Here is a 113,947-nt window from a genome sequence, read left to right as displayed (position 1 = left end):
ATCGTGGTCGACTTCAATTATCCGAAACTGGCCCAGTACGGTCTGCAGGTGCGGGACGTGAACCGGGTCATCGCCGCCGCCTTCGCGGGGACGAGCGCGGGGACCGTGTACGAAGACGAGCGCCGCTTCGACCTGACCGTCCGCCTACGGGAGGCGGACCGCAGCGGCATCGACGACGTTTCGAATCTGTACATCCCCCTGCCGCAGGGTGGCCAGGTCCCCCTGCGGGAAATCGCCCAGGTCCAGCTGGTGGATGCCCCGATGCAGATCAGCCGCGAAAACACCAACCGCCGCACCGTCATCGGCGTCAATGTCGGTGATACCGATGTGGAAACGCTCGTCGGCGACATCCAGGCGGCCCTGGACGAGCAGCTCGAACTGCCCGCCGGCTACTACCTGACCTACGGTGGCCAGTTCGAAAACCTGCAGGCGGCGAGCGCCCGACTGGCGGTGGCCGTACCGGTGGCCCTGGCCCTGATCTTCATCCTGCTCTACTTCACCTTCGGCAGCTTTTCGCAGGCGACGCTCATCTTCGTCGCCATCCCGCTGGCGGCCATTGGGGGCGTCTGGGCCCTGGTGCTGCGCGGGATGCCCTTCAGCATTTCGGCGGGCATCGGCTTCATCGCACTCTTCGGGGTGGCGGTCCTCAACGGGATCGTGCTGGTCGGCTATCTCAACCAGCTTAAGGCCGAGGGGTGGGACGATATCCGCGCCCGCATCGTCGAGGGGACGCGCGTCCGCCTCCGCCCGGTGATCATGACCGCGGCGGTCGCTTCCCTAGGCTTTCTACCCATGGCCCTGTCCAACTCGGGCGGGGCGGAGGTGCAGCGCCCCCTGGCCACGGTGGTCATCGGCGGCCTCATCACGGCTACCTTCCTTACCCTCGTCATCCTGCCCATCGGCTACTACTGGCTCGAACGTTGGCAGGAACGCCGCACGGGCAGCAAGCAACTCGTCGTGTTGCTACCACTGCTGATCTATAGTTTGGGCGCCGGAGCGCAGGTAGAACGCCTGCCCATAGATGAGCTGGTCCGACTCGGATCCGAGGCCAATCCAGGTCTCCGCGCCGCCGACCGACTTACCGACCGCAATCGCTCCCTGACCGACCTGCCCTACGCCCCGGGTACTACGGATATCAGCTATAACGGGGACGGCTTATTCCGCGCGAATAACCAGCAGGTCAACCAGCTGAGCCTGGTCCAGCGCTTCGATCACCCCGGCGCGATCCGCGCCGCCAATGCCGTACAGGAGGCCGTCGTAGCCGGCAATGTCGCCGCACGCGACCTCACCCTGGCGGAACTCCGGCTCTCCGTCCGCAGTATTTACGGCCGGCTACAGTACCACGAAGCGCTGGACCGGCACTACCTGGATCTGTTGGCCACCTACGACAGTTACGCCCGCATTGCCGCCTCCCGCGCCAACGCCGGGGCGACCAACCGCCTGGAGCCCCTGCGCATCGAGGCCGAACGCGACCGCATTCGCCAGCAACGGGATGCCAACCAAATCACCGTCGAAGGATTACAACGACAGCTGGACCTGCTCACGGCAGCCGGGAGCGTACTGCCCGCCGACACCCTCGCCCTGCTGGCAACCGACGTGCTGCCGGACGCATCCGGGGAGCAAAACCCGAACGTCGCCCTCGCCCGGCAGCGGGTGGTACAATCCCAGGCCGCCATCGACGTCACGGCCGCCGAAACGCTTCCTACCTTCCGGCTCGGCTACTCCGCCCAGCAATTCGTTCAGGGGGGCTACCTGAGCGGCCTGGAAGCGGGCGTGACCCTGCAGCTCTTCACCGAGCCGAACCGCCGCCGCGTGGAAGCCCGCCGCATCGACGTGGAAGTCGCCGAGGCTCAATTAGAAAATAGCCGCCTGGCCTACACCCGCGAGCTGACCGATCTCACCAGCGAACTGGCCCGCACCGCCGATAACGTAGTCTTCTACCGCGAGCGGCAGACGGGCGTGATCGCCGAGGTGCTGCGCGTGGCCCGCCTCAATTACCGCGCCGGCGAACTCAGCTACCTCGAAGTGCTGGATGCCCTGCGCACCCTGGCCGACAACCGGCAGTCGCTGCTTACCGAAACCCTCAACCACAACCTGGCCGTCTACCGGCTCCAATTTTTGCGCAATGAATAATTCTAAGTTCACCACGCTGTTTGCCGCGAGCCAGGTCGCTCGTTACGTGTTTGGCTTCCTGTTCGTGGGGTTGCTTTCTACCTGCGCTCCGTCGCCCGAACCTTCCGGCGAAGCCGAATCCAACGAAGCGCACGCCGGCGAGGAAGGGCACCACGAAGAGGGGGAGCACCACGACGGGGAAGGGGTACACCTGAGCCCCGAGCAGATCGCGGCCATGGATATCCGCTTCGGCAGTCCGCAGGAACGCAAGCTCAACGATTACCTGACGGCCACCGGTACCCTGGGCCTGCCGCCGAATGCCTACGCGTCGGTGAGCGCCCGGGCCAGCGGCTTCGTCCGCAACGTGGCTAATTACGTGGAGGGAGACTACGTGCAGCGCGGTGCCGTACTCGGCTACCTCGAGAACCCCGACTTCATCGACCTGCAGCAACGCTACCTTGAGGTACAGGCGGAACTCAAGTACCTGGAGCAGGATCTGGCGCGCCAGCAGCAGCTCTACGCCGACAGTGCCGGAGTGCTTAATACGGTCCAGCAACTCGAATCGCGGGTAGCCGCCCGCCGGGCGACCCTGGCCGGGCTGGGGGAGCGGCTGGCCTACCTCGGGATACAGCCCGAGAAGGTGAATCCGGAGCAGATCGGACAGCGCATCACGGTGTACGCCCCGCGTTCCGGCTACATCACCACCATTTCGCTGCACGACGGCATGTACGTGGAGCCCAGCACCCAACTGATGGAACTCATCGACGAGGAGCACCTCCACCTCGAGCTGGCCGTCTTCGAACGCGACATCGGGCAGGTGGAGAAGGGGCAGCGGGTCACCTACCGCATTCCTTCGCTGAGCAACGAGCCCTACGAAGCCGAGATCCACGTGATCGGGAAAGACTTCAACGCCGAGAATAAAACGGTGCGGGTACACGCCCACCTGGTGGGAGACCAGCCGCCCTTCATCCGCGACCGCTTCGCCGAGGCCCGCATCTGGCTGGACGACGCCACCGTCACCGCGCTGCCGGAAAGCGCCGTGGTACGGGAGGGAGAGCTTCACTACGTCTACGCCGCCGATAGCAGCGCGGTGGGGGAGGTGGCCTTTAGGGCCCTGCAGGTCAACCCCGGCGTGACCGAGGATGGCTACACCGCCATCCGCTTCGTGGACCCCCTCCCCGCCGGCGCGCGACTGGTGACCGAAGGAGCCTACTTCGTACAGGCGCAGGCCATGGCCGCGGAGCTGGCGCACGAGCACTGATGCGGGGGGGTAAACATCGGATGTTCATTTTGCTGATATATCAGCAAAAATTTACTTAAAAGATGATTTAGGGTTGTTAACGGATTATAGCGGTGGGTGAAATGATTCGACATCGGATGTCTATTTCGCCTGTTAACCTTTATCCCTATCATAAACAGCGGTATAGAACCATGACAGAGGAATCCCAACCCTTCACCGCCACCGACTTCGGTGACGATTTTCAGGATTTCGATCCGGAGCTGCGCGAGCAGGCCATCGAGATTGCCAATCAACTGCGGCAGGAACGCCCGGAGGAGTCCCGCGGCAAGATTGCCGGTCTGGCGCTGCAGCGGGCATGCGTGTGGTGGATGGACCGGGCGGGCTAGTGAAGGTGCGTGTCCGAAAGCTGCTGCGCGATGCCGGTTTGTATTACGCTTGGCTCGGACTAGACACGGAAGGGGAGTAGGGGATAAAGGAAAACTGGCAATTTAGACGAGCATTAGCAAGTTTTAAGAAGGGCCAATTACCTTTAGCACATGCACTCACCCCTGACGGAGCCCCGATTCGTTCCGATTACGGCGGCGGACCAGCCGGCTTTATTCGACCTGATGCAGCGGATCTATCCGCCCGTATACGCCTACTTGTGGCCGGACGGCGGCAAGTGGTACCTGCAAAGACAGTACGGAAAGGAGAACTTCGAGCAGGAAATGGCCGACGACCGGGCCGACTACCGTTTTATATTCGACGGCAGCAAAGCGGTGGGCATCGTCCGTAGCGTGCAGGGCGTATCCTGCCCCGACTGTCCGGAATTGTCCGCCACGAAACTGCACCGCCTCTACCTCGATCCCGCCACCCACGGCCGGGGCATCGGGAAGCAAGCGGTCAGGCGACTGGTCAATACCTGCCGTAGGCGGGACGATCAGTGCCTGTGGCTCGAAGCCATGGACTCGGCCGAAAGCTCGCTCGCCTTTTACGCGGGAACCGGCTTCCGGCAGGGCGGTCACTTCACCCTGGACATGCCGCGGATGTACCCGGCCCGGCGGGGGATGTGGCGATTTTGGCGGGAGCTTTAGGATCCTTTGCCCTTTAGCAGCCGGTACGAGCTGTGGTCATCTCACGTGGTAATAATTCGCGTGACTACGTGTTCAAAACCGCCGTGAAGCCTTTCGCCAGCGAGGCCTACGTCAAGAACTTGAGGCATAGCCCCACCGCCAGCCACGCGTAGCTCACCATCGCCAGCCAGAACAGTAAGGTTGCTACCCATCCCTTGTCGGGCATTTCGTGCATCCCCTTCAGACTTTCATCGTGGATCTTGCGGGTGCTCAGCCAGCCCAAAACCCCCGAACCGAGCAGAAACGCCAGGTTGAGCCAGAAGGAATAATCGACTTTGAAGAACTGCTGATCGGTTATCCCTCCCCCTTCTCCCGCCCCTTCCGGGAGGAGGCCGGCCAGCGAAAAGCCGTAGTGGAGCAGCAGGGTCGTGGCGACAAGCGACACGAAAAGCGTCAGGAGGATATATAGCGCCATTTTCCAGCCGTAGTACTTCGCGTTGATCCGCAGCACCGGGAAGACGACCAGGTCGCTGAAGATGAAGGCCATCACCCCCGCGAAGCTGACCCCGTTGTCGAAGAGCACGGCCGCGAGCGGAATGTTGCCCATACTTCCGATGAAGGTGATGAAGGCCATGACCGGTCCGATCAGGACGTGCTCCAGTATCTGCAGGAAGGAGTAGCCCCCGTCGCCCGACGAGCCCGTACCGATGAACAGCGTCTCGTAAAAGCCCGTGGGAATGAAGACCGCCACGATGCCCGCGATGGTAAAGCCGACGGTCACGTCCTTCCACACCATGCCCCATTCCATTCGGTAGCGCTTACCGATTTTCTTCCAGGCGTCGTATTCCCGGATGCGCTCTTTCCAGTCGGGCAGGTCCTTGTCCCGATCGTCCCCGTCGTCCCCGAGCCGTTCGCGGGCGTGTTGGATCAGGTCCTTCGGGCGCGTCAGGCGTATGAATAGCCAACTGGCCCCGATGAGCAGCAGGCCCCCGAGGTATTCCCCCACGACGAACTGCCAAGTGAGGAAGACCGCGATCACCACCCCCAGCTCGATTACCAGGTTGGTACTGGCCAGCAGAAAGGCGATGGAAGGCACGAAGCCGGCGCCTTTTTTAAAGAGCGATTTGGTGGTCGCCAGCGCCGCGAAGCTGCAAGACGAACTGATGAAGCCAAAGACGGCAGCCAGTCCGACCTGTTTGACTCCTTCGCCGCCCATGGCTTGTTTCATGCGCTCCTGGGTCACCAGCACCTGGATCATGCTGCTCACCAGATAGCCAAAAGCAAAGGCCCAGAGCGCCATCCAGAAAAAGCCGACGGTAGTGTAGGCGGCCTCGCCCCATTGCGTCAGAAAATCATTCATTGCGGTCAGGTGGTGGTAGCCTTGAATCCGGTACGCACCGGAGGGTGGCCCGGAATTTGACGGACTTCCTGGTTAAGAAATCGGTCCTTCAGATCAGTTTCAGCAACACGGCCGCCGCCGCGGCCAGTGCCAGGACCAGCAGCACGGTCTTCGTCACGGTTCGGACCACTCGCTTAAGTAGCCCCGGACGTTCATCTGGTTGACAGCAATCTTTCACCTGGTCACGGTTTCCTCTACGGGAGAATTAGGCCACTTTGCTCCGGGATGTCCGTACGCATTCGGCCCACGGCAGACGATCAGGCGGCCATCTTCCGGCATTCCGCGGCACATTCGCGGCAGCTCTCGGCGCAGCGCTGGCAGTGGTCGTGATCGTGGGCTTCGCACTGCTCGGCGCAGTATTCGCACACTTTGGCGCACAGCTGGCAGTGCTCGGCGGCGAATTTGCTGTCGGCCGCCATCAATCCGATGCTGGCTTGCAGCACCTCGATGCACTGGATGCAGCACCAGGGGCAGTCGTTCATCGATTTCATGCCGGCCATCTTGGTCAGGCACACTTTGCAGTCGATCAGGCAGCGTTGGCAGGCTTCTAGGCAGTCGAGGTATTTTACGTTTAGGGGGGCACTCATGGGTTGGGGGGATTTGTTGGGTGGTTGGTGGTTGGTGGTTGGTGGTTGCTGGTTACTATTCGTTTTCTAATCGGTAGATCATCCGTTTCATCTCGGCGATTTCCTTCTCCTGGGCTTCTATTATTTCTTCTGCTAATTTGATGGCTTCCGGGTCCTTCAGGTGGGCTTTCTGGCTGACCATGATGGCCGAGGAGTGGTGGGGGATCATGGCCTTCATCCACTGGACGTCGCTCACGAAAATTTGTTGGCGCAGGCCGACGTAGCAGAGCACGAAAACGACGATCGCCGTGGCCATGATGAGGTAGTTCCAGACCTTATTTTTGTACATGGTCCACATAAAACCCATCATGATGAGCACCATCGGGGCGATCATCAAGGCGGTCATGTAGGTGCGCGTAGGGCTCAGCATGACGTGCTCGAAGACGTCCACGTTCAGGAACATGACGGTATACATGATGACGAAGGAAATAGCCATCATCAGGGCAAATCGTAGGTAGGGTTTTCCGTGGGTATTTTCGTGTTGCATCGCGTGATATATAGGGCGGCGGAGCGCAGGAAAAAAGAAACTATCCGCCGGTGATCTCCTCTTCCACCCGGCCACAGGTGAGCATCTTGTCTCCGAAATACGGGTTGCGGATCTCGCTCACTTCGGAGTACCAATCGGCACCCTCCCCGTCGAAGGCCATGGGGCAGTGCAGTTTGTAGATCGTACCCGACGAGAGGGCATCCTCAAAGAAGCGCTCCATCTCCGTGGTGAGCGCGGCGAAGTAGGTACGCTGAATGTCCAGCTCCTCCGCTTCGGCGATCTGGGTGGCGAGGGTACGGAGTTCCTCTCGCTCGTCGGTGAAGGTGTCGGCCATGTTGCCGGCGGCATCCGCGGCCGTGGCGGCATTGCTGTTCACCAGGGCGGTGCGTAGCTCCAGGTAGTTCTGAAATACCTTGTCGATGAGGGCATCCGAAAATTCGGCGTCGGCCACGTCGATGACTTCGGTGGCTTCGGCTTCCGCTGGCGTCGTCTGCTCGATGCCCGTTTCGGTGGCATTTTCGGTCGGCGCACTCGCATCGCTGCCGCAGCCGCTGAGGGCCAGAGAAAGGAGAACGATAAGAAAGAATGCTTGAATTTTCATGGAAACCTTTGTTATGGAACAGGGCTGCGGGACCGCATGCTTGTTCACTTTATGTTCTTTATAGCCAAACTATGCGGTCAAAGTTCATCCAGCGGGCGGGCAACAAACTGCCCCCGTCCGCGGAAGACGGTAGGAGCCATGCCGGCTTCCCGCCGGAAGGCCGCCGCAAAGCGCGCCGAACTGCCGTAGTTGAGCTGCTCGGCAATGCGCGCCACCTGCTCGTTGGTGGTGACCAGCAGGTGTTTGGCTCGCTCCATCCGTTGCAGGCGGTAGAAGTCATTGATGGTCCGCCCCTCCTCGCGGGAAAAGAGCCGACTCAGATGGGAATAACTCAGACCGATGTCCGCCGTGATCAGCTCCGCGATGCTCCCCCGGTGATCCGGATGGTCGTTGTATACGTGGTCGATGATCAGCCCTTTGATCCGGCTGACGGGGCCCGGTGCTCCCTCCCGTAGCCGGAAGCCGAGGTTTTCCAACTGGCCCCGTAGTAGGGTTTCCCGCGCGTTTCCGGCCGGCGGTAGTGCGGTGACGCGGCCGAGGTCCAGGCGCTCGATCCGCCATCCCAGGTTGTCAAGGACCTGACGCACGGCCATTTTGCAGCGGTCGCACACCATATGGTCGATGTAGAGGGTCGTCGGTTGGGGCATGACTTTAATTTACGGTATTCAGCGTATCGATCGTGGACCCACAGGTGAGCATCGCGTCCCCGAAGTAGGGGTTGCGAATGGCCGACTGCTCGCTGATCCAATTCGCGCCCTCGTTATTGAAAGCCATGGGACAGCGCTGTACGTAGAGTTCGCCGTCTGCTTCAAAGGCGGTCAGCGTGTTGATCAGCGCCTGGGAGAAGAAGCTGAACTGCCGCCGTTGTTCCTCCAGGTCGTCGGTTCCGGCCAGGGCTTCCAGGTGGCCGTTCAGGGCGTTTAACTGCTCCATCCAGTACTGGTGGGGCTCCTCCTCCAGCAGCATCATGTCGACGCCACCCAGGGCGTCGGCCAGCGGATCCAGTACGGCTGCACCGACCGGCTCCGAAGCCACCATGCGGTCCTTGAGCGGCAGGTATGCCTGCACCAGCGTGGAAAGCTGATCGCGGAAGGCCGCCGGGGTCTCGTCCCGGTAGTCGGCTACGGGCATAGCGGTCATACCCGCGGCGTCCCGGCCCTGAATCCGGACGTCCCGGTTCATCATACTCAATTGGTTGTTCAGCTGGGCGGCCGCGTCGATCTGGAAGGCGCCGTTCGTCACCACGCTTTCGCCGGCCTCCAGGCCGGAGGCGACTACATACGCGTTGCCGCTGCGTTCACCGAGTTCCACTTCCCGGAATTCGTAAGAGGGTACGTCGGCGTCGGGCACCTCCACGTACACCACGGACCGCTCACCGGTCCACAGTACCGCAGTGGCCGGTACGACGAGCGGACCCTCCGGCGACCCACCGGAACGGCCCACTTCGATCCGCCCGGTGACGAACATCTCCGGTTTCAGGCGACCGCCGCGATTATTCACCTCGGCCCGCACCGAGGCCGTCCGGGTTTCCGGGTTGATCACCGGATTAATGAAGCTTATACGCGCCCGGAAAGTCTGTTCCGGCAGGGAGGCCACGCTGAAGGTCACCGGATCGCCCACCTCAATCTCGGCGAGGTCCCGTTCGTAGGCATCGAAGAGCGCCCACAGGCGGTCGTAATCGGTCAGGGTGTAGAGCGGCGCGCCGGCCGATACGTAGTCGCCCACCCGGGCGCGGATCTCGAGCACGGTGCCGCCCCGGTCCGCGTACACCGGAAATTCGGTCCGTACCTCCCCGCTCTCCTCGATTTCGGTGATCTGCTCGTCGCTGATTTCCAGGTTGCGAAGTTTATTGCGGGCCGCGGTAAGCAGCTCGGGGGAGAGCGCCCGCAGCCTGAGCGCTTCCAGTAGTTCTTCCTGGGCTACGACCAGTTCCGGGGAATAGATGGTAGCGATCCGCTGGCCGGCGCTAACCCGCTCTCCTTCGAAGGTGACGAAGAGTCGCTCCAACCGCCCCCCGTAGTCGACCGATTCCACCGCGGCGGTGCGGTCGTCGGTGGAAAGCCGCCCCGTCAACGTAAGTGCCTGCTCGTCGTCCTCCGTAGTCGCTGCCCGCTCGACGCTACTACCGACTCTGGTGGTCCGTACCCGCGCGAGGGCTACCGCCGCCTCCGTCATGGTGAGCACGGCCGGATCCGAGCCGGGCGCTTCGTTCATCGGGATCAGGTCCATACCGCAGATCGGGCAATCCCCGGGTTCCTCCCGCTGAATCTGGGGGTGCATGGAGCAGGTCCACGTCTGGCCCGCCTGCTCAGCGTGCTCCGGATGGTTCGTCTGCCGAGCGTGCTCGTCCGCCGAACCATCCGAAGTCGCTCCGAATAGCAGATACCCTCCCAATAATCCTAATAAGAGGGCAAATAGAATGTAGAGCAAAGTTTGCGTCTTCATGGTGTTGGATTTACTGCCGGGGCAGGTAGCGATCCGCCGTGGCGATCTGGTTGAAGCGGGTGGTTCGGGTGGCGATGGCCTGGAGTTGGTAGTCGACCAGGTCGTTCTGCAGCCGCAGCAGCTCGTCGAAGGGGCGGCGGGAATTTGCGTACTCCGTGCGGGCGATGGACAGGGCCGCCTCGGTCAGCTCGATCTGTTCGTCGAGGAAGGCCAGGCGGTCGGCCGCGTCGGCGGCGGCAATGCGGGCGGCTTCGAGGGCGGAGCGCAGTTCGTTGACGACGACCGTGCGCTGCGCCCCGATCACCCGCACCCGGAGTTCTTCCTCCTCGCGTTTCGCGGCGTACTTGCCCTTGCTGAGGGGAAAGCGCACCATCACGTTCGGCATGATCATGTCCTGTCCGTTGCCCTCCGGGTCGGCGTCGGTGCGTTTACCCATGACGGCGTACTCCAGGCCGACGCCAAAGTCCGGACGGGCGTCCAGATCGTTGACTGCCAGCGCGCGGCGGGAAATCTCTTCCTGTAGGGCATAGATCCGGACCAGCGGGTGGTTGTCGTAGAGGTCGGCACCGGGGAGGGTGGGGAAGGGGCGCGCTTCCGGTACGACCAGCACCCGGGGCAGTTCCTGGTTCACGAGTTCCTCGATGCGCGTCCAGGCCAGTGCCTGCTCGGCTTCGAGGGAGCGGATCTCCCGGGCGGCGGCGTTCGTTTCCATTTCACTGCGGTAGACGTCCACGCTGCTCCCCCGCGAGTTTTCCACCCGGCTTAGGGCGATCTCCCGCAAACTGGCAAACAGCGTCAGGCTGGTCTGGAGCGTAGCGATGCGGGCCTCGGCCTCCACGATGCGGTAGTAAGCTACTTCCAGTTCGTAGGTCAGGTCGAGCTGCCGGGCCGCTGCTTCTTCCAGCAGGGGCTGTGCACGGGCGTCGGCCAGGTCCGCCATCGCTGCCAGGGTGCCGGGCCAGGGCAGCATCTGGGTAACGCCGATCCGGGCGATCTGGGGCCCGAGGCGGGTCTCCACCGGCATGGGCGAAATCCCGCCGCCTACCTCCAGGTCCATCAGCTGCGATTCCTGGCGGCCGAGGGTGCTGGCCGCGCGGTATTCGTAGTTGAGGGCCTGTAGTTGGGGGTTGTTTTCGCGGAGTAGGTGGCGTAGGGAGTCTAGGGATTGGGAGTTTAGGGGTAGGGAGAGGATTAGCAGAAGTGCTATGCGGGATAGGTTCACCACGGAGGGGGCACGGAGGGTTTCACGGAGGTTCCACAGAGGGGGGGAGTTCTTCACCGCGGTCGGAGACCGCATTTTGCCGGCGCGGTCGGAGACCGCATCGCACTCTCGCGGTCGGAGACCGCTTCTTACTTCCGCGGCCGGAGGCCGCAGTCTAACATCGCGGTCGGAAACCGCTTTGTACGCTCCGACCCGGAGGCCGCTAGCTAAACCTTTGCGAAAGCTCTGCGTCAACTCTGCGCCTCTGCGGTTATCCTTCGCGCTTCTCTTTCTACTTCCCATAACTCCGTCTTTTCACTTTATATTCCGCCCGTAAACTCCACAGCACCGGCACCGTAAACATCGTGACCACCTGCAGCAGCATGCCTCCGAAGCTCGGGATGGCCATCGGTACCATAATATCGGCTCCGCGGCCCGTCGCCGTAAGCACCGGCAGGAGGGCCAGGATGGTCGTGGCGGTGGTCATCATGGCCGGACGGACGCGGCGTAGCCCGCCTTCCACGACGGCGTCCCGTACTTCGGCCACCGTAGTGGGCTCGTTGCGCTCGAAGCTGTCGCGCAGGAAGGTGGCAACCAGCACGCCGTCGTCGGTGGCAATTCCAAACAGCGCCAGGAAGCCTACCCATACAGCGACACTCAGGTTGATGGTGTGCATCTGGAAGAGATCGCGTAGGTTGCTGCCGAAGAAGTTAAAGTCCAGGAACCAGGGCTCCGCGTAGGCCGCCAACATCAGGAAGCCGCCGGAGAATGCTACGAAGACGCCGCTGAAGACCATCAGGGTGGTAGTCACCGACCGGAACTGGAAGTACAGGATCAGGAAGATCATACCCAGGGCGATCGGCAATACCAGCTTTAGTCTTGCATCGGCCCGTACCTGCTGCTCGTAGTTGCCCGCGAAGCGGTAGTTGATGCCGGGCGGCACTTCCAGGTCACCGGCGCGGGTCAGGCGCTCGAGGTAGTTCTGCGCGTTGCGGACTACTTCTACTTCCGAGTAGCCATCCAGCTTGTCAAACAGCACGTAGCCCACCAGGAAGCCGTCCTCGCTCTTGATCATCTGCGGCCCCTGTTCGTACCGGATGTCGATGAGTTCACCCAGGGGAATTTGCTGGCCGCTACCCGTGGGCACCAGGATGCGGCGGATGCTATGCGGGTCGTCGCGCAACTCGCGGGGGTAGCGGAGGCGGACGGCGTAGCGCTCCCGACCCTCTACGGTGGTGGTCATCACCATTCCGCCCACGGTGGCCTGGATCTGGCTCTGTACGTCGGTGATCGACAGGCCGTAGCGGGCGATGGCGTCCCGCTTGATGTCCAGCAGGAGGTAGGGCTTGCCGACGATCCGGTCGGCGTAGACGGCGACGTCCTTTACGCCCTCCACTTCCTTCAGCTCCCGTTCGAGTTCGAGGCCGAAGTCTTCGATGGTCTGGAGGTCGGTGCCCCGTACCTTGATGCCCATGGGCGCCCGCATGCCGGTCTGCAACATCACCAGCCGGGTCTCGATGGGCTGCAGTTTCGGCGCGGAGGTGACGCCGGGCAGGTTCACGGCGCTGATGATCTCCTCCCAGATATCGTCGGGGCTGCGGATATGGTCGCGCCACTGGCGGAAGTACTTGCCGTCGGGGTCGGGGATCATATCCCTCTCCCCCGGCCCCTCTCCAGGGGAGAGGGGAGCCAACCCGCCGGCCTTGTCACGGTACAAAAAGCGTCCCTCGTCGTCCACCTTGAAGCGGATGCGGCGCCCGTTCTCGTCCGTGGCGTACTCGCTCTTGTACTGGACGATGTTCTCGTACATCGACAGCGGCGCGGGATCCAGCGCGCTGTTTACCCGGCCGGCCTTACCGACGACAATGTCCACCTCCGGGATGGTGGTCACGGCCATGTCCAGCGTCCGCAGGTTCCGCAGGTTTTCGGCGACCCCGGCGTGCGGCATGGCGGTGGGCATGAGCAGAAAGGTGCCCTCGCCCAGGGCCGGCATAAATTCCTCCCCGATGCTGCGGTACACCATGAAGCCGGCGGCCACGAGCAGGCCGATCAGCAGCAGGAAAAGCAACTTGGCGCGGAGCAGAAATCGCAGGATCTGTTCGTAGAATCGAATCACCGCCCAGAAGAAGAGCAGGAAGCTACCCGCGACCACTACGATGAAAAGGAAGTTTAACAAGCGGCTGTCGTCGACGCCGAGCGGCATCCAGATGCCGGCCAGCAACCAGGCCAGGAGGATCGCGAGGACCAAGTTGACCAGGGTTCTCGTCCACCGCAGGGCCGACTGTTTATTGGAGGGCGCTTTACCTGCGCTCCGCCGCCCCCTTATCCCATACAACTGATGCGCCAGCGCGGGAATGAAGGCGATGCTGACGAAGATGGCGGCAACGAGCGCGAAGGTCTTCGTGAAGGCGAGGGGGCGGAACAGCTTGCCCTCCGCAGCCTCCATGGTGAAGACCGGCAGGAAGCTGATGACCGTGGTGGCTACGGCCGTCAGCACCGCGGAGGCCACCTCCACCGTCGCCTCGTAGATGCTTTCCAGCTTGCTTTCCCCGGGCGGGGCGTTCTCGAGGCGGTAGACCATGCTCTCGGCGAGGACGATGCCCATGTCGACCATGGTGCCGATGGCGATCGCGATGCCGGAAAGCGCCACGATGTTAGCGTCCACCCCGAAGTAGCGCATGGCGATGAAGCACATCAGCACGCCCACCGGTAGGGTGCCCGCCACGAGCAGGGAAGAGCGGAGGTTGAAGAGGAGCAGGATCACCACCAACGCCGTGATGACGATCTCCAGCGTCAGGGCCTCCTCGAGCGTGCCGAGGGTTTCGTAAATGAGGTTGCTGCGGTCATAGAAGGGGACGATGGTGACCTTGCTGACGATACTATCCCTCTCCCCTAACCCCTCTCCAGAGGAGAGGGGAATGGTGCGCTCCGGTAGTCCCGGCTGCAGTTCGGCGATAGCGGCCTTGACGTTGTTGATGACCTCCAGCGGATTGGCGCCGTAGCGGGCCACGACCACGCCGCCGACGGCCTCGGCCCCCGATTTGTCGAGCAGGCCGCGGCGTTCGGCGGGCCCGATGTTGACGGTGGCGATGTCGGAAAGGCGGACCGGTACGTTGTTGGCCTCCGATACGACCGTGGAGGACAGGTCCTGCAGGTCTTCGACGTAGCCCAGTCCACGGACGAAGTACTCCGCCAGGTTGATTTCCAGGGTGGCGGCACCGATGTCCTGGTTGCTGCCCCGCACCGCCCGCATGACCTGATCGAGGGTGATGCCGTACACCCGCATGCGTTCCGGGTCGACGTCCACCTGGTATTCCTTGACGAAGCCGCCCACGCTGGCTACCTCGCTCACGCCGCCGGCCGCGCTCAGCCCGTAGCGGACGTAAAAGTCCTGGAGGCTCCGGAGCTCGTCGGGGTCCCAGCCGCCGACCGGCTCGCCTTCGGGGCTGCGTCCCTCCAGGGTATACCAGAAAATCTGCCCCAGGGAGGTCGCATCCGGGCCGAGGGCGGGAACGGCATTGTCGGGCAAGACTCCCTCCGGCAGGCTGTTCAGCTTTTCGAGGATGCGGCTGCGCGACCAGTAAAATTCGATGTCCTCCTCGAAGATCAGGTAGATGCTCGAGTAGCCGAACATGGAGGTGGAGCGCACGCTGCGCACGCCCGGGATGCCGAGCAGGGCGGAGGTGAGGGGGTAGGTGATCTGGTTCTCCACGTCCTGCGGCGACTGGCCGGGCCAGGGGGTGAACACGATCTGCTGGTTCTCGCCGATGTCGGGGATGGCATCGACAGCCACGGGATCGCGCGGCAGGAAGCCGACGGCCTCCCAGTTGAAGGGCGCGGTGGCCAGTCCCCAGCCCACGAAGCCGAGGAGGAGCAGCCAGACGACCAGCTTATTTTCCAGGAAAAAACGAATGATTGCAGCTAACATAATTAGGCCTTAGCACAACGAGATAAGCCCTTCACGCGGACGGTGAAAGGCATTCGGGGGGAAGGACCTGGACTACAAACGGAAGACCTGCCAGCGGCTCGGCACGTCGATCACGAGCGGGGGCGGTCGGTAATTTTGGTAGAGGGGTAGGGCGGCGGAGCGCAGGTAAAGTGCCCGTTCGGGAAACAGGGAAGCAGGTGGCACGGGCATCATCCAGGCCAGCGGGGGCAGGGGAGCGATTTCGCTGAGTTGGCGATCGTCGTCCCAGCTGACGAACTCGGATTCATCGTCGCAGCAGCCTTTTTTGACCTCTCCCTGGCCCTCTCCGGCGAAGATGGATTGCGACTTGGCGTGCATCGGGCAGGCCGGCTTGCTTAGCACCGCCTCCATCTCACAGGCTTCGGACTTGCCGAAGAGCGTAAGTGTCTTCAGCTCCCCCATGCAGAAATGGCGGTTCACCGTCACGCCGACGGAGCCGACGAGCATGGTAAGGGCCAGGAAGAGGGGAAGGATGCGGATCACGGTAAGAAGCTAACGTATTAAATACGATTTACTTGTGGGTTGGGTTTAGGGGTGGGGGAGAATTGAAGCTCTCTCTTTCTCCGGACACTCCAAGGTCCTACGGACACTTGCAGGTCCTGTAGCCGTGATCGGCAGGCATAATTAAGCGTCGGGTTGCCTGCTAATGCCCCCCCCCCGATCGGCCCTGGAAGGGACGTCTACCCCCAGCGAGGTCTGCAACGAGCGCCAGCGAGTGGAGGGCCTCGCGAACCACAGCCGGGTATAAATCTTCCCCATTTCTCCGGACACTCCAAGGTCCTGCGGACACTTGCAGGTCCTATGGCCGTGACAGGCGGGCACAATTACCCCTCGGGTTGCCTGCCAATGTCCCCCCCCCCCGACCGGCCCTGGAAGGGACGTCTACCCCCAGCGAGGTCTGCAACGAGCGCGAGCGAGTGGAGGGCCTCGCGAACCATGGCCGGGTATAAATCTTCCCTCTTTCTCCGGACACTCCAAGGTCCTGCGGACACTTGCAGGTCCTACGGCCGTGCCAGGCGGGCACAATTACCCCTCGGGTTGCCTGCCAATGTTCCCCCCCGACCGGCCCTGGAAGGGACGTCTACCCCCAGCGAGGTCTGCAACGAGCGCGAGCGAGTGGAGGGCCTCGCGAACCACAGCCGGGTATAAATTTTCCCCATTTCTCCGGACACTCCAAGGTCCTACGGACACTTGCAGGTCCTACGGCCGTGATAGGCGGGCACAATTACCCCTCGGGTTGCCTGCCAATGCCCCCCTCCCGACCGGCCCTGGAAGGGACGTCTACCCCCAGCGAGGTCTGTAACGAGCGCGAGCGAGTGGAGGGCCTCGCGAGTGAAGGACCTAGCGAACCACCCGCCAATCTCAACAGCAATCCCCCTCAAACCGCGCAAAAAAGCTATGAATCAAATTCTGCACCTCCCGCCAGCGAGCGGGCGAAATGCAGTAACTCATGCTATTCCCATCGGCACTCCCCGAGATCAGGCCGGCCTCCCGCAGCACCTTCAGGTGGCGGGAGAGGGTGGGCTGACTAAGATCAATGACCTCGGTCAAATCCTGGCAGATACAGCAATCCAGTTGAAGCAAATGCTGGAGTATGGCGATGCGGGCGGGATGGCCAAGCGCCTTGGAGAGGGTAGCCAGCTGCAGCTGCTCGGCCGTGTAGGCTTCGGTTTTGGTGACACCCATAGTCTAGCAGCAACCGCTTCCCGGGGCGCAGGAACTGGCGGACTTGGCCGTGAAAGCGCTAAGGGAGACTTTCGGCTTATCCGGTACGCCACAGTTGTCTTTGGCCAGGCAGTCGGTGAGTTTGGTGGTGAGTACGAGTCCGTCGTCAGTGGCTTCCAGGCCGAATTTCTGGATAGTCTGTTCGCCCTGATACTCGACTTCAATGTCCAAGTCGCCCAGACCGAGATCCCGCTTGGCGATCTCGACGATCTTGATCAGTTTGTCGGGGGCGAGGCGGTGGTCGTAGTCATTGGCGCTCCAGAGCTGCAGACTAGCTACCCGCTCCCGGCGGACCGTACCGCCGCAGTCAATGAAGTGCTTGGTGACCTCGCCGACTTCAGTAACGTGAAAATGGCCCGGCACGTGACTTCCGTCGGGGAGAGAGATCGTGAATCGATCGATGCCGGAGAGGTAAGTTTTAAGGCTTGATAAACGCATGGGCAAACTGATTTTGACGCAATATAGCAATATTGCTATATAGGTCTATGAAAGACTGTTCCTGTCTGAAAGTTTTCTGTTAAAACAAGCAGCTTGCGACCGGGCTTTCCCGCCTCCTCGTTTTGGAGAGAACAATTCTTCTCGATGTCTTTATTCCCCCAATTGCTCTCTTTCCTCATTTTCGCTCTTTTCCTGTCCTCCTGCAGCGTACTGGACGAGCAATCTTTCTCGGTCAGCGGGGCACCCGTAGACCTAGTCCTCCACGAGCAGTACGAGTCCAACACCTTGTTGATCGTCCAGTCCGTAGATAGCCCGGACATCGAAGGCAAACTGAAAGATCGGGGACTGCCGGTGAGTATGCTGACCTCCATCAAATTCGAACAGGTGTCCCTGCGAATTGCAGATGCCGACACGGATTTCGACATCGGTTCAATTGAGGAACTCCGATTGGACCTCGTGGCCGGAGACAGCGCACCCGTTACGGTAGCGAACGGCAGCTTTGCGGGGTGGGAGGGCAGCTCCGCCCTGTTGACGCTGGAGGACGTCGAACTGCTTGATTATCTGGAAAGTCCCACCATCGAATACCGACTTACACTGACCGTGACCGACCAGCCGTCGAAATCGGTCAATCTCGAGATTGAACCAGTATTTACCGTTGGTACCAGCCTTTTCAACTAACCGGTGGACATCCGTTTGGCGGATCATCTTCTATCGCATTTTGTGCGTAACCGAAGCTGCGAGCACTTGCCCTTTACCGAATGCAAGCAAATGATAAGTGGATGAGGGGGAATTCCAGGGACCTACCCAGGTGTGGAAACAATAACCATTTGTAGCAGGCCTTAATACGCCAATAAAAGGATACGGCATATCCCTAGATGCGGTGAATTTACAGGACAAAGTGGCTCTCAAAAAAAGCTACCGTCTGGCTATCTGCCTGGCAGACAGCGCGATATGAAAATACGAGCATTGGTCGGGGAATCGTGTGTGCAATAATCACCAGTATTGATGATTTATTGCAGAATATACCGGGGATATAGAACCGGGATGAAAGCGTGAATTAAGTTTGTGTTGCAACGACACGGGTATTCTCGACCTGTGTGAACAGCGTCGCATCCCAAAAATCACCCCTTAGTTTCACGCACTATGAAAACACGCTTATTTTCCGTCGGTTCGCTGCTACTCTCATCAATCTTTTTTCAAGCCTGTACTCTATTGGAGGAATTGGACGATTTGGCCGAAAAGACCAAGATCGAAATCGATATTGATAATCAGCAGATATTATACACTATACCTGCTTCCGAAGAGCCTCAGACCTCCTTTACCTTCCAAGAGACTGTCGACGCAAATATTTCCCAGGACTTAATCGATAAGGGTCTTCCGGTAGATGCGTTGGACGAGGCGTTCGTAACGAGCGTGGATTTTAAAATCCTGACGCCAAATCCTTCCGTGACTGTGGATCAGATCCGCAGGATCCGTTTACGGTTTAATGCTCAAGGACTGCCCTTAGTTGATTTGGTAAAGGGCGACCTGGTGGAAGTAAATCCGACCTATGCTATCCTACCGAACGATGAGGAGACTGACGTCGTGAGCTATTTAAAGAAGGCGAGAATACGGTATACCCTCATAATCGACCTCAAAAACGGAGTGACGATTGACGAGCCTATCGACATCTCAGTGAAGCCAATGGTGACCGGCATTGGTATAATTCCAATCAACAATTAAGAGCTTGTTTGGACTTCAACAACCGGCCTACGACTTGCCCTTTTCCAACTGGTTATACGGAAAGCAGGCCCCCCCTCCCCGCTTCCAAGTTACCAAAAGTGACTTCCTAACTTTCCTACGATCCACTATTGGTGCCTTAATCAGGCGCTAAATGACTGATTTTAGCTTTGCTGCTACTGCGTGGTCGGCCGGAAGGCCAAAATCCAAACAAGCCCTACGGGAATTAAGAATAGCTTTTTATGATGAGACACTGTTTTTAAGTTCCATACTGGGTGTGCAGTGCCATACACTACAATATGGCCAAACCTCACATCCGGTATGGAATTAGCTATTTGTCTCCATTGACCTATTCACATCGACAAATTGAATTCCCTGCTTTACGAAAGCGCAGGCTTGGCGCGGTATCCCAGGAGTCGTAGGGCATTCACCACTACGACCATGGTGGAACCTTCGTGCGCGATCACGGCCGGCCCGAGGGATGCAATGCCCAGCATTGTTAGGGGGACTAAGATGGCTACGACCCCTAAGCTGATCCACAAGTTCTGTTGAATAATCCGGCGTGCCGCGCGGCTTAGGCCGATGGCAAATGGGAGATTGTCCAGCCGGTCGGCCATCAAGGCAATATCCGCCGTCTCCAGGGCTACATCCGAACCGGCGGCCCCCATCGCTACACTCACCGTGCTGCTGGCCATGGCCGGGGCGTCATTAACTCCGTCGCCAATCATGGCTACGCGTCCCTCTTCGTCCTTCAGTCTCTGGATAGCCGCCACTTTATCCTCAGGGAGTAAACTGCCCATCGGGTCCGTGATGCCGATCTCCTTGGCTACGGCGTTGGCTACGCGTTGGTTGTCACCGGTGAGCATGACCATCCGCTTGATCCCCAATTTTCGTAGAGCGGCGAGGGTAGGTTTAGCGGATTCACGGGCCACGTCCATTACGGAGATAATGCCGAGGTAGCGGTCACCGCGGTGGACCATCATAGCCGTGTGCCCGCCCGTTTCCAGTTCGGTCATCTGGCGGTTGATTTCGGCGGGTATATCCGCGCCGGTGATTTCCTCCAGAAGCCGCCGGTTGCCGATATGTACCGTAGCGCCCTCGTATTCCGCTCGGATACCCCGGGCCGTGAGGGCCTCCAGCCCGGAAGCCCGGCTGGCGGGCACCTTGCCGAGTTCCTCGCGGCCTCCCGCCACAATGGCCGCGGCCAGCGGGTGATCGCTCAGTTCCTCTACGGATACGGCCGTTGCCAGCAGTTCCTGACGGGTCACTCCCTCCGCGGGCAGCACCGTTGTCAGTTTAGGTTTGCCTTCGGTCAGCGTCCCCGTCTTATCGAAGGCGATTGCCGTCAGACTACCTAGATCCTCCAAGGGGCGCCCCCCCTTTACCAGCACCCCCTTCTGCGCCGCCCGGGCTATTCCGGCAAGTACCGCACTGGGCGTTGATATAGCAAGCGCGCAGGGGGAGGCTGCCACCAGTACGGCCATGGCACGGTAAAAACTTTGTCCGAAGGTTTCGTCGATAACCAGGAAGGCCAGCAACAGTAGGCCTACTACGATTAAGACGGAGGGTACGTAGTATCGCTCAAATTTATCGGTGAGGTGCTGGGTCGGTGATTTCTGCGTTTCGGCTTCCTGCACCAGGGTGACCAGTTTGGCCAGAGTGCTATCACGGGCAGGTTTTAATACGCGGACTTCCAGCACCGAGCTACCGTTGATCGTTCCGGCGAAGGTGCGGTGCTCGGCGGGTAGATCCGCTAAGACGTAGGTACTATCGGGGTTCTTTACGGCGATCTTATCGACCGGTACGCTTTCTCCGGTGATCGCCGCCTGGTCGACGGCGCTATTCCCGCTGATCACCACGCCGTCGGCCGGAATTTTAGAATTGGGCTTGACAACCACGACGTCGCCGATCGCCAGTTCTTCCACGTCGACTTCGCTGGTGCCACCGTCCGGGGTCTTGAGCAGGGCCGTAGCGGGAGCCAATTCGGCGAGGGCGGAAATAGATTTTCGTGCGCGCGCCATGGCATAGTGTTCCAGGGCGTGACCGAGGCTGAACAAAAACAGCAGCAGGCCGGCTTCCTCCCATTTCCCGAGGGCGGCGGCACCGGCCGCGGCGACGATCATCAGAAAGTCAATCTCGAAACGACCGGACGACACCCCCTCGTAAGCTTCGATGGTCGCATAGTATCCTCCGAAAAAAATGGCGGCTACGAAGATGCCGATACCAATAGACTCCGGTAGGTCCGCAAAGATGCCCAGGAGCAATCCGGCAAGCCAGAAAACGCCACTGGCGATGGCGAAGTAGAGCTCGGTGCGTTCCCCGAGCAGACCGGCGGCGTGACCGTGATCGTGTCCGGCGTGGTCGGATGTGCTAGCGGAAGCCTCGGAAGTAGGAGCGGGGGGATGTGCCATAAGCGGGGTGGCCTTGGTAAGTGATCACCCGGCAGAACGGGCACGATAGATAATTGATCGAAGGCCGGAGCTAAACACTCTTTCGGCATTCGAGCACGCGCTGACCGTATTTGGTCCAGTATTTATGGTTAGTGAGAAAGGCGGTGTTCTGCTGGTACCAGTCTTCGTCGCTCACTTCTATGCCCAGCTCCCGGCGCAATTCCTCCCGGAGCATTTCCTGGTAATGATCGTAGGTATTAAAGGATAGGTGGTATAGGTCGGCATCGCACATCACGTTCTCGATGGTGTCTTCCGGCCGCTGCGGCATGGTCGTCACTTCTATACAGCGGAGAACTTCCTCGATACCCTCCTCCGGGTAATTTTCCTTTTCCAGCCATTCCCGGGCGATATCCATACTGACCCGTTCGTGACCGGTGTAAGTCTTGATATGTCCCGTATCGTGAAACCAGGCGGCCAGCATGACGATCTCCAGTTCGTTCTCGTCCAGGCCTTCTTCCTTACCGATTTTTAGCGCCCCCTGCATCACGTTGATGGTGTGGTGCAGGTTATGAAAAACGCGGTCTTTCGGCAATTGGTGGATCAGCAACTGGGTCACGTAGCGGCCGGCGCGGTAAAGAATACTCTTGCGGTGATTCATGGAAGGTTGCTGAATGGAACTGGGAAGGTAAGAAGGATCGACAACTCGGACGCTGTACCGTGAGCAAGGTACAGTATGTGCGGTCTTCTCCTTCCTAGAGTAAAGTAAAAGCGTCGGGCTGCCTCAAATTGAAAAGTGTTTCGTACTTTTGCGCCTCAATTGTAACCCCCTTCCACTACAAAGAAGCTCAGACAAATGGCCAACATCGGTAAAGTCAAGCAGGTAATCGGTCCCGTAGTCGACGTTTCCTTCGCCGCCGAAGGTGCCTCGCTGCCCGCCATTCTCAACGCCCTTGAAATCAAGCGCTCCAACGGGGAGACCCTCGTACTCGAGGTGCAGCAACACCTCGGTGAAGACGGCGTCCGGACGATCGCCATGGACGCCACCGACGGACTCACCCGCGGTGTCGACGTAGTGGATACCGGCCTGCCGATCGCCATGCCCGTTGGCCCCGCCATCAAGGGACGCCTGTTCAACGTCGTCGGAGAACCGATCGACGGTATGGCTGCCGTACCCAAGGGAGCCGACGCCCGGCCCATCCACGCCGAGGCACCGATGTTCGAGAATCTCGCCACTGACCGCGAGCCCCTCTTCACCGGTATCAAGGTAATCGACCTCATCGAGCCCTATACCAAGGGCGGAAAGATCGGTCTCTTCGGAGGTGCCGGTGTAGGTAAGACGGTACTTATCCAGGAGCTGATCAACAACATCGCCAAAGGATACGACGGGATCTCGGTATTTGCCGGGGTAGGGGAGCGTACCCGCGAAGGAAATGACCTCCTGCGTGAAATGATCGAAGCCGGTATCATCCGGTACGGCGACGACTTCAAGCACGACATGGAGAAAGGAGGCTGGGACCTCAGCAAGGTCGATATGAAGGAACTGGAGCAATCCAAAGCCACCTTCGTTTTCGGTCAGATGAACGAGCCTCCCGGAGCCCGTGCCCGTGTGGCCCTCTCCGGACTGACCATCGCCGAGTACTACCGCGACGGTGACCTCAGTGATCCTACCGGCGGCCGCGATATCCTCTTCTTCGTTGACAACATCTTCCGCTTTACCCAGGCCGGTTCCGAAGTATCCGCGCTGCTTGGCCGGATGCCTTCAGCCGTAGGTTACCAGCCGACCCTGGCCACGGAGATGGGGCTGATGCAGGAGCGTATTACCTCCACCAAGCGCGGATCGATCACCTCCGTACAGGCCGTATACGTACCTGCGGATGACTTGACCGACCCCGCTCCCGCTACGACCTTCGCTCACCTTGACGCGACCACGGTACTCAACCGTAAGATTGCCTCGCAGGGTATCTACCCTGCGGTCGACCCGCTGGATAGCACCAGCCGTATCCTCGACCCGGCTATCATCGGCGACGAGCACTACAATACCGCCCAGCGCGTGATCAACATCCTGGCCCGCTACAACGAGCTTTTGGACATCATCGCGATCCTCGGTCTGGACGAACTCAGCGAAGAAGACAAGCTTGTCGTAAGCCGCGCCCGCCGGGTACAGCGCTTCCTGAGCCAACCCTTCCACGTTGCCGAGCAGTTCACCGGCCTCAAAGGCGTATTCGTCGACATCAAGGATACCATCAAGGGCTTCAACATGATCATCGACGGCGAAGTAGATAAGTACCCCGAAGATGCCTTCAACCTGGTCGGCACCATCGAGGACGCCATCGAAAAGGGTAAGAAGCAACTGGCTGCTAACGCAGCGTAGTTAGTACGGTAGTACAGTAGGTCACCGTACCGTAAACGGCCCCCGGTATAAGCCTACCGTACTACCGTACCCAAGCCTACCGTACTGTATACTGCCTACTGTACTACCGTACCCAAGCCTACCGTACTATACACAGCCTACCGTACTATGAAAATCTCCGTTCTAACTCCCGATCGTACCATCTTTACCGGCAACGTGAGCAAGGTTGCCCTGCCCGGGACGGACGGTAGCTTTCAGATCCTGGATAATCACGCCCCGTTGGTATCGAGCCTGTCGACCGGACGGGTGACGCTGGTAACCGCCGCCGGCGAGTATCGTTATTACGATGAGGACGCCAGTGGTATGAAAAAGGACGCAACCAGCAATCGCAGCCTCAGCTTCAGCATCGACCGCGGATTCGTGGAAGTGCTGAACAACGAGGTGAACCTGCTGGTACAGGGCGCTCGTAACCTCCACTAGACCTTCGAAGCCTTCGAGGCCATCCTGGCTTTCGACACGCCGTATTACTTGCCCGAAGATATCCTGACAGTTTGCTCAGCGTTTCCTTACCGTCAAATTAAATGAGTAGGCGGGTAATCCCGAGGGGCAGAAATCCCATTCGAGGTGAGCTGGCATGGATTGGTCTTGCGTCGATTTAGACGATTCAGCTCCCCAAACTAGGAGCCTTTAGGCCGCCGGTTTCACTGGCTTGTCCAGAAAGCGCAGCACGGCATCATTAAAACGCTGTACCTCTTCCAGATTACATAGGTGGCCACAACCTTCCAGCACGACCAGTTCCGCATGGTGGGCTTGTTTGCGTGCGAAGCGTTGGGCGGCTTCCAGGAACACGTGGTCCTGTCCTCCCATCACGATCAGGCTGGATGTCTTCAGCTTGCGCCGGTAGAACCGCTTGACGATGCTGAAGAAGTCGCGGTAAAGCCCCAGCCATTTGAGGAATTCGGTTGGGGTCAGCTTTTTGGACTGCAGCCGGTAGAGGCGGCGACTGGGCGCATGGTTTTCGCGCGGCAGGACGATCATGATGAACGTATCGTAGATCCACCGGAAAGGAACGAAGTAGCTCAGGAACTTCCCGCTGTGGGCAAACAGCCGGATCTTCCAATCGGCCTTGAATACACCCCCGGCCATGATCATCGACTCGATGAGTTCGGGGCGGCGGTCGTACAGGCGCTGGAGCACGATGCTGCCCAGGGAAAGGGAGAGAAAATGAGCCCGGGTGAGTCCGACGTGGTCGATGGTGCGCAGGACGTCATCCGTTACGATATCGAAATCGTAGGTGCTGTATTCCGGTTCCAGGTCCTTGCTGTAGCCATGATCGCGCATATCGATCAGCAGCAGGTTGAAAAAAGGCTTAAAGGCCTTCACCTGGTGCTTCCAGGTGATGGAGCTGCCTCCGGCACCGTGTATGAAGACCATCCAGTCGCAATGGTCGCCCTGGTGGTAAATGGTATGGTGTAGGATTCCGGAACTCAGCCCCTGCTGTTTCATAATAGGAAGAACGCCCCCCGTAGGTTAAGGGTTTGTAAGGGAAGGGGCAAAAGGTACGACCCGAATATTAAGCTTACATTAAATCGTTTTCCACAGCGTGTGGAATATGGGCCGCCGACTTAATTTTATCGTTATAAAGTCCTGCCATCCATTTAATTACCGCAGCGACTTGCTGAGTTGATACGTATACCGAAGTGACCTATCCACCTAACCTGATGAGCGACCGCCACCTCCAGCTGGCTATTTTCCATCTCAACGACATGTGCGTCGGGGTGCAGGAGGATATGGATGGCTATCTGCCAACCGCCTCCCTGGAAAAAATGCCGGGGGTGGAAGCCATTTTCGCCTGGCTACGACGCCGGGGTGTCCGAATCTGCCTCCTCAGTGACTTTAACCGGGCGGATACCATATTATTACTGGATCGCCTGCAGTGGTCGGTCGAGGAAGATGGTATCGTACAGGAAGTGATCACCGACCAGTTGTGTAAGGACAATCCGGTGCGGATGGCCCAGGAAAACGCCGGTCTCCAAAACCCCCGTTTTAGTTTTACAGCGGTGGATACTCCCCGCCTGCTGCACCTGGCCAGCCAGGCGCACGTTCATTTTAACGTAGCCGTTTGTAACGGTCGCCACGCCTATAACGAGCTGGCGGTGGCCCCCCACCACGCCATGCTGGACTCCCTTCTCCAGTTGCCGAACTTCCTGCTGGAGCATCTGCCTGAGGCGGAAGTCGGAAATCAGTTGCACGCCATGGCGGGTCGCCGGCTGCTGCCCAAGCTTCGTCTGCCGCGGCCGCTTTCCCGGCGATGAATCCTAACGCCATCTCATGCGTTACCTTTGCGCCCGTAAATCGCGACACGCATGAGTTTTTTCAAGAAGTTTTTTACCGCCGACAAGAAAGAGGATCTCGACAAGGGTCTCGAAAAGACCAAGGAAGGTTTCTTTAATAAGCTCGGTAGAGCGGTCGCCGGTAAGGACCGCGTCGACGAGGAAGTACTGGACGAACTGGAGAACGTGCTGATTTCCAGCGATGTCGGCCTGGATACGACCATCAAGATCATCCAGCGGATCGAGGCCCGCGTCGCCGAGGACCGTTACCTCAATACCAGTGAGCTGAATCATATCCTGCGCGACGAGATCGTCAACCTGCTCGCCGAGCAGAACAACGAGGACTTCGACGACTATGTCCTGCCCACTACGGAGCGCCCAGCCGTCATTCTGGTCGTTGGTGTCAACGGCGTAGGAAAGACGACTACCATCGGTAAGCTGGCCAACCAGTTTAAGCAGCAGGGACATAAGGTCGTACTGGGTGCCGCCGACACCTTCCGCGCCGCGGCCGTGGATCAGCTCGGGATCTGGGCCGATCGCGTCGGTTGCGAGTTCTACAGCAAGGGAATGAATACGGACCCGGCCGCCGTTGCCTACGAAACCGTGCAGTTCGCCAAAAAGAACGACTGCAGCGTGGCCATCATCGACACCGCCGGCCGCCTGCACACCAAGTTCAACCTGATGAAGGAGCTCTCCAAGATCAAGCGCTCCGTCACGAAAGCCATGCCCGGTGCTCCCCACCAGGTATTGCTCGTACTGGATGCCACCACCGGCCAGAACGCCATCGAACAGGCCAAAGCCTTTACCGCAGCAACGGAGGTCGATTCCCTGGCGCTCACCAAACTCGACGGTACGGCCAAGGGCGGCGTCGCCATCGGTATCACCGACCAGTTCCAGGTACCCATCCGGTACATCGGAGTAGGGGAGGGGATGGAGCACCTGCAAGTCTTCAACAAGCGGGCCTTCGTAAACAGCCTTTTCGGGGATGCCTTTTAGCGGGTGCCGCTTATCCGTACACTGCTTGAATAGTGTACCGTTGCGGCGGTGCGCAGGTAAAAACATGCCGGTGAATTGGGTAGGAATCGGAGCGAGTTACCTGGCTCCAGGCGACCCGGAAAACCTTCTACCTGCGGTCCCACGCAAAAAAATGATTCCAATTGCCTGACGGTTAGGTTTTCCGAAAAGAAAAGCTTACCTTTGTGCTCGCTTTTTCAGGAGGTAGGCCTCTGGTATTATAAAAAGCGTTCTTAAAGCAAAGAAAACGTATGCCTACAATTAATCAGTTAGTGCGGAAGGGCCGCAAGCAAATCAAGGAGTCGAGCAAATCGCGCGCCCTGGATGCCTGTCCGCAGAAGCGTGGCGTCTGTACCCGCGTATATACCACGACCCCCAAGAAGCCGAACTCCGCGCTTCGGAAGGTAGCCAAAGTGCGTCTGACCAACGGTATCGAGGTGATTGCCTATATCCCCGGTGAAGGACACAACCTCCAGGAACACAGCATCGTGCTGATCCGCGGCGGTCGTGTAAAGGACCTTCCCGGTGTACGCTACACCATCGTCCGGGGTGCCCTGGACACGGCTGGCGTCGCCAATCGGAAGCAGGCCCGCTCGAAGTACGGTGCCAAGCGTCCTAAGAAATAATCAATCAGTAAGACGGGCTGTCTCAGAATAGGCACCCACCGGTCGGAAACGGCCATCTGAAGTAAAGCAGTTATGCGTAAAAGAAAACCAAAACTCCGGATCGTAACTCCGGACCCCCGTTACGGCGATACCCTCGTCACCCAGTTTGTCAACAACCTGATGTACTCCGGTAAGAAGAGCACGGCCTTCGCCGTTTTCTACGACGCCATGGATATCATCAAGGAGCGCGTGGCCAACGAGGAGATCGACGAGTACGAAGTATGGAAGCGGGCAATCAACAATGCCATGCCTCAGGTAGAGGTCCGCAGCCGTCGTATCGGTGGTGCTACCTTCCAGATCCCGACCGAGATCCGCGGTAAGCGTAAGATGTCGATCGGAATGAAGTGGCTCGTTCGCTTTGCCCGTCAGCGCAGCGGTAAGGGTTTTGCCGAAAAGATGGCCGCCGAGCTGCTTGCTGCCAGCCGCAACGAAGGACTGGCCGTTAAGCGGAAGGAAGAAACCCACAAGATGGCCGAATCCAACCGTGCCTTTGCCCACTACGGTCGGTAAATTAGGCACCCCTTTCCCTATTTAAAATTAAAATATCATCCACGCCATGGCTACGGATCTCCATTACACCCGAAACATCGGTATAGCTGCCCACATTGACGCGGGCAAGACGACTACTACCGAACGTATTCTATACTACACCGGTATCTCGCACAAGATCGGTGAGGTGCACGATGGTGCGGCTACCATGGACTGGATGGAGCAGGAGCAGGAGCGTGGTATCACGATCACTTCGGCCGCTACTCACACCAACTGGAAGTGGAAGGACGAGAGCTACGTTTTCAACATTATAGATACTCCCGGTCACGTCGACTTTACCGTAGAGGTTAACCGGTCGCTCCGCGTACTGGATGGTCTGGTATTCCTGTTCTGCGCCGTTTCCGGTGTAGAGCCTCAGTCGGAAACCAACTGGCGCCTGGCTAATAACTATAAGGTTCCGCGTATCGGATTCGTCAATAAGATGGACCGTTCGGGTGCCGACTTCTTTGCCGTCGTTAAGGACGTCGAGGAGAAGCTTGGTTCCAAGGCCATTCCCCTGCAGGTACCCATCGGTTCTGAAGAGCGCTTTAGAGGCGTCGTGGATCTGGTGACCATGCAGGCTATCGTCTGGAACGAGGATGATATGGGTATGACCTTCGAGGTCATCGATATGCCCAGCGACCTGGAGGACACCGTTTCCGAGTGGCGCGAGAAGCTGCTTGAAGCGGTGGCCGAATACGACGAGAGCCTGCTGGAGAAATACTTCGAGGATCCCGAGAGCATCAGCGTGGAAGAAGTACGCAAGGCCGTGCGTGACGCCGTCACCGACGCTGCCTTCGTACCCATGATGTGTGGCTCCGCCTTTAAGAACAAGGGAGTTCAGGCCGTGCTTGACGCGGTTTGTGCCTACCTGCCCAGCCCACTCGACGTACCTCCGATCAAAGGTACCGATCCCGATGACGAGGAAAAGATCCTCATCCGGAAGGCCTCCGTGGACGAGCCCTTTGCCGCACTCGCCTTCAAAATCGCTACCGATCCGTTTGTGGGTCGTCTGGCTTTCATGCGGGTGTACTCAGGACGCCTGGAGGCTGGTTCCTACGTGAAAAATACCCGTAGTGACAGTAAGGAGCGTATTTCCCGCCTTTATCAGATGCACGCCAATAAGCAGGAGAGCATCTCTAAGGTAGAAGCCGGTGATATCGCCGCTGCCGTAGGGTTCAAGGACATCCGTACCGGTGACACGCTGTGTGACGCCGACCACCCTATCGTTCTGGAATCCATGGTCTTCCCCGATCCCGTGATCGGAGTAGCCGTGGAGCCCAAGACGCAGAAGGATATCGATAAGCTCGGTATGGCCCTTGCTAAACTGGCCGAGGAGGATCCTACCTTCCAGGTCAAGTACGACGAGGATACCAACCAAACCGTCATCAGCGGTATGGGTGAGCTGCACCTCGAGATCATCGTGGACCGCCTGAAGCGTGAGTTTAAGGTAGAGGCCAACGTAGGTGCTCCCCAGGTGAACTACAAGGAAGCACTCTTCAACACGGTGACCCACCGCGAGCGCCTCAAGAAGCAGTCGGGTGGTTCGGGTCTGTTTGCCGATATGAGCTTCGACCTCGGCCCGGCCGACGAGGAGTTCCTGGAAAGCGAGGACTTCAAGAGCGGTAAGGAAACCCTTCAGTTCGTTTGGGACATTGTTGGTGGTTCGATCGATAAGAACTACCAAAAGCCCATTCGGGACGGATTTAAGTCCATGATGAAGAACGGCATTCTCGCCGGGTACAATATCGACAGCATGAAGGTGCGCGTGTTCGACGGTGCTATGCACACGGTCGACTCGAAGCCTATCGCTTTCGAACTCTGTGCCAAGGAGGGCTTCCGGGAAGCCGCCAAGCAGGCCCAGCCCAAGCTGCTCGAACCGATCATGGAAGTGGTCATCATCACGCCGGAGGAATATACCGGTAACGTGATCGGTGACCTCAACCGCCGCCGAGGTCTTCCGAAAGGACAGAACCCGGTAACGGGAGGAGCCGTGAAGATCACCGCCGACGTACCGCTGAGCGAGATGTTTGGCTACGTAACCGACCTACGGACCATCACCTCCGGTCGCGCTAACTCCAGCATGACCTTCCATCACTACGCCGAAGCTCCGCAGGGTGTAGCGAAGGAGATCATCGAGAAAGCCCGCGGAGAGGCCTAAATTTGTCAATCCCCGGGGAGAATGCTCCCCGGTTTTTGCGGGGAGCTATCCCCCATATCTTGAAATATATAAACTGGCATGAATCAGAAAATTCGCATTAAGCTGCGGTCCTACGATCATAACCTGGTAGACAAGTCCACCGAGAAGATTGTAAAGACTGTAAAGAACAGTGGGGCCATTGTAACTGGTCCGATTCCGCTGCCCACCGAGAAAGATATTTACACCGTTCTGCGCTCGCCGCACGTAAATAAGAAATCCCGGGAGCAGTTTCAGTTGCGCACCCACAAGCGCCTGATCGAGATCTATACCCCCAACCAGAAAACGGTGGACGCACTCGCTAAACTCGAGTTGCCCAGCGGGGTAGACATTCAGGTAAAGCTGACCTAGGCAATCATTGCTTGCCGCCTACGGGCGGTTGACGTAACCTTTTAACTAACTGCTCTCACCATTTCGGTCGGGAGCTTACCGCCCGCTCTCCGCGGAGAAGGCGGATAAATTAAGACCAATGAACGGTATAATTGGTAAGAAAGTCGGGATGACATCCATCTTCGACGATGCAGGCCGCAACGTGGCCTGTACGGTCATCGAGGCCGGCCCATGCGTGGTCACGCAGGTCAAGACTGACGATACGGATCAGTACAACGCCCTGCAGCTGGCTTACGGAGATAAAAAAGAGAAGGCGACCACCAAGCAACTGGCCGGTCACTTCAAAGCCGCTAGCACGGGACCCAAAAGCGACGTTATCGAGTTTCGCGATATGAAACTCGAGAAGGCGCTGGGCGATACCATCACCGTCGACGAAGTATTCGTTGAAGGCGATACGGTGGCCGCCGTAGGGACCAGTAAGGGTAAAGGCTTCCAGGGTGTCGTTAAGCGGCACAACTTCAAAGGTGTCAACGACGCTACTCACGGTCAGCACAACCGGCAGCGCGCTCCGGGTTCGATCGGTGCCGCTAGTTACCCCGCGCGGGTATTCAAGGGCATGCGGATGGCCGGTCGTGACGGCGGAGGCCGGGTGACCATCAAGAATCTCAAGGTTCTGAAGGTATTTCCCGAGCGTAATCTGATCCTGGTGAAGGGCGCTGTCCCCGGACCGAAGGGTGGAACCGTAATTCTTCACAAATAAGGCACCCCGCCTCTAAAACGAAATAGAAATGAAACTACAAGTTCATAGCGCTGCGGGTGCCGGCACGGGCCGCGAGATAGATCTCCCCGAGCACATCTTCGGAATCGAACCCAACGAGCACGCCGTTTACCTCGCCGTAAAGGCCTACCTCGCCGCTCAGCGCCAGGGTACGCACAAGGCCAAGGAACGTGGTGAGATCGCCGGTTCCACTAAGAAACTTCACCGTCAGAAAGGTACCGGTGGATCCCGTAAGGGCGACATCAAGAACCCGCTCTTCCGGAGTGGTGGTCGCGTCTTCGGACCCCGCCCCCGCACCTACGGCATCAAGCTGAACAAGCGGGTTAAAATGACCGCCCGCGCTTCCGCACTGTCTGTCAAGGCAGCCAGCGGTAGCATCAAGCTGGTAGAAAACCTGCAGTTCGACGCGCCGAAAACCAAGGACTTCGTAAACTTCCTCTCTTCGATGGAAGCTAACCAAGGAAAGGTACTCCTGATCACCGCGGAGCACGACCAGAACGTTTACCGCAGCGGTCGCAACCTACCTAACAGCAGCGTCGTCAGTGCTGACTCGGTCAATACCTACGAACTGATGCGCGCCGGTACCATCCTCATTGCCGAGGGTGCAATTGATAAACTGAAGGAGCAGTTCGCGACCTTCGAAACCTCCACGACCAATGGCTAAGAATATCCTCATCAAGTCGGTAGTTTCGGAGAAAGCCGAGCTACTCAGCGAAAATCAGGGACAGTACACCTTCGTGGTGAACAGTTCCGCCAACAAGATCCAGGTACGGAATGCCATCGAGAGCCGCTACGGAGTGACCGTAGACAGCGTCAACACGATCAACATGCCGTCCAAGAGCAAGAACAGATCGACCAAGTCCGGCATCATCCGCGGTCGGGTTTCCGGCTTCAAAAAAGCCATTGTGACCCTGATCGAGGGAGATACCATCGACTTGTATAACGAGTATTAATTCAACACCGGCAGGTGGGGAGCAGCGGACCAGGGTCGATCTGGGTATCCGTCTTTATGCTCCGAGATCTGCCGGGCAACAAGTGCAATAATGCCAATTAAAAAGTTTAAGCCCGTATCCGCCGGATCCCGCTTTCACGTAGGTAACAAGTTTACCGAACTGACGGGAGACAAGCCGGAAAAGAGCCTGCTGGCCCCCGTCAAGCGTACCGGCGGTCGTAACCGTACCGGTAAGATGACCGTGCGTCAGCGTGGTGGCGGACACAAGCGTCGCTACCGTATCGTTGACTTCCGTCGTGAAAAAGACGGTATCCGCGCCGAGGTAAAGACCATCGAGTACGATCCCAACCGTACCGCCTTCATCGCGCTGGTAGAATACACCGACGGAGAGAAGCGCTACATCATTGCCCCGCAGGGACTAACCGTCGGCGATACCATCGTCAGCGGTCCCGATGCTACGCCGGATACCGGTAATTGCATGCTGCTGGGTGACGTGCCCCTGGGTTCGCAGATCCACAACATCGAGCTTCAGCCCGGTAAGGGTGCTGCTCTGGCGCGTTCCGCCGGAACCAACGGTACCTTGATGGGTAAGGAAGGCCGCTTCGTTTCTGTGAAGCTGCCCAGTGGCGAAGTTCGCCGGATCCTTAAGACCTGCAAAGCGGTCATCGGAGCCACCTCCAACCCCGACCACGCCCTGACCGTAGCCGGTAAGGCCGGTCGTAACCGCTGGCTCGGTCGTCGTCCCCGCGTTCGCGGTGTAGCCATGAACCCGGTCGATCACCCCATGGGTGGTGGCGAAGGTCGTGCATCGGGCGGTCACCCCCGCTCACGTACGGGTATTATGGCTAAAGGCCAGAAGACGCGTAACGTCAATAAGGCAAGCAACAAAATGATCATCAGCCGTCGCAAGACCAAGAACAAGAAATAAGTTATGGCACGTTCGCTTAAAAAAGGACCCTACGTATTCCACAAGCTTTACGACAAGATCGTAAAGTCGCAGGAAGGCGGCCGTAAGGGCATGATCAAGACTTGGTCTCGCGCCTCGATGATCGTTCCCGACATGGTCGGACTAACCATCGCGGTCCATAACGGTAAAACACACGTTCCCGTCTACGTCACGGAAAACATGGTCGGTCACAAGCTCGGTGAGTTTGCGCCTACCCGTTCTTTCCGCGGCCACGGTGGTAAAAAGAAATAGTACGGTAGTACTTAGTACGGTAGTACGGTAGCCCTGCGCTTCCGCCTACCGTACTACCGAACTACAGTACTACCGTACTTATAACTGAGTGAAGGAAGAGTAAGGTCTCGCCCTCGCCGGGTCCGCTTTACTAACCCGTTCCCTCGTAATTTATCCAATTAATGGAAGCAACAGCAAGTTTAAATAGCATTCCGATGTCGGTCCGCAAGATGCGGCTCGTCGTCGACCTGATCCGCAGAAAGCGTGTCGGGGAAGCTCTGGGTATTCTGGAGTACAGCAAGCAGGAAGCCGCCATCTGGCTCCGCAAAAATCTCCTGTCGGCCATCGCCAACTGGGAATACAAAACCGACGGACTGGAAAGCGCCGACGAATACGACCTCGTGGTCAGCGAAATCTTCGCCGACGCGGGAGCGCAGATCAAGCGATTCCGTCCGGCACCTCACGGTCGTGCCCACCGCATCCGCAAGCATAGCTGCCATATCACCATCAAGGTGAGCAACAACCTGCCCCTTCCATCGGAAAAGGTAGGCGAAACCGAACCAGAAACCGTCGAAGAATAAATATCATGGGTCAGAAGACAAATCCAATAGGTAACCGTCTTGGTTACATTCGCGGCTGGGACAGCAACTGGTTCGCCGATAAGGACTACGCGGCTAACGTCATCGAAGACGAAAAGCTCCGTACCTACCTCGAAACGCGTATCAATAAAGGCGGCATCGCCCGCATCATCATCGAGCGTACCCTCAAGCGGGTAACCCTCACGATTCACACCTCGCGCCCCGGTATCATTATCGGTAAGGGAGGGAAGGAGATCGACCAGATCCGGGAAGAGCTTCGCCGCCTCACGGATAAGGATATCCAGATCAATATCATCGAAATCCGCAAGCCGGAACTCGATGCCAACATCGTCGCTGAATCGATCGCCAATCAGATCGAAGCACGTATCAACTACCGCCGCGCCATCAAGACGAGCATTGCCTCGACCATGCGCGCCGGTGCGGAGGGCATCAAGATCCGGATCGCCGGTCGTCTGAACGGTTCGGACATGAGCCGCAACGAGGAGTACAAGGAAGGGCGTACCCCCTTGCACACTTTCCGTGCGGATATCGACTACGCCAATAAGGAAGCCCATACGGTTTACGGCCGCATTGGCATCAAGGTGTGGCTTTGTAAGGGCGAGGTACTCGGTAAACGGGACCTGAACCCCAACGCCGGTCTGACGACCAAAGGAGACGAACGCCGCGGAGGTCGTGGCGGACGTAGTGGCGGCGGCGGCGGAGGCCGCGGTGGACGCCGCTAGGCACACCCCGTACCACGTACCCCCAGCGTACCATACACCCCGTAACCCGTTCAACGGGCTACCCGACTTAACCGCCTTAGGCGAGAACAACCGACCGGAAACCATCAAGCCAAGCTTTGCGCTGGTTTCCATCCCGAAAAGCAGGGTAGTAGCTGGTCACCGACCGCTTCTACCTTGCTTTATTTTGCTCGGAAGAAATCGAGCGTAATGCTTTTCATTGTCCGGGAAAAAGTGTACCTTTGCCCCGCTCTAAGAGAGCCCTCTTCAAATTTAGTACCATGCTACAGCCGAAAAGAACAAAATACCGCAAGCAGCAGAAAGGCCGTAATACGGGCCTCGCCGGCCGTGGTAATTTGGTTTCCTTCGGAACCTTCGGGCTTAAGAGCCTGGATTCCGGACGGATCACCAACCGACAAATTGAAGCCGCCCGTATCGCTATGACGCGCCATATGAAACGGGAAGGTAAGGTTTGGATCCGCATTTTCCCCGACAAGCCCATCACCAGCAAGCCACTCGAGGTACGTATGGGTAAGGGTAAAGGTGCCCTGGACCACTGGGTCGCTCAGGTTCAACCCGGTCGCGTCCTCTTCGAACTCGACGGGGTAACCCGCGAAGTGGCTGAAGAGTCGCTGCGTCTGGCCGCTCAGAAGCTGCCCGTGCTGACCAAGATCATCACCCGGGTCGATTACCAGGGGTAGATCGCATAAACCATTAAATAGTATCCGCTTGGGGGCCGCGCGCTTCCGGGCAGTAGAATAAAAAAACCGATGGCGAGTAATAAGACATTAGAGCTGCGGGATGCCTCCGAGGCCGATCTTCGGGATCAGCTGAACGAGAGCGTGACCAGTCTTGAAAAAATGACATTCGACCACACCGTAAACGGCATCGAGAATCCGCTGCAACTGCGCACGGTTCGCCGTGATGTTGCCCGGATTAAGACCGAGCTGCGTCGCCGGGAGATCGAGGCCATGACGCCCGAGCAACTGGAAAAACGGGATAACATTCGTCGCCGCCGTAAAAAGTAATTGACAAGATGAGTAACGAGGAAAACAACACCCCGCAAGATCAGCAAGCCACGGTGGCGTCTCGCAACGAGCGCAAAACCCGTGATGGCGTGGTCGTCAGCAACAAGATGGACAAGACGATTGCCGTAGCAATCGAGCGTCGCCTGCAGCACCCCATCTACGGTAAGTACGTAAAGAAAACGAAGAAGCTCATCGCTCACGATGAGAGCAACGAATGCCAGATTGGTGACCTCGTCCGCATCATGGAATGCCGGCCCCTGAGTCGCCGCAAACGCTGGCGCCTGATCTCCGTACTGGAGAAGGCCAAGTAATCCAATCGCCAACGGCATTAAAAGAAATTTGTCATGATCCAACAGGAATCACGTTTACGCGTAGCGGATAACAGCGGAGCCCGGGAAGTGCTCTGTATCCGGGTGCTCGGAGGCTCAAAGCGCCGTTATGCGACCATCGGCGACCAAATCGTCGTCAGTGTCAAAGACGCTTCCCCCGGCGGAAACGTCAAGAAGGGGTCCGTCAGTCGCGCCGTAGTTGTACGCACCAAAAAAGAAGTCCGCCGCAAGGACGGTTCTTACATCCGTTTCGACGACAACGCCGTCGTACTGCTGAATGCAGCTGAGGAGCCCCGCGGAACCCGCATCTTCGGCCCCGTTGCCCGCGAGCTTCGGGAGCGCAACTATATGAAGATCGTTTCCCTGGCCCCCGAGGTACTGTAACCCTTAACTACCCGCTCACCGAGCACGCAAAATATATAGCCATGGCTAACAAAACGTATAAAGACAAGCAGAAGCGGCACCAGCCCAAACTGAAGATCAAGAAGGGTGACCGGGTGGTGGTAATCAGCGGTGCCTACAAGGATCGCACCACGGCTCGTGAGGTCCTGGAGGTCTTCCCCGACGACAACCGCGCCCTCGTAGACGGCGTGAATATTCGCAAGAAGCACCAGAAGCCCACCGAAGATTCCGCCGGCGGCATCGTCGATAAAGCCAGCCCTATCCATATCAGCAACCTGATGTTGGTTGATCCTTCCGTAGAAGAAGTAACGCCGACCCGTGTAGGTCGGAAGCGGGACGACAACGGAAAACTCCAGCGCTACGGGAAGCGTAACGATAATATCATAGCATAATGAGCTACACGCCAAGATTAAAGAAAAAATACGACGACGAAGTCCGTAGTAAGCTCCAGGAGCAGTTTAACTACAGCTCACCCATGGAGGTGCCCCGTCTGGTCAAGATCGCGATCAACCAGGGTGTCGGTAAGGGTACGCAGGATCGTAAGCTCGTAGAGAACGCCGTAAAGGAAATGTCGCTTGTTGCCGGTCAACAGGCCGTTACCACCAAGGCCAAGAAATCAGTCTCTAACTTCAAGCTGCGTGACGGTATGGCCATCGGTGCCAAGGTTACGCTGCGCCGGGAGAAAATGTATGATTTCCTCGACCGTCTGATTTCCACCGCTCTTCCACGCGTCCGTGACTTCCGCGGCATCAGCGACAAAAGCTTCGACGGGCGTGGCAATTACACCATGGGTGTTGCCGAGCAGATCATCTTCCCTGAGATCAGCCTCGATGATGTCCCCAACATCACCGGTTACGATATCACTTTCGTAACGACGGCGAAGACGGATGCCGAAGCACTCGCCCTGTTGCGCGAACTCGGCCTTCCCTTTAAGAACCAGAATAACAATAACTAATGGCTCGTAAATCACTAATCGCCCGCGAACGCAAGCGGGAGCGCATGGTTGCCAAGTACGCTGAGAAGCGTGCCGCGTTGAAGGCCGCCGGAGAGTGGGAAGAGCTGGATAAGCTGCCCCGCAACTCCAATCCGATCCGCCTGCACAACCGTTGCGGACTTACCGGTCGCCCCAAAGGCTACATGCGTAAGTTTGGCCTGTGTCGCGTCAAGTTCCGGGAAATGGCCCTCGATGGCAAGATCCCCGGCGTTCGCAAGGCCAGCTGGTAAGCTACCGGCAGGATTCTAACAACTAATTCTAACAGTTCCGGAAGTTCTATGAAGAAAACCACGGAGCGCAATTTTATACCATGGCAGTCACCGATCCCATCGCCGACTATTTGACCCGTATCCGCAACGCACAGATTGCCGGACACCGGGTAGTTACCATTCCCGCTTCCCGCACGAAGAAGCGGCTCACCGAGATTCTCTACGACCAGGGTTTTATCCTGAAGTATAAGTTCGACGATGAGGCTGGTAAGGGTAAGCAGGGAACTATCTCGATCGCGCTTAAGTACGAGCGGGAAACCAAGAAGCCCGTCATCCGCAAGCTGATCCGCGTTTCTAAGCCCGGTCTTCGTCAGTACGCAAAGGCCGACAGCATGCCCCGCGTAATTAACGGTCTCGGCATCGCGATCGTCTCTACCAGTAAGGGACTCATGACCGGTCGTCGGGCCACGGAAGAAAACGTCGGCGGAGAAGTTCTCGCCTTCGTATATTAATCTAACAGTCCACCTCTGCAGGGGAAGCTTGCTTTCCCGTAAGACCAATTTTATATTATGTCCAGAATAGGAAAAAATCCGGTTGATCTGCCCCAGGGCGTCACGGTCACCGTTAGCAAGGGCAACCTGGTTACGGTAAAAGGCCCCAAAGGCGAATTGACCCAGCAGGTCGATCCCGACATGGGAATCGAAATCAACGATTCCGAAGTCCAGGTGACCCGTCCCTCCGACAGTAAGCGTCATCGCTCCTTCCACGGTCTTTACCGTTCGCTCATCTCCAACATGGTGAAGGGCGTGACGGATGGCTACGAGCTCACGCTGGAAGTCATCGGTGTAGGTTACCGTGCCGAAAACAAGGGAAACCTGCTCATCCTGACGCTTGGTTACTCTCACCCGATCTACTTCATGGTACCCCAGGAAGTCGGTATTGAGACCGTAAGCGCGAAGGGTAAGAACCCGATCATTAAGCTGTCCAGCACCGACAAGCAACTTGTCGGTCAGGTAGCCGCCAAGATTCGCTCGCTGCGTAAGCCCGAGCCTTACAAAGGAAAAGGTATCCGCTTTGAAGGAGAAGAGATTCGCCGCAAAGCAGGTAAGACCGCCGCTAAGAAGTAAAAGATAATAGCAATGCAACTTACAAAACTCAAGCGGCGCAAGCGGATCCACAGCCGCGTTCGGAAGAAGATCCAGGGAACGGCCGAAAAGCCGCGTCTCAACGTATACCGTTCCAACCGCTATATCTACGCCCAGCTCATTGACGACGTTAGCGGCAAGACGCTCGCCAGCGCCAGCAGCTTCGAAGCCAGCGTGGCCAACGACGGTAATAAGTCGGACCAGGCTAAAGAAGTCGGAAAACTGATCGCCGAGCGCGCCAAGGCAGCCGGAATCGACGGAGTACTCTTCGATCGTGGCGGTTATTTGTATCACGGTCGGGTGAAGTCACTCGCAGAAGGCGCCCGTGAGGGAGGCCTCAACCTTTAAATCTAGCTACAATGGCTGACAATAGAAATAACAGTGGCGGCGGCGGACGAGGCCGGCGTGATAACAATCGCGGACGGAACAACCGCGGCGACCAGCACGAATCCGACCTGAAGGAAAAGATGGTAGCCCTTAACCGGGTCTCCAAAGTAACCAAGGGTGGCCGTACCTTCACTTTCGCCGCTATCGTAGTGGTTGGTGACGGTAAAGGCAAAGTCGGACACGGTACCGGTAAGTCGAAGGATATCTCCGAGGCTATTCAGAAGGCAACGGACGTTGCTCGCAAGAGCATGATCAAGGTTCCTCTGTACAAGGGTACCATTCCCCACGAACAGCTGGGTAAGTACGGTGCCGGCAAGGTGTTACTGAAGCCCGCCAGCGAGGGTACCGGTGTAATTGCCGGTGGTGCCATGCGCTCCGTTCTCGATATTTGCGGTGTACACAACGTACTGGCCAAGTCTCAGGGATCCTCCAACCCCCACAACGTAATCAAGGCTACCATCGATGCCCTGAAGAAGCTGCGTAGCCCGCAGACCATCGCCAAGCAGCGTGGTATCTCCATGGAGAAGCTCTTCGAAGGCTAAACGCAAATACCATTTACCATGGCTAAGATCAAAATCACCCAAGTAAAGAGCGTAATCGACCGGCCCAAAAGCCAGAAGGATACGATCAAGGCACTTGGTATCAAAAAAATGCACCAAACCGTAGAGCGGGAGGATACTCCGGTGATCCGCGGAATGGTTAATAAGGTCGCCCACCTGGTGACCGTAGAATAAAACGACGGACCCCCGGGTCTGACGCATAACAAATATTCCAATGGAACTCAATAATCTAAAGCCCGCTGAGGGATCGACGAAGTCCGGTAAGCGGATCGCCCGTGGACAAGGTTCCGGTCGGGGTGGCACCTCCACCCGCGGCCACAAGGGTGCAAAATCCCGCAGTGGTTACAAAAGCAAGCGTAACTTTGAAGGCGGTCAGATGCCTTTGCAAATGCGCTTACCGAAACGCGGCTTTAACAGCCCGAATCGGGTAGAGTACGTAGCTTTGAACCTGGAAAAGCTACAGGCCCTGAGTGAAAAGCACGGCCTGAGCGAAATTACCCCGGTTACCCTCTACGATCTCGGTGTGGTTAAGAAATCGGACCGCATCAAATTGCTGGGCAACGGTGAGGTGAGCAGCGCGCTTACGGTCACCGCTCACGCAGCAAGCGCTTCCGCCAAGGAAGCTATTGAGAAAGCAGGCGGTACCCTTACCATCGCCTAAAACTACCCTGCCATGAGGTTCTTCGAGAATATTAAAAACATCTGGTCGATTGAGGAGCTGCGTAACCGCATCCTCTTCACCCTCGCCCTTATGGCTGTGTACCGTCTGGGATCGTTCATCGTACTGCCGGGTGTTGACATCGCGACCCTGCAGGCCAACCTGGCCAACGGGGGCGATGCCAACGACCTCCTGGGCCTGATCAATCTGTTCACGGGAGGCGCTTTCAACAACGCTTCCATCATGGCGCTGGGTATTATGCCGTACATCACGGCTAGTATTATCGTGCAGTTGCTCGGTTTCGCCGTTCCCTATTTTCAGAAACTGCAGAAGACCGAGGGGGAATCCGGACGGAAGAAGCTTACCCAGATCACCCGTGCCCTCACGGTCGCGATCACACTCGTGCAGGGTGCCGGCTACCTGACCTACATACGCTCGCAGGGCGGAGTCAGTCCAGCCGTATCCGAGAGTGTTTTCTGGATCTCTGGCATCATCATCCTTTCTACCGGTACCATCTTCGCGATGTGGCTGGGAGAACGGATCACCGATCGCGGTATTGGGAATGGTGTCTCTTTGCTGATTACGGTTGGCATCATCGTGGGACTTCCCGCCGCCCTGGGCTTCGAGCTTCAGTCCCGCCTCCAGGCAGGTGCACTGCTGATCTTCGTCCTCGAGATGTTTGGCTTCTTCCTGGTCACCATGGCTACCGTCATGATTGTTACCGGTATTCGGAAGATCCCCATTCAATTCGCAAAGCGCATGGTTGGTCGTGGTCAGGGAGCCGCTCCCTCTACCACGGCTCGGGACTATATCCCCCTTAAGGTGAATGCTTCCGGCGTTATGCCGATCATCTTTGCTCAGGCGCTGATGTTCGTTCCCGCCAGCCTCGCCGGCTTTGGTGGTACGGAGGCCGAAACCAGCTGGCTCGCACTCCAGTTCAACGACTTCACCTCTCCGGTCTACAACATCGTTTACTTCGTTCTCGTCGTTGCTTTCACTTACGTGTACACTGCGCTGGTGGTTAATCCGAGCCAGTATACGGAGTACCTGAAGCGCCAGAACGCCTTTATCCCCGGTGTTCGTGGCGGTACCGAAACGGAAGAATACATTGACTCCATCACGAGTCGCATCACACTGCCCGGATCTATTCTGCTTGGCATCATTGCGATCCTGCCCGCCTTCGTGGCCGGAATGGGCGTCAACCAGCAGTTTGCCATCTTCTTTGGTGGTACCTCCCTCATCATTATGGTAGGCGTGGTACTGGATACGCTCCAGCAAATTGATACTTATCTGCTCATGCGCAAGTATGATGGCCTGTCTAAGGAGGGTCGCTTGCAGGGCCGGGGAACCGGTAGCCGGATGCAGCAGATCGGTGCCGACTTCTAGTCTATAAATATCGAACCTTCGAAATGGAGCGGATGCCTGTTGCAGGCATCCGCTCTTTTTTTGGGAACTTTTCCCTGCCGGTGAAGCATTTCTCACCGTGAAATCCCCCCGTCCGTGAGTGCTCGCCAATTCTGGTCCTTAATTAAGTCCGCCGTTCGGGGCGATGCGCACGACTTTACGGGTGGTAGTATCCGCAAGGCAATCATGTTGCTTGCCATACCCATGATGCTGGAGATGGCCATGGAAAGCGTATTTGCCTTGGTCGATACCTTCTTTGTTGGCCGCATCGGCGTGGAGGCCCTAACTACGGTGGGACTCACCGAGGTCATGATGACCCTGATCTATAGTCTGGGCGTCGGGCTAAGTGTAGCTCCCATGGCGCTTATAGCCCGCTTCATCGGAGAGAAAGATCTGGCAATGGCCAGCAGGGCCGCCGGGCAGTCGATCGTGCTCACCGTACTTCTTAGTCTGGTTGTCGCGATTCCCGCCTTCGTCTACGCCGCCGATTTACTGGCGCTTATGGGGGCCGGACCCGGCGTCATCGAGGAAGGTATCGGGTACACCCGCATCCTGTTTGCCGGTAATGGCATCATCATGCTGTTGTTCTTACTTAATGGAGTACTGCGGGGGGCCGGTGAAGCCGCCTCTGCGATGCGCGTGCTCTGGATTGCTAATAGCATCAATATCGTCCTGGATCCGCTGTTCATCTTCGGATTGGGGCCAATTCCGGGCTTCGGCGTAGAGGGCGCGGCCATCGCTACCACCATCGGGCGGGCTACCGGCGTGGGCTATCAGCTTTACATCCTGCTCACCGGACGGTCGGTTGTTCGGCTTACCCGGGCGGATTGGCGCTTCGACCCCAAGATGCAACTGCGTATCCTGCGAATTGCAGCGAACGGTGCCTTCCAGTACGTCATCGGTTCGGCTAGCTGGATTTTCCTGGCCCGTATCGTGGCCAGCTTCGGCGCGGCAGCCGTAGCGGGCTATACCGTTTCTATACGGCTGATCCTATTCACCCTGCTTCCGGCGTGGGGCCTAAGCAATGCGGCAGCCACCTTCGTCGGGCAGAACCTGGGCGCCAAGCGTGCCGATCGGGCCGAGCGGGGCGTATGGTGGACACTCGGTATCACGAGCGCTTACTTATTCGTCCTGTCCTTCGGCTATTACTTTCTCGCGAATCCGTTGGTGGAAGCCTTCACCCAGGATCCGGCGGCGGTAGATTACGGAGTTGAAGCCCTGAAGATCTTTGCCATCGGTTATGTGATGTTCGGTCTTGGATTGATCCCGGTGCAAGCCTTCAACGGAGCAGGGGATACGGCGACGCCGACGCTCCTGAACTTCGTTTGCTTCTGGCTGATTGAAATTCCGCTTAGCTATTACCTCGCGGTCACCATGGGCTACGCCGTAGAGGGGGTAATCTGGGCCGTCGTGATCGCGGAAGTCATTTTGGCGATCGTCGCCCTCTGGCTTTTCCGTCGGGGAAAATGGAAACTGAAGGAGATTTAATCCGGACGTTTCGTGCATAACATGACCCCGGATGCCCAGTCCAATTGGCAAACGTCCAGGTCCGCCCGCGTGAGCAAGGTTTCCGTCAGTTTCCTGGCTTTCGCTTCGTGGCCTTCCGGCCAATTCTTTTGCGGCAGCATATCATCGATAATATAGATGGCGGCGGAGCGCAGGATAGAAAGCGTTTCCTCAAGATGGGTGTATTTGCCGGCCCATGTATCGGCGAAGACTAGATCGAATCCGGGACCTGCGTAGTTTTCAATCCATTCTCCTCCGTCGGCGCAGATCACCTCAACCCGATCATCGTCAGGAAAGAGCCCGGAAGCAAAATCGAAGTAGCGCTTATCGTTGTCGACGGATACGATGGTTGCCGCGGGGTCCATCCCGCTTACCATCCAGGCTAGCGATAGTCCCATCCCCGTCCCGAGTTCCAGGATGCTTCCCCCTGGCTTCGAGCGGACCAGGGTGCGTAATAGCTTGCCTACCCGGTCATCCGAAGGCATCGTGAAATCAAGGGCTTTCTGCGCTTCCCTGATTTTGGCTATTTGTGAAGGTGACTGCGAAGTTTGTGGCATCCATTTTTTGGTTTGACCATAAGTAGCAGGAATTCCTTTACAGTTCGCGGGCAATTGATTCAGTAATTCCGACTTCCAGACCGGGTAAGGCCTACCGCTTACCTTTGTCGTGAATACAGTCGGTTACCGATCCCAAATGGAGCACACGGTCATTATTGGTGGGGGAGCCGCCGGTTTTTTTGCGGCCATCAGCCTGGCTCAGCGTCAGTCGGGCGGGCAGATAACGATCCTGGAACGCGGACGGTCCGTGCTGGAGAAGGTACGCATCAGCGGCGGCGGGCGGTGTAACGTTACCCATGCCTGTTTTGACCCCCGGGAGTTGGTGAAGTACTATCCGCGTGGCGGTCGTGAATTATTGGGCCCCTTTCACAAATTTGCCTGCGGGGACACGATGGGTTGGTTTGCCGACCGCGGGGTCCCGCTGAAGATCGAGGAGGATGGCCGGGTTTTTCCCGAGTCGGACAGTTCCCAGACCATCATCGATTGCCTGTGGCGGGAGGCGAAGCAGGGAGGGGTGAAGGTGGTTACGGGTGCCCGGGTATCCGATCTGCTTTTACCTGCGCCCCGCCGCCCGAATTGGCTTGTCAAAATGGGAGACCAGCATTTGGAAGCCGATCGCGTGGTGGTCACCACCGGGAGTAATACCGGGGTTTGGCAAATCTTGCGCCGATTGGGGCATCGGCTGGTCGATCCGGTTCCTTCGCTGTTTGCGTTTAACATCCCGAATAAGTCTTTGCGTGCGCTCTCCGGGGTGAGTTTGCCCTGGGTTCAACTGGAAATCGAAGGGGAAAAACTACAGGCGGACGGTCCGTTGCTGATAACGCACAAGGGGCTCAGTGGTCCGGCGGTTTTGCGCCTGAGTGCCTGGGGCGCACGCAACCTGCACCCCCTGGCCTATAATTTCACCCTGATCGTAAATTGGCTGGCCCGTCGTCCGGAAGATGTACGGGATGACCTGGTCGAGGCGCGGCAGTCCCGAAGCCGTCAACAGATCGGCACCCGTCCCCCGGTGGATTTGCCGCAGCGACTCTGGCAAATGTTGGTCACTCAGGCGGGCGTATCGCTGGAGGGGCAGTGGGCGCAATTATCCAACGGCCAGCTTGCGAAATTGGTGGAGGCGCTTACCGGTAGCCGCTATCCGGTAAGTGGGAAGGCTACCAATAAAGACGAGTTTACCACGGCTGGCGGGCTTGCGCTGGACGAGCTTGATTTTCGCAACTTCCAGTCTAAGCTTCATCCGGGGCTGTACTTAGCCGGGGAAGTACTGGATATTGACGCCATTACGGGTGGCTTCAACTTTCAGGCGGCGTGGACGGGAGGTTACCTGATCGGTCAGTCCGGGTGAGGTACCTGGCCGAATTGTAAGACAAGCGCCAACGTTGCGAACTCGACACCCGTCTAGCCAAGGGAAAACACTGATGATGTCCCGTCGACTTGCCGCCCTCCTCCTTGCGTTACCCCTTGCCTCCTGTGAAAAAGAAGACGTCTTGCTTCAGGATCCGCCCATGACGGTGTCCATGGAGGTACGGTCCACCGTGTCCGGCGACGATTACACTGCGTCGATCCGGGAACAGGAGGTCACCCCGCTTTTTGATACCTGGAACCCTAGCGGGGAGCGATGGAATCGGAAGGCGGATGGCTCGGTGGAGTTACGGAAACAGCTCACCTGTACCATCGAAAAGCCCGGCGGACGGCAAACCGAGTTTCAGCTGAGCCTGATCAGTGAAGAGGCCTCGTCCGACCTATTGAACTTATCGGAGGCTACCTCCGAATTTACGGGAAAGGACTGGGCATACATCGACCCCCGTCACGAAGAAGAGCGATTTTACCGATCACTAACCCACAGATCATTTTGGATCAATAACCTTATGGTGCATTCGAACAGTGGCCAGGAGTATACGATGCGGGTAAGGTCCGTGCGCCCGGCCATCCTGGCCGGAGACACGGTTAGTTACGTTACCATTGAATTTTCGGGTGAATTACGGGGCGCTTACGATCCGCAGGGCGACTTCGGGACTTTTGTCGTCGAAGAGGGATCCTTTCGCGGGGTGATCGAGTAATGAACGCTGCCGGTTTTGATAGCTGACCCACTGGCGGTAAACCACTTGCCGGTTCAATGCCGCTTAACCAGGGCTAACCATTGACCGATCGGGAGGCGACAAGCTCCGCATCTGCGGAAGCTTCTTGCGAGGTTGAATTAGTACTCGGCTGTCAGTTACTGCACATTAACGTCTGTTAATATAGCTGGCGATTGGATCACCAGACCATCATAAATTTTGCTGATATTTAATTTTTCGTCGTCCGAAGCGGTGTTAGCTAGGATGAACCGGACGATTGTGTGTAGGCACAGCTATTGCCTACATGTTGTGGGGAGGAGCGGTTAAAATTTTCGGAGGGCAAATTAAATTTCGAACGGCCGTTTTGTAGGTACACTCTCTATGTTTTATATGAACAAACCTACTATTGCCGTCGTGGAAGACGAGCCGATTATTTCTGCCGACCTAGGGGACCGACTTACCGAAATGGGGTACTCGGTTTCAGGACACTATTCAAGCGGCGAGGAAGCGCTGCAGGATTTCAAAAAACTACTCCCCGATCTTGTCCTGATGGACGTAAAACTTGAAGGCGACCTGGACGGGATAGATACGGCACTGGCCCTGCGTCGATTCAGCCAATTGCCGATTATCTTTTTGACCAGCAACAGCGACGACGCTACGTACCGGCGGGCTCGCGTCGCCCGGCCGAGCGCCTTTCTTTCCAAGCCTTTCCGGGGAAGGGATCTGGCACACGCCATTGATTTAGCCCTCTCGGTGGATAAGCCCACCGCGCCACTTAGGAAAGATCAGGAGCCGGTGTTTCCGGATGGGGAAAGTGCCGTCCTGCTTCACGACCGGCTATTCCTGAAGGTGAAGGACCGGCTTACCCGTATCATGCTTCAGGAGGTGCTCTGGATCGAAGCGGATGATTACTACTGTAAGGTAGTCACCGAAGAGCGGGAATACCTGGTGACTAAAACGCTAAAGAAGCTGTCGGCGCTGATGCCGGAAGATGCTCCTTTTTTCCGTTGCCACCGCTCTTACTTGGTCAACCTTCGCCGTATAACGGAGATCGGAGAGTCGTCCGTCTTTGTAGGAAAATATGAAATATCGGTCAGCCGATCGAAACGTCCCGAACTCATGATTCGGTTGAGCAACAGCTGATCACGTACCGGCTGGTTCCACCTTGGCCGGGGTAAACCGAATCTCCGTTCCATAGCCTACCGTAGGGATGGGTCTGATCTCCCCCCGCAATTTCGTGCTAAGCATGTCCAGTAGCCGGGTTCCAAAACCGGTTCCGGAGGTTGTAGTGGGGGCTGCCTTTCCAGCGCCATCGTCGGTGACCCGGAGGAAGAGGTAGCTGTCTTCCCTAAAGAGGGAGACTTCCACCAGGCCTTTGCGCTCGTTGGGAAAGGCATGCTTGAGTGAATTGGTCACTAATTCATTAACGATCAGTCCGAGCGGAATAGCGGTGTCGATTTCCAAGGTCAGGTCTTCGAGATCATAATAAATATCTACGCGATCGTCCAAAGCGTAGGTATCCAGCAAGGTGTCGCCGAGCTCCTGGAGGTAGTTTTTCATGTTAACCCTATTGCCTTCTTTCCCCAGGTACAGCTTTTCGTGAATAAGCCCCATGGCCTGCACTCTGGATTGACTATCCCGAAGCGCGTGGGAGGCGGGCGAGTCCGTGGCGTCCAAATCACGGCTTTGCAGCTTGAGCAGGCTGGATATGACCTGGAGGTTGTTCTTGACGCGGTGGTGCACTTCCCCCACCAGGGCCTCCTTTTGCTGGACCAGTCTTTCGTTTTCCTCGTTTCGAATGCGCAACTTTTGCGACAGTCGGATCAGTGCCAGGCCGGCTACCAGGCATACTAAAAAACCCGCCCCGGCGGTATAGAGCCACATTTGCTGTTGCCTGAGCTGGGCTGCTTGCGCGGTGATCCGTTTTTCCTTTTTAGAGGATTCGTAGGCAATTTTGACTTCCGCTAACTGCTCGTCGTAGCCATCCTGAATGTAGGTCTGATAATTTTGACTCGCTTGTTGTAGGTAGTGGTAAGCACTGTCGTAGCGACCCAGGCCGGCGTATGCGGTACTAATCACGGACTGAAAATCCATCAGGTATTGAAGGTCATCCAGGCCCTCGGCCATGCTGAGTTCCTCCTGTAGCAATTCGATAGCGCGTTGGTAATCTCCCGATTCGTTTGCCGAATAGGCCAAGTTGTTGAGCAATAGCGCCTTGTAGATCCGGGTGCCACTTGCATCCGCGTAAGTGATCCCCTTTTGGTATAGCGCATTTCCGTAATGCACGGAATCGAGGTCGCTGTAGAGGATGCCCTTATGGAGGTAAAAATCCGCGAGGAGAGCCGGCGCGTCATAGTCTTTCAGGATCCGTTCGGCCTCGTCCATGCGGGGAATGGCCGCGGAATCACGTCCAATGTTGTGAAGGGACATAGCGTAGCTGATCAGCAGTCCGGCGTAATACAGCGTATCGGGTTGCTCACGTAGCAAATCGATGGCGAGGGCGTTATACCGTTGTTCCTCCTCAAGTTGGTCCTGATAGAAAAATGCTCCCCCCATCAACCAGTAGGCACGTGCCAGACAGCGATCATCGCCCCTTGCCAGGCATTCGTCCGCCATTTGCTGGCTGAGCAATAGGGATTCGGCATCCCGATTACCGATAGATGCCAGCGTGGCCTGCGTCCATAAGGAGGCTGCTGGGGCTTCCCGTCGGTCACTCTGATCGTAGTGGTGGCGTGCTTTCTGAAGTAATAGGCGGGAGCTGTCCTGAATGCCATTGTCCAAATAATAACGGGCAATCGTTTCGTATGCGAGGCCTGACAGGTAGGGGTCGTTCATATCGAGGACGGCTGGCAAGAGTGCTCTGGCACGGTGCACGGCCGTATCTACGTGGACGTAGTAGTGCTTTTGAATTTCGATTAACTGGCTTTCCGCACTATCTTTTGACTGCCCCGCCCCATCCGTTGAACACAGAAGCAGGAAAGCTATCAGAATGACGGGAATGGAAGAAGACAGCATGCAGGAGGGGAGCATTAACGAGAGATAACGGTGATTCACCGTGGCTGGATAAGTCCACTTTCCCAAGCAATATAGGCAGCAATTTTACGGCCCTGGAGGTATATACTTTGGGAAGGGCGGCACGGATTTGCCGTTCCCTGGACCTAGGTGGTAGCTGCCTGTAAGGATGGCTTAGTTTACTTATTTCGGTGGCTTAGTGTCTAAATGGCACTTACCTTTGCGATAGAATTTGAGAGACACTAGAATTTTACACACCACTCACTATCTCAACCGTTCTTCATCCCTAGAGATGTTGCCGGTCGGGTAGAATGAGTTTCCGGAAAATCCGGAGGACACTTTGAGCAACACAATTTTGTTTGAAACCCGAAAGGCATCCCCTTTCGGGTTTTTTATGCGGATTCCTGAACGGTTTGCGGCCGGCTGTTGGTGAGTCGGGAGACTGCCATGATGGTAAGCAGGCCTCCTAACATAGCGGTGGTACGAAATGGAAAGTCATCGGGGTAGGGGAGGAAAGTGGGGATGCCAAGCGTTCCGTCGCCTCCGCCAAAGCGTAAAACGGCTGCCACGATAAAGCCGGCAAGTGCTCCGTGGCGGTTGGCTTTCGGGTCGAACAGCGCGCAAACTAAAGCAGGAAACAGCAGGCAGTACACGAAATCCGAGCATAAAAACCACAGCTCGTACACGCTTCTCACCTGAAAGGCGATTAGGGTAGCTGCGGTCCCGACGATCCAGATGCAGCGCTGTATATAGGTAGCTAGCTTACTGTCAGGTAAGTCTTTATCAAAGAGCGGCTTGTAGACGTTCCATACGCCCATGCTACTGGCGCTGAGGACGCTGCTATCGACGCTGGACATCACGGCAGCCGCCACGGCACCCAGGCCGATGATAGCCACCCATGGAGTAGTCAGATAGCGTACCGCCCAGGGAAGGGTAGCGCTGGCATTCGGTGGCGGGGTAGCGCTCAGCAGCGACCAGTCAACCGTTGCCGAAACCATACCGATGATAGCCGGGGCGACTGCGGCTAACAAGCACACGAGGCCGGCCACTATGCTTAGGACCATGGCCGTTCGTTCATCCCGGGCGGCCAGAACGCGCTGGAAGTAAACCTGCCAGGGGATGCCTCCGAAAGTGAGTAACAGGGCGTAGTCCCACCAGGTCCAGTAATCGTTGCCCAGGGCTTCCCGGGAGGGGAGGAGGCTGGCAGCCGCCCCGAACTGCTCCTGGTAAGCGGCGTAGGTTGCGGAGAGCCCGCCGGTATACTCCAGGGTAAAGGGAACGATCAGTGCTAAGCCAAGGAACAGGATGATGAGCTGCACTACGTCGGTCATCGCTACCGCCCATAGCCCCCCTAGTGCGGTATAGGCTACGGCGATGGCCGCCGAGATGAGAATGGCCATTTCCAGGTCAATGCCCAGCACGGTACTGAAGGTCGCGCCCAGTGCGGTTAGGATCGCGGCAGTCCAGAATAACTCGCCGGTAAGGGCGGGTAGAAAAAGCAAGGCGGTGAGCCGGCGACCGTATCGTTCGGCCAGGGGATCCAGCATGGTTCGGTATCTGCGGCGGCGCATCGTTCGCGCGAAAACCAGTCCGCCGATAACGAGACTGAGGGCGTATCCCCAGGGCGCCTGTACCCATACCAGGCCTTGCGTGGCCGTGTATTCCGCGGTGCCGTTGATGAATCCCCCGCCGACCCAGGTAGCACTCATCGTAAAGACCGCGATGAGCACGGGAAGGTCTCGCCCGGCCAGCATCATACCGTCGGCGTCATTATCTTCCGAGCGCTGACGACGGGCGGCCCGTATACCAATGTAGTAGATAACCGCGTAGAATACGGCCATGCTGCCAAAGGCAGGCCAGTGCACGTCATCATCCGTAAACCAGTATAGATATCCCGCTGCTCCACCTAGCAGAGCAGCGAGCAGGAGGAGCGGGATATAGCTGCGGAGATTGGCCATGAGCGACCAAAGTACGGCGAGCCGTACATTCCGACTCGGACGTCCCGAATGAAAGTTTGCATATTGAGCCCAACATGCGCCTACTGCTTCTATTCTTCCTCCTTTGGCTGACCTTCATGGCCTGCGATTCTCCGGCCGCTCCGCAAACGGACTTACGCGGCCGGTTTCCCGTTGCGGTTCCGAAGTCGATCGTGCCGCCCCCGCCACTGGACTACGACAGTTCCGCCTGGGTGGAGTTGCAACGGCGGGATCCGTCGATCATACTGGATATTCGTTACGCTACGGACCGCAATTTCATGGAGCAGCAGATTTATGATTGCGGACGCTGTTTCTATCGCCCGGAGGTGGCGGAGGCGCTATTGGCCGCGCAGCGGGATTTGGCCCGTCGGGGAGTAGGGCTAAAAATGTATGATTGTTACCGGCCGGGGCCGTACCAGCAGCGCCTCTGGGACGTACTGCCGGATGCCCGGTACGTCGCGCGGCCGAGCCGAGGAAGTGCGCACAGCCGGGGAGCAGCCGCCGATCTGACGCTAGTGGATCTGAGCACGGGTGTGGAGCTCGACATGGGGACACCCTACGATTTCTTCGGAGAGGAAGCTTACACCACCACCACCGACTTGCCGGATACGGTGCTGGCTAACCGGCAATTGCTGCAGGAGACCCTACTGGCCCACGGATTCTCGACTATTCGCACCGAGTGGTGGCACTTTAACTATGGTGGACCGCGCTATCCGCTAAGCGACTGGGTGTGGCCATGTCCGTAAAGCACCGGATACGTTATTCCGTACTGTTGCCCCCGTTGGTGCCATTAGTACTCTGCGCCATCGCGGCACTTCGGGACCCCGTCGGTCTAATTGAGGCCGCCAGCCGGGTAAGCGATTGGATTCTAAATCACTTTGACTGGCTGTTTTCGTGGTCCGGTGCGTTGTTCTTAGTCTTGCTGCTATTTACTTACCTCTCTCCACTGGGATCGACCGTGATCGGCGGCCCCGGTGCGGAACGGCTGCTTAAGCCATGGCGGTGGTTTGCTATCACGGCTTGTACGACTATAGCAACGGGTATTCTGTTCTGGGGGATTGCGGAGCCTATCTACCACGTAAGCTCGCCACCGCCCGCAGGTGAAACGGAACCACAGGTATTCGCTCTATCCACCTTATTCCTACACTGGACGCTTACGCCCTATGGTATCTATACCATAGGGGGCTTATTATTCGCGCTCGGCTTTTATAATCACGGGCAACCCTTTTCGCTAAGTACACTCCTGCGACCGATGCTAGGAAAGGGCGTGCATATACATGGGGGCGCAGCCGTGGACGCTGTATGTCTGTTCGCCCTCGTATCGGGAATGGCTGCTGCCCTGGGTGCGGGCAGCTTGGCGCTGATTGGCGGCGTGTACGGCTATTTAGGGTTGGAAAATGGTACGAGCCCGCTTGCCCTGGCAATCGTGATCGGAATGATTGTCGTTGCCTTTAGCGTCTCTGCGGCTACCGGACTACAGCGGGGTATTCGGATACTCTCCAACTACAACATTATCGGATTTATACTGCTGGCGATTTTCGTTTTCCTCGCCGGGCCCTTTGCCGAAACACTTGGTTTGTCAGCTAGGGCACTGCTGGACTTCGCGGCTACCTTCGTGAGTCGGAACCTGGGTATGGACGACGGTATACCTGCAACCTGGAGTCATGACTGGACTGGCTTCTACTGGGCTAACTGGTATGCCTGGGCTCCCATTACCGCGCTGTTTTTGGGGCGCTTAGCGAAGGGGTACACCGTGCGTCGCTACATCGAGATGAATTTGCTGTGCACTTCCCTATTCGGGGCAGGCTGGATGATTGCATTCGGGGGTACGGCCATCGTCATCGATGGCAAGGGAGGCGGGAACCTTTCCGCTGCGTTGGCTGCCAATGGACCCGAGTCGGTGGCCTACACGCTATTTGAGGCTTTGCCCTTCGTAGGTCTGACGGCGATTTTCTTTCTTGTCCTGATATTTCTTTCGTACGTGACGGCCGCCGATAGCAATGTATCAGCCATGAGTGCCCTTTGCGTGAGAGATATCCGGCCGGATTCGGCGGAGGCTCCTCTGCGGATAAAGTTGTTGTGGGGAGGCGTGATCGGGCTTACCTCCTGGGTGCTCGTATCTTTTGCCGGCTTGGACGGGATCCGACTTATATCTACGCTAGGTGGATTTCCCGCTATGCTGATTTTCATCGTCGCGGCTGTCGGTTTGTTGCGGCTGACGCTGAAAAGCTATCGGAGTGGCAACAATAGCCCGCTCCAATCGTAACTACTGCATACCTTGACTTTGCCAAGGTGGGTCGCCGCCGGCTACCGTATAAACTGACTACCCAACAATTATGCCAACCCCAAAGTATTCTTCCGACGTTGAAGCCGTCGATGCACTAGCACAAGCCTACCAGGATCTTCGCAACGAAATCGGGAAAGTGATTGTCGGTCAGCAAGAGGTGGTCAAAACCGTACTTATCTCGTTATTTTCCAATGGTCACTCTTTGTTGGTTGGTGTGCCGGGTCTGGCCAAAACGCTGCTGGTTTCCACCATATCCGAGGTGTTGGACCTTGATTTTAAGCGCGTTCAGTTTACTCCCGACCTGATGCCTACGGATATCACGGGGTCGGAGATACTTAACGATGAGCGGCACTTTGAATTCAACCCCGGTCCGTTATTCGCGAATATTGTCCTGGCTGACGAGATCAACCGGACGCCCCCCAAAACGCAGGCGGCACTGCTCGAGGCTATGCAGGAGAGGTCGGTAACCGTTGCTGGTGATCGTCACGCGCTGCCCGCTCCCTTCTTTGTTTTGGCAACACAGAATCCCATCGAGCAGGAGGGAACGTATCCACTGCCGGAAGCACAGTTGGACCGCTTTATGTTTAATATTCCTTTGGACTATCCCAGTTATGAAGAAGAACTGGCAGTCGTACGCGGGACCACCGGGATAGAGCGGGCTGAACTCGGGCATGTATTGTCAGGAGAGGATATTCTGTTCTTTCAGAATTTGGTGCGCAAGATTCCGGTCAGCGATAACGTGCTGGAATACGCGGTCAAGCTTACGGGGAAGACTCGTCCGAACACCCAACGGGCCGGTCAGAACGTCAACGAATACATCAGCTGGGGGGCAGGACCACGGGCAAGTCAGTACCTGGTCCTGGGGGCAAAGTGCCACGCCGCCATTCACGGAAAATACAGTCCGGATATAGCCGACGTACAAGCGATTGCCAAGTACGTGCTCCGCCACCGTATTGTGAGAAACTACAAAGCCGAGGCGGAGGGTATCACCGAAGAGCACGTTATCGAGGGGCTTTTCTAAATCACCCAGCCGGTTTACTTCCGTTATGCTTCATCTCCCGTTCATATACGTTCGGCCAAGCCCCCTGGGCGGTCGGGGTGTATTCACTGCCCAGGATATTGCAGCAGGCACCATCGTAGAGTTGGCTCCGGTCATAGTGCTTAGCAGCCAGGATCGAGCAGTCATTCACGCAACGGGACTGCACGACTATTACTTCCTGTGGGATGTTGATGGCGCGGCGATTGCCCTGGGCTATGGCTCGCTATACAATCACGCGTCAGAGGGTAATCTTGATTTCGAGATGGATTATGACTACGATCAGATTCGCTTTGTGGCGGCCCGGAATGTTGCAGCAGGAGATGAGTTGCTGATCAATTACGTCGCAGGGGGGGGAGAAACACTGTGGTTTTAATTAGATTCATCGAGGGCTATTAAAGGGATGAAAGATGTCTAAAAGGAGGCTGCAATCTCATCATCAAATTGAAATAATCGAAACAGTAGACGATAATTTTTGAAATTAGTCTAAACTTGCTGCATTTACATTGAATAAATTTGCACGATTGAGTCAAAAGGTTGCATCTTTGCTAATGCAAGGACGAAGCAACGGCTTGGTTCACATACTGTAAGGTGATGAAATTGGCAGCCATGCCCGCTTGTCTCGCGGGTGGGGAGGTCGGGATAAACCCTTCTACGCTCGGCGTGAGCGCCGCTCTCCGGAGCATAGAAACGGGCTAACCGCCCCGTGCAGGTTCGACTCCTGCCCTTACAGCCAATCTACTGGTGGATTTTGAATATGCACCGGTTATCGTGTAGGGTGATGAAATTGGCAGCCATGCCCGCTTGTCTCGCGGGTGGGGAGGTCGGAATAAACCACCATTCAGTGCTCCGCGTGAGTAGTGCTCTTCGGAGCAATGAAGTGTGGCTAACCGCCCCGTGCAGGTTCGACTCCTGCCCCTACAGCCTATAGTTTTGATTACGAAGTTTAGTTGCGGGTTGCGGGCATTAGCTTTGCAACCCGATTTTTTTGCGATGGACTTTTCTATTCATTCACGCTGGCATTTACGCTTCAGGCGTCTACAAGCATCGTTGCCACCATCGGCCGTCCAAACTTCGTACCTCGACCGCCTTTTTCAGGTCGGTGAATGGCTGTTTCTATTTGACCTCTACGAAAGCGTTTCCAACTCACTCTGCTCCGGAGTCCGTCGGTTGCGTCCGGAGGAATTTGATTTCCTTTATCCCATCTTCGGAACCTCCATACCATACGACCGCATTCGGTTACACGAACGAGCGTATATCGGTCCGCGGCAATATGGTATTGCCTATGTCAGCTTTTTCACAATCAACAGTTGGGGGACCTTATCGCCCCCAACCCTGGTGCACGAGATGGTACACGTATGGCAATACGTGCATCGGGGGGCGCTCTATATTCCCCGGGCGCTAGCGGGCCAACGCACGAAAATGGGATACGACTACGGAGGTCTTCCCGGCTTGCGGGAAGCGACTAATCTCGACTCATTCAACTACGAACAAATGGCAACGGTAATCGAGGATGGCTTTCGGCTCGAGAATGGCTATCCCCTTCGATTTGTGCGCAGTGGCCATGCGGAAGCGCGCCCATACTATGCGCGTTTTAATGCGGAGTTGAGAAGCGCCTGCTCCCCATAAGTTAGACATCTGAAATGCTCCGGCCGAACCCCACGAGGAAGTTTTGGTTTAGAAGCACTGGACTTACCCTTCTACTCCCCTTACTGATATGTTGTCTGTATGCATACCGGTATTCAATTACAATGTTCTTCCCCTGATTAACGAGGTGTTGCGGCAAGCAAACTCCGTAGATAAGGATGTGGAGATTTTGGTGTACGATACTTCCGAAGATCAATATCTAGCGCAGAACCAAGCCATTGGACAACTGCCCCTCACCCGGTACGTTCGTCACAGCTGCACCGTCAGCAGAGAGGCACTACGTAATGTGATGGCGCGCGAGGCCGCCGGTGAATATCTTCTCATGCTGGATGACGACTGCTGGCCGGATACGAATTTTCTGGCTAATTACGTACAACGCCTGCCAGCGGTTGTGATGGTAGGGGGAACGCGGTACGCCGATAAGCGGCCCCAGGATCCGGAATTGTTCCTTCACTGGCATTACGGTCGGCGCAGGGAGGCCTCTGCTCCTGCGCGCCGCCGCAATCGATTCTTTCAGAGTAACAATTTTGTGGTCAGAAAGGACATCCTGCTAGCGCATCCCTTCCCGGAGTCGGAGGCTCTCGGACATTCGGATACACTTTGGGGGCAACTGCTGGTACCTGCCAACATCACGATTCAATACGTCGACAATCCGGTTATTCACCTTGGGCTGATGAAGAATCGGGATTTCTTGGCAAAGCAGAAGCGGGAGGTAGAAAGCCTGCGCTTGTTACGAAAGCAATATCCCACGGTGAGGACCCGATTGACCACGTTCGCAGACCGGTATCCCAAGGTTTCATCTCTATCGGAGTTCATGCCCGAGGAAGCGCTGAGTAGATACGTCCTTGAACGGGGCAATCTAAAGGCACTCGATATACTTAAACTGAAGTGGTGGGTTAGCGGCTGGGTACCCGCCATAGGCTATCTGTAAAGTACTGTTTGCTGTCCTGGTAGTGCTCGACGAATTCAAAGCCCGCGGCATCGGCCATACCTTCGACTTCCCGCAAAGAGTATTTCTGACTGATCTCGACTTCAACGGGCTGCCAGGCGCGGAAATTGAAGTTGCGGCCGGCTACCCCAATGCGCACGGACTGATCCTCTATGGGGACCAGAAAGCTTTTCGCGGAACCGGTCGACGGATCATAAGTCTCCCAGTGCCGCCAACAATCCAGTACGAAGTTACCCTTCAGTTCCCGGTTGATTCGTTCAAGAAGGTTTAAGTTGAACGAGGCCGTGTAGCCCTGCGGATCATTGTAGGCGGCCAGCACAACGGCCGGATCCTTTTTCAGGTCGAAGCCCGTCAGTAACAGGTCGCCCGGCGAGAGGAAGGAGCGAATCCTTTTTAGAATTTCCACTGCTTCACCCGGTGTAAAATTGCCGATGTTGGCGCCGGGGAAAAGCAACAATCGCTGGCGGGTACCGGAGGAATTACCCAGCCTGTTCAAGGCCTCGAAGTAATCCGCCTGAATGGGTTCAAAGTCAAGCTTAGGCCACCGAACGTTAATCAACTCACTTAGTTCCTTCAGCGCACTGGCGTTCAGATCTATGGGGCGGTAGGCGAACCGTGCTTTATGGGCCAGGAACGTCTCAATAATGTACTGGGTCTTGGTACCATCTCCCGCGCCTAACTCAATGAGATCAAAGGGCTTTCCGTCCGTTCGTGCCAAAAGATCCTTACCACAAGCGCGAAAAATTTCTTCCTCCGCATTCGTCAGATAATACTCATCGGTTTGCATAATGGACTGGAATAATTTACTTCCACGTTCATCATAAAACCATTTACTGCTGAGCCGGGGTTGATCGCCGGACAGCCCGCTGACGACATCTTCGGCAAATGCACTGAGCAGGGTGGGGGAGGTTGGGGAGACGGTCATAGTAGGTCTTTTGCTAGTCGGATACCAGTGAATTGCCACCGTTTGTCGGGCTGAAAGAAATTGCGGTATGTTGGTCGAATATGGCTCCTGGGAGTGGCGCAGCTTCCGCCCCGCAGTACCATCTGATTGATCATAAACTTGCCGTTGTACTCGCCCAGTGCTCCCTCCGGCCGGGGGTAACGTGGGTAGGGAAGATAGGCAGAGTTCGTCCATTCCCAGCAATGCCCCATCAATTGGTTGTCCTCGCTTGACGCGGCGGCAGTGGGATGATAATCCGCTCGCTCTACCCAGTTGCCAGAAGCTGGAACCTCCGGCTGTAGCTTTGCGCAGGCGATCTCCCATTCAAACTCGGTGGCCAAGCGGGCATCGGCCCAGCGGGCATACGCGTCCGCTTCGTACCAACTGACGTGCGTGACCGGAAGGGAAGGGTCGATGCGGGTTAAACCGCGATCAAGCGTGTACTGCATCCATTCGTCACCTTCACGGTACCAGTATAGAGGAGCCTTTACTTCAAGATTTCGGGCCCAGGCAATACCTTCCATTTGCCAGAGTTCAAACCGGCCGTAGCCGTTGTCTTTCATGAAGTCGAGGTATTCTCCGTTGGTGACCAAACGCGAGCCGATACCAAAATCTTGAACCAGTACGTCGTGCCGGCTCAATTCGTTATCCCAGCAAAAATCTTCCCCTTCGTGGCCGATCGAGTAGCGGCCGCCTTCAACCGATATATACCGATGAGGAATAGTGGGTGAGGACGTCTTGGCGTCTTCACGGTAGGAGGGGTGTAACGGATTACTCCCCAGAATGTATTTGATGTCGCTTAGAAGAAGTTCCTGGTGCTGTTGCTCGTGGTGGAGTCCCAGCTCGGTAAGCTGGGTGATTGCCGGCACATCGCGGTCCAGCAACGCTTCCATGGCTCGGTCTACGTATTGTCGATACTCCAGGATCTGCTCCAGCGCGGGACGGGTCATGTTTCCACGGTCACTACGCAGTATGCGGGGTCCCTGGCTTTCGTAATAGCTATTGAAAAACCAGTTCAGCCGCTCGTCGTAGCATTGATAGCCTGGCAGGTGGGGGACAAGAAGAAAATTTTCAAAGAACCAGGTAGAGTGACCGAGGTGCCACTTGGGTGGGCTGACATCATCGACGGGCTGCACCGTAAAATCTTCTGCCTGCAGGGGTTCGCACAAGTGGATAGACTGTTGCCGTACGCGAACATACTGGTCTTGAATTGCCGTGGCTGTCGGTGCTGATATCGTCACGCTGATAGTCTAAATTTCTTCTACCTGAACCCCCTTCCAAAACGCGACGTGCCCCTTGATGTGTTCGGCACGGGCGTAAGGTTCAGGGTAGTACCAGGCGGCATCGGGGTTGGACTGACCGTCTACCGTAATATTATAGTAACGGCAATCTCCTTTCCAGCCGCAGTGTGTGGTCGTGTTGCTGTCAGAAAAGTAAGCCGGGTGAAGGCTATCACTAGGGAAATAGTGATTACCCTCAACTTCTTTCGTTGATTCGCTTCGTGCCAGGACTTGCCCTTTCCAGCTAGCTTGCATCATAATCCTCGGGTTGGGTGTACTATAACCGAAGCCACGATCTATGGTTTGCAGCGGCTGAAGGCTTATCTTCCCCCCATGCAGCGCCCCGCCCTTATCATTATGGTTAAGAATCCGATTGCCGGGAAAACGAAAACCCGCCTGGCTAAGGATGTGGGTAATAAGCAGGCGCTGGTGATGTACGATCGCTTGATGGAGCATACCCGGAAACAGGCGCTTGGGCTGCAGGGCGTCACCCGGTACCTGCACTACTCCTCTTTCGTAGACGACGAGGATGGGTGGCCGAACGGAGATTTTATCAAACTAGTGCAGGTCGGTGAAGGCTTGGGAGAAAGGATGGCAGCCGCCTTCGACCATGCATTTGTTCGGGGGCACGACCGTATCGTTATAATTGGAAGTGACTGTCCGGGAGTCACTACTGAATTGCTAAACCAAGCTTTTAGTGCCTTAAGCACGGATGAGCTCGTAGTTGGGCCGGCCGAGGACGGCGGCTATTATCTATTAGGTATGCGACACGCGCATCCATATCTCTTCACCGAAATGACCTGGAGTGTAGATACGGTATTCGAGGAAACGATGCAACGTGCTGCAAAGCGGGGCTTATCGGTAGCGACCCTGCGTAAATTTTCCGATGTGGACCGCTTGGAAGACTGGGTGGCTTATGGCTGGGAGGTTCCGAAATCTTGATTAGGATTTATAACCGGTTAGCGCGCGCCCGCAGACAATGATCCGCCAGAACTAGTGCCGCCATCGCATCGACGATCGGAACGGCCCGTGGCAGGACGCAGGGGTCGTGTCGACCCTTACCCGTAACCGTAACCGATTGACCCGCTTCGTTGATACTGTCCTGGTCGGAAACGATCGTGGCCACTGGTTTGAAGGCAGCCCGAAAATAGATGTCCTCGCCGTTCGATATGCCGCCCTGAATGCCCCCGCTTCTGTTGGTACGGGTACGCGTACGCCCGTCGTCATCGGTGTAGAAGGCATCGTTGTGTTCGCTGCCCCGCATGCTCACCCCCGCGAAACCGCTACCGTACTCGAAGCCTTTGCAGGCGTTGATACTGAGGATCGCTTTACCAAGGTCCGCGTGTAGTTTGTCGAACACGGGTTCGCCCCAGCCGGCGGGGACGCCTTTGATCACGCACTTCACGATTCCGCCGATCGTGTCGCCATCTTTGCGAACTTCCAGGATCTTTTTTTCCATTTCCGCGGCGGTATTCGGGTCTGGACAGCGGACGTCATTGGAATCTATTAGCCCAAGGTCGAGCTCGTCATGCGTTTTGCCGGTCTGGATGTGCCCGACCTGATCGACGTAGCTTTGAATAGTGATTCCCATGCCGCCGAGCAATTGACGGGCTACGGCACCGGCGGCGACACGGGCGGCCGTTTCCCGGGCAGACGAGCGGCCACCGCCACGGTAGTCGCGATTACCGTACTTGGCCGAGAAGGTATAATCGGCGTGACTGGGTCGGTACTTATCCTGGATGTGACTATAGTCCTTGCTTCGCTGATCCTGATTGTAAATCACTATGCCGATGGGCGTACCGGTGGTTTTCCCTTCGAAAATGCCGGACAAAATTTCCACGGTATCCCCTTCTTTGCGTTGGGTCACGATTTTGCTCTGTCCCGGGCGCCGGCGGGCCATTTCGCTTTGAATGGCATCAAGATCAAGCGTCAGGCCGGCGGGGCAACCGTCAATGGTCACTCCGAGGCCAACGCCGTGGCTTTCGCCGAAAGTGGTGACGCGGAATAGGGTGCCGTGGGTATTGCCTGACATGATGGGTGGGGGTTAAGCGGAGAAGAGCTGAAAGGTCAGTGGCGTGAAGGTATGGCTTCAGGATTTTAGAATCCGTTTGAGCTCTGCGGGAATTACGCCGGCCAGGGCGAGGCGAAGCCGCTCGACGTTGCGGAATCCGAGGTAGGGGTAGAGGCGGGTGTATTGGGGGACAATATCTAGCGCAGGTAGCTTCCTGATGTTTTCCGAGGCGCTGAATGTCTCGTTATATGCTTTTTCCGCGGATAGAATATCGAAGGTGGCGAGTTGCCGGATGACGGATAAGGTAGCGCCTAAAAAAAACGGTTCGTTGTCAGCCCAGTACCCTGGCCGATCATCCATCAGGTAGCCGTTGGCGTCCATTAGCATGGCCAGCCTCAACGCGTACTGCCTTGCCGGAAACCTATTGGTAATTCTGTCTTTTCCGTTATCATGATTATAGAAACTGTACGGAACGGGATCCAGTACAAACGGAACCTGCGCTTTTAATAAGCGATAGTGAAGGTCCGGATCTTGATTGCTTGGTAGATCTTCATTCCAGCCACCTATCTGATCCACAGCGGTTCTTTGTAGTAGATTTGAAATGGTATGACCCGTTCGGAAACCGTAATAAAGCCCTTTCCATAAGTCTGAACTCGGCAGTACGTCCTCTTTCCTGCCATTCAGGTAACGGTTTTGGTAAGCGCCCACTACCCACTGGGCGTCATCGGCTAAGTTTAGCTGATGGACTATTTTGAGCGGGTGTATTTCATCGTCCGCATCCAGGTACTGGATCCATTTGCCGCTACTGAGTTTAGTGCCCAGGTTTCGAGCAAAAGAGGCCCCTGGTTGCGGACAATTTGCCAACCGAATCAAATTGGGATGATTAGCGGCAATCTGCTGGAGCAGCTCCCAGGTATTATCGGTTGAGCGATTGTTTACAACAATCACTTCCCACCTACCCGGCACCCGTGAGCCGGCGGCTATAGCTGACGATACCGAACGCTCTATACAGGCTCCGGCGTTGTAGGCGGGAATAACGATGCTTACTTCCATGCGCCCAACATTTTGCGCAGGCGGTGGTCAAGTGCGGCGTACGCTCCCCGGGGTTCTCGTACGATACGTAATACCATTCTTAGAATGCGGATAATTCGGCCTTTTTTCGCGCTTGATATAGCCACTCGCTTAGCTATACGAAAAGCAAAAGCACTATAGCTTGGCGTAATCCGGGTGGCAGGAAACTGCCTGCGGTAGCGATCCGTATCGTTGATCTGCTGTATTAGTCGGATATCCGAATTGTAGTAACGGCTGTTGGTAAGGCTTTTGGCTTGCCGTTCGTTAACGGAACTGACCCGATCCTCGTAAAATACGGGACCGCGTTGGGTGATCAGCAGAAACAAGTAGTGATCTGCCGATACAACCTCCTCATAGCCTGGTGGCCAACCCCCGAATATGCGCGTACGAAAGAAACAGGAGCTGGTATGCAAACGAATATTGCGGTCTTTGCAAAATTCCTCATGCGGATAGAATCCCGTAGCCCGACGCTCACCGGGTGCATTACTTCGTAGATATCCTGGTTCGATCAAATGGCCTTCGATATCGACTTCTTCACAGAAGGTATCGTGAAAGCAGCAGCTCAATTTAGGGTGGCGCTGCATCATCGCGTACTGCCGCTGAAGTTTATTCGGGTCGATCCAGTAATCGTCTCCGTCAAGTATAGCCGTGTACTTTCCCCGGCAGGCCATTGGGTTGAGCATATTATTCCGCCGGCCCGGAGTTCCGGGCAGCCGGGTGTCATACAACAAGAGCCTGATAATTTCGGGATACTCCTTCTGGTATTGAAGCAGTACTTGGCGGGTTCCGTCGTCACTAGCGTCGTCACCGACGACAATTTCGTAGGGGAAGTCAACTACTTGCTCAAGAATACTATCAAGCGCCCTGCCTATAAGATGTTGCTGATTGTACGTCACTACCGAAACGCTCACCTCGGGCCAGTCTTTTCGGCGCCAATCCGGTGATACTGGAGGGAGGTGATATGGAGAGTCGGGTAGGGCGGTCATGGGAGAACAAAATTACAAACGTAGAATATTCCTACTTTACGTCACCCCCAACAGGTCATCAAAACCATGAGTACTGCCGTCTTCCCCGGATCCTTCGACCCCATCACCGTAGGTCACGTCGAACTCGTCAAACGGGCTGTACCGCTCTTCGACCGCGTCGTGGTCGCGGTAGGCGTAAATAGTCAGAAAAGCTATTTGTTTGACCTGGAACAACGAATGGAATGGTTACGGGAGGTTTTTGCCGACGACAACCGTATTTCCGTGGACAGCTTTGAGGGGCTCACCGCCCACTACTGTCGCAAAATCGGTGCCCGCTACTTATTACGCGGCCTGCGCAATGCCAGCGATTTCGATTACGAGAAAACCATCTCCCAATTAAATGAAATAGTTGGGGAAGGCCTGGAAACTATTTTTCTCATAAGCCAACCCGCCTACAGTCACATCAGCTCGACGATCGTTCGGGAGATCATTAAGGGAGGCGGCGATGCCCGGCCCTTTCTACCCCCGCAGCTAGAGCTTCCGCCGCGCTACGATACTCCGGCCTAGGGTCACCTCATCCGCGTACTCCAGTTCCCCACCGAAGCTTACTCCACGGGCGATACTGCTGACCTGAATGTCGGTGTCCGCAAGTTGCTTGTTGAGGTAGAAGATAGTCGTGTCACCTTCAATCGTGGGACTGATCGCCATGATGACCTCATCCACTTCAGCTGATTTAGCGCGGCTGATCAGCGAATCAATATTCAAATCAGCCGGACCGATGCCTTCGATGGGGCTGATGACCCCGCCCAACACATGGTACAGTCCGCGGTATTGCTGCGTCTCCTCAATGGCCATAACGTCGCGAATGCTCTCGACGACGCAGATGATAGACTTATCCCGTCGTTGATCGCGGCAAATCGCGCAGACGTTCTGGTCGCTCAGGTTGCCGCAGGTGATACAGTGCTGGATATTTTCGCGCATGCCGGCGATGGAACGAGCCAGTTGGACACTGTCTTCCGTCGGACGCTGCACCAAATCCAAAACCAGGCGGAGCGCCGTTTTTTTACCAATTCCTGGCAGGGAAGCGAAGGCATTAACGGCATCTTCAATAAGGCGGGAGGAAAACTGCATGAGCTATTGGACAGGCGAGCGAAGAAGAACGATGGTAGGAAAAAAACAATCAGGTGGGCATTCAGTTTGTTTATCCCGTACATAGGCCGCAAATTTGCCGGCCCCCGACATCAAACTAAAATAGACAAGACATGGCTGAGGTGATACGCATGCCCCGAATGAGTGATACAATGGAAGAAGGCAACATCGTGGCCTGGCTCGTCGAAGAGGGGGAAGCGGTAGAACCCGGTCAAACGCTGGCCGAGGTCGAAACCGATAAGGCGACCATGGAGTTAGACTCCTTTTTTGAAGGCACGCTCTTACACATCGCGGTTAAAGAGGGAGCCGTCCCCATTGACGGTGTGATCGCCGTTATCGGCGAAGAAGGTGAGGATTGGAAGAAGGCCATCGAAAGTGCCGGCGGTAACGGCACGACAGAAAGTGGCGATTCCAAAGAGGACAAGCCATCGTCCAAAGACGAAAGCAGTGAAAAGTCCGCCCCGGATAACGCTGCTCCCGCTACGCCCGCCCGTACCACCACGGAAGACGATGGCGAGGAAGACGATCGCCTCAAGGCAAGTCCGCTCGCGCGCGCCATGGCAAAGGAGGCCGGCATCGATCTGAAGTCCGTCACCGGGAGCGGTGAGAATGGACGGATAGTAAAGCGAGACATCGAGGAGGCGAAGTCTTCTCCGGCAACCGCGAGTCCCGCACCCGCCGCGCAACCACAGACTCCGCAACCTGCACCCGCCGGCCAGCCAAGTCCGAATGTCAACGTCGAAAAGCCACAGGAGAAAGTTCCGGCCTTCTCTTTCGGGGGAGGAGAAGCTAATTTCGATCAGTCGCCGGTCAGCCAGATGCGGAAGGTGATCGCTCGCCGCCTGGGAGAATCTAAGTTTACGGCTCCTCACTTCTACGTCACCGTAGAGATTGAAATGAGCAAGGTTTGGGAAATGCGCAAGCGCATCAACGAGGTAGCACCCGTAAAAATCAGTTTCAACGATTTGGTTGTCAAGGCTTGCGCGGTCAACCTGCCCAAGCATCCAGCGATTAACTCCAGCTGGCAAGGCGATCACATCCGTGTCAATAAGGACGTCAACATCGGAGTAGCAGTGGCTATCCCCGACGGCTTGCTCGTTCCCGTAGTCCGCTACGCGAATATGAAATCGCTTAGCCAGATCAATACGGAAGTCAAGGAACTTGCCGGACGAGCTAAGAACAAAAAGCTCTCGCAGGATGAGATGACCGGCAATACCTTCACCATCTCTAATCTAGGGATGTTCGGCATCGAAGAATTTACCGCTATCATCAATCCGCCGGACGCTTGTATCCTTGCCGTCGGTGGCATCAACGACAAGCCGGTAATCCGCGATGGAGAAGTGGTGCCGGGAAAGATCATGAAGGTTACGCTAAGCAGCGATCACCGGGTTGTGGACGGAGCATCCGCGGCGCAGTTCCTCAACGACGTGAAAGCTACGCTGGAAGATCCGATTCGCCTGATGGTCTGAGGTACTCGGACTATATAGGTATCAAAACGGCCGCGCAGATCAAGGATTTGCGGGGCCGTTTCATTTTGTAGCTATGGGGTTACGCTGAGCTTTCCGATTGCCCTACCCTTGGTGGTGCGGATAAAGTAAACCCCGCTTGGGAAGCCTGCTGTACTGATGGGCACTTTCCGCCCCGTTACGTCGATGGTCCGGATAGTACGACCCACGCTGTCAAATATTTGCACTCGGTCTCGACCAATCTCTCCGTGGCTGAATTCAAGGGTGATGTTATCGCCGGACCTGACCGGGTTTGGATAAACGAAGATGCGTTGCTTGGAGAAGGTGTCGTCTACCGCCGAGAGACCACCCTGGAATAGCTTGTTCGCTAAGGCAATGGCATCCCGACCTACTACCCGTCCGATCCGCCGGCCAGGTATATCGTCGATGGGTGGATGAATGCCCCCCCAAATGCGGCTCAGGCTCGTCTCCGCGGCCGCATCGTGGTAAGTTGCCCACTGCAACACGATGTCCTGGCTCGGCCCCTCCTCAAATACCAGGAAGTCGTTCTTTTCAGCTACAAACTCACCGATCCCACCGGGGAAAAAGGGGCTGCCCGTCAGTGATTCCAGCACGGTCGCCGCAGCTGCACTGAAGGTGGAATGCCCGGAAATGTAACCCGCGAAATTGGGTGTCACGAAGGTAGGGCGCTGGTACGGCTCCCAGGCGGTGGGGTTGATCCAGTCGACGCCGGCCTGCTCGAGGTCCGGATCGTCGATGAAGGTATTGCCGATCCAGGCTCTGGCTTTGACGGTCATTCCCAGGGTGGTATTGACCACCTCGGCGGAGCTGTCCACCAACTCGATGTAGCCCGGGTCCAGCCGGATGCCGGTAGGATTGTAGAATCGATGCTCCGGCACGCTCGCCTGTCCGCTAACGGCGAGATGCCGGATGGCGCTTATGGGGCGTATGTAATCATATTTGCCTTTGATGCTCCAGGCCGTGATGGCGGCATCGTGCATCGCCCCTCCCAGCGCCAGGTACGCCTTCACGTCGTATTCGAGCGCCGGCAGTGCTTCCCCCTTTCCGAACAGCTTACGCTCGAACAGGGGATGATCCATGACCTTATTGAAGATGGTGAACCAGTGCCCGGGTGGCGTTTCCGAGGCCGGCCCGTCGGCCCAGAATTCAGCCAGGACGCGGGTGTAGTCGCCCCTGGGTACGATATTCGGTGCATAAGGCTCGCCGGTAATTGGATTCAGCGATCTGCCGTTGCCCGGCTGCCCGCCAGCGTGTTCCTTATAGAAAGCGCGGTATTCGGCGGGCGTACTGGGCAGGAAATCCGGAAGATTTCCGCGTGCGCCGGGGGAGATATCCCACATTACGTTATCGGTGGGATCAAGGTGACTAGACCACTTCAGCACCAGTTCAAAATTCCACCGGTAAAAATTTAGCTGGGTGGTGTCTGCCGGATCAAATTTTGCCGGTGGGCCGGGGTCGTGGTAGACCGGACTTCCCGCCGGTGTCGGTAGGTCCTCGGTAGAATTTGTCTTAGCGGATGCTGGAATGGCGAAGGGGTCGACCTTACCCCAGGTAGCCCCTAGGAAGCCGGGGATGTTGCCATCCAGAACGTTGCCGGATTGATCGATTACCTCTCCGCCAAAGGCCAGGGGCTGCCAGCGGTTCGGATCTTCCAATTGCAGGATGCTGAACGGATTTTCGAGGTCTAGCGGTGGATTGGCGGGGTCCGGGTAGTTGTCGTTCTCATACAGACCTTCCTCGTTAGCCCCGTCCACCATGCCGTAGGCGATAATTTCGGCAGCGATGTGGTTACCGAGGGCGGCTGGCCCGTCATTGGCGTAATCCGTCGAGACGAAGGCGGTATCGTAGTTCAGCTCAATCATCAGTTGACCGGCTTCCCGATCGATCAGCTTAACGCCCGGAGCATCCGCATACCGGTGCAGGAGTAAGCGATAGGCCGCGTAGCTGATCGCTTCTTCGGTGGCTGAATGCTTATCCTCAAAGTCTGGAATCAGATTGGGGTCAATGCGTAACCGATGCCCGGAGCGTACCCGCCCCATCAGGGCCGTGGAGCTGCCACCGTTGATCAGCGCCCAAGCATCATACATGGCCGCCGCGCTGTGGTAAAGGTTACGGGCATGGACGACCGGGCGCGCCAGATCGTTGCGGATGGCGTCCAGGTACACTTCATTCCATTCGCGGGCCACGCTCTGGGCAGGGCTCGACTGAGCCTGAGCCGATACGATAACCAGCAGCCAGAGCAAGAGGGCACCGCAATGTTTCCATTTATTTTTCACTGCTTCAAAGATAAGATAGACACCACGCCGAGGCCCCTGTTCCGCTGCGCTGGTAATGTCGGTTCTGCGGCACGAGGGTAGGGGAACATACCCCGTGGCCACCTGTTATACAACTCACAATATTCCTGTATGCCCATCATTTGGATTGGCTTCGCCATTTTCGTGGCTCTGCTTCTGTTTTTCGATCTGTTTGTACTAAACGCGAAGGATCACGTACCGCGTACCCGGGAAGCGTTGGGGCAGACGGCTTTGTGGATGACCATTGGCATTGGTTTTTGCGGTTTTATCTACCTGGCTTACTCCAACGGGTGGGTAGACTCCGATCTGCCGCCCCATACCGCGATGATCAACTACCTGACGGGGTACCTGGTCGAGCTGTCCCTCAGCATGGATAACGTCTTCGTCATCGCCGTCATCTTCGGTTATTTTCAGGTGCCGGGGAAGTACCAGCACCGGGTCCTCTTCTGGGGTATCCTGGGAGCGGTGTTTTTTCGCCTGGCGATGATTCTCGCAGGGGTGTACCTGCTTGATCAGTTTGACTGGATGTTCTACGTTTTCGGCATTCTATTGCTCTTCAGTGCCTATAAAATGGTCGGTAAGGGCGAGGAAGTCCACCCTTCAGAGAACCCAGTCATTAAGTTCGTCAAGCGACTGGTACCCGTTACCCACGATTATCACGGACACGATTTCTGGATTCGGCAGGCCGGTAAGATCCATGCCACTCCGTTGTTCGTTGCGTTGGTTATGGTGGAAACTACGGATGTGATCTTTGCCATTGACTCCATTCCCGCTATCCTGGGTATTACGACCGATTCCTTCCTGGTTTTCTCCTCCAATATCCTGGCCGTACTCGGACTGCGCGCGCTCTACTTCGTTCTGTCGTCCATGATCGACAAATTTGGATTACTGAAATACAGCCTGGCTCTCATTCTCACCTTCGTAGGCGTGAAGCTCATGCTGCATGAGGTCTGGCATCCGGAGGAGTGGCTGAGTCTGGTGGTGATCTTCGTCACGCTGGCGGGGGGTGTCGTATTATCCCTGATGAGCAAACCGCCGGCCGAACCGCATCCCCACGATCCGACCAAGATCGAGCAGCCAACGGAGGTGCCCGACATCTAGCCCTTCCAGCTTATCCGCAACCATTTCTTTGATGGAAAAAGGGTGTTCCGCTCTGCTTCCACGATGTGCCATTCTTGAAGAAGCCGGGTTACTTACCAACTAGCTCGGTTGCAATCAAGTACGGAGGCCATCGTAGAACCATTGTTCCGTGATGGCATTCCAGGGTTTGGCCAGTTGCTGAAACCGTTGGATTGAATCGTATACTTTGCGGGTAGTGGCGTCGGATTCGGCGTATTCATCCATCACCTCTACCGAGACCCGGCGGGCCAGATCGAGTAATTCAGCTGGGTAAGGTCGGATGGATAGGGTAGGCACCTCCTTTAGCTTGGCCAGGTATTCGGCGTTTTTCGCTTCGAAGGCTGACAGCGTATACACATTGATGTAATGGGTCGCTACGGCAAATATCCGCTGCAAGTCCGATGGAAGCTCCCGGTATTTTTCCAGGTTGACGAAAAATTCAAAGTTTGTCCCGGGTTCGTGCCAGCCTGGATAGTAGTAGTACTTAGCTATTTCATGAAAGCCCATGATGTAGTCGTGGTAGGGGCCGACCCACTCCGTAGCGTCGAGAATACCGCGTTCGAGCCCTGTGTAAATTTCGCCACCGGGTAGGAGGACAGGCGTACCCCCCAGCCGTTCCAGCACGCGGCCGCCGAGTCCGGGCATCCGCATTTTAAGGCCGCGAAAGTCATCGACCGAGTTGATCTCTCGGTTGAACCACCCACCCATCTGCACGCCCGTGTTTCCACCGGCGAAGGGGAGTAGCCCTACCGTAGCGTAGAGTTCACGCCACAGTTCCATCCCGCCGCCGGCCAGCAACCAGGCGTTCATCTGTTGGGCGTTGAGTCCGAAGGGGAAGCCGGCGAAGAACTGCGCGGCGGGCAATTTGCCGGCCCAGTAATATGCAGCCCCGCTACCTACCTCGGCCGCTCCCTGCCGTACGGCATCAAAGGCTTCCAGGGCCGGGACCAGTTCCCCCCCTCCGTAGACGGTAATATTCAGGCGACCGCCGGACATCTCGCGGCACATATCCGCCAGCATCTGGCAACCTTCGCCCAGGATGGGGAACCCCGGGGGCCAGGTAGTGACCATCTTCCAGTCGAATCGTTCTCCGCTTACGGAAGATGCCGTCGATTGGGCGTGCCCCTCGCCACCCAATAGACGCAACGCAAGCGGAAGACCGATTGTACCCGCAGCAATGCCCTGAAGAATTTTCCTGCGATCCATCATACTCATCTAGGAGCCGGTTAAAATAAGGCTTTGTAACGGCAGTGATGTGTCCTTCCCCCTCCTGGGCGGACATTATCCGTGTATTGCGGCGGAGCGCAGGTAAAGGCATTTCCAACTACCGGATGGCATTTTACCTACGCTCCGTCGCCATTATTAGAAAACTTTCTCAGGCAGGACTTGGCTCGGAAAGCGTAATGGACAGCCCCGGTATGGAGAAAGCGTCGTCGACTTCTTCCACGTATACTCCAGCAATCAGTGCCTGCAACTCCCGGAGTGTAGCCGGTGCCGTCGACCGGGGCAGCGCTAGTTCAACGTAGGCTTGCGTCCCAAAATCCTGGTTCGCCATTTCGAGCTGCAATTGGCTCAGGGCGCTCATCACCGGCGACATCAGCTCGTAGCCAAATTCGAGTACGACGGTCTGCGTGAGCTGGCGGGTAGTTACTTCCACGTCGATGATTGCCAGGCGGGCGGCTTCGCGATAGGCATTGATTAGCCCGGAGGTGCCGAGTTTGGTCCCACCGAAGTAGCGGGAGACGACGACTGCAACATCGCTGAGGCCAGCCTTGTCGATCTGTCCCAGAATGGGTTTGCCGGCCGTGCCGCTGGGTTCACCGTCGTCGTTGGCACGCCAGCGGTCCGAACCCTGACCGAGGCGGTAGGCATAGCAGTGATGGTTGCATTTAGGATGCGCGATACGCTGCCCCTCAACGGCGGCGAGGGCCTCCTCTTCCGTCCGTACGGGGAAAAGGGCCGCGATGAATTTGCTCCCCCGATCGCGAAACTCCCCTTTAGACGAACCTGCGGGAACGTGGTACTGATCGGGCGATGGGTCGGGCGGCTGTATCAATTTCTGGTGGCGGTTTCGGAGGGGAAGATAGGTGTTAGGGGCGCAAGGCCTGGATCGCCAGAGCACTGCGGCCATCGGCTAGCACGGTCTTGTAATGGTTGGGATCTGCGCCTCAAATGGGGAATTCCTGGAGGCTTATCCTCCGTGATGGGGAGGTTGATTGGGGCGGGCAGAGGGCTCCGAAGAGTGGGTGGGAGAACCCACCCGACCGCCGCCACGCCGACTCCCATGCTCCGCCCGTACCACCGCCCACGCCGGTGGCCCTTCCAGCTGTGCCGGTGGGGCAAGCGGATCATAAGTTAACGGACAGGGGCCTACCCGGCCGGTACCTGGCGGAGGAGGGGAGTCCTGTCTATGTTGATTGATTGCCTTAAATGATGAGGGTGTCCGGGGAAATGCGGGAGGGATACTAAAAAGGCTGTGCTAATATAAACATCAATTTCAGATAAACAAAATGTTTTAAAAAAGGTGAGCGCGTGGTTTGCAACTCTCTCGACAGCTGATTTGTCTCCATACCCATGCCACGCAGCTACAAAATCAAGGAGTGTTTTTATACCCTACAGGGGGAGGGCGCTCAGTCCGGCAGGGCGGCGGTGTTTCTGCGCTTCACCGGATGTAATCTCTGGAGCGGTCGCGAGGAAGATCGGCATGCGGCGGTTTGCCAATTTTGTGATACGGACTTCATTGGAACCGACGGTACGAACGGCGGTCGGTATACCCTGCGGGAATGCGTGGAACTCGTGCAGCGTCTCTGGCCCGGGGGCGGGAATCCTTACGTTGTCTGTACCGGCGGCGAACCCTTGCTGCAATTGGATCTGCCCCTCATATCCGCGCTGCAGGCCGCAGGCTTTGAAGTGGCCGTGGAGACCAACGGGACCCTTCCGGTGCCAAAAGAGATCGATTGGGTCTGCGTCAGCCCGAAGGCAAATGCTGAGCTGGTGGTCACGCAGGGGGACGAGCTCAAGCTGGTCTATCCCCAGCGAGAGGCACAAGCTCAGCCCGATCGCTTTGCCGACATGAAATTCCAGCACTTCTTTTTACAGCCCAAAGATGAGCGCGGGACCAATCATACGGCCGCAACGGTAGCATACTGTCTGAGTCATCCGCGTTGGAAGGTCAGTCTGCAGACCCATAAAATTATGGGAATCGAGTAGCGGCCTCCTTATTTAGTCTGTTTACAAACTGCGGGTTTACAGCGGTTTAGCCAAACATTTAGGAGTAAATTAAGCTTTTAACAGTGTAATTATTTACTAACCAAAAGCAAATTATCATGGAAGCCACCTGCAAAAACTGTAATCACTGGGAACACGAAGCTCCCGCCGTACAGAATCGCGAGAACTTCGGAGAATGCGAAGTATTGAGCGAAAGCGGCATGAAGTACGTACTACCCGTCCTCCAAAACCAGTCCGCATCGAATAGTACGGAATTCCTCACCGAGGCCAGCTTCGGCTGCAATCACTTCTCGGCCGGGCAGTCCTAATTGATTATCCCAAAAGCTTATGAACAGCGCCACCCTTCGATTACGGAGGGTGGCGCTGTTGTTAGAGCACTTCCTATTCACCTTCTATTCCGCCCCAGCATAGATACTTGACTGTTAGATAATCCTCCAGTCCATACTTCGAGCCTTCCCGCCCAAAACCACTTTCCTTGACGCCGCCGAACGGAGCTACGGCCGTCGAAATCATGCCGGTATTAATCCCGACCATCCCGTAGTCCAGTGCTTCGGCCACTCGCCAAATTCGGGCGTGATCGTTTCCGTAGAAGTAGGCCGCCAGTCCGTAGGGCGTATCGTTTGCTTTCGCGATGACTTCCGCTTCCGACGTAAACCGGAAAACGGAGGATACGGGACCGAATATTTCTTCCTGCGCAATGTCCATTTCCGGATCCACATCCAGCAGAAGGGTAGGGGAGTAGCAGCGCGGGCCGGTATTTGATAGCTCAGCGCCGACCATAACCCGGGCACCACGATCCAGTGCATCGTTAACCAGGCGGTTCACCTTCTCAATGGCCGAATCATTAATTAGCGGACCGATGTCAACCGAAGCGTCCATTCCGTTACCGACCTTCAAAGCGCTAATGGCTTCGGCAAAGGCAGCCGTGAACTGGTCGTAGATGCCGTCTTGCACGAAGAATCGATTCGTACACACACAGGTCTGCCCGCCGTTGCGGTACTTGGAAGCAATGGCTCCCTTCACGGCCGATTGAATATCCGCGTCGTTGAATACGATGAAGGGGGCATTGCCGCCCAATTCCAGCGATAACTTCTTCAGTGTACCAGCGGCCTGTTTCATCAACAGTTTTCCGGTTGGGGTGCTGCCGGTGAAGCTGACCTTTCGAACGCGCGGGTCGGTCGTCAGGACCTTGCCTACTTCGGCGGGATCGTCCGAGGGGATCACGTTGAAGACACCGGGCGGAAATCCGGCACGCTCGGCCAGGTATGCCAAGGCAAGGGCACACAACGGCGTGTCTTCGGCGGGCTTCACCACTACCGTACAACCGACCGCCAGTGCGGGAGCGACCTTACGGGTAATCATGGCAATAGGAAAGTTCCAGGGGGTAATGGCCGCCACCACGCCCACCGGCTGCTTGACGGCCAGGATACGGGCATCGCGTCGGTGAGACGGAATAACATCGCCGTAAGCCCGCTTCCCCTCCTCGGCAAACCATTCCACGAAGGAGGCACCATAATTTACCTCCGCGCGGGATTCGGAGATCGGTTTTCCCTGCTCCAGGGTCATGAGAATCGCCAGGTCCTCTTTATAGTCCATGACTAATTCGTACCACCTGCGAAGGATTTGGGATCGTTCACCAGCGGTTTTGCCGCTCCAAATCGGGAAGGCCTTATAGGCGGCCGCTACGGCTCGCTCGGTTTCCGGTGCTCCAAGATTGGCGACATGGACGATGAGCTCTCTATTAAACGGATTGGTCACCGCGAAGGTCCGGCCGGAATCGGCCGGGATCCACGATCCATCAAGGAAAGCGGAAGTCCGAAGTAGAGATGTTTCCTGTATGGTCATATGGCTGATTTGGCTGGTAAGACGGCCGGTATATGGGCGAACATCCGCTTACCCGCATCCGTAATATGAGCAAGTAATTAACAAACAAAAACTACATTACTATGCAAATCGATAATATAAAAATAGCTGCGCTCGCCACTACCGGATTCGAGGAAGTGGAATATACCAAGCCGCGTAAAGCCCTGGAAGAAGCCGGCGCAACGGTGCATTTGGTTAGTCCGAAATCAGGATCGATCAAAGCCTGGGATATGGACGACTGGGGTGGAAGCCATCAGGTTGACGTGACGCTCGACAGTGCCAACCCCGAGGATTATGATGCCCTACTCCTGCCCGGTGGTGTGATTAATCCCGACAATCTACGGGTCAACGATAAAGCCATCAAATTCATCAAGTCTTTCTTCAGCAGCAATAAGCCGGTAGCCGTCATTTGTCACGGTGGACAAACGCTTATTTCCGCCGAACTGGTTAAGGGACGAACGATGACCGGATTCAAGTCCGTACGTCCCGATCTGGCCAACGCCGGAGCGAACGTCAAAGACGAGGAAGTAGTGGTGGACGGAAACCTGGTATCCAGCCGGAACCCGGATGATATCCCCGCTTTTAACAAGAAATTCATAGAAGTCTTGTCGAAGAGCCAGGTAGGCGTGAGCTAAACCAATTCCACCGACCACCAAAAGGGTTGGAGCGTGCATCTGTCAGCTATCTAGTGTAGCCGGCGCACGCTCCAACCCTTTTAATTTTTATACCATGCTGTATACCTTCAGTGGCACCACCGTGCTGTTGGGGATGGTCGGTGCATGCCTGCTTACCGCGTTAGGCGTTGTGATGCTCCGTCGTTACCTCAAACACCGGGTCACGCCACCTTCTCAATTAGCCGACAGGTCAACTGTCTTTTCCTATTCCCCCGTTCTTCACCGGTTTGCCCTCAGTGCTTCCATTTTTGCGGCTTTCCTGACGCTGAACTGGACCACCTATGAACCGGTTGAGGTCTTTACCCCGGTGATGGATTTGCAGGGCGAGATCGAAGAGGATATCCCCATCACCTATCGGAAACCACCCCCTCCACCACCGCCCCCGCCACCGCCGCCCCCGGTCTTTGAGCCGGTGCCGGACGACGAAGCGCCGACATTCGAGCAAGTCGACCATTCCATTGCGGAAGAGGATAGCTTCGTTCCCGCGGAACCTAAGCTCGTGAGGCCACAGAACGTGCCGCCGCCCCCGCCCATGCCGCCCCCACCAAAAGTGGATCCGGATGAGATCATCATCATTGCCGATCACATGCCAGTCTTCGGAAAAACGTGCCTGGAGCTGAATGGAGAGGAGCGAAAATCCTGCTCGGACCGGGAACTCATGCAGTTTATTGCTGACCAGATTCATTACCCATCTATGGCTCGCAATAACGGCATAGAAGGAACGGTCTACGTTCGCTTCGTCGTGGAGAAGGATGGATCCGTATCATCCGTGGAAGCATTGCGTGAAGTGCCGGGAGGATGTACCGAGGAAGCCCTGCGGGCCATCCGGCAGATCAATAATAAGACCCAAGGCTTCCGCCCCGGGCTACAGGCCGGACGGCCGGTGCGGGTCATGTTTAACATGCCCGTCAAGTTTCAGCTTGATCGATAGATACCTACTGATACCATCGGAAAGGGGCGCTTCCTGGAAGGGCCCCTTTCTTTCTGGCTGCTGGTATGCGAAGCGTACACGACGGAAGGCGTTATGCACGTTCCGCAGATCCCTGGGAGAGGGCAACTGGCAATCAATCGTTATCCGAAGTCGCTGAAAACGCAAAAGGGCCCTCCAAACGGAGAGCCCTTTGCGGTCTGGACGGGACTCGAACCCGCGACCTCCGCCGTGACAGGGCGGCATTCTAACCAACTGAACTACCAAACCTGGTAACAATTTCGCGCCGTAGCGCTGATTGCGAGGGCAAATATACAGGCGTCCGAACGTTCCTTGCAAGCCATTCGGCTAGAAAATCACGAGATTTTTAGTCGGTACCAAGTACCTCCCTTACATTCAGGGACTTAGCAGCCGGAGTTTATTAGTTAAACAAGCTGCCCAGTCCGCCGGAGCCTCCCTTCTTGTCTTTTCCACCCAACAATCCCCCCAGGATAGCACCGGCGTCCATGCCTAGGACATCCATGAGGGATCCCTTGTCGATGTCATCCGTATCGCCGGCCTCCCGGGTCTTACCGGCCAACTTTGAAAGGATCATGGGCAGTACGATTCCGGCGACCTTTTGGGATACCCCTTCGGACAAGCCGAGTTGCCCCGTAAGTTTATGGACGAATTTGGCGGCAATGCCTTGAAAAACCGCATTCTCAACTAATCCACCGGCATTCGTAGTTCCGCCGGCTCCCTTGATCATGTCCAGGATTCCACCGATGTTGCCTCCGGACAGGGCACTGGTTACGCCCTCGCTGATCGAGTCTTTAGCAAGGGGGACCGTTTTCTCTGCCTCCTGAGGGCCGAGGCCGGTACGTTCCTTGACGGTGGAGATTACTTCTGATTTGACGGCGTCTATAATCGATTCTAACATGCTGTGCAGACTTTAAAGCTCGTTTGAGTTTCTCAGGCCGGCAGACGGAAAGCACCGTACACGTTCCGACATTGGAAAATCAAACTAGCGCTAAATGAAAAAAGCACCGTCGATAGTTTCGACGGTGCCTTTTTAATGCGTGTATTAGTAGCAAAGTTGCGGCTTCGGTTCGCTGCGCGCGTAACGCAGTATAGCTTTCACAATGCGGCGGCGAGGATTGAACATCACCTTGGGCAGGCTGGCCTGAGCTTCTACCAGCTCGGTGAGCTGGTGGACGAGCAGCGGATCGGCATCCAGGGCGGCCTCGGTGGCCTTTATCTGGTTCCTATCTGCTTCCCCATAGATATAGGCAACCAAATCTTCTTGAGTAAAGTCTTGCTTCATGGAAAGTGTAATTGTGTAAATTCAAAAGTGTCAAATGAAAGATGCTAGCCGGGAATTAAACGTGGCCCGGCCCGCTGTTAAGATCCGAATGTTATTCGCGGATCCATTTTTGTGTTCTATACAATCCGGTCCAGTGTTTTCCGCGTACGTAGAGCGCATCCGCGTTCCCGTCCTCGTACCAGACGCTGAGGCGATAATCTGAACCCGATTGCGGATCGAGGACTTTGCCTCCGTCCCACTCGCCGGGTTCGTCGTTATCAACTGATAAATCCTCAATGATAACCATGCCTAAAATAGGCTTTCCTTTTCGGTCTCCATCGCATTCGGTGCAGACTGCATCGTCGTTTCCCGTCAAAATTTCGGCGATCTTACCGTAGTAAGCGTCACCCTGCCGGTAAATTTCGATGATGCTCTTTGCTTCGCCGGTATCGTCATCAAGGGTCTTCCACCGGCCAACTGGACTGTCAGTCTGTGCGAAAACGGTGCCGAAAAGGCTAAAGCTGAGAATAAAGAGAAGTGGTTTCATGTGTTGTTGGGAGTATAACGGACCATGGGGTGGGCATGGTGTTGACGGAAGCATTTTTTTTCAAAAAGTATGCCGGAACCTAGTATTTATAAGCCTTTCCGTAAATGTAATTTTTTTTTCGGGGCCGGAATGCCGGATTCAGGGGATAGAATTTTCCTGAAAAAGTTGGATATACGAGTACTACCGGAAGCACACCAGACGGCGTCCCGCTTAAATAGGCCTCTGGTAAACGACCTATATCATTTTGCTTTCCCCAGCGACTGTCGTAAGTCGGGGGGCTATTTGCCCGTCACAACCTTGCCATCACTTCCACCGACCGTGATCTTCCGGCTGTCTTCTAACCAGGTCCTGATCTGCGGGCAGGCTGCGTAGCGATCGTCGATCTTGATAAAGGTGGATCCTACCTTTTCCTGAATCCAGTCGCTGAGGTACTGCTGTTGCTTCGCGTTCCGTGTAGCATCCTGGATTTTGGCGTAATCCTGGCTCAGGGTAGCCCGGTGGGGGGAGGTCCGCGACTGGAGTTGAACGACGCGCAGCAACGGATCGCCCGTGGGGGCCCGGAACTCCATCACCCCGCTTAGAGAGTCCAGCTGCAGTTCGTCGATGGCGAAGTAAACGTCCGGGTCCAGATCGCCGATCTCAAAGAAGGTGTTTCCGCTGGCGGGGTTGGACATACGTCCGTCGTTGTTGTAACTCTGGACCTTATCGTAACCGAAGCGCTTAACCGCGTAGCTGAAGGAGAAGGAGTCTACCTTAATCAGGTTAGCAATGCTATCCAGGAACATGCGCGACTCTTCCATGTCTGATTCGGTGATGGCGGGCTGCAGGAGAATGTGGCTTACCCGGATCGAATTACCGCGCCGTCCCTGTAGCTTGATCAGGTGGTAGCCGAATTCAGTTTCTACGACGTCACTGATTTCCTCCGGATCCAGATTATAAGCGGCAGCCTCGAACTCGGCGACGAACTTTCCCCGCTGCGTCCATCCCAGATCGCCACCGCCGCGGGCACTACCGTCGGCACTGTTTTGCTGGGCGGCCTCCTCGAAGGTGATCGCTCCGGCCATAATCTGTTCCCGCAGTCCTTCGAGGCGTTCGACCACGGCGGCGCGGGTAGAGTCGTTGGCGGTTGGTCGAATGACCAGCTCTCCCACCTCTACCTCGGAGTTGAAGTAGGGTAGGCTGTCACGGGGTATCTCGCCGAAGAAATTCTTCACTTCCGCCGGCGTGACCTTGACCTCACGGACCACGGAGGCACGCATGCGGTCGACGGCCAGCTGCTCGCGCAGATCCTCCCGGAACTGCTCCTTGGTGGCCGTGATGCTCTGGCCGTAGTAGTCTTCGAACTGGTTTATATCGCCGCCCATGTAGCTGAGGATGCGGTCGATCCGGGCGTTCAGCTGCTGCTCGACTTCAGCGTCGGTAACTTCAATACTATCGAGCTTCGACTGATTATAAAGCAGTTTGCCGACCAGGGTCTGGTCCAGCATGGCGCACCGGGCTTCGGCGGGTAGCGCTTCGTTAGACTGTGACTCGGCCAGGGCGTACTGCTCTTCCAGTTCGGATAGCAGCACGTACTCGCTGCCCACGCGGGCAATCACCTCGTCGATCACGGCACCGCTTTGGGCGAAGACGCTGGAGGCGGTAAGGCACAGCAGGAGGGCGAGGATATGATTCATGGTTACGTTTAACGCTTGGTAAAAAATTCAATGTTGTCGCGCCGGAGTTCCCGGCTGAAGATCTCTTCGCGGCTGTCTTCGAGAACTTCCCGTTTGCGACCGTGGAGGATGGCCCGACGGACTTGATTCTCCACGTAACTCAGCGGCGCGATTTCCAGCCGGGGCCGCAGGTCGAAAAGGCGAAAGTAATACCGGTTAGTCCCATCGAGCTGCGTGAACTCCCGTTTAGTGTTCACATTGTCGGCCGTCAGGGTACCTTCCGGTAGCTGCGAGGCGATCTGGTCCAGACCGTACCAGGCCGTTTGGTCTAGTAAAGCTACTTCGGCGTATTTATGGGCGTACCGGCGCAGGGCGGCGGTATCCTCCGGGTTGCCATTGTTCCAAAGCAGTTGGAGGCTTTCCTCCTCTGGCGTAGGGTAGGGCACCCGCATGAATAAACAACGCACGATGGGCGTCTCCAGTTGGTATTGCCCCTGGGTGGCATCGTAAAAGCGCTCCAGTTCGTCCTGCGTGATGGAACTGTCGAGCTTGGTTGACACCAATTGCTCTTCGTAGCTGCTCCGAACCAAGCTCGCCCGGTAATCGCGCACTAGGCGGTCGAGGTTAAGATCACTCGGTGCGTTTTGCTCGCTTTCCCATAGCAGGACCGCATCCCGCGCCCACCGGTTGGCAAAGGCCTCGATGATAACGGCGCTATCCGCCGCGGTCGCCCCGTCCGGGAACATACCTTCCATTTCGGAAAGGCGGAGTTCCCGCTGGTGTACCCGGGCGAGTACGGGGTCATCCGTATTCGTCGATTCGGCCGGTCCGCAACGCAGTAAACACAGGACAGCCGTTGCCGCCAACAGGTATTTACTCAAGATTCGATCAGTTTGGCGAGTACACGTTCATTCCGCTTCACCGCGAATTTTTTACGCAGGGCTTCCACCCATTGCCTTTCCAGTTGATCCTGGTAATCGGCGATGACGTAGCCCCGCGCTTCGGACAGTTCCTTCTGGCGGGCGGGAAGCATCTCCACCACGCGGTAGAAGACCGCGCTATTACGGTCTACCTGGTCTACGGATGACCGCGTATCGGCCTTGAACGTAACCCCCTTGGGTAGGGTCGCTTCTTCGTATACCTGCTCTTCGATTCGGAGTCCGTCGGTACCGAATTCCTCGATCAGTTCGGCGGAGGTATTCTTTTCGGCGGCTTGGGCAACGGCTTGTGCATCGGTGCCTTCGGCGGTATTGACGGTGTACTTCAGCACGCGCGCCCGTGGGGGGAAGCGGTACTGGTCGCGATGCGCATCGAAGAAGGCTTCCAGGCCGGTGGTGTCTTCACCCGCCCGGTCCCAGACTTCGAGTTTCGTAGCCTCAAACAACAGGATGCCCTCACGGTACTCCCGCATCAGCGCCTTGAATTCGGGGAACTGCTCTTCCAGTTGGGCTTCGGCGTAGCGTTCGACCTGCTGGTCCGTCCAGTTGTCGAACAGCGATTCCGCCGCCCCCTCGACTTCGAAGCGGCGCTCCAGGCTGGAACGCAGGCGGGCGTTCGCTTCCAGGTAATCCACGAAGTCACCGGTGGTGTACTGCTGGTCACCAATTTCCAGGATGGTCGCATCCCGGTCGGCAGCGCTGAGATCCGTACTGAGTTGGAAAAATGTTGAATCCAGTCCGTTCACGAAGGAAGTGTAATTAGCGTCCACTTTGCGCGTGCCGTACTCCCGCTCCAGGCGGTCGAAAAGCGCTTTGCGGGCTTCCGCAAAGCGCGTATCCTGCCGTACGGCTGCCTCCAAAAGAGGGGCCTGCTCCGCCTCGGGTTGTATACCGCGGTGGGAAATTCGCTTCAGGATGTGAAAGCCGACGGGGCTTTCGATCACTTCGCTGATCTCGCCGTCCTCCGATAGCCCGAAGGCGGCTTCTTCAAAGGTCTTGTTGTAGCGATTTATGCCAAAGAAGCCGATATAACCCCCTTGCCGGCTGGTCTTATCGTCTTCGCTGTATTCGGCGGCGACGTCCTCGAAGGACTCACCGTTCCGCAGGGCCGCCCGGGCTTCTTCCGCGCGCTGCTTTTGCATGTCAGGGTCGGCTTCGGGTGACTTGCGCAGCAAGATGTGGGCGATCTCCACCTCCCCGTAGGCGGGGCGGGAGCCGTGCTTAAGTACCAGGTGGTAACCGGCCGGGGTACGGACGGGTCCTACTACCTCTCCGTCGGCCGCCTCGTATATGGCTTCCTCCAAGCGGTACATGCCGCCGGGGAGGGGGGCATTGACGTACCCGATGTGTCCCCCGTCGTTTTTACTGTAGGCGTCGTCACTCACCTCGGCGGCGCGGTCAGCGAAATTGCCGGCCGTCAGTCCGTCCCTGATGTCCATCGCCCGTTCGTAGGCCGCCAGCGTATCCGCCGGGATAAGGGAAGGAAGACTAACCAGAATATGGCTGAAGTCCACGTCCTCCTGCTTGCGGCGATAGAGTTCGGAGACGAGCTTATCGGTAACCTCTTTATCCAGTAAGTAGTTGTCGGCCAGTTGCTGGCGGTAGCCCTCGAGCTCGTTCTGCAGGGCGACTACGGTATCCAGACCCATCTCGCGGGCCCGGGCGACTTTGAGCTTGAAGCGCTCGTAGAGGTCCAGGTATTCCATCACGCTGGCGCGGCTGAAGTCGGCGTCCTGCCCGTTGGTTTTGCTGTAGATGTAGCGGAATTCGCCCACGGTGACGGGCTCCCCGCTCACCGTGAAGAGTACGTCACTATCCTCCTGCGCGGCCAGCGGTAGCGCCAGGATTACGGGCAGGAAGAGTCCAATAACAGACTTGATCATATGCTTGTGTTATGTCCGGTAGCTAAGAAAACAAGGCCTTCGGAGGCCGCAAAAGTAACCATTTTTGACCGTCGCTTATTGTGAGGGGGATTGCCTACGCCCGCTTCCGTAATTTCACCGCATGCCCACCACCGCTATCCCCTGGCCGGAACTGTCCACTCGCCTGCAAGGCGAACTGGAGACGGACGACCTGCACCGTATTCTTTTTGCCACCGACGCCAGCGTCTACCGGGAGCTGCCGCAGGCCGTGGCCTTCCCGCGTTCGGAGGCAGACGTCGTCGCCTGCGTTGACTTCGCGCGCACCCACGGACTGTCCATCACCCCCCGGGCGGGCGGTACCAGCCTTGCGGGACAGGCCGTCGGGGCAGGCCTGGTCGTCGACGTCAGCCGTCATATGCGCGACATCATCGAGATTAATGCCGAAGCCGGCTACGCGATCGTGCAGCCGGGCGTGATCCGCGACCAGCTAAATGCCGCCCTGGCGGACTACGGCTGCTGGTTCGGCCCCAACACCAGCACCGCCAACCGCTGCACCCTCGGGGGGATGTTCGGCAATAACAGTTGCGGCAGCACGAGCATCACCGTGGGCAGTACCCGCGATCACGTGCGGGCCGTACGGGTCGTACTCGCCGATGGCAGCGTAGCCCATTTGGGCGACGGAGCGCAGGTAGAAGGCGATTCACCAACCGTTTTGCGCGTACGGGAATTCCTCCATCGCACCCTGTCGGATCCCAATGCCCGCCACAAGATGCTGGAAGCCTTCCCCAAAGCCGAGGTCACCCGGCGCAACAACGGCTATGCCCTGGATCATCTCGCCCGTCAGTTCGAACCGGCGGCGGCGGAAGCGGATATCGACCTCGTTCCCCTGCTGGCGGGGTCGGAGGGTACCCTGGCTTTCACCTCCGAACTGAAGGTCAACATCCTGCCCCTGCCCCCGGAGGGCTCCGCCGTAGTGGCGCTGCACTTCCGCTCCATTGATGCGTCACTACGGGCCACGCAAGCCGCCATGAAGACGCAACCCTTTATGTGCGAACTGATGGACGATACCATCCTCAACCTCGCGCTCGAAAATCCCGACCAGCGCCGAAATGCCGCCTTCGTGGAGGGCAATCCCCGGGCGCTCCTGCTGGTAGAGTACCGGTCGGAAACTGACGAAGCCGCGCTGTCCCTGGCGAACGACCTTGGCCAAAGATTGATGGGCCCGGATCTGCTCGACGAACCGGCGTACGCTGCTCCTGCGCTCGCCGCCCAAATAAACACCGCTAAAGTCTGGGCACTGCGCTCCGCCGGCCTCGGGATACTGGGTAATATGGTAGGTGATGCCAAGGCCGTAGCCTGTATCGAAGATACGGCGGTCGCCCTGCCGGACCTGGCCGACTACATCGCCGAGTTCAGTAAGCTGATGGAGGTGTACCAGCAGCACCCCGTCTACTACGCCCACGCCGGAGCAGGCGAACTGCACCTCCGGCCTATCCTGGACCTGAAATCGGAAGCCGGTCAGCGGAAATTTTACGAAATCACGCGCGATGTAGCTCGCCTGGTCAAGAAATACCGGGGAAGCCTCAGCGGTGAGCACGGTGACGGTCGGGTACGCGGGCAGTTCCTGCAAGAGATGCTCGGGGAGGAGGTGTACCAACTCCTCATCGAGCTAAAGCAGGCCTGGGACCCCAGCTACCTCTTCAACCCGGGGAAGATCGTGGAGGCACCGCCGATGAATGAAAGCCTGCGTTACGATGCCGGCCACCACACCCCCGCCTACGATACCGTCCTTGACTTCAGCCACGACGAGGGCATACTCCGGTCGGCGGAAAAGTGCAATGGCTCCGGTGACTGCCGCAAGCTTACGGGCGGGGCCATGTGCCCGAGTTACCGGGCCACCCTTCACGAGCGGGACAGTACCCGGGGCCGGGCGAACGTACTCCGCGAGGTGCTGACGCGCAATCAAAAGGAAGACCCCTTTACCCACCCTGCGCTGGCCGAGGCGATGGACCTCTGCCTGAGTTGCAAGGCATGCACCAGCGAGTGCCCGAGTACGGTGAATATGACCAACCTGAAAGCCGAGTATCTCCACCAGCGGCAGGAGCGGGAAGGCCTTGGTCTGCGTACCCGGCTGGTAGCTGCCAACGAAACCTTGTACCGGTGGGGCGGCAAGGTCCCGGGCCTGAGCAATTCGCTGCTGAAGCTTACCGGCCCCCTGGTGAAGCGAGCGGCGGGTATTGCCGCCGAACGTTCCTTACCGGCTTTCCCCCGGGAATCTCTGCGCACCTTTTACGAGCGGGAGCGTCCCCTTGCGCCGGGCGGTAGGGGAGCGCTTCATTTCTTCGGCGATGAATTCGTCAACTACCAGGACGTGGAAGTCGGAAAGGCGGCCCTGCGGCTCTGGTGGAAGCTGGGCTACGAGGTCCACTGGCTCCGCCACCGGCCGAGCGGCCGGGCAGCGCTCAGTAAGGGATTGCTCCGGAAGGCTCGGCGCCTGGCTAATAACAACGTGCAGTGCTTCCGGCACCGGGTAGGGGAGGAAGCTCCGCTAGTGGGGCTGGAACCATCCGCCATCCTTGGTTTTCGCGACGAGTATCCGAAACTACTGCGGGGAGAACTGCAGGAGGCCGCCCACGTACTGGCGACGCACTGCTTCACCTTCGACGAATGGCTGTACCGGGAGGTAGCGCTCGGCCGGCTCGCGGCGGAAGACTTTGGGACGGAGCCACGCGCAATCCTACTGCACGTCCACTGTCACGAGAAGGCGCTGGGGGATAGCGGCAAGTGCGCGTCCATTTTATCGCTGCCGCAAAACTTCAGCGTGACGCTACTGGACAGCGGCTGTTGCGGGATGGCCGGCTCCTTCGGTTACGAAGCTGAGCACTATGAGCTGAGCCGTACGATCGCGGAGCAGTCATTGATTTCCAAAATTCGGGATCGGTCGCCCGATGCCGTGGTGGTGGCCTCCGGTACCAGTTGTCGCCATACGGTCAAGGACGAACTGGGGTGGCGGGCCTGGCATTCGGCGGAAGTGTTGTGGGGGAGTTGGGCCTGACGCGTATCCACAAGCCTCTGCAGCTAGGCGGCCAACACTGCGAGAGGGCGGTCCTGCTCGACCTCCTCGGCACTGCGCGGATTGACGGCGGCCTGGTGCAGGTTATCCGGGAGGGCACGTAATTTGGACAGATTGTAAAACGCGAAACCTGCCTTGGACACGATCGGTAGGACGATGAAGAGCACCGTTGTCAACAAAGGATTGAAGAGGCCCAACCCCGGTGTTCCCAGGGCCCAGGCCAGGGGGTAGAGCAACCACTGCACGCTCAGGAAAACCGCCGACGCTTTATAAGCTGCGGTCAAATCCGGACCCTGAATTTTTGCCTTGGCGTAAAGCTCCCGCCACATCAGGCGGAAGACGATGAGCAGGGCAACGCAGCCGGCGATGTACCAGAACCACCGCACGCCACCGGTGGAGATATCGCCCATGAGGCCGCAGATGATCATGATGGCCTGGGAACCCAGCATGCCGGCGGTGATAGATCCCTCTAATTTGAGCGTGTACTTGCCGGTCAGGACCAGCGATAAAAGTAAAAGGGGCGTACTGATCACCCAGTCTACGTAGCGACCGACATAGACTGTTTCTCCGGCTACCTCGATGGTGCCCTGGCCGAAGGCAATGGCCGAATACACCAATCCGGACCAGATCACTACGAAGGCGTGAATCAGGTATTTGTACTGGGGGACGCCCTTCGGGTTTCGGGCCATGAAAAGGATGGCAGCGGCGCTGGCACCCATAATAGCTACGTAAGCCCAGTGAAGGAGAATATCGGTTTCGGTCATAGTGTGGCCAGAGACCAATAGGGGGCTCCGTTCTTAGATAAGAGCAACCCGACGGACTATGTTCGGGTATACTGCCAGCGTGATCCGAGCGGGTTGCGGTATACCGGCACGAATTCTTCAGCGCGGATCGGTCGGTTGGGGGGGGGCACCATCCGTCTGCGACACGGGCGGGTAGTGGTTGCTTGAGTACAGCCGCATCGACTGCCCCCCCCCAACGCTTTCGAGAAGCGTATGGCTGGTTACTTGGTTGTTTCCTTCTGCTGGGTCATTTGCCGTACGGCATCCCGTAGCGTAGTGACCCATACTTCATCCTGATCCTGGTAAAGGTATTCAATCAGCTCCCGGTGTGCTTCCCCGCTAACGTTTATACCGTGCCCGCCACCGACGCCGTGAAAAAGGAGGGTAATCAGGGCATTCTCCTTTTTCGCCCGTTCGATCCAGGCGATCATGTCCTCGGCGGAATGTCCGTTGGCGACGTAGGTATGGAGATTGTAAAGGTCAGCGGAGGCTGGGGTGTCCAGACCGGGGGAGGTACCCCGTGCGGCGGTGAATCGTTCCCGTAGTGCATCCTTGAAGCTCCCGTCGGCGGTCGCGGTGTCGCCGCAGGTATAGGCGAAGGTGCGCTCGGTCTCTCCATCGAGGGCTTGCAGAAGGCTGTTGGTCACGTCAATCTCCCGCAGTAACCCTTCGATGGTGTACTGGCTGAGATCATTGTTTGCAGCAACCCACTCCCGGCCCGGCCCACTGGCGTCGCACGGGTGGTAAAGGGTGTGATTGCCCAGCTCATGACCGTTCCGGGCGGCACGACGCCAGTCTTCAATACGGCTCTGAAAGCCGGGAAAGGCGGCGGTGAGGTAGAAGGAGGCTTTTAGATTCAGGCTGTCGAGCAGCGGGATGACCCGATCCAACTGGCCGGCGAGCGCGTCATCGTAAGTGAGCACCACACCTGCCTGCTTGCCCTGCCAGAGCGCATCTTTTTCGGCGACCTGATCGTCCGATTGAAAAGGGGAGGCCGGCAAACCGGTATGGTTGGTCAGATTGGCGCCGAAGGGGTTGTCGGCCCATGCGTAGCGGACATACCGGGGGTTGGGCACGTCTTCCGACCACGCCACCACCTCATCTCCTTCAATTTTGGCCTCTGCCCAGTGGTAGTCCCGGTCGTATCCGGCCACCGCGAAATACTGGGGGGCTAGCCCGTCCGTCGTCGTCAGCCCTTCACCGACCCGATCGAACTGGATACGGATGCGATCACCGTCGACGACCGCGGAGCGGAAGAGGGGGCCGCTAGAAACAAGTTCATCTTCCCCGTAAGCCAGGCGCCGGGCCTCCAGTGCCAGGCGTTCGGCGACGTCCAGTTTATTCAGGGGGTGGATGTCGTTCCATTCGCCGATATCGGTGGCGACTGCCAGGCCCGTATTCGGTAACTGGAGCGACTGTAGCTGGGCATCCCGCAGCACGGCCCACTGACTCTCGACGGGCAGGTAGGTAGCATCCTGGAAGTTAGCTAACTGAACGGTGAGGAAGGGGAGTTCGCCCTGGTCGAAGTTTTCCCTCCAGTCGCGGATGAGGGCCGGAAGCAAGTCGTAATACTCCTGGGCCTTGCCGACGTTGGACTCGCCCTGGTACCAATTGAACCCGGTTACGCCGAATCGCTCGATGGGTGCCACCATGGCATTGTACAGCGCGGCCGGCTGGTTTTGGGCCGAAAAGAAGAATCCGCCGCCGCCGCCCCACGATCGGGGCTGGTATACTTCGCCGACTTTGTACTGCCAGGTCCCTTTGAGGTCCATGCTGTCTTGCCCATCGGTGAGGACATAGGTTTTATCCGGTACGAAGCCGCCCTTACCTCCCTGATTGGTCACCCGAACGGTCAGCAAGTTTTTACCTTCCTTGAGCAGACCGGTCGGAACGGTGTAACGCCGGGGCGGATACTGGTACGTGATATTGCCGATCTCTTCTCCATTGACGTACATCACGTCGGCGTCCACGATGCGGCCCATGAACAGCTTGAGTTCTTTTCCTACCCAGCCTTCGGGGATGTCGATTTCCCGGCGAAACCAAACCGTACCGTTGAGGTCGTGCACGCCCTGGTCTTCCCAGTATCCGGGGATATAGAAGTTTTGCCAGCCCTGAGGCTCGTAGTCCGGCGAGTACCACTCCTCGATCAAACCCTGATCGGTGACCGGCGGCGGACCTGAATTTTGCCCGCCTCCGGTACGCGGTGCGTTAAGCTTCGCCAGAAATTCAGGGTCACTGTTCCGGCGGATCGTCTCCTGTAGATCGGCAAAGTCGCGCAGCCCCTCCGCACTCGTCCAGGCTTCGATGGGGGTACCCCCTACTGCCGTGTTGATAATGCCGACGGGGATATCGTACGTTTCGTGCAGCCGCCGGGCGAAGAAGTACCCGATAGCGCTCATGTCCATGACGCTCTCGGGGGTAACCACTTTCCAGTCTCCCTCCGGAAAGTCTTCCCGGGGTCCGCTAAGTTCGGTCATAGTGGGCACGAAAAATTCGCGGATCATCGGATAGTCCGCCGCCGCGATCTCCTCGCCGTAGATTTCCTTGACCCGTTCCAGCCAGACCGTCATGTTGGACTGGCCGGAGCAGACCCACACATCACCGAAGACGATGTTTTCGACCTCGATGGTGTTCTCGCCCTTCAGGGTCATGGTGAAGGGGCCGCCGGCCGGCTGGGAGGGCAGCGTAACCGACCAGTTTCCGTCTTCATCGGCGCGTGTCCGCAGGCTTTCCCCCGCAATTTGGATGCGGATCCGTTCGCCCGGCGATGCCCATCCCCACACATTCAGCTCCTGGTCCCGCTGCAAGACGACGTTATCACCAATCAGTCGTGGCAGGCGAATTTCTGCGGCGATGTCGAGGGTAATTACGAGGAAGCCGAGTAGTAAAAGAAGGTGGCGGAATCGATTGCGGATGTACATGACTGACTTTTGAAAATAGGCAAGAGGGTAGGTCCCTTACTGATTGAGAGCAATGATGATTTTGCCCCGGGTGCTTCCTTCTTCCAGCTTGCGAAGGGCGGCAGGTAAGTTAGGCAACGAAAAAGTTTCGGAGACGTGCGCCTTGAGTCGACCGTCGGCCAGCCGCTCGGCGATGGCCTGCATTTGTTCCCCGTTTGACTCGACGAGATGGTGGTAGAGTTCGACGCTCTTGAATTCGGCCTGCTCCTGAAGTTTGTCGCTCAGACCGGCGGCAATGCTTAATAGTTTACCGCCTGGCTTGACGATTTGCAACGACCGTTCCAGATGCTCCGGACTCAGCGACTCCAGGACGACGTCTACGGGGCTGAGCACATCCTCGAATTTGGATTCCTCGTAGTTGATGGCTTCGTCGGCTCCCAATTCCCGGATGAAGTCCTGCTTTGAGGCCGAGCCGGTACCGATAACGTAGGCACCCCGTTCCTTGGCGAGTTGCACCGCGAAGTGACCGACGCCGCCACCAGCCGCGTGGACCAATACCCGCTGGCCTTCCTTGATCTGTGCGATCTCGATCAGGTTTTGCCAGGCGGTCAGGGCGGCGAGGGTAGCCGCCGCCGCCTCGTCGAAGTCGACGTTCTCCGGCTTCAGGGCCAATTGATTGACCGGGGCGGCGACGTACTCCGCGTAAGCCTTTCCGTGGCCGGGAAAATTGACCATCCCGAATACATCCTGTCCCGCTACGAATTTGCCGGCACCCTCACCGACCTCCTTAATGCGGCCGGCGACGTCCCAGCCCAGGACGATGGGATCCTCATCCTTTAGCGATCCGTACAACGCCTTTCCCCGGGCGGTTTTTGAGTCGACCGGGTTGAGGGAAAGGGCGCGCACCTCGATCAGGACTTCCCCTTTGCCGGGGCGGGGAACGGGCAGTTCGGATAAATGGAGCCCGTCCGGGCCATCGGGGGAAGTAAGGGTGTAGGCTTTCATAGTGATTTTGATTTGTTGGTTGCTACTGCAACACGGAGTTAGTCGGTCAGTTTGCCCCGGAAATGATTCACCCGCGGATCGGCGGGATTTCCGATAGTCCGGCGAAAGGTGACCAGTTGCCCCGTATGGTAGAGCGCATCCGCGATAGGCCCGTTTATCAGGTTCCAGAGCGGGTATTCCGAATAGGTGCCGCCGTCGGAAAACTTTACGCGCCGGGTGGCCAGATCCGCCGCGGTCAAAGCCCGGAAAAGGCTGCTGGCTTCGGCAATCCGCTGCAGCGTCCGGGTTCGCAGATCGGTGAAGGTGAGTTCCTGCCGGTCTCCGCGTAGGGGAGGGTGTCCTGTTGGGCCTGACAGGGCAAACTGACCAACAGGAAAAGGAAGGGTAAGAACCGGTGCATATCGGGGCAATTGTAAGAGAAGCAGGGTAAAGGGGAGCCGGATTCGTTCTGGCAGGGTTTCTACCTGCGCTCCGTCGCCCCGTATATCGAATAAAGGGAATATCTTCCGCGCCTGACCAATTTCTTCGATCGTGCTAAGCAAGCTTCTTCTTCCCGCTACCGTCTTCCTGTTTCTTTGTTCCTGTAACCGACCGGCCTATACCGACCTGTTCGACGGGGAAAGCCTGGACGGGTGGACCGTACACGGCGACGAAAAGTGGTACGTGGAAGATGGCGAGATCATCTGCGAAAGCGGACCCAAGGCGGAATACGGCTACCTGAGCACCGACGCGTATTACGATGACTTCGAGCTCACGCTGGAGTTTAAGCAGGAAGCGGATGGCAACAGCGGCGTTTTCTTCCGCTCAACGCTGGAGGGGACGAAGATCACCGGCTGGCAGGTAGAAGTGGCGCCTCCGGGGCACGATACGGGTGGCATCTACGAATCCTACGGCCGGGGCTGGCTCATCAAGCCCAACCCCGAAAGGGATAAGTACCTAAAGATGGGGGAGTGGAATGAGATGAAAATCCGCGTAGTGGGACCGACGGTGACCACCTGGCTCAACGGCCATGAGATGGTGCAGCTTACCGACGAGAAGATAGGAGAAGGAAAGGGATCCATCGCCCTGCAGATTCACGATGGTGGCGGGATCAAAGTGCGGTGGCGCGATATTGAGATCCGCCCCATTACGGCGGCCCGCTAGCACGTTAGTAGGCCCGTCTTAAGCAATCCGATGGGTGCGCCGGTGTATGGTCCTTAGGCCGGGAATGGGCGATGAAACCATCCTTATACGCCCTATGCCATACACCGGCCGGGACTACTCGTGACGGGCCCGCAGTATGTATTGATTACAGAACCGGTACGTGGGAATCCGAGTGTCCGGAGACTATCGTTTTGTGCTCAATGGCGCGCTCCGTGTTCTGAACGCTAGCGATTGGAATAGACGAAGTACTCCCATGGGCCGAGGTTCATTTGCATATCTTCCTGCAACTCGTTGGATTCGTCCGAGAACACCTCCGTGTAGCCGCCGGCAAAATCGTCACCTTCGAGCGTAATGTCCTGCGGTTGGGCGGAAAGATTGATGATGACGACTACCCGGTCGCCATTTTTCTCGCGGGTGAAAGCGTAGACGTTCTCGTCGTTGCCGGTGGCGATCTTCTGTAATTCGCCGCCGTATTCACCGTTCCAGAGTGCCTGGTTGCGCTCCTTGAGGTCGAAGAGGGTCTTGTAGAAATCGGCGTAGGCGTAGTCTCCCCATTCGACGTCGTCTTTTGTAAAGAACTCGTACTGCTGATCGTCGGCACTTTCCTGACCGGTGTAGATCAGCGGCATGCCATCGAAGGTGGCGGTGAGTACGGCGAAGGCCTTGTGGCCGTCACCCATACGCTGGAATTCCGTGCCGGACCAGGAATTCTCGTCGTGGTTAGAGGTGAACTGCATCTTGTATCCTCGCTCGTAGTCATCGGCGTATCGCTTCAGCACCCGATCGATGTCCAGGGCGGTTACCTGCTCCTGTTCCTCCCCTTCTTCCCGTGCGATGTTGCTGGCATCGGTTTCAGCTTCGCGGTTGGCACCCTGGGTTTTGGCGATTTGATTCAGGGTGTGGTGCATTTCCCAACCGTAATCCATCAGGAAAGCGCCGTCGTTTACGATTTCGGGCACCTCGGCTTCGGCCAGCATGAAGAGGGGCTTCATGGCGTACAAAGAGTCGGCGGCTTGCTCGATGAAATCAACGGGTATACCGTGGGCTACGTCGACCCGGAAACCGTCGATGTCGGCCTCGCGGACCCAGAATTCCATGGCGGCGATCATGCTGTCGCGCAATTCATCATTGTCGTAGTTCAGGTCGGCAACGTCGGTCCAGCCCCAGCTTTCGCCGGTGGCGGGATTGATGGGGTCGGTGATTTCGCCGTCCTTTTTGGTGTAGAAGTCGGGGTGCTCGGTGATCCAGGGGTTGTCCCAGCCCGAATGATTGGGCACCCAGTCGATGATGGCGTACATACCCGCGGCGTGTACGGCATCGATCATGGATTCGAATTCTTCCAGGGTGCCAAAATCCGGATTGGTTGCTTGGTAGTCGCCCACTGCGTACGGACTGCCCAGTTCGCCTTTCCGGTTGACTTCGCTGACCGGCTGGATGGGCATAAACCACAGCAGGTCAACGCCCATCTCGGCGAGGCGGGGAATGTGTTGCTCAAAGGCGGCGAAGGTGCCCTCCGGGGTATAATGGCGCAGGTTGACCTCGTAGATGACGGCGTTCTTGGTCCATTCCGGGATGTTTGGCTCGACGGCCAGGTCGGAAACGTCTTCCGTTTCGCTGGTGACTACCTCCTGTTCCGTGCGGCGTTCGCAGGCGAAAAAGAGGATGGCGAGCATCAAGAAAAGGGAAACGCGATTCGGGGTGTGCATGAAGACTATTTAAGCTCGAATAACGGTGCAGGGATTAGCATGGTTTACTATCGGACGGCCGAGGGGGAGTGTGAATGATACACGTAAGGCAGGTGTGTTAACTGGGGGTTAAGTTTTGGGAGGTCGCTGGGTGCTTAAGCGACCGCTACCCATCCGGCGAGTTTCTGCGGGATCGACTCCGTACCTTGGGCCGTGTACTAGCAAACATGATCTCTGCCATATGGCCAAGCAAGCATCCGCGCTGACCGCCCGCATTCTACACCGCTACCTGGGCTTCTTCCTGGCGGGCATCATGGCGGTCTATGCGATCAGCGGTATCGTGATGATCTTCCGGAACACGGACTTCCTCCAGAACATCACGACCTCCGAGCGGCAAATCGAGGCGGGGCTGGAACCCGCCGCCGCCGCTACCGCACTCAATCTGCGCAACGATCGCGTAGAGCGTACGGAAGGGGAAATTGTTTATTTCAGGGGGGTAGCTTACGATCAGGCGTCGGGGGTTGCTACCATTACGCGCAAGGAGTTGCCTTACGTGCTGGATAAGATGACCGATCTCCACAAGGCCAATACGAACAGTGCCTTCTTCTACTTCAATATTTTCTTCGGCCTGTCGCTGCTCTTTTTCGTGCTGTCCGCTTTCTGGATGTTTCTGCCTAGCTGGCCAATCTTGCGCAAGGGGTTAGTGTATACGGCAGCCGGCATCGTGCTCACGCTCATCCTGCTCTTTGTGTGACGGCGCAACCTTTGTACCGTCGAAAGCGGTTTAAGAAGGTATATGGGTGAGCTCGCGGAATTCTTTTTTCACATCGACGAAAGTCTGCGTCAGGCTACGCTAGCCTACCCCGTGGCCACCTACGGCCTTCTCTTTGCCGTTATCTACACCGAAACGGCCTTCTTTCCCCTGGCACCCTTCTTTCCGGGGGATGGTTTGCTCTTCGCGGTTGGGGTATTGTGTGCCGGCGGACTGCTGAATCCCTTCATCATATGTATTTTACTCTCCGTAGCCGCCGCGCTGGGTGCCTGGACGGGCTACCGCCTGGGAAAGGGACTGGGACCAGTGCTATTCGAACGATTCAACTGGCTGAACAAGCGCAATTACCTGCGTGCCCACGCCTTCTACCGTAAATACGGGGCAACCGCCCTGATCACCTCCCGCTTTCTGCCGATCGTAAAGGCATTGGTTCCATTCATAGCGGGTGTTTCGCGAATGGAGCCCGATCGTTTTGCCAAGTACAACGTGCTCAGTGCGATCATCTGGGTTGTTTCGCTGGTGACCCTGGGCTACTTTCTCGGCAATGTCCCTTTCATCCGCGATCATACCAGCTGGCTGGTGATCGGCCTCGCCGCCATCTTTATTACCGGGCTTTTTGTCACCTTGATCGTAAAGCTGGTGAAGGGCAGGACAGTAGCCGAATAGATAGATGCTAAACCAGTCCCAGGTGTAAAATCCGTCCGCCACTCCGGTTGACGGGCATGGTGCTTTTCCCGATGACGACCCCGTCCTGCGGAGCCAGGTATTGCTCCTTCAGCGTCCCAAAGACGTCGCGCTGCGTAGCGATCAGGTCTCCGGTTTTGACTTCCTGCAGCAGATCGACCTCCAGCGTTAGCAGGCCTCCCGTATGGGTGTAGATCCAGTAACTGCGCTTGCACATGATCGGGGGCGTGACCGGCGGAACGATCTTGTCGTCGGTCATTTTCAGGAAACTCATGACGTTATGGACACCAGCGGTACCGCTCCGAATAAGACTACGCTGGTAGACGCTGGGGTTACCGACCTCCAGCGTAACGGCCGGGATGTCCAGGGCATCGGCCGCTCCGCGCAATGTGCCGTCACTGGGGGGATTGTGAACGATCAACTGGGGGTTCTGTAAAACCGCCAATTGCCGGGTGGCCTCCTGCGACATATCCGCCCGCACGTAATAGCTGTTAACCCGGCCACGACTGGCCGTATGCAGATCCAGCAAGAAATCGAAGTGGCGGATGACCCGGTCCACGAGGCGGAAAGCGTAGACTTCACTGGCCCGGCCGTCTTCCCGGCCCGGCATCACGTGATTGAGGTCGAAGCCGTCGGTGTAGACCCGCGTCTGTCGCAAAAAGGCCGGTACGTTGACGACCAATACGCCGATGATGGTGCCCCGTAGCTGGTTCACATCCAGGTCGGCAAAGAGCCGCTGGATAACGCGAATCCCGTTCAACTCGTCTCCGTGTACGGCCGCCGACACGCCCAGTGTTGGACCGTCCTCATTGCCCCGGGCACAAATGATCGGTATGCGTACCGGTTCGCCCAGACCGTCGCTGATGATGCGAAGCCAGTACCGACGGATAGAAGCGGCGGGTTGATCGATTTCCTCCAGGCTGAGGATGGTGGGTGGTTCGGGGTTAGATGCGGTCATAGCAATAGTCGAATAGCTCATCGATGGCTTGCCGCAGGATCGGCCGGCCCGTCTGGACTTCCGCCTGCGGGAAGCCGCCGATGCTCAGGGTGTTGATTTCAGAGAGGACACGTTTACCGTTGTCGTCGACCAGGGTGTCGATGCCGGCGAAGCAGATGCCACGGGACAATAATTCAGGGGCCAGGTTAGCCACCATCTCCTCCTCTTCGGGACTAACATCGGCCCCGATCGAGGTGCCTCCGCGGGCTACGTTACACAACCACTCACCGGGTGGCGGAATGCGCAGGGAGGCTGCCAGGATTTTGCCGTTCACAACCAAAATACGCTTGTCGCCCTGGCTGACATTCTTTAGGAACTTCATCGCCAGGTAGGGACCCTCAAAGGGTACGGACAGCGAATCGCCCGGGTGGTCCATTCGCAGGATACCCTGTCCCCCGTAGGCCCGCAGCGGCTTGAGCACGACCGGAAAATCTCCGGCCATCTTGCGCGCTTCCTCCTCTGTCCGAACCACGGCCGAGGGGGGCGTTAGCGCGGGGAAGTTGGTCAGAAAGGCTTTGGTACTGGTAGTTTCGATGCCCGCCGGATCATTGACGATCAGGAACGACCCAGCCTGAGACAAACGCTGCAGGCTGGGAAAAAAGCCCTCGGCGATCGGGTGGGGGAGACGTAGCCATACGACATCGTAGTCCTGGACATTCAGCCGATGGCTGGAATCCGTAAAGGATTTTCCCTCCGGCGAGAAGGTTAGCTTTTCCTCCACTGAAAAGCCGTATACCTGCGCTCCGTCGCCCGAAAAGAAGGCGTCGTTGCGCTGGTCGCCCCGACTGGCAACGGCAACTTCGGCGCTACGCGGGTCGGCGACCAGCGTATTGACCAAGGCGTATAGGGAATTCTGATCGGAGTGACCGCTGTGGTCGGTAAGTACGAGAAAAGTCAGTCGCTTCATGCGGGAATTTCGGAAAGCAGGGTAGGGTCGTCGTTCAGGCTGGAGAACAGGCGTCGGCTGAATTTGCCCTTACTGTTGAAAAGTTTCTGGGCCATGCGGTCGATGGCAATGGTACTAAGTACGGTTTGGATGTATGCTTCAATTAGGTCGTCCAGTCCGATACCCAGTTTGTTGAAGTCGCGGCGATCCATGAGCAACAGGCGGTTGGTATCGCTGCTCCACTGGTTGTCGCCGAGTTTGGCGGAGAGGTTCGTACCCAGCATGCCCCAGCTTTCGGCTCCACCTGCTAACTGGTCAGCGAGGGGGTCCTCCGCGCGGCGACTGTAGCAGCAGATGGGGCGAATACCGTCTTCGGTGCTGCTCACCATCAGCCGAATATCGCTGACGAAGGTGCGCCCTTTCTTATCCGGGATGGTGCCGACGTGGAAGAACTTGCCGTCCCCACCCGTCGAGCTCCAACGGTAATTGCCGATCAGGCTCTGCACGATGAAGCGTTCATAGTCGATCTCCTCGGCCATGAAAGCGTCCAGCTCCGTTTGGTTGGTGATGGTGTAGACCCCCTGGCCCGCGTTGCTGTAGGGCACTTTCACCACTGCCTGACCACCGAGTTTGGCTACCCACAGGGGGATCTCGTTGCGGCTCACGTCCCAGATGGTTTCCGGGGTGTGAATCTTGAGGCCGTATTTGCGCAGTTCGCCGTTGTACAGGTCGTAGGCTTTGGCGGCGACCATTTTGTTGCGACCGCCGGCCAGACAGGTGACGATCGGGTTGAGGATGCGCGTCTTGGCGTTGAGGGGGATTCTCGTCCAGGGCCGCTGCGTGAGGTAGCGGAAGGCCGCCCGCAAGCGGACCCACTCGCCTTCGTGGAGCGCGTAGAGCCAGCCATCCTCCGTTTTGAGGTGGCGTTCGGGTGCGTTGTAGTAGTCGCAGATGTACAAGACATCTTCCTGGAAGGCATCAGCGATGGCCGCGGCGTACCCGCTGGCTTCCATGGGATTCTTGTCGTAGATGACGGCCAGTCGGCCATCCTTTTTGTTCTGGCGCTTTTCGACCATGGGTTTGAAGGTCCGCTCGACCAGCACGCGGTAACCGCCTTCTTCCTGGTGGTCGTCGGTCAGCGGCATGCTTTTCTGGCCGGAGGGGCAGCTGTTGTTCTCAATGATGACCATACGCCGCCGTCCCTGGGCGGTGGTGGCGTTGATCAGGTCGGCCCCGCCCCAGAGGAAGTACTTGCAACGGTAGGCTAAAATTTCGCGTAGACCGTCGGGGTCGACCAGCGGGTTCAGGTGGCAGTAGCGGGTGACCATCCGCTCCCGGTCGAGGTTCAGAAAATAACTGACCATGGGATGGATCGTGGCATTAAGGGCTTTGGGGTACCAGTGCGTTTCGGCTTTAAAGGCGCCGGGGGAGATGTTTTGTATGGGTGGGTTCGTCAACTTGCCGGTAGGGATTTATTGCGGTGAACGCAGGAAGGAGCTAAATGTCAAGCGGGGATGAAATTTGGTGAACGATTTTCCAGATCCGTGGTGTGCCGAACGGAGCGTTAGCGTAGTTCGTCCCCCCCACGGGTCGGTGGGCTCCCTCCCGGGCAGACCAGCTAGCGGTGGGCGGACCAGGAGGCACACCGGCGAGGTAGGCTACCGTTTGATAATATTGCAAGCCCAAACGGTCAGGCCATGAAATATCTATCCCTATTGTTGTTATCGGTGCTTTCGCTAACCGCCGGGGCGCAAAACATTGGACTGCACCCCCCCGAGATTAACTGGCAGCAGCTACGGGCGGAGAACGTACGGGTACTATTTCCCGCTGGATACGAGGCGCGGGCGCGGCGGGTGGCCAGCCTTATCGACAAATTGGCCGTGGAGCACAATCGCAGCGTTGGCGACCGGCTGTACGATTTCGATCTGGTGCTGCAGACGCCGAATATGACGGTCAACGGCTACGTCGGGCTGGCTCCCTTTCGCTCGGAATTTTATACGACCCCGCCGCAGAGTTTCAGTCGCCTGAGCAATACGGACTGGCTGGACTTACTGTCTATCCATGAGTTTCGCCACGTGCAGCAGACCAGCAACGAGCGGCGGGGGCTGACCCGGCTGGGGAGCATTCTTCAGGGGCAGTTAGGTTGGACGGTGCTAAGTGGAATGGCCACGCCCAACTGGTTTACGGAGGGGGACGCGGTGGTCGCCGAGACCGCCCTTACCACCGGGGGGCGTGGTCGAACCCCCGCCTTCAGCAGCGACTTGCGCGCGCTTCTTCAGAGCAACCGCGTGTACCGCTACGCCAAGGCGAGAAATGGCAGCTTTCGTAACCTCGTTCCCAGTCATTACGTATACGGATACGCGATGACCACCTTTGCCCGTGAACGCTTCGGGAACGACGTCTGGCGGCCGGTGCTGCAGGAGGGCGCGGCTTATCGCAGTCCGTTCTATTCCTTCAGCCGGGCACTGAAGCGGCGCACCGGTCTGACCACCCGGGCGTTGTACGCCAATACCATGCTCGATCTGGAGCGGTTGCAGGATAGTGCCCTGGCGGCACGGCGACCACTCCTCGAAGGAGACCCGGTGGCGACAAGCAGCCCCGGCAACGACATTCGGAACTACAGCTTTCCCTTTGTGGACGAAGAGGGGCGGCTGCTTGCCTTGCGGACCAGTTACCGCCAGTTGCCGGCCATCGTGGAAGTAGGGGAACGCGACCGCATCATCACGCGCACCGGCATTCAGCGGGAGCCGTGGGTGGCCATCGGTAAGCGATTCGCGCTTTGGACGCAGTACGGCCAGAACCCCCGGTATACCAACCAAAATTACTCGGATATCGTCGTTTACGAGTTATCCACCGGGCGCAAACGCCAGCTTACCCATGAGGGGCACTATGTTTCCGCGTCGTTCAGCCCCGATGAGCGACGACTGGCAACCGTCTGGTTTGACGCGCTGGCCGGTGGGCCCGAATTGCGAATCCTGGATGCCGCCAATGGTACCATACTGCAATCCCTTGAACTGCCTGAAAACAACGCTACCTGGCCGACCTTCTCTTCCGACGGGGAAAAGGTCTACTTCCTGGGGCAGACGTATGCAGGTGTAGCGATTGAGGCGTGGAATCTGGCATCCGGTAGCCGGGAAACTGTTTACCTGCGCTCCGCCGCCCCCATTGATATGCTGAAGGCTACGGAGGACGGACGCTTGCTATTCGTAAGCGGACGATCCGGGGTCGATAACGTTTACACGCTGGATCCAGTAACCGGTGAGGACCGGCCATTGACCGACGTGGCGATCGGTGCCTACTTTCCCCACCTGGCCGGTGATACGCTCTACTACGCCGCCCCGACACCGGAAGGGGAGCGCCTCCACCGACTGACCGCCAGACAGCCCCTTGCAGACGAAGCCGGAAATACGGCTGCCAGATCCGGATTCTTTGAGCGGCCGCGAGCTTACCTGGAGGAGGCGGCCAATCTTCCCCTCGATCTGACCGTGACCGATTATCCCACCGGCGATTTCTCGAATACCCTGGGAGGGATCAAGCTGCATAGCTGGTCGTTCAACGGTAGCTACGTGACCCCCGGTGTGGCTATCGAGGCCGGTAACGCACTGAACACCATTTCCATGACGCTTTCGGGTGAATACAACTTCAACGAAGACCGCTACGGTGGAGGCATTGACGTAGCCTACGGCGGCCTTTACCCGGTCATCGAGCTGGAAGGACGGTACCGCGACCGGAACACCACCGTGCAGGAGAACCGGAGCGACAGCTTGCAATTTTTTAACCAGGAATTCAATCAGTTAACGCTCGGGGCCACGGTGAGCGTACCCCTTCAATGGGTAAGCGGTAATACGACAACCTCAGTGATGCCCAGCCTGGGGTACCACTACTACAGCATTCAAGATTTAGAAGAGGGGCGACTGCCTGCTGACTTTAGCAACCTCAGCTTAGGGGTGAATGTCAACATCCTTAGAAGGACGGCCTACCGTCAGGTACAACCACGTTGGGGAGCTACGGCGAACTTGCTCTACGACAGGGCCCTGGGGCAGGGGGAGGGCGAGCGGTTTCTATTGCGGTCTTCGGTGTATGTCCCCGGGCTGTTCCGTACCCACGGTATCCGCCTGGACTTCGATACGCAGTACGAGCCGGCGGTCAATCTCTACCAGTACCCGGACGTATTTCGCTACGCCCGCGGGTTTCGTTCGCCGCTGAACGACGGTGTGTACCGCATCGGGGCAAATTATCACCTTCCCCTCCTGTACCCGGACGTTGGCATCCTGGGAATCACGTACTTTAAGCGGATCCGACTGAACGCCTTTTACGACTACAGTCAGTTCTCCCTCGATTTCAGGGACGACCTACGCTTTACCGAGCAGAGCGTCGGCGGGCAATTATACTTTGATAACGTCTGGCTGAATACGCAACTGATCACGATCGGCGTGCAGGCGGCGTACCGGCTCTCTGACGACCTGTTCTCGGCTGACGGTCGTGACCTACAGTTCCAGGTGCTGGTCAGCGGAAGCTTCTAAACGTTGAGGTAGTTGATCAGGCTATCGAAGCGTTCGCGCAGGGTATCCTGTAGCTGCTTTTCGTTGAAGCTGGCCTTGACCTGGTAATTGAAGCGCTCGAAGGTGGCGATGGTGCCCGCGATGCTTTGACTATTCAGCTTGATGGTGACTTCAATCTGATTGGTGTCGGCCACGCTGCGCACGAAAGAACTAAGAATGATGGCGCTGTCGCTTTCTACAATCCGGGCGATTTCGGCGAGACTGTAATCCTGGCGGCTAAGTTCCAGCACGACGATCGACCCGGGATCACTGAAGGTGCTGGACTGCGCGAAGAAACGGAGCAGGTCCTCGCCGGTGACCATTCCGAGGTACTCGCCCTCGCGGTTGATGACGGGCACGACGGTTAGGTTATTATCCACCAACTGCCGCATGACGTCGTAGAGGTGGTCGTCGGGATAGACGGAGGGGGGGAGGAGCGGGGTGCGGTAGTTGCTTACGATTTCTTCCGGGTCCGCGTCCAGTACGTCGGTCTCGGAGATGACGGACACCAGCTTCTGACCGTCCACTACCGGCAGGTGCCGGATATAAAACTCGTTCATAATGCCTAGCGCTTCCTCACCGGTATCGGTGGGTCGCAGGGGAACGAGGGCGTCGGTAATCAGGAAGTCGGCAGTCATCTGGGGTAAAGTAGGGATTAAATTCTATCCGAGTAATCGTCGCTTTTGGGTAGCAAACTCTACCTCGGTGAGCAGGCCTTTTTCCCGGAGCGTGGCCAGGCGTTGCAATTGGTCAAGCAATTCGTCCGTGACAGGCGGTTCCGGCGATGCGGTATCGTCCTTAGCCACCAGCGGATCTTCCAGGTTCCGCACCGGTGACGGGGAAACGGAAGAAAGGCGGTAATTCCGCCGCGCAAATTCGGGGTAAGCGCTTTGGATGCGGAGGTAAGCCAAGCTGTCGTGGGTGGCGATGCGGTCGAAGTCATCGAAGCCAAGCGCAACGGCCCGGTCCAAGTGGTAAAAGGCCCGGTCGGCTTCTTCTTCAACGGAATACGCACAGGCAATATTGAAGTGGGAGGCGACGTCCTGCGGATTCTTGCTCAGCGCCTGCTGAAAATATTCGATGGCGCGCTGGTATTCGTAATCTTTGAAATAGTGAACCCCGCGCTCCCGGTCGGCACGACCGGGGTCCCTTCGTCCGTTCTGCTGGCGTTCGCTGGGCGACGGAGTGTCGACGCGTTGGTTATTCCGCTCTTTGGCGCGTCGAATCCGTTCGCGTTCGTTTTCCGCCCGCTCGCGTTGCCGTTGCTGAAACCGTCTTTCCCGGTCGGTCATGTTGCCAAATTGTTGCTCCTGGCGGCCGACATCCCCTACGGTGGACGTCTGCGCCATCGGCTGGTTATACTTTAGATCAAACTCCCTGCCGTCCATCGAGAGGAACGAAATAGCATCGATGATCCCGAAGATCGCCGCTAGCGAAATTAGCATAACGGTAAAGGGCGTGGGCCCGGCCGATATGGCGACGATAAAAAAAAACAGGTGCATCATACCGACGCCTTTCTGGCCAAGGTAGAAGCGTTGGAGTCCCATAATACCTCCGAAAAAAGCCAGGATCGCCGCGATCGTTTTGTCCTTCATCTCACTATTGGGAACGATCAACCGGCCGTTTTCGTTCTGGCCTAATCTCCAAAAATCCGGCAGGTAAGGATGGTAAGATCGTCGGGGTACGACTTTTCCTGCCGAAAGTCTTCCAGCCGCGCCAGGAGGTTGTCGTTAAAGTTGCGGGCGGACCGGTAGAACTGGCGGCGGGCGAACTGATGCAGGATTTCCTCTTCGAAGGTTTCACCGGCGGCACTCTCCAGATCGGTGAGCCCGTCGGTGTAGGTGACAATGAGTGCCTGGGGGGGCAGGTCGACCACACCGACCTCCAGCATGGGCAGGGTCTCGATCGACCCCAGCACCGTGGTCCCCTTATCGAGCAGCTCGAAGTGATTCTCACTGACCAGGACGGCCGGTGGGTGTCCGGCGTTGACGTAGCGAAGTTGGTGGGCTACCCGGTCGTATTCGGCGACGAAAAAGGTGACGAAACGTTCGCCGTCCGTAATTCGGAAGACACTCTCGTTGATCTCGGCGACAAACTCCTGCAGGTCGGTCCGTTTGCGGATGAGGGTGTGAAAGTTAGCCTGGAAGTTGGCCATGAGCAGCGCGGCACTGACTCCCTTGCCGGTGAAGTCACCGATGCAGAATACCAACTTTCCATCCGTGAACTCCCGGAAATCAAAGTAGTCTCCCCCGACGCCCAGTTTGGGCCGGTAGATGGCGCTTAGCTCGTAGAAATCATTGGAGGGCAAATCTTTCGGAATGAGCATGTGCTGCACCTTGGCACCGAGATCGAGGTCGGCCTCCAGGCGTTCCTGTTCGATTTGCCGGCGAAAGAGTCGTTTGTTCTCGATGGCTACGGCGATCACGTTGCTGATGGTGGTGATGATCTGCACGCGCTCGTACATGTCGTCCTCATTGCTAAAACTGCCAATGAGGATGAAGGCGATCGGGCGCTCCTTATGCAAAACGGGAACGACGTGCTCGAAGTGGCGAAACAACGGATGGTCCGGTTCGTCGATGGTGACGGCCCGCTTGAGTTCCATCAGCTCCTGCGTGTAGTCGGTGCCTTCCGGTAGCTCGACGTCGTCCAGCCCGAGGGAGATGGCCAGCCGCCATTCCTCGTCGCGCTCATTCTCCCGCACGAAGAGGGCCATTTCGTTGACGCCCAACTCCTGTCGCAGAAAGGCCCGGTACATCTGGAAGAGATCCTCGGCCGAAACATTGTTATTAATGGCCTGCGTCATCTGGAGCAGACGGCGCACCTGCAATTGGCGGAGGTGGAGTTCGCGCTCCAGCCGGTTGACTCGGGTGATGGGTTGGGACATGGAGCAAATATAGAGCTCGCTGCGCTCGTGGTGGAGCCGTTGGCTTAGAGCTCGCTTTGCTCGCGGTAGAGCCGTTGGCTTAGAGCTCGCTTTGCTCGCGGTAGAGCCTGCGGCGGTAGAGCTTACTGCGTTCGCGGTAGAGCCTTCGGGGGTAGAGCTCGCTTTGCTCGCGGTAGAGCCGTTGGGGTAGAGCTCACTGCGTTCGCGGTAGAGCCTGCGGCGGTAGAGCTCGCTTTGCTTGCGGTAGAGCCGTTGGGGTAAAGGTCGCTTTGCTCGCGGTAGAGCCTTTGGCGGTAGAGCTCGCTGCGTTTGCGGTGGGGCGTTAGCGGATCAGGGTGATTAGGCGGTCGACTTGTTGTTGGAGTGGGAGGTAGTCGAAGGCGCGGAGGACCTGGGTGCGTTCGAAATCGGTCATGTGGAGGGAGACGGATGTGCGTAGGGGGTCGTCTTCGCTGGGCTGGTAGTTGAAGCGGAAGAGCTGGAAGTAGTCCGGGCCGAGGCTGCGGTATACTCCGGCTAGGAGCTCTTCCTGGTCAAGAATTTGCAGGCCGAGGATGTTTCCGGCGACACCGAGGGGGCTGAGTAGGCCGGAAATAACGCCGCGGTGGCCGTCGTCGGGAATTTGCTGATCGCGGAAGGCGCTGACCTGTACGAGGACGACACCGGAGGTATTGGCCTTGATCCAGTCTTCGAATACGTGGATGAAGCGGACGGCGGACGTGATGCCGTAGTTATCGCGGTAGCCGGCATCCATCAGGCGGATGAGGGGGTCGGTTGGGAGGCTGACCTGCGGAAGGACATACGGATACGAGGCATTAGCCCGGAGCGCAGAACTCATCCGCAGGCTGTCGGCGTCCTGCCGGGCCAGCAGTCGGCCGAAGTCGACCATATCGGGTGCCAGGGGGACGCCGCCGGATTGAGAGACCGGAGGGGCCATCATATAACTGACGCCCTGGGGGGAAATGACCATGCGTCTTCCATCTTCCACGATGCTGGGCGTAACGAACATGAGGGGGATGTCGGCGGTCGCTTCCGGGCCGCGGTACTGCGCAAGGGGGCGGTCGAGAAGAAAATCCGTTGCGGTGTTGTAGGCGCGCTCAAAGGCGTATCCGCGATCGCGACGGTAACTTTCGTCTCCGACGCGCACCCGTCGGAAGGGCAGGAAGATATCGTTGCTGACGATGGAAAAAGCGACGGGGTTCAGCAAGTCGTTGCTCACCTCCTCCAGGCGACGGTAATTGCCCTGCCGGAAAGATGCTTCGCGGAGGTATTCCTCGCGGACGTAGGCCAATCCCAGCATACCCCCGCTGGCTCCGGTGATCAGGGCGGTGGATTCCAACAAGCGGCCGCCGCTGCACTCCTGAATGCTCTGGGTGATGTGGGTGGCCCAGAGGGAGGCAGTCAATCCGCCGCCGCTGGCGCAGAGGATGACCATTTTGGGTTTGTCCACCGGTTGCTTGGCCCGCCAGCGTTCCAGGATGGCGGTCGTATTAGCTACGTCGGCCCGTAGGGTGTCGGGTTGGTACAAGCTATAAATCGTATCGAGCGTATAGGGAGCGTCCGTTTTGTAGCTCAGCCCGTATGCCTGGTTGCCGTGATCCAGGAAGGAGGTACTGGTGAGGAAATTGATGGCCGCCAGCAGCAGGATCAGCAGCGGGATCCGCCAGTTGGCAAACCAGTAGCTGACCGCGCCGACAATGGAAACGAACAGACTGAACAGAATAAAGAAACTCGCGCCGGCAGGAAGCTGAAAAGTAGGCCAGTCGATCATCAGCCCGAGGATGACCAGGATCATGATCGAGGCGAACTGCAGGATGAGCGCGTTGACGTGGTTCTGCCGGAAGATGTTGCGTAGGATCGCCGTATCGTAGTGTGCCACCGACCGTACCCGTTGGAGCCGAAGCTTCGTGTTCAGGTAGAAGCGGACTTTATAGGGATTGTCGTAGCGGTTGACCAATTGGGGGCCCAGGGGTGTCCCCCGAACGGGACGGTAAAATTTCTCCGCCGGGTCCCTGGGCCCCTGGTTCGGTGGCGGCTCGCGGTAGCCGGTATAGTATTCGATGTCCCGGTTCGTCAGGTTGAAGTAGATGGAGTACAGGAAGAGGCTGAGTGCGAGTCCGACAGTCAGGCCGGTAATGCCCTGTACCTGCGCTCCGGCGCCCTCGCCGAGCGGATGAAAGCGAAGCAGGAGAATCCAGTACGTCAGCAGGAAGGCGAGCGGGAGCAGGGCGTTATTGATGCAAAACTTCAAAAAAGGTCGCGTCAGGCTGGCCAGGAAGTTGAAGTATCCCCCCAGCAAGAGGTAGGTGCTGAGGTTCCAACTCATCGTGAAAAAGCCGAAGGCCACGCCGACGATGAGAAAGGAGAAGTACCCGGTTTCCCCCAGATACTCCGGGTCGAGAAAGAGATACTGCAAGCCCAGGCGCGGGCCCAAGAGGCCGGCCATCATAAACAGAAGTAGCGCCCACAACAGCAGCAACAAGAAGTTGGACCGCAGATGCAGCAAAAGGAGCTGAATCGGAAAGGAGCGGTACAGGTTATGCAGGAAGGTGCGCATGCCCCGGCAAATTAGGGCTATATTTGCCGGCCGCAAACCACATTCCGCGCCCCCTAATTTGCCCCCCGTCTCTCCTGCCCGTCTTGCTACCCGTCTCACCCCCCAGGGTGAACGCATTTTACGTTCCGGCCACCCGTGGCTCTTCGACGGTGCGGTCGAATCCGTGAAGGGGGAAGGAGTAGCCGGCGACCTGGCCATCGTTTTCGACCGCAAAAAAGACCGGTGTATCGGCGTCGGGCTGTACGATCCAAACTCGCCGATCCGCATCCGCGTCCTGCACGCCGGCGGGCCAGCCAAAATTGAGGAGGCATTCTTCGCGGAACGACTGAAGGCTGCCCGACAGTTGCGACTGCCCCTGCTGAAGCTGAATACCGATGGTTATCGATTGGTACACGGGGAGAATGACGGGCTACCCGGACTGGTCGTGGACATCTACGCGGGCGTAGCGGTCATCAAGCTTTACACGCCCGCCTGGTTTCCCTACCTGGAGGTAATCTTCCCGTTGGTCATGCGTACGGCAAAGGTTAATACCGCGGTGCTCCGGCTGGCCCGGGTGGTGAGCCCGCGCGAAGGCTTCGAAGACGGTACCCTCCTCGCCGGCGAGCTGCCCGATCCGGAGATAACCTTCCGGGAACACAACCTACGATTCTACGCCAATGTCCGGGAAGGACACAAAACCGGCTTCTTCCTCGATCACCGGCACAACCGGAAGCGGGTAGGGGAGCTGGCGGAAGGACAGGACGTGCTGGACGTATTCAGTTACGCCGGCGGATTCAGCGTCCACGCCCTGGCCGGCGGTGCTTACCGGGTGGTTAGCCTGGATATCAGCGGCCCTGCCCTCGAGGTAGCGCGGCGGAACGTAGCGCTCAACTTCGGCGAGGACCCACGGCACGAAATATTGGAAGGCGATGCCTTTCAGGAGCTTGAACAGATCGCCCGGCGACGGGAGGAATTCGGCGTGGTAATCGTCGATCCCCCCAGTTTCGCCAAGCGGGAAAAGGAGGTCCGGGGTGCGCTGGATGCCTACCGCCGCATTAATACCCTGGCCGTACCGCTGGTCAGGCCGGGCGGTACGCTGGTGGCCGCTTCCTGTTCCGCCCGCGTGACGGCCGAAGACTTCTTTGCCACCGTCGAGCGGGTGGTAAAGAAGAGCGGACGATCCTACCAATTGCTGGAGAAAACGTACCACGACGTCGATCACCCCATCGGGTTTGCGGAGGGGGCATATCTGAAAACCGTTTACTACCGTCTGGATTGAACCCTTGCCTAACTTTTGACCGTATGTGGTCTTAATCCTACTCTTCCGGATGCGGTTACAGATTATTATACCCGTCATAAACGAAGCGGACAACCTGCGCCGCCTGCTTCCCTATCTGCTCGACGAACTCAACGGGCGGGGCGGCATTACGGTCGCCGACGGCTGTAGCCAGGACGATACCGAAGAAGTGGTCCGGCGGGCCGGACGGGTTCACTACCTCGCGTGCAGCCAGCCCGGCAGGAGCCGCCAGATGAATGAGGCCGCGGCACGCTACAATCACGCGGATGACGTGTACTACTTCGTCCACGCCGATACCCGCCCCCCGCGGGGATTCTACACGGATATCCGGCGTAGCGTAGCGGACGGGGTCCCGATGGGCTGTTACCGGTTCCGATTCGACTCGGAAAGCCCACTCTTAGCGATCAATGCGTTCTTCACTCGATTCGGGGGGCTGGCCTGCCGGGGTGGCGATCAATCGCTCTTCGTGGCCCGAAGCGCCTGGGAAGAACTCGGTGGGTACAACGGAGATATGGATATCATGGAGGACTATGAGATCATCCAGCGAGCCTGGAAGCAGGAGATCCCCTTTCGGGTGATTCCACGGGATATCACCGTGTCGGCCCGCAAATACGAGGCGAATAGCTGGGTAAAGGTGCAGCTGGCCAATCTGCGCGTTTTCCGGATGTACAAGCGCGGGGCGGCACAGGCCCAGATGGTCGCCGAATACGAACGGAGGCTTAAACGGCGGTAAGGCACCTTACTCGCGGATCGGGCGATTTTTTCCGAGGCCTGCGCTACGCGCGTTCACATAGCTCTGCGTCCTGAAGGAGGGCTGACCGTGCAGGTCCGAATGCGTAATCAATAGCGCCCCGGGTGATGGCGTGGACCGCATCGACGAGGATGGTGCTGTCTCCAGCATAAAGGGCGTAAGATTGGCCATTCCGGTAGCGCTGTTTGGGCTCCCGGAAGAACGTCAGATTGTCAGTTACCGACACCCGTTAGCCTGGTTTTGCGGATCGGATTCTGGCGATGAAGCCGGTGGCGGGATGGGACATGTCAACGAGCTTTGAAAAATGAATGGGAATAGCATGTGAGCGTTGGTCATTCGCTACATTTCTCTCTACCTGCGCTCCGCCGCCGAATGCCTGTTCACCGACGGGAAAACCCTAGGATAGCTGGCACAATTTTTGTACTTTTGTTGGTATGACAAAGAATAACGAACCGGCCAATCGCGGCGACTACGGAGCGGACAATATTACCGCTCTCGAGGGCCTCGAGGCCGTCCGCAAGCGCCCCGGTATGTACATCGGTGGCACGGACACGCGGGGTCTGCACCACTTGGTCTGGGAAGTGGTCGATAACTCCATTGACGAACACCTCGCCGGCTACTGTAGCCGCATCGATATGATCATTCACGCGGATAACTCCATCACCGTCCAGGATGACGGTCGGGGTATTCCGGTCGGCAACCACGCCAAACTCGGCAAGTCGGCTCTGGAAGTCGTCATGACTGTCCTGCACGCCGGTGGTAAATTCGACAAAGACACGTACAAAGTCTCCGGCGGTCTGCACGGGGTAGGAGTGTCGTGTGTGAACGCCTTGTCCAGCCACCTGCGGGCAACCGTACACCGCGACGGTAACATCTACCAGCAGGACTACAGTGAGGGCAAGCCCCAGAATGAGGTCCACCAGGTCGGCAAAGCGGAGAAGTCCGGTACGACGATCAACTTCACCCCGGACGCGACGATCTTCGAATCGGTGGTCTACAAGTACGAGACGCTTGCCAACCGGATGCAGGAACTCGCCTTCCTGAACAGCGGCCTGCACCTGAGTATCACCGACGAACGGCAGACTGACGAGGACGGTACTCACCCGCGCAAGGAATTCTACAGCGAAGGCGGCCTGGCCGAGATGGTCAAGTATCTTGACGAGGGCAAGCAGGACCTGATCGAGGAAGCCATTTACGTCAAGTCGAAGGAAGACAACGTCGAGGTCGAGGTGGCCATGCAGTACAACACCACATACCAGGAGAACATCTACTCCTTCGTCAACAATATTAAAACCCGCGAGGGCGGTACCCACGTCAACGGATTCCGTCGGGCGGTGAACCGTCTCTTCACGAAGTACGGTGACGAGAACGGCCACTTCAAGAAATTGAAATTCAAGGTCAGCGGGGAAGATTTCCGCGAGGGTCTTACCGCCGTTGTTTCCGTCAAGGTACCCGAACCGCAGTTCAAGGGACAGACCAAGGGAGAACTCGGCAACAGCGAGGTAACCGGTATCGTCAGCCGCGCGGTTGGCGAAAGCGTGGGCCACTGGCTTGAAGAGAACCCCGACGCCGCCAAGCGCATCATCGATAAGGTCATCATCGCCGCCACCGCCCGTCACGCCGCCCGCAAGGCCCGCGAGATGGTGCAGCGCAAGAACGTGCTCACCGGCACCGGACTGCCCGGGAAGCTGGCCGACTGCTCCAATAAAGACCCCGAAGGTTCGGAGATCTACCTCGTCGAGGGTGACTCGGCCGGCGGTACCGCCAAGATGGGCCGTAACCGGGCTTTCCAGGCCATCCTGCCGCTCCGCGGTAAGATCCTCAACGTAGAGAAGGCCATGGAGCACAAGATCTACGAGAATGAGGAGATCAAAAACATGTTCACCGCCCTGGGCGTGAGCATCGTCGAAGGGGAGCACGGCGAACGAGTGCTGAACCTGGACAAACTGCGCTACCACAAGATCATCATCATGTGTGACGCCGACATCGACGGCAGCCACATCGTGACCTTGATCCTGACCTTCTTTTTCCGGTATATGCACGCGCTTGTCGCCGGGGGATACGTATACATCGCTCAGCCGCCGCTCTACCAGGTGCGTCGTGGCAAGCAATTCCGCTACTGCTGGACCGAAGAGGAGCGCCGTGAAGCCATTGCGAACTACAGCAAGAGCGAGAACGACGGTGCCGTCAAAGTTCAGCGCTATAAGGGTCTGGGAGAGATGAACGCCACCCAGCTATGGGAAACCACCATGGACCCCGATACCCGCATGCTACAGCAAGTGGCCATTGAGGAAAGCTCGGAGGCCGACCGCGTCTTCAGCATGCTTATGGGAGACGAGGTGCCCCCGCGCCGTGCCTTCATCGAGGCTAATGCCAAGTACGCAAATGTTGATGTGTAGGGGAGGCAGTTATCGGGTGTCGGGTGTCGGTTTTTCACCTAGATAACAAGAACCGAGATCTGACACCCGACACTCCCAACCCGACAAAAAAAGCCCCGACCAGGATCACCTAGTCGGGGCTAATTATTTGGAACGGTAAGTCGTTTACTTCTTCTTGCCGTTGTTGGTCGGAGCATTTCCGGTTTCGACTTCGCGGGTTGCTTCGAAGAGGAACCAGGTGCGACGCTCGGTGGCGTTGATGTAATCCTCCAACAAGCTCGCACCACCGGTATCGTCGTGCTCTTCACATACCTCGTGCGCCTTGCGCAGGTTAGCGGCCATTTTCTTGTTCTCCTGCATCAGGTCCAGCAGCATATCGCGGGGAGCGATTTGCGCTTGATCGTTATCAGCGACGCTGGTTAGCTTCACGATCTGGGCCAGACTGGTAACGGTCTTACCACCTAACTTCCGGACGCGTTCTGCGAGGGGATCGACGGTGGATATCAGCTCTTCGCTCTGGTCATCCAGCATAAGGTGGTAGTCGCGGAAATGGCGGCCCGACATATGCCAGTGGTAATTCTTCACTTTTACCCAAAGGGCAATGAGGTCGGCAACCAGCGGATTAAGTGCCTCGGTGATGTCCTTGACGGCCTCCTTGGGAAGGTCGGTTGGGGTGTCAAGGAATTTTTCTTTGATGTTATTGCTTGGTGACTTGGTCATGTCTTTATGTTTTTAGTTACACTTTTACAACGGGATTTCCCTTGTCTAGGTTCGCTATTTTCCTCACTCATCCGCCCCGTATCCCCTCCTTCCATGTCCCATCGCCTCCATTCCGCCGAACGCTTAAAATCGAAACGAGAGATCGGTCGGCTCTTCGCACCCGGATCGGGCACGGTAGCGGCCTACCCGCTGCGGATTCTGTATCGGGTGGCGGAGCGACGGGAAGGGGACCATCCTGTCCGGGTAGCCTTTACGGTGCCGAAGAAGCGCTTCAAGCGGGCGGTAGACCGAAACCAGCTTAAGCGGCGGATGCGGGAAGCCTACCGGCTCAATAAGGCGTTGTTGGAGCAAGCGCAGGCGACAGGGGATCAGCAATTGGTCGTGCTTTTTCTGTACACCGGCCGGGATGAAGTGCCATTTTCCGTTATCGAAAAGAAAATGAAGCGCCTACTTAGTCGATTGGAGAGTCCGGAGTTAGGGTAAGGGCCATCTGGACATCCGCGCGCTGGTATCCTTCGTGCTTGTCGGTCACATCCTGGAAGCCGAGTTTGCGATAGAGATGGACGGCGGCTTGCAGGCGTTGATTGCTGGCTAGGTACACCCTATAGTCACCGCGCTGTCGGGCCAGTTCCAGGGTGGCCTGAGCGATTCGGTAGCCGACGCCGAGCCCCTGAACCTCCGGATCAACCGCCATTTTGGCCAACTCTACGTCGTAGTGCGGATGCTGCATGGGGATGAGGGCACAGGTACCTACGGGTCGGCCGCGTAATTCGGCGATCAGGATGGCCCCGCCGGGCTCGAGAATGTGCTCCCGGGGGTGCAGGAGGGCTTCGTTGAGGTCGTGCCATGCCTGAGCGTGTCGGCCTTCGTAGGGTACGACACGGAGTTCTCCATCAAGTCGCTGCCGACGCACGTCACGGGTGCGGTCCAGTAGGCTTTTGCGCTCCAAAGCTGCTTCCCACTCGGTTAGAGCTGCCCAAAGATCGTGTTGACATTCCCCGGCTACCTCGTGCAGGGCGGCCGCCACGTCGGGAACGGTACACTCAGCAAGGGTGGTAGCGGCGGCGGCTCCATCGGGGGTCAGCGCAACCTACGTCTTACGTCCGTCGGTTGCGTCGCGGGTGCGGGCGACCAGTCCGTGCTTCTGCAGGTCGTTAATCATCCGCACCACCCCCGGATGGTTCTGGCGGATACTTATTGCCAGGTCGGACACCGGTGTCGGGCCGTTGAGGCGAAGCAGGTAAAGGAGGGGGAGCCACTGCGACTTCAGTTCATTACCATAGGTGGTATTCAACTGACGGGAGTCCGCGAACAGCCGCTCGCTCAGCAAGCGAGCGCGCGACGCAAGGGCGGTAATTCCAAGATGATCAAAGAAGTCAGGAAGTGCCGTAATAGGTACCTTGTTACGCAGATATAGGTAACAAGGTGCTTATTTTCTAAATCCGTTAAAAAACCGGTTGCGAGTCGCAACCGGTTTTCTATTACCCGCGGGAAGATGAGGCCGCTTCCACGGCCCGCCAGACGCGGAGTACGTTGCCTGATAGGATCTTTTTGATGTCTTCATCGGTGTAACCCCGCTTCAGCAGGGTATAGATCAGATTTGGATAGTCGGCAACGTCCTTAAGGCCGGTAGGCAGACTGTCGCCTACGCCGTCAAAGTCGGAGCCAAGCCCAACGTGGTCGATGCCGGCCAACTCCACCACGCGGTCGATGTGATCGGCGACCATCTCGACGTCGGAGTAGAGGGTTGGGTTTTCAATCTGGAAGCTGTCGGCCAAGGCTTCCGCTTCGTCGGATCTGTTTTGATAACCGCGCTCGTTAAGCCGGGCCATGAATTCCTCGCGCAGGCTATCCTGGCGACTACGTAGGGCGCCATCCAGGAAGGTTGAGCCGAAGTTGATCTGGATAACACCGCCGTTTTCGCCGAGCCGCTGGATCATCTCATCGTTCATGTTCCGCTCGAAATCGGGGGTGAAGTAGCGCACCGAGGAATGACTGGCGATCACGGGGACTTCGGTGATTTCCATCACGTCCCAGAAAGCGGAATCGCTGATATGGCTGACGTCGACCATAATACCGACGCGATTCATCTCGCGCACGACTTCCTCCCCGAAGGGGCTCAGTCCACCATTGATGGCCGTGGTATCGTAGCTGGAGTCGGAGATCAGGTTGTCCTTGGAGTGCGTAAGGGTGATGTAGCGAATGCCTTTGGTGTAGTATTCTTCCACTCGTTCGAGCTTATCCTCGATGGGACTTCCGTTTTCCATCCCCATGGGCAGGCTCATGATACCGTTGGCGAAGTTGGCTTCTACGTCATCCGGACTGGTGGCCAGTGCGAATTTGTCGGGATGCGCTTCCACGATACCCTTTACCATATCGATCAGACTATCGGCGAGGGCGGGGGATTCGCCTACTTCTTCCTGCAAGCCG

Annotated in this window: 113 protein-coding genes and 2 tRNA genes (2 of these 115 cut by a window edge); 63 read left to right on the top strand and 52 right to left on the bottom strand. The window is 57.4% G+C overall.

Annotated features, from left to right (window positions below; translation table 11 throughout):
• From DRW39_RS10475 to DRW39_RS10460, 4 genes are all read left to right on the top strand, one after another.
• A protein-coding gene (locus DRW39_RS10475) for a CusA/CzcA family heavy metal efflux RND transporter (protein ID WP_116106982.1) crosses the window boundary here: on the top strand, positions 1–2,133 show its end. The gene continues 2,193 nt to the left of window position 1, outside the view; 2,133 of the gene's 4,326 nt are visible here — the last part of the coding sequence; its start codon lies beyond the left edge, outside the window; the stop codon is at positions 2,131–2,133.
• On the top strand, positions 2,126–3,373 hold the full coding sequence (locus DRW39_RS10470) for an efflux RND transporter periplasmic adaptor subunit (protein ID WP_116106981.1): 1,248 nt from the start codon (positions 2,126–2,128) through the stop codon (positions 3,371–3,373). Before DRW39_RS10475 ends, DRW39_RS10470 begins: the two co-directional genes overlap by 8 nt.
• A 170-nt stretch (positions 3,374–3,543) precedes the next feature.
• Complete coding sequence (locus tag DRW39_RS10465; protein ID WP_116106980.1) at positions 3,544–3,738, top strand: hypothetical protein; 195 nt, start codon at positions 3,544–3,546, stop codon at positions 3,736–3,738.
• A gap of 150 nt (positions 3,739–3,888) precedes the next feature.
• The gene (locus tag DRW39_RS10460; RefSeq protein ID WP_116106979.1) at positions 3,889–4,425 is read left to right on the top strand and encodes a GNAT family N-acetyltransferase; all 537 of its coding nucleotides are present in this window, start codon (positions 3,889–3,891) and stop codon (positions 4,423–4,425) included.
• 106 nt (positions 4,426–4,531) lie between these two features.
• On the opposite strand, the gene DRW39_RS10455 is transcribed toward DRW39_RS10460, so the two are convergent.
• The 12 genes from DRW39_RS10455 to DRW39_RS10405 form a co-directional block, all read right to left on the bottom strand.
• Positions 4,532–5,764 carry a permease gene (locus DRW39_RS10455; protein ID WP_116106978.1) on the bottom strand — a complete coding sequence of 411 codons (1,233 nt, stop codon included), beginning with the start codon at positions 5,762–5,764 and terminating at the stop codon, positions 4,532–4,534.
• Positions 5,765–5,852: 88 nt separating this feature from the next.
• A complete protein-coding gene (locus tag DRW39_RS22780; protein WP_255419249.1) occupies positions 5,853–5,981 on the bottom strand; it encodes a hypothetical protein in 129 nt (42 codons plus the stop codon).
• Between the two features lie 79 nt (positions 5,982–6,060).
• A complete protein-coding gene (locus DRW39_RS10450) occupies positions 6,061–6,390 on the bottom strand; it encodes a four-helix bundle copper-binding protein (protein ID WP_116106977.1) in 330 nt (109 codons plus the stop codon).
• A gap of 55 nt (positions 6,391–6,445) precedes the next feature.
• On the bottom strand, positions 6,446–6,916 hold the full coding sequence (locus tag DRW39_RS10445) for a DUF305 domain-containing protein (protein ID WP_116106976.1): 471 nt from the start codon (positions 6,914–6,916) through the stop codon (positions 6,446–6,448).
• A 40-nt stretch (positions 6,917–6,956) separates the two neighbouring features.
• Positions 6,957–7,517 (bottom strand): DUF3347 domain-containing protein, encoded by a 561-nt coding sequence (locus DRW39_RS10440; protein ID WP_116106975.1) that lies wholly within the window; start codon positions 7,515–7,517, stop codon positions 6,957–6,959.
• A gap of 77 nt (positions 7,518–7,594) precedes the next feature.
• On the bottom strand, positions 7,595–8,164 hold the full coding sequence (locus tag DRW39_RS10435) for a helix-turn-helix transcriptional regulator (protein WP_116106974.1): 570 nt from the start codon (positions 8,162–8,164) through the stop codon (positions 7,595–7,597).
• A 4-nt stretch (positions 8,165–8,168) separates the two neighbouring features.
• Positions 8,169–9,962, bottom strand: a complete 1,794-nt coding sequence (locus DRW39_RS10430; RefSeq protein WP_116106973.1) for an efflux RND transporter periplasmic adaptor subunit — start codon at positions 9,960–9,962, stop codon at positions 8,169–8,171.
• Between the two features lie 10 nt (positions 9,963–9,972).
• Positions 9,973–11,259: a TolC family protein gene (locus tag DRW39_RS10425; RefSeq protein WP_198664842.1), complete on the bottom strand. Its 1,287-nt coding sequence runs from the start codon at positions 11,257–11,259 to the stop codon at positions 9,973–9,975.
• 196 nt (positions 11,260–11,455) lie between these two features.
• Positions 11,456–15,091 carry an efflux RND transporter permease subunit gene (locus DRW39_RS10420; protein WP_116106971.1) on the bottom strand — a complete coding sequence of 1,212 codons (3,636 nt, stop codon included), beginning with the start codon at positions 15,089–15,091 and terminating at the stop codon, positions 11,456–11,458.
• A gap of 72 nt (positions 15,092–15,163) precedes the next feature.
• Entirely contained in the window at positions 15,164–15,613 is a 450-nt protein-coding gene (locus DRW39_RS10415; protein ID WP_116106970.1) for an HYC_CC_PP family protein, read from the bottom strand.
• 879 nt (positions 15,614–16,492) lie between these two features.
• The gene (locus tag DRW39_RS10410) at positions 16,493–16,816 is read right to left on the bottom strand and encodes an ArsR/SmtB family transcription factor (protein WP_116106969.1); all 324 of its coding nucleotides are present in this window, start codon (positions 16,814–16,816) and stop codon (positions 16,493–16,495) included.
• 3 nt (positions 16,817–16,819) lie between these two features.
• Entirely contained in the window at positions 16,820–17,293 is a 474-nt protein-coding gene (locus DRW39_RS10405; protein WP_116106968.1) for a DUF6428 family protein, read from the bottom strand.
• Between the two features lie 144 nt (positions 17,294–17,437).
• Between DRW39_RS10405 and DRW39_RS10400 the strand changes: the two genes are divergently transcribed.
• The gene (locus DRW39_RS10400; protein WP_157976043.1) at positions 17,438–17,971 is read left to right on the top strand and encodes a hypothetical protein; all 534 of its coding nucleotides are present in this window, start codon (positions 17,438–17,440) and stop codon (positions 17,969–17,971) included.
• 465 nt (positions 17,972–18,436) lie between these two features.
• Entirely contained in the window at positions 18,437–19,015 is a 579-nt protein-coding gene (locus DRW39_RS10395; protein ID WP_157976042.1) for a hypothetical protein, read from the top strand.
• A 377-nt stretch (positions 19,016–19,392) separates the two neighbouring features.
• Here the strand turns inward: DRW39_RS10395 and DRW39_RS10390 are convergent, their stop codons facing one another.
• Together DRW39_RS10390 and DRW39_RS10385 are read right to left on the bottom strand one after the other, a co-directional pair.
• Entirely contained in the window at positions 19,393–21,423 is a 2,031-nt protein-coding gene (locus tag DRW39_RS10390; RefSeq protein WP_116106965.1) for a heavy metal translocating P-type ATPase, read from the bottom strand.
• Positions 21,424–21,493: 70 nt separating this feature from the next.
• Positions 21,494–22,060 (bottom strand): HD domain-containing protein, encoded by a 567-nt coding sequence (locus DRW39_RS10385; protein ID WP_116106964.1) that lies wholly within the window; start codon positions 22,058–22,060, stop codon positions 21,494–21,496.
• 195 nt (positions 22,061–22,255) lie between these two features.
• Between DRW39_RS10385 and atpD the strand changes: the two genes are divergently transcribed.
• Entirely contained in the window at positions 22,256–23,773 is a 1,518-nt protein-coding gene (gene atpD, locus DRW39_RS10380; protein WP_116106963.1) for a F0F1 ATP synthase subunit beta, read from the top strand.
• A 147-nt stretch (positions 23,774–23,920) separates the two neighbouring features.
• A complete protein-coding gene (locus DRW39_RS10375; RefSeq protein ID WP_116106962.1) occupies positions 23,921–24,232 on the top strand; it encodes a F0F1 ATP synthase subunit epsilon in 312 nt (103 codons plus the stop codon).
• A gap of 207 nt (positions 24,233–24,439) precedes the next feature.
• Here DRW39_RS10375 and DRW39_RS10370 read toward each other — a convergent pair whose 3' ends face one another.
• Complete coding sequence (locus tag DRW39_RS10370) at positions 24,440–25,258, bottom strand: alpha/beta fold hydrolase (RefSeq protein WP_116106961.1); 819 nt, start codon at positions 25,256–25,258, stop codon at positions 24,440–24,442.
• 194 nt (positions 25,259–25,452) lie between these two features.
• On the opposite strand from DRW39_RS10370, the gene DRW39_RS10365 reads away from it, so the two are divergent.
• The 28 genes from DRW39_RS10365 (at position 25,453) to DRW39_RS10230 (ending at position 43,648) form a co-directional block, all read left to right on the top strand.
• Positions 25,453–26,067 carry an HAD family hydrolase gene (locus DRW39_RS10365; RefSeq protein WP_157976041.1) on the top strand — a complete coding sequence of 205 codons (615 nt, stop codon included), beginning with the start codon at positions 25,453–25,455 and terminating at the stop codon, positions 26,065–26,067.
• Between the two features lie 51 nt (positions 26,068–26,118).
• A complete protein-coding gene (ftsY, locus tag DRW39_RS10360; RefSeq protein WP_116106959.1) occupies positions 26,119–27,081 on the top strand; it encodes a signal recognition particle-docking protein FtsY in 963 nt (320 codons plus the stop codon).
• 269 nt (positions 27,082–27,350) lie between these two features.
• Positions 27,351–27,725 (top strand): 30S ribosomal protein S12, encoded by a 375-nt coding sequence (gene rpsL, locus DRW39_RS10355; RefSeq protein ID WP_104419864.1) that lies wholly within the window; start codon positions 27,351–27,353, stop codon positions 27,723–27,725.
• Positions 27,726–27,797: 72 nt separating this feature from the next.
• On the top strand, positions 27,798–28,274 hold the full coding sequence (gene rpsG, locus DRW39_RS10350; RefSeq protein ID WP_116106958.1) for a 30S ribosomal protein S7: 477 nt from the start codon (positions 27,798–27,800) through the stop codon (positions 28,272–28,274).
• Positions 28,275–28,320: 46 nt separating this feature from the next.
• Positions 28,321–30,453 (top strand): elongation factor G, encoded by a 2,133-nt coding sequence (fusA, locus tag DRW39_RS10345; RefSeq protein ID WP_116106957.1) that lies wholly within the window; start codon positions 28,321–28,323, stop codon positions 30,451–30,453.
• A 78-nt stretch (positions 30,454–30,531) separates the two neighbouring features.
• Complete coding sequence (gene rpsJ / locus DRW39_RS10340; RefSeq protein WP_099106033.1) at positions 30,532–30,840, top strand: 30S ribosomal protein S10; 309 nt, start codon at positions 30,532–30,534, stop codon at positions 30,838–30,840.
• Positions 30,841–30,958: 118 nt separating this feature from the next.
• Positions 30,959–31,579, top strand: coding sequence for a 50S ribosomal protein L3 (gene rplC / locus DRW39_RS10335; RefSeq protein WP_116106956.1), 621 nt, complete (start codon positions 30,959–30,961; stop codon positions 31,577–31,579).
• A gap of 28 nt (positions 31,580–31,607) precedes the next feature.
• On the top strand, positions 31,608–32,261 hold the full coding sequence (rplD, locus tag DRW39_RS10330) for a 50S ribosomal protein L4 (RefSeq protein WP_116106955.1): 654 nt from the start codon (positions 31,608–31,610) through the stop codon (positions 32,259–32,261).
• A complete protein-coding gene (gene rplW, locus DRW39_RS10325; RefSeq protein ID WP_116106954.1) occupies positions 32,254–32,550 on the top strand; it encodes a 50S ribosomal protein L23 in 297 nt (98 codons plus the stop codon). The genes rplD and rplW overlap by 8 nt, the downstream gene beginning before the upstream one ends.
• A gap of 90 nt (positions 32,551–32,640) precedes the next feature.
• Positions 32,641–33,477 carry a 50S ribosomal protein L2 gene (gene rplB / locus DRW39_RS10320; RefSeq protein ID WP_116106953.1) on the top strand — a complete coding sequence of 279 codons (837 nt, stop codon included), beginning with the start codon at positions 32,641–32,643 and terminating at the stop codon, positions 33,475–33,477.
• Positions 33,478–33,480: 3 nt separating this feature from the next.
• Entirely contained in the window at positions 33,481–33,747 is a 267-nt protein-coding gene (rpsS, locus tag DRW39_RS10315; RefSeq protein ID WP_099106028.1) for a 30S ribosomal protein S19, read from the top strand.
• Positions 33,748–33,908: 161 nt separating this feature from the next.
• Positions 33,909–34,307 (top strand): 50S ribosomal protein L22, encoded by a 399-nt coding sequence (gene rplV / locus DRW39_RS10310; protein ID WP_116106952.1) that lies wholly within the window; start codon positions 33,909–33,911, stop codon positions 34,305–34,307.
• A gap of 5 nt (positions 34,308–34,312) precedes the next feature.
• Positions 34,313–35,047 (top strand): 30S ribosomal protein S3, encoded by a 735-nt coding sequence (rpsC, locus tag DRW39_RS10305; RefSeq protein ID WP_116106951.1) that lies wholly within the window; start codon positions 34,313–34,315, stop codon positions 35,045–35,047.
• A gap of 278 nt (positions 35,048–35,325) precedes the next feature.
• On the top strand, positions 35,326–35,745 hold the full coding sequence (rplP, locus tag DRW39_RS10300) for a 50S ribosomal protein L16 (protein WP_116106950.1): 420 nt from the start codon (positions 35,326–35,328) through the stop codon (positions 35,743–35,745).
• Positions 35,746–35,814: 69 nt separating this feature from the next.
• Complete coding sequence (rpmC, locus tag DRW39_RS10295; RefSeq protein WP_116106949.1) at positions 35,815–36,072, top strand: 50S ribosomal protein L29; 258 nt, start codon at positions 35,815–35,817, stop codon at positions 36,070–36,072.
• 8 nt (positions 36,073–36,080) lie between these two features.
• Positions 36,081–36,383 (top strand): 30S ribosomal protein S17, encoded by a 303-nt coding sequence (rpsQ, locus tag DRW39_RS10290; protein ID WP_116106948.1) that lies wholly within the window; start codon positions 36,081–36,083, stop codon positions 36,381–36,383.
• A 33-nt stretch (positions 36,384–36,416) separates the two neighbouring features.
• Positions 36,417–36,785, top strand: a complete 369-nt coding sequence (gene rplN, locus DRW39_RS10285; RefSeq protein WP_104419876.1) for a 50S ribosomal protein L14 — start codon at positions 36,417–36,419, stop codon at positions 36,783–36,785.
• Positions 36,786–36,826: 41 nt separating this feature from the next.
• Complete coding sequence (gene rplX / locus DRW39_RS10280; protein ID WP_116106947.1) at positions 36,827–37,195, top strand: 50S ribosomal protein L24; 369 nt, start codon at positions 36,827–36,829, stop codon at positions 37,193–37,195.
• On the top strand, positions 37,195–37,758 hold the full coding sequence (gene rplE / locus DRW39_RS10275) for a 50S ribosomal protein L5 (RefSeq protein WP_116106946.1): 564 nt from the start codon (positions 37,195–37,197) through the stop codon (positions 37,756–37,758). Before rplX ends, rplE begins: the two co-directional genes overlap by 1 nt.
• Complete coding sequence (gene rpsN / locus DRW39_RS10270) at positions 37,758–38,027, top strand: 30S ribosomal protein S14 (RefSeq protein WP_099106019.1); 270 nt, start codon at positions 37,758–37,760, stop codon at positions 38,025–38,027. Before rplE ends, rpsN begins: the two co-directional genes overlap by 1 nt.
• 80 nt (positions 38,028–38,107) lie before the next feature.
• Positions 38,108–38,518: a 30S ribosomal protein S8 gene (rpsH, locus tag DRW39_RS10265; protein ID WP_116106945.1), complete on the top strand. Its 411-nt coding sequence runs from the start codon at positions 38,108–38,110 to the stop codon at positions 38,516–38,518.
• Between the two features lie 57 nt (positions 38,519–38,575).
• Entirely contained in the window at positions 38,576–39,133 is a 558-nt protein-coding gene (gene rplF / locus DRW39_RS10260) for a 50S ribosomal protein L6 (RefSeq protein ID WP_116106944.1), read from the top strand.
• Positions 39,134–39,145: 12 nt separating this feature from the next.
• Entirely contained in the window at positions 39,146–39,499 is a 354-nt protein-coding gene (rplR, locus tag DRW39_RS10255; RefSeq protein WP_116106943.1) for a 50S ribosomal protein L18, read from the top strand.
• A gap of 11 nt (positions 39,500–39,510) precedes the next feature.
• Positions 39,511–40,080 carry a 30S ribosomal protein S5 gene (gene rpsE, locus DRW39_RS10250; RefSeq protein ID WP_116106942.1) on the top strand — a complete coding sequence of 190 codons (570 nt, stop codon included), beginning with the start codon at positions 39,511–39,513 and terminating at the stop codon, positions 40,078–40,080.
• Between the two features lie 18 nt (positions 40,081–40,098).
• Positions 40,099–40,272, top strand: a complete 174-nt coding sequence (rpmD, locus tag DRW39_RS10245) for a 50S ribosomal protein L30 (protein ID WP_116106941.1) — start codon at positions 40,099–40,101, stop codon at positions 40,270–40,272.
• 40 nt (positions 40,273–40,312) lie between these two features.
• Positions 40,313–40,759, top strand: coding sequence for a 50S ribosomal protein L15 (gene rplO, locus DRW39_RS10240; protein ID WP_116106940.1), 447 nt, complete (start codon positions 40,313–40,315; stop codon positions 40,757–40,759).
• 12 nt (positions 40,760–40,771) lie between these two features.
• Positions 40,772–42,142, top strand: coding sequence for a preprotein translocase subunit SecY (gene secY, locus DRW39_RS10235; RefSeq protein ID WP_116106939.1), 1,371 nt, complete (start codon positions 40,772–40,774; stop codon positions 42,140–42,142).
• Between the two features lie 114 nt (positions 42,143–42,256).
• Entirely contained in the window at positions 42,257–43,648 is a 1,392-nt protein-coding gene (locus tag DRW39_RS10230; RefSeq protein WP_232830119.1) for an MATE family efflux transporter, read from the top strand.
• Here DRW39_RS10230 and DRW39_RS10225 read toward each other — a convergent pair.
• Positions 43,645–44,223, bottom strand: coding sequence for an O-methyltransferase (locus DRW39_RS10225; protein ID WP_116106937.1), 579 nt, complete (start codon positions 44,221–44,223; stop codon positions 43,645–43,647). The two genes, DRW39_RS10230 and DRW39_RS10225, sit on opposite strands and share 4 nt — an antisense overlap.
• Before the next feature lie 136 nt (positions 44,224–44,359).
• Here DRW39_RS10225 and DRW39_RS10220 point away from each other — a divergent pair, with 136 nt between their 5' ends.
• The 3 genes from DRW39_RS10220 to DRW39_RS10210 all read left to right on the top strand — a co-directional run bounded on the left by DRW39_RS10220 (position 44,360) and on the right by DRW39_RS10210 (position 47,423).
• The gene (locus DRW39_RS10220) at positions 44,360–45,568 is read left to right on the top strand and encodes an NAD(P)/FAD-dependent oxidoreductase (protein ID WP_116106936.1); all 1,209 of its coding nucleotides are present in this window, start codon (positions 44,360–44,362) and stop codon (positions 45,566–45,568) included.
• 76 nt (positions 45,569–45,644) lie between these two features.
• On the top strand, positions 45,645–46,283 hold the full coding sequence (locus tag DRW39_RS10215) for a hypothetical protein (protein ID WP_157976040.1): 639 nt from the start codon (positions 45,645–45,647) through the stop codon (positions 46,281–46,283).
• 387 nt (positions 46,284–46,670) lie between these two features.
• On the top strand, positions 46,671–47,423 hold the full coding sequence (locus tag DRW39_RS10210) for a LytR/AlgR family response regulator transcription factor (RefSeq protein WP_198664841.1): 753 nt from the start codon (positions 46,671–46,673) through the stop codon (positions 47,421–47,423).
• Here DRW39_RS10210 and DRW39_RS10205 read toward each other — a convergent pair whose 3' ends face one another.
• Complete coding sequence (locus DRW39_RS10205) at positions 47,424–49,310, bottom strand: sensor histidine kinase (RefSeq protein ID WP_116106933.1); 1,887 nt, start codon at positions 49,308–49,310, stop codon at positions 47,424–47,426.
• A gap of 374 nt (positions 49,311–49,684) precedes the next feature.
• A complete protein-coding gene (locus DRW39_RS10200) occupies positions 49,685–51,250 on the bottom strand; it encodes a sodium:solute symporter family protein (protein ID WP_116106932.1) in 1,566 nt (521 codons plus the stop codon).
• Between the two features lie 74 nt (positions 51,251–51,324).
• Between DRW39_RS10200 and DRW39_RS10195 the strand changes: the two genes are divergently transcribed.
• The 7 genes from DRW39_RS10195 to DRW39_RS10170 all read left to right on the top strand — a co-directional run bounded on the left by DRW39_RS10195 (position 51,325) and on the right by DRW39_RS10170 (position 57,169).
• Positions 51,325–52,014 (top strand): M15 family metallopeptidase, encoded by a 690-nt coding sequence (locus DRW39_RS10195; RefSeq protein WP_232830118.1) that lies wholly within the window; start codon positions 51,325–51,327, stop codon positions 52,012–52,014.
• Positions 52,005–53,534: a BCCT family transporter gene (locus tag DRW39_RS10190; RefSeq protein WP_232830117.1), complete on the top strand. Its 1,530-nt coding sequence runs from the start codon at positions 52,005–52,007 to the stop codon at positions 53,532–53,534. The genes DRW39_RS10195 and DRW39_RS10190 overlap by 10 nt, the downstream gene beginning before the upstream one ends.
• A gap of 70 nt (positions 53,535–53,604) precedes the next feature.
• Complete coding sequence (locus tag DRW39_RS10185) at positions 53,605–54,576, top strand: AAA family ATPase (RefSeq protein ID WP_116106930.1); 972 nt, start codon at positions 53,605–53,607, stop codon at positions 54,574–54,576.
• A gap of 25 nt (positions 54,577–54,601) precedes the next feature.
• A complete protein-coding gene (locus DRW39_RS10180; RefSeq protein ID WP_116106929.1) occupies positions 54,602–54,967 on the top strand; it encodes an SET domain-containing protein in 366 nt (121 codons plus the stop codon).
• A 396-nt stretch (positions 54,968–55,363) separates the two neighbouring features.
• Positions 55,364–55,515, top strand: a tRNA-Asp gene (locus DRW39_RS22230).
• 9 nt (positions 55,516–55,524) lie between these two features.
• Entirely contained in the window at positions 55,525–56,220 is a 696-nt protein-coding gene (locus DRW39_RS10175; RefSeq protein ID WP_157976038.1) for a hypothetical protein, read from the top strand.
• 88 nt (positions 56,221–56,308) lie between these two features.
• Complete coding sequence (locus tag DRW39_RS10170) at positions 56,309–57,169, top strand: glycosyltransferase family 2 protein (protein WP_116106927.1); 861 nt, start codon at positions 56,309–56,311, stop codon at positions 57,167–57,169.
• On the opposite strand, the gene DRW39_RS10165 is transcribed toward DRW39_RS10170, so the two are convergent.
• The 3 genes from DRW39_RS10165 to DRW39_RS10155 are packed head-to-tail and all read right to left on the bottom strand — an operon-like array spanning position 57,135 to position 59,668.
• Entirely contained in the window at positions 57,135–58,112 is a 978-nt protein-coding gene (locus tag DRW39_RS10165) for an L-histidine N(alpha)-methyltransferase (protein WP_116106926.1), read from the bottom strand. The genes DRW39_RS10170 and DRW39_RS10165 overlap by 35 nt on opposite strands.
• Positions 58,109–59,371 (bottom strand): ergothioneine biosynthesis protein EgtB, encoded by a 1,263-nt coding sequence (gene egtB / locus DRW39_RS10160; RefSeq protein WP_255419248.1) that lies wholly within the window; start codon positions 59,369–59,371, stop codon positions 58,109–58,111. The genes DRW39_RS10165 and egtB overlap by 4 nt, the downstream gene beginning before the upstream one ends.
• Before the next feature lie 9 nt (positions 59,372–59,380).
• Positions 59,381–59,668: a DUF427 domain-containing protein gene (locus tag DRW39_RS10155; RefSeq protein ID WP_198664840.1), complete on the bottom strand. Its 288-nt coding sequence runs from the start codon at positions 59,666–59,668 to the stop codon at positions 59,381–59,383.
• A gap of 75 nt (positions 59,669–59,743) precedes the next feature.
• On the opposite strand from DRW39_RS10155, the gene DRW39_RS10150 reads away from it, so the two are divergent.
• A complete protein-coding gene (locus DRW39_RS10150) occupies positions 59,744–60,352 on the top strand; it encodes a TIGR04282 family arsenosugar biosynthesis glycosyltransferase (RefSeq protein WP_116106925.1) in 609 nt (202 codons plus the stop codon).
• Positions 60,353–60,359: 7 nt separating this feature from the next.
• Here the strand turns inward: DRW39_RS10150 and aroC are convergent, their stop codons facing one another.
• From aroC to DRW39_RS10135, 3 genes are read right to left on the bottom strand one after another with little or no spacing between them, the layout of a single operon-like run.
• The gene (aroC, locus tag DRW39_RS10145; RefSeq protein ID WP_116106924.1) at positions 60,360–61,442 is read right to left on the bottom strand and encodes a chorismate synthase; all 1,083 of its coding nucleotides are present in this window, start codon (positions 61,440–61,442) and stop codon (positions 60,360–60,362) included.
• 57 nt (positions 61,443–61,499) lie between these two features.
• Positions 61,500–62,474: a glycosyltransferase family 2 protein gene (locus tag DRW39_RS10140; RefSeq protein WP_116106923.1), complete on the bottom strand. Its 975-nt coding sequence runs from the start codon at positions 62,472–62,474 to the stop codon at positions 61,500–61,502.
• On the bottom strand, positions 62,465–63,478 hold the full coding sequence (locus DRW39_RS10135) for a glycosyltransferase (protein WP_116106922.1): 1,014 nt from the start codon (positions 63,476–63,478) through the stop codon (positions 62,465–62,467). Before DRW39_RS10135 ends, DRW39_RS10140 begins: the two co-directional genes overlap by 10 nt.
• A 66-nt stretch (positions 63,479–63,544) precedes the next feature.
• Between DRW39_RS10135 and coaD the strand changes: the two genes are divergently transcribed.
• Positions 63,545–64,024, top strand: coding sequence for a pantetheine-phosphate adenylyltransferase (gene coaD / locus DRW39_RS10130; protein WP_116106921.1), 480 nt, complete (start codon positions 63,545–63,547; stop codon positions 64,022–64,024).
• On the opposite strand, the gene recR is transcribed toward coaD, so the two are convergent.
• The gene (gene recR / locus DRW39_RS10125) at positions 63,989–64,588 is read right to left on the bottom strand and encodes a recombination mediator RecR (protein WP_116106920.1); all 600 of its coding nucleotides are present in this window, start codon (positions 64,586–64,588) and stop codon (positions 63,989–63,991) included. The two genes, coaD and recR, sit on opposite strands and share 36 nt — an antisense overlap.
• A 131-nt stretch (positions 64,589–64,719) precedes the next feature.
• Between recR and DRW39_RS10120 the strand changes: the two genes are divergently transcribed.
• Complete coding sequence (locus DRW39_RS10120) at positions 64,720–66,075, top strand: pyruvate dehydrogenase complex dihydrolipoamide acetyltransferase (RefSeq protein ID WP_116106919.1); 1,356 nt, start codon at positions 64,720–64,722, stop codon at positions 66,073–66,075.
• Between the two features lie 71 nt (positions 66,076–66,146).
• On the opposite strand, the gene DRW39_RS10115 is transcribed toward DRW39_RS10120, so the two are convergent.
• Positions 66,147–68,369 (bottom strand): T9SS type A sorting domain-containing protein, encoded by a 2,223-nt coding sequence (locus DRW39_RS10115; protein WP_116106918.1) that lies wholly within the window; start codon positions 68,367–68,369, stop codon positions 66,147–66,149.
• Between the two features lie 129 nt (positions 68,370–68,498).
• Between DRW39_RS10115 and DRW39_RS10110 the strand changes: the two genes are divergently transcribed.
• Complete coding sequence (locus DRW39_RS10110; protein WP_116106917.1) at positions 68,499–69,488, top strand: TerC family protein; 990 nt, start codon at positions 68,499–68,501, stop codon at positions 69,486–69,488.
• Positions 69,489–69,602: 114 nt separating this feature from the next.
• On the opposite strand, the gene DRW39_RS10105 is transcribed toward DRW39_RS10110, so the two are convergent.
• Positions 69,603–70,721 (bottom strand): TRAP transporter substrate-binding protein, encoded by a 1,119-nt coding sequence (locus DRW39_RS10105; protein WP_116106916.1) that lies wholly within the window; start codon positions 70,719–70,721, stop codon positions 69,603–69,605.
• Between the two features lie 160 nt (positions 70,722–70,881).
• Complete coding sequence (locus DRW39_RS10100; RefSeq protein ID WP_198664839.1) at positions 70,882–71,562, bottom strand: IMPACT family protein; 681 nt, start codon at positions 71,560–71,562, stop codon at positions 70,882–70,884.
• A gap of 518 nt (positions 71,563–72,080) precedes the next feature.
• Here DRW39_RS10100 and queE point away from each other — a divergent pair.
• Positions 72,081–72,716 carry a 7-carboxy-7-deazaguanine synthase gene (gene queE / locus DRW39_RS10095; protein WP_116106914.1) on the top strand — a complete coding sequence of 212 codons (636 nt, stop codon included), beginning with the start codon at positions 72,081–72,083 and terminating at the stop codon, positions 72,714–72,716.
• Between the two features lie 116 nt (positions 72,717–72,832).
• A complete protein-coding gene (locus tag DRW39_RS10090) occupies positions 72,833–73,042 on the top strand; it encodes a hypothetical protein (RefSeq protein WP_116106913.1) in 210 nt (69 codons plus the stop codon).
• A 73-nt stretch (positions 73,043–73,115) separates the two neighbouring features.
• On the opposite strand, the gene DRW39_RS10085 is transcribed toward DRW39_RS10090, so the two are convergent.
• A complete protein-coding gene (locus DRW39_RS10085; RefSeq protein ID WP_116106912.1) occupies positions 73,116–74,579 on the bottom strand; it encodes an NAD-dependent succinate-semialdehyde dehydrogenase in 1,464 nt (487 codons plus the stop codon).
• A 101-nt stretch (positions 74,580–74,680) separates the two neighbouring features.
• On the opposite strand from DRW39_RS10085, the gene DRW39_RS10080 reads away from it, so the two are divergent.
• On the top strand, positions 74,681–75,232 hold the full coding sequence (locus DRW39_RS10080; RefSeq protein WP_198664838.1) for a type 1 glutamine amidotransferase domain-containing protein: 552 nt from the start codon (positions 74,681–74,683) through the stop codon (positions 75,230–75,232).
• A 94-nt stretch (positions 75,233–75,326) separates the two neighbouring features.
• The gene (locus DRW39_RS10075) at positions 75,327–76,202 is read left to right on the top strand and encodes an energy transducer TonB (protein WP_116106910.1); all 876 of its coding nucleotides are present in this window, start codon (positions 75,327–75,329) and stop codon (positions 76,200–76,202) included.
• A 193-nt stretch (positions 76,203–76,395) separates the two neighbouring features.
• On the opposite strand, the gene DRW39_RS10070 is transcribed toward DRW39_RS10075, so the two are convergent.
• The 7 genes from DRW39_RS10070 to DRW39_RS10040 all read right to left on the bottom strand — a co-directional run bounded on the left by DRW39_RS10070 (position 76,396) and on the right by DRW39_RS10040 (position 82,504).
• Positions 76,396–76,469, bottom strand: a tRNA-Asp gene (locus DRW39_RS10070).
• 151 nt (positions 76,470–76,620) lie between these two features.
• Complete coding sequence (locus tag DRW39_RS10065; RefSeq protein ID WP_116106909.1) at positions 76,621–77,118, bottom strand: DUF937 domain-containing protein; 498 nt, start codon at positions 77,116–77,118, stop codon at positions 76,621–76,623.
• 144 nt (positions 77,119–77,262) lie between these two features.
• Positions 77,263–77,502 (bottom strand): hypothetical protein, encoded by a 240-nt coding sequence (locus DRW39_RS10060; protein WP_116106908.1) that lies wholly within the window; start codon positions 77,500–77,502, stop codon positions 77,263–77,265.
• Between the two features lie 91 nt (positions 77,503–77,593).
• Complete coding sequence (locus DRW39_RS10055) at positions 77,594–78,028, bottom strand: DUF2147 domain-containing protein (RefSeq protein ID WP_116106907.1); 435 nt, start codon at positions 78,026–78,028, stop codon at positions 77,594–77,596.
• 278 nt (positions 78,029–78,306) lie between these two features.
• Entirely contained in the window at positions 78,307–79,704 is a 1,398-nt protein-coding gene (locus DRW39_RS10050) for a peptidylprolyl isomerase (RefSeq protein WP_116106906.1), read from the bottom strand.
• An 8-nt stretch (positions 79,705–79,712) separates the two neighbouring features.
• Positions 79,713–80,564, bottom strand: a complete 852-nt coding sequence (locus tag DRW39_RS10045) for a hypothetical protein (RefSeq protein ID WP_232830115.1) — start codon at positions 80,562–80,564, stop codon at positions 79,713–79,715.
• A complete protein-coding gene (locus tag DRW39_RS10040) occupies positions 80,561–82,504 on the bottom strand; it encodes a peptidylprolyl isomerase (RefSeq protein ID WP_116106905.1) in 1,944 nt (647 codons plus the stop codon). Before DRW39_RS10040 ends, DRW39_RS10045 begins: the two co-directional genes overlap by 4 nt.
• 121 nt (positions 82,505–82,625) lie before the next feature.
• On the opposite strand from DRW39_RS10040, the gene DRW39_RS10035 reads away from it, so the two are divergent.
• The gene (locus DRW39_RS10035; RefSeq protein WP_116106904.1) at positions 82,626–85,538 is read left to right on the top strand and encodes an FAD-binding and (Fe-S)-binding domain-containing protein; all 2,913 of its coding nucleotides are present in this window, start codon (positions 82,626–82,628) and stop codon (positions 85,536–85,538) included.
• A gap of 23 nt (positions 85,539–85,561) precedes the next feature.
• On the opposite strand, the gene DRW39_RS10030 is transcribed toward DRW39_RS10035, so the two are convergent.
• The 4 genes from DRW39_RS10030 to DRW39_RS10015 all read right to left on the bottom strand — a co-directional run bounded on the left by DRW39_RS10030 (position 85,562) and on the right by DRW39_RS10015 (position 90,785).
• Positions 85,562–86,320: a bacteriorhodopsin gene (locus DRW39_RS10030; protein WP_116106903.1), complete on the bottom strand. Its 759-nt coding sequence runs from the start codon at positions 86,318–86,320 to the stop codon at positions 85,562–85,564.
• Between the two features lie 239 nt (positions 86,321–86,559).
• A complete protein-coding gene (locus DRW39_RS10025; protein WP_116106902.1) occupies positions 86,560–89,259 on the bottom strand; it encodes a sialate O-acetylesterase in 2,700 nt (899 codons plus the stop codon).
• A gap of 36 nt (positions 89,260–89,295) precedes the next feature.
• The gene (locus tag DRW39_RS10020) at positions 89,296–90,243 is read right to left on the bottom strand and encodes an NADP-dependent oxidoreductase (protein ID WP_116106901.1); all 948 of its coding nucleotides are present in this window, start codon (positions 90,241–90,243) and stop codon (positions 89,296–89,298) included.
• A 38-nt stretch (positions 90,244–90,281) separates the two neighbouring features.
• Positions 90,282–90,785 carry a hypothetical protein gene (locus DRW39_RS10015; RefSeq protein WP_157976037.1) on the bottom strand — a complete coding sequence of 168 codons (504 nt, stop codon included), beginning with the start codon at positions 90,783–90,785 and terminating at the stop codon, positions 90,282–90,284.
• 25 nt (positions 90,786–90,810) lie between these two features.
• On the opposite strand from DRW39_RS10015, the gene DRW39_RS10010 reads away from it, so the two are divergent.
• Entirely contained in the window at positions 90,811–91,386 is a 576-nt protein-coding gene (locus DRW39_RS10010) for a DUF1080 domain-containing protein (RefSeq protein WP_410503595.1), read from the top strand.
• A 224-nt stretch (positions 91,387–91,610) separates the two neighbouring features.
• On the opposite strand, the gene DRW39_RS10005 is transcribed toward DRW39_RS10010, so the two are convergent.
• Positions 91,611–93,092 (bottom strand): alpha-amylase family glycosyl hydrolase, encoded by a 1,482-nt coding sequence (locus DRW39_RS10005; protein ID WP_232830114.1) that lies wholly within the window; start codon positions 93,090–93,092, stop codon positions 91,611–91,613.
• 220 nt (positions 93,093–93,312) lie between these two features.
• Between DRW39_RS10005 and DRW39_RS10000 the strand changes: the two genes are divergently transcribed.
• Both DRW39_RS10000 and DRW39_RS09995 read left to right on the top strand, forming a co-directional pair.
• A complete protein-coding gene (locus DRW39_RS10000; RefSeq protein WP_116106898.1) occupies positions 93,313–93,825 on the top strand; it encodes a PepSY domain-containing protein in 513 nt (170 codons plus the stop codon).
• 42 nt (positions 93,826–93,867) lie between these two features.
• Positions 93,868–94,509 (top strand): DedA family protein, encoded by a 642-nt coding sequence (locus tag DRW39_RS09995; protein ID WP_116106897.1) that lies wholly within the window; start codon positions 93,868–93,870, stop codon positions 94,507–94,509.
• Positions 94,510–94,516: 7 nt separating this feature from the next.
• On the opposite strand, the gene DRW39_RS09990 is transcribed toward DRW39_RS09995, so the two are convergent.
• The 3 genes from DRW39_RS09990 to DRW39_RS09980 are packed head-to-tail and all read right to left on the bottom strand — an operon-like array spanning position 94,517 to position 97,867.
• The gene (locus DRW39_RS09990; RefSeq protein ID WP_116106896.1) at positions 94,517–95,485 is read right to left on the bottom strand and encodes a succinylglutamate desuccinylase/aspartoacylase family protein; all 969 of its coding nucleotides are present in this window, start codon (positions 95,483–95,485) and stop codon (positions 94,517–94,519) included.
• Positions 95,472–96,431, bottom strand: coding sequence for a RimK family alpha-L-glutamate ligase (locus tag DRW39_RS09985; protein WP_116106895.1), 960 nt, complete (start codon positions 96,429–96,431; stop codon positions 95,472–95,474). Before DRW39_RS09985 ends, DRW39_RS09990 begins: the two co-directional genes overlap by 14 nt.
• Entirely contained in the window at positions 96,428–97,867 is a 1,440-nt protein-coding gene (locus tag DRW39_RS09980) for a hypothetical protein (protein WP_116106894.1), read from the bottom strand. The genes DRW39_RS09985 and DRW39_RS09980 overlap by 4 nt, the downstream gene beginning before the upstream one ends.
• Before the next feature lie 240 nt (positions 97,868–98,107).
• Between DRW39_RS09980 and DRW39_RS09975 the strand changes: the two genes are divergently transcribed.
• Positions 98,108–100,933, top strand: coding sequence for a TolB family protein (locus tag DRW39_RS09975; protein ID WP_116106893.1), 2,826 nt, complete (start codon positions 98,108–98,110; stop codon positions 100,931–100,933).
• Here DRW39_RS09975 and DRW39_RS09970 read toward each other — a convergent pair.
• From DRW39_RS09970 to DRW39_RS09955, 4 genes are all read right to left on the bottom strand, one after another.
• Complete coding sequence (locus tag DRW39_RS09970; protein ID WP_116106892.1) at positions 100,930–101,589, bottom strand: CBS domain-containing protein; 660 nt, start codon at positions 101,587–101,589, stop codon at positions 100,930–100,932. The two genes, DRW39_RS09975 and DRW39_RS09970, sit on opposite strands and share 4 nt — an antisense overlap.
• A gap of 24 nt (positions 101,590–101,613) precedes the next feature.
• Positions 101,614–102,546, bottom strand: coding sequence for an NINE protein (locus tag DRW39_RS09965; RefSeq protein ID WP_157976036.1), 933 nt, complete (start codon positions 102,544–102,546; stop codon positions 101,614–101,616).
• 41 nt (positions 102,547–102,587) lie between these two features.
• A complete protein-coding gene (locus tag DRW39_RS09960) occupies positions 102,588–103,835 on the bottom strand; it encodes a PP2C family protein-serine/threonine phosphatase (RefSeq protein WP_116106890.1) in 1,248 nt (415 codons plus the stop codon).
• Between the two features lie 322 nt (positions 103,836–104,157).
• Positions 104,158–106,392, bottom strand: coding sequence for a hypothetical protein (locus DRW39_RS09955; RefSeq protein ID WP_116106889.1), 2,235 nt, complete (start codon positions 106,390–106,392; stop codon positions 104,158–104,160).
• A 58-nt stretch (positions 106,393–106,450) separates the two neighbouring features.
• Here DRW39_RS09955 and DRW39_RS09950 point away from each other — a divergent pair, with 58 nt between their 5' ends.
• The 3 genes from DRW39_RS09950 (at position 106,451) to gyrB (ending at position 110,818) form a co-directional block, all read left to right on the top strand.
• Positions 106,451–107,650: a class I SAM-dependent rRNA methyltransferase gene (locus DRW39_RS09950; RefSeq protein WP_232830113.1), complete on the top strand. Its 1,200-nt coding sequence runs from the start codon at positions 106,451–106,453 to the stop codon at positions 107,648–107,650.
• A 25-nt stretch (positions 107,651–107,675) separates the two neighbouring features.
• On the top strand, positions 107,676–108,401 hold the full coding sequence (locus DRW39_RS09945) for a glycosyltransferase (RefSeq protein WP_157976034.1): 726 nt from the start codon (positions 107,676–107,678) through the stop codon (positions 108,399–108,401).
• A 452-nt stretch (positions 108,402–108,853) separates the two neighbouring features.
• Positions 108,854–110,818, top strand: coding sequence for a DNA topoisomerase (ATP-hydrolyzing) subunit B (gene gyrB, locus DRW39_RS09940; protein WP_116106887.1), 1,965 nt, complete (start codon positions 108,854–108,856; stop codon positions 110,816–110,818).
• A 144-nt stretch (positions 110,819–110,962) separates the two neighbouring features.
• Here gyrB and DRW39_RS09935 read toward each other — a convergent pair whose 3' ends face one another.
• The gene (locus tag DRW39_RS09935) at positions 110,963–111,517 is read right to left on the bottom strand and encodes a Dps family protein (protein WP_116106886.1); all 555 of its coding nucleotides are present in this window, start codon (positions 111,515–111,517) and stop codon (positions 110,963–110,965) included.
• Between the two features lie 93 nt (positions 111,518–111,610).
• Between DRW39_RS09935 and rnpA the strand changes: the two genes are divergently transcribed.
• Complete coding sequence (rnpA, locus tag DRW39_RS09930; protein ID WP_116106885.1) at positions 111,611–112,000, top strand: ribonuclease P protein component; 390 nt, start codon at positions 111,611–111,613, stop codon at positions 111,998–112,000.
• On the opposite strand, the gene DRW39_RS09925 is transcribed toward rnpA, so the two are convergent.
• The 3 genes from DRW39_RS09925 to DRW39_RS09915 form a co-directional block, all read right to left on the bottom strand.
• Complete coding sequence (locus DRW39_RS09925; protein WP_157976033.1) at positions 111,969–112,544, bottom strand: GNAT family N-acetyltransferase; 576 nt, start codon at positions 112,542–112,544, stop codon at positions 111,969–111,971. The two genes, rnpA and DRW39_RS09925, sit on opposite strands and share 32 nt — an antisense overlap.
• Positions 112,545–112,607: 63 nt before the next feature.
• Entirely contained in the window at positions 112,608–112,811 is a 204-nt protein-coding gene (locus DRW39_RS22225) for a MarR family transcriptional regulator (protein ID WP_157976032.1), read from the bottom strand.
• A 187-nt stretch (positions 112,812–112,998) separates the two neighbouring features.
• Positions 112,999–113,947 carry the 3' portion of a dipeptidase gene (locus DRW39_RS09915; protein WP_116106882.1) on the bottom strand. It continues 302 nt past the right edge of the window, so the window shows 949 of its 1,251 coding nt (coding positions 303–1,251); its start codon lies beyond the right edge, outside the window — the gene reads right to left on this strand; the stop codon is at positions 112,999–113,001.

Origin of the sequence: Lewinella sp. IMCC34191, assembly GCF_003390935.1 — a bacterium.
Lineage (GTDB): Bacteria > Bacteroidota > Bacteroidia > Chitinophagales > Saprospiraceae > Neolewinella.
The sequence above is the reverse complement of the archived record's forward strand: the minus strand, read 5'-3'. Positions and strand labels throughout refer to the sequence as shown.

Bases quoted from the DNA above. Each gene is read 5' to 3' on its own strand.
- rpsL (WP_104419864.1), top strand. From the start codon at position 27,351: ATGCCTACAATTAATCAGTTAGTGCGGAAGGGCCGCAAGCAAATCAAG.
- fusA (WP_116106957.1), top strand. From the start codon at position 28,321: ATGGCTACGGATCTCCATTACACCCGAAACATCGGTATAGCTGCCCAC.
- secY (WP_116106939.1), top strand. From the start codon at position 40,772: ATGAGGTTCTTCGAGAATATTAAAAACATCTGGTCGATTGAGGAGCTG.
- DRW39_RS10370 (WP_116106961.1), bottom strand. From the start codon at position 25,258: ATGAAACAGCAGGGGCTGAGTTCCGGAATCCTACACCATACCATTTAC.
- recR (WP_116106920.1), bottom strand. From the start codon at position 64,588: ATGCAGTTTTCCTCCCGCCTTATTGAAGATGCCGTTAATGCCTTCGCT.
- DRW39_RS10180 (WP_116106929.1), top strand. From the start codon at position 54,602: ATGCTTCATCTCCCGTTCATATACGTTCGGCCAAGCCCCCTGGGCGGT.
- rpsN (WP_099106019.1), top strand. From the start codon at position 37,758: ATGGCTCGTAAATCACTAATCGCCCGCGAACGCAAGCGGGAGCGCATG.
- DRW39_RS10040 (WP_116106905.1), bottom strand. From the start codon at position 82,504: ATGATCAAGTCTGTTATTGGACTCTTCCTGCCCGTAATCCTGGCGCTA.
- DRW39_RS10465 (WP_116106980.1), top strand. From the start codon at position 3,544: ATGACAGAGGAATCCCAACCCTTCACCGCCACCGACTTCGGTGACGAT.
- DRW39_RS10455 (WP_116106978.1), bottom strand. From the start codon at position 5,764: ATGAATGATTTTCTGACGCAATGGGGCGAGGCCGCCTACACTACCGTC.
- DRW39_RS10080 (WP_198664838.1), top strand. From the start codon at position 74,681: ATGCAAATCGATAATATAAAAATAGCTGCGCTCGCCACTACCGGATTC.
- DRW39_RS10020 (WP_116106901.1), bottom strand. From the start codon at position 90,243: ATGAAAGCCTACACCCTTACTTCCCCCGATGGCCCGGACGGGCTCCAT.
- DRW39_RS10400 (WP_157976043.1), top strand. From the start codon at position 17,438: ATGTCTTTATTCCCCCAATTGCTCTCTTTCCTCATTTTCGCTCTTTTC.
- DRW39_RS10165 (WP_116106926.1), bottom strand. From the start codon at position 58,112: ATGACCGTCTCCCCAACCTCCCCCACCCTGCTCAGTGCATTTGCCGAA.
- atpD (WP_116106963.1), top strand. From the start codon at position 22,256: ATGGCCAACATCGGTAAAGTCAAGCAGGTAATCGGTCCCGTAGTCGAC.
- DRW39_RS10395 (WP_157976042.1), top strand. From the start codon at position 18,437: ATGAAAACACGCTTATTTTCCGTCGGTTCGCTGCTACTCTCATCAATC.
- DRW39_RS10055 (WP_116106907.1), bottom strand. From the start codon at position 78,028: ATGAAACCACTTCTCTTTATTCTCAGCTTTAGCCTTTTCGGCACCGTT.
- rpsQ (WP_116106948.1), top strand. From the start codon at position 36,081: ATGAGTAACGAGGAAAACAACACCCCGCAAGATCAGCAAGCCACGGTG.
- DRW39_RS10205 (WP_116106933.1), bottom strand. From the start codon at position 49,310: ATGCTCCCCTCCTGCATGCTGTCTTCTTCCATTCCCGTCATTCTGATA.
- DRW39_RS10065 (WP_116106909.1), bottom strand. From the start codon at position 77,118: ATGTTAGAATCGATTATAGACGCCGTCAAATCAGAAGTAATCTCCACC.
- DRW39_RS10390 (WP_116106965.1), bottom strand. From the start codon at position 21,423: ATGGCACATCCCCCCGCTCCTACTTCCGAGGCTTCCGCTAGCACATCC.
- DRW39_RS10105 (WP_116106916.1), bottom strand. From the start codon at position 70,721: ATGAGTATGATGGATCGCAGGAAAATTCTTCAGGGCATTGCTGCGGGT.
- rplF (WP_116106944.1), top strand. From the start codon at position 38,576: ATGTCCAGAATAGGAAAAAATCCGGTTGATCTGCCCCAGGGCGTCACG.
- DRW39_RS09975 (WP_116106893.1), top strand. From the start codon at position 98,108: ATGAAATATCTATCCCTATTGTTGTTATCGGTGCTTTCGCTAACCGCC.
- DRW39_RS10135 (WP_116106922.1), bottom strand. From the start codon at position 63,478: ATGACCGCCCTACCCGACTCTCCATATCACCTCCCTCCAGTATCACCG.
- DRW39_RS10185 (WP_116106930.1), top strand. From the start codon at position 53,605: ATGCCAACCCCAAAGTATTCTTCCGACGTTGAAGCCGTCGATGCACTA.
- DRW39_RS10150 (WP_116106925.1), top strand. From the start codon at position 59,744: ATGCAGCGCCCCGCCCTTATCATTATGGTTAAGAATCCGATTGCCGGG.
- rpsS (WP_099106028.1), top strand. From the start codon at position 33,481: ATGGCACGTTCGCTTAAAAAAGGACCCTACGTATTCCACAAGCTTTAC.
- DRW39_RS10000 (WP_116106898.1), top strand. From the start codon at position 93,313: ATGGCCAAGCAAGCATCCGCGCTGACCGCCCGCATTCTACACCGCTAC.
- DRW39_RS10170 (WP_116106927.1), top strand. From the start codon at position 56,309: ATGTTGTCTGTATGCATACCGGTATTCAATTACAATGTTCTTCCCCTG.
- DRW39_RS10035 (WP_116106904.1), top strand. From the start codon at position 82,626: ATGCCCACCACCGCTATCCCCTGGCCGGAACTGTCCACTCGCCTGCAA.
- ftsY (WP_116106959.1), top strand. From the start codon at position 26,119: ATGAGTTTTTTCAAGAAGTTTTTTACCGCCGACAAGAAAGAGGATCTC.
- rpsG (WP_116106958.1), top strand. From the start codon at position 27,798: ATGCGTAAAAGAAAACCAAAACTCCGGATCGTAACTCCGGACCCCCGT.
- rplP (WP_116106950.1), top strand. From the start codon at position 35,326: ATGCTACAGCCGAAAAGAACAAAATACCGCAAGCAGCAGAAAGGCCGT.
- rpsC (WP_116106951.1), top strand. From the start codon at position 34,313: ATGGGTCAGAAGACAAATCCAATAGGTAACCGTCTTGGTTACATTCGC.
- rplR (WP_116106943.1), top strand. From the start codon at position 39,146: ATGCAACTTACAAAACTCAAGCGGCGCAAGCGGATCCACAGCCGCGTT.
- DRW39_RS10060 (WP_116106908.1), bottom strand. From the start codon at position 77,502: ATGAAGCAAGACTTTACTCAAGAAGATTTGGTTGCCTATATCTATGGG.
- rnpA (WP_116106885.1), top strand. From the start codon at position 111,611: ATGTCCCATCGCCTCCATTCCGCCGAACGCTTAAAATCGAAACGAGAG.
- gyrB (WP_116106887.1), top strand. From the start codon at position 108,854: ATGACAAAGAATAACGAACCGGCCAATCGCGGCGACTACGGAGCGGAC.
- DRW39_RS10140 (WP_116106923.1), bottom strand. From the start codon at position 62,474: ATGGAAGTAAGCATCGTTATTCCCGCCTACAACGCCGGAGCCTGTATA.
- DRW39_RS10445 (WP_116106976.1), bottom strand. From the start codon at position 6,916: ATGCAACACGAAAATACCCACGGAAAACCCTACCTACGATTTGCCCTG.
- DRW39_RS10215 (WP_157976040.1), top strand. From the start codon at position 45,645: ATGTCCCGTCGACTTGCCGCCCTCCTCCTTGCGTTACCCCTTGCCTCC.
- rplV (WP_116106952.1), top strand. From the start codon at position 33,909: ATGGAAGCAACAGCAAGTTTAAATAGCATTCCGATGTCGGTCCGCAAG.
- DRW39_RS10440 (WP_116106975.1), bottom strand. From the start codon at position 7,517: ATGAAAATTCAAGCATTCTTTCTTATCGTTCTCCTTTCTCTGGCCCTC.
- rplO (WP_116106940.1), top strand. From the start codon at position 40,313: ATGGAACTCAATAATCTAAAGCCCGCTGAGGGATCGACGAAGTCCGGT.
- rplW (WP_116106954.1), top strand. From the start codon at position 32,254: ATGGCTAAGAATATCCTCATCAAGTCGGTAGTTTCGGAGAAAGCCGAG.
- DRW39_RS09935 (WP_116106886.1), bottom strand. From the start codon at position 111,517: ATGACCAAGTCACCAAGCAATAACATCAAAGAAAAATTCCTTGACACC.
- DRW39_RS10385 (WP_116106964.1), bottom strand. From the start codon at position 22,060: ATGAATCACCGCAAGAGTATTCTTTACCGCGCCGGCCGCTACGTGACC.
- DRW39_RS10155 (WP_198664840.1), bottom strand. From the start codon at position 59,668: ATGATGCAAGCTAGCTGGAAAGGGCAAGTCCTGGCACGAAGCGAATCA.
- DRW39_RS10030 (WP_116106903.1), bottom strand. From the start codon at position 86,320: ATGACCGAAACCGATATTCTCCTTCACTGGGCTTACGTAGCTATTATG.
- DRW39_RS10005 (WP_232830114.1), bottom strand. From the start codon at position 93,092: ATGCACACCCCGAATCGCGTTTCCCTTTTCTTGATGCTCGCCATCCTC.
- DRW39_RS10220 (WP_116106936.1), top strand. From the start codon at position 44,360: ATGGAGCACACGGTCATTATTGGTGGGGGAGCCGCCGGTTTTTTTGCG.
- DRW39_RS09960 (WP_116106890.1), bottom strand. From the start codon at position 103,835: ATGTCCCAACCCATCACCCGAGTCAACCGGCTGGAGCGCGAACTCCAC.
- DRW39_RS10460 (WP_116106979.1), top strand. From the start codon at position 3,889: ATGCACTCACCCCTGACGGAGCCCCGATTCGTTCCGATTACGGCGGCG.
- DRW39_RS10075 (WP_116106910.1), top strand. From the start codon at position 75,327: ATGCTGTATACCTTCAGTGGCACCACCGTGCTGTTGGGGATGGTCGGT.
- rplX (WP_116106947.1), top strand. From the start codon at position 36,827: ATGGCTAACAAAACGTATAAAGACAAGCAGAAGCGGCACCAGCCCAAA.
- DRW39_RS10425 (WP_198664842.1), bottom strand. From the start codon at position 11,259: ATGCGGTCTCCGACCGCGGTGAAGAACTCCCCCCCTCTGTGGAACCTC.
- coaD (WP_116106921.1), top strand. From the start codon at position 63,545: ATGAGTACTGCCGTCTTCCCCGGATCCTTCGACCCCATCACCGTAGGT.
- DRW39_RS10120 (WP_116106919.1), top strand. From the start codon at position 64,720: ATGGCTGAGGTGATACGCATGCCCCGAATGAGTGATACAATGGAAGAA.
- rplN (WP_104419876.1), top strand. From the start codon at position 36,417: ATGATCCAACAGGAATCACGTTTACGCGTAGCGGATAACAGCGGAGCC.
- DRW39_RS09970 (WP_116106892.1), bottom strand. From the start codon at position 101,589: ATGACTGCCGACTTCCTGATTACCGACGCCCTCGTTCCCCTGCGACCC.
- DRW39_RS10225 (WP_116106937.1), bottom strand. From the start codon at position 44,223: ATGCCACAAACTTCGCAGTCACCTTCACAAATAGCCAAAATCAGGGAA.
- rpsE (WP_116106942.1), top strand. From the start codon at position 39,511: ATGGCTGACAATAGAAATAACAGTGGCGGCGGCGGACGAGGCCGGCGT.
- rpmC (WP_116106949.1), top strand. From the start codon at position 35,815: ATGGCGAGTAATAAGACATTAGAGCTGCGGGATGCCTCCGAGGCCGAT.
- rplE (WP_116106946.1), top strand. From the start codon at position 37,195: ATGAGCTACACGCCAAGATTAAAGAAAAAATACGACGACGAAGTCCGT.
- DRW39_RS10110 (WP_116106917.1), top strand. From the start codon at position 68,499: ATGCCCATCATTTGGATTGGCTTCGCCATTTTCGTGGCTCTGCTTCTG.
- DRW39_RS10195 (WP_232830118.1), top strand. From the start codon at position 51,325: ATGCGCCTACTGCTTCTATTCTTCCTCCTTTGGCTGACCTTCATGGCC.
- rplD (WP_116106955.1), top strand. From the start codon at position 31,608: ATGAAACTACAAGTTCATAGCGCTGCGGGTGCCGGCACGGGCCGCGAG.
- DRW39_RS10435 (WP_116106974.1), bottom strand. From the start codon at position 8,164: ATGCCCCAACCGACGACCCTCTACATCGACCATATGGTGTGCGACCGC.
- DRW39_RS10085 (WP_116106912.1), bottom strand. From the start codon at position 74,579: ATGACCATACAGGAAACATCTCTACTTCGGACTTCCGCTTTCCTTGAT.
- DRW39_RS09990 (WP_116106896.1), bottom strand. From the start codon at position 95,485: ATGACCGCATCTAACCCCGAACCACCCACCATCCTCAGCCTGGAGGAA.
- DRW39_RS10025 (WP_116106902.1), bottom strand. From the start codon at position 89,259: ATGTACATCCGCAATCGATTCCGCCACCTTCTTTTACTACTCGGCTTC.
- DRW39_RS10200 (WP_116106932.1), bottom strand. From the start codon at position 51,250: ATGGCCAATCTCCGCAGCTATATCCCGCTCCTCCTGCTCGCTGCTCTG.
- DRW39_RS09995 (WP_116106897.1), top strand. From the start codon at position 93,868: ATGGGTGAGCTCGCGGAATTCTTTTTTCACATCGACGAAAGTCTGCGT.
- DRW39_RS10210 (WP_198664841.1), top strand. From the start codon at position 46,671: ATGAACAAACCTACTATTGCCGTCGTGGAAGACGAGCCGATTATTTCT.
- DRW39_RS10430 (WP_116106973.1), bottom strand. From the start codon at position 9,962: ATGAAGACGCAAACTTTGCTCTACATTCTATTTGCCCTCTTATTAGGA.
- rpmD (WP_116106941.1), top strand. From the start codon at position 40,099: ATGGCTAAGATCAAAATCACCCAAGTAAAGAGCGTAATCGACCGGCCC.
- rplB (WP_116106953.1), top strand. From the start codon at position 32,641: ATGCCAATTAAAAAGTTTAAGCCCGTATCCGCCGGATCCCGCTTTCAC.
- DRW39_RS10090 (WP_116106913.1), top strand. From the start codon at position 72,833: ATGGAAGCCACCTGCAAAAACTGTAATCACTGGGAACACGAAGCTCCC.
- DRW39_RS10420 (WP_116106971.1), bottom strand. From the start codon at position 15,091: ATGTTAGCTGCAATCATTCGTTTTTTCCTGGAAAATAAGCTGGTCGTC.
- rpsJ (WP_099106033.1), top strand. From the start codon at position 30,532: ATGAATCAGAAAATTCGCATTAAGCTGCGGTCCTACGATCATAACCTG.
- DRW39_RS09955 (WP_116106889.1), bottom strand. From the start codon at position 106,392: ATGCGCACCTTCCTGCATAACCTGTACCGCTCCTTTCCGATTCAGCTC.
- aroC (WP_116106924.1), bottom strand. From the start codon at position 61,442: ATGTCAGGCAATACCCACGGCACCCTATTCCGCGTCACCACTTTCGGC.
- DRW39_RS10410 (WP_116106969.1), bottom strand. From the start codon at position 16,816: ATGGGTGTCACCAAAACCGAAGCCTACACGGCCGAGCAGCTGCAGCTG.
- DRW39_RS10470 (WP_116106981.1), top strand. From the start codon at position 2,126: ATGAATAATTCTAAGTTCACCACGCTGTTTGCCGCGAGCCAGGTCGCT.
- DRW39_RS10405 (WP_116106968.1), bottom strand. From the start codon at position 17,293: ATGCGTTTATCAAGCCTTAAAACTTACCTCTCCGGCATCGATCGATTC.
- DRW39_RS09985 (WP_116106895.1), bottom strand. From the start codon at position 96,431: ATGAAGCGACTGACTTTTCTCGTACTTACCGACCACAGCGGTCACTCC.
- rplC (WP_116106956.1), top strand. From the start codon at position 30,959: ATGAACGGTATAATTGGTAAGAAAGTCGGGATGACATCCATCTTCGAC.
- rpsH (WP_116106945.1), top strand. From the start codon at position 38,108: ATGGCAGTCACCGATCCCATCGCCGACTATTTGACCCGTATCCGCAAC.
- DRW39_RS09965 (WP_157976036.1), bottom strand. From the start codon at position 102,546: ATGAAGGACAAAACGATCGCGGCGATCCTGGCTTTTTTCGGAGGTATT.
- DRW39_RS10375 (WP_116106962.1), top strand. From the start codon at position 23,921: ATGAAAATCTCCGTTCTAACTCCCGATCGTACCATCTTTACCGGCAAC.
- DRW39_RS10450 (WP_116106977.1), bottom strand. From the start codon at position 6,390: ATGAGTGCCCCCCTAAACGTAAAATACCTCGACTGCCTAGAAGCCTGC.
- queE (WP_116106914.1), top strand. From the start codon at position 72,081: ATGCCACGCAGCTACAAAATCAAGGAGTGTTTTTATACCCTACAGGGG.
- DRW39_RS10190 (WP_232830117.1), top strand. From the start codon at position 52,005: ATGTCCGTAAAGCACCGGATACGTTATTCCGTACTGTTGCCCCCGTTG.
- DRW39_RS10050 (WP_116106906.1), bottom strand. From the start codon at position 79,704: ATGAATCATATCCTCGCCCTCCTGCTGTGCCTTACCGCCTCCAGCGTC.